General features: G+C 61.3%; 99 protein-coding genes and 5 pseudogenes (1 of these 104 running past the window's edge). 68 read left to right on the top strand and 36 right to left on the bottom strand.

Going from position 1 to position 115343, the window contains the following annotated elements; genetic code table 11:
• From K5H97_RS13790 to K5H97_RS13850, 13 genes are all read left to right on the top strand, one after another.
• Positions 1–840: the 3' portion of an aminotransferase class V-fold PLP-dependent enzyme gene (locus K5H97_RS13790; RefSeq protein WP_028688841.1), read on the top strand. It extends 294 nt beyond the left edge of the window; only the last 840 of its 1134 coding nucleotides appear in the window; its start codon lies beyond the left edge, outside the window; the stop codon is at positions 838–840.
• A 22-nt stretch (positions 841–862) separates the two neighbouring features.
• A complete protein-coding gene (locus K5H97_RS13795) occupies positions 863–1414 on the top strand; it encodes a YdeI/OmpD-associated family protein (protein WP_028688842.1) in 552 nt (183 codons plus the stop codon).
• A 378-nt stretch (positions 1415–1792) separates the two neighbouring features.
• On the top strand, positions 1793–2029 hold the full coding sequence (locus tag K5H97_RS13800; RefSeq protein ID WP_028688843.1) for a hypothetical protein: 237 nt from the start codon (positions 1793–1795) through the stop codon (positions 2027–2029).
• Between the two features lie 76 nt (positions 2030–2105).
• Positions 2106–2402, top strand: coding sequence for a DUF3077 domain-containing protein (locus tag K5H97_RS13805; protein ID WP_051555609.1), 297 nt, complete (start codon positions 2106–2108; stop codon positions 2400–2402).
• 170 nt (positions 2403–2572) lie between these two features.
• Entirely contained in the window at positions 2573–2755 is a 183-nt protein-coding gene (locus K5H97_RS13810) for a hypothetical protein (RefSeq protein WP_081791514.1), read from the top strand.
• A 28-nt stretch (positions 2756–2783) separates the two neighbouring features.
• Positions 2784–3077: a hypothetical protein gene (locus K5H97_RS13815; protein ID WP_248691132.1), complete on the top strand. Its 294-nt coding sequence runs from the start codon at positions 2784–2786 to the stop codon at positions 3075–3077.
• A gap of 252 nt (positions 3078–3329) precedes the next feature.
• Entirely contained in the window at positions 3330–5147 is a 1818-nt protein-coding gene (locus K5H97_RS13820; protein WP_024075432.1) for a Mu transposase C-terminal domain-containing protein, read from the top strand.
• Positions 5144–6004, top strand: a complete 861-nt coding sequence (locus K5H97_RS13825; protein ID WP_024075431.1) for a TniB family NTP-binding protein — start codon at positions 5144–5146, stop codon at positions 6002–6004. The genes K5H97_RS13820 and K5H97_RS13825 overlap by 4 nt, the downstream gene beginning before the upstream one ends.
• Before the next feature lie 1462 nt (positions 6005–7466).
• Complete coding sequence (locus K5H97_RS13830) at positions 7467–7625, top strand: TonB-dependent receptor (protein WP_023628987.1); 159 nt, start codon at positions 7467–7469, stop codon at positions 7623–7625.
• A 278-nt stretch (positions 7626–7903) separates the two neighbouring features.
• Positions 7904–8293 (top strand): PepSY-associated TM helix domain-containing protein, encoded by a 390-nt coding sequence (locus tag K5H97_RS13835; RefSeq protein WP_090515957.1) that lies wholly within the window; start codon positions 7904–7906, stop codon positions 8291–8293.
• Positions 8280–8420 (top strand): PepSY domain-containing protein, encoded by a 141-nt coding sequence (locus K5H97_RS13840; protein ID WP_196448528.1) that lies wholly within the window; start codon positions 8280–8282, stop codon positions 8418–8420. The genes K5H97_RS13835 and K5H97_RS13840 overlap by 14 nt, the downstream gene beginning before the upstream one ends.
• 11 nt (positions 8421–8431) lie before the next feature.
• A complete protein-coding gene (locus tag K5H97_RS13845; RefSeq protein ID WP_196448527.1) occupies positions 8432–9262 on the top strand; it encodes a PepSY-associated TM helix domain-containing protein in 831 nt (276 codons plus the stop codon).
• 96 nt (positions 9263–9358) lie between these two features.
• Entirely contained in the window at positions 9359–9676 is a 318-nt protein-coding gene (locus K5H97_RS13850; protein WP_024075430.1) for a DUF3325 family protein, read from the top strand.
• 897 nt (positions 9677–10573) lie between these two features.
• Here K5H97_RS13850 and K5H97_RS13855 read toward each other — a convergent pair.
• The gene (locus K5H97_RS13855; RefSeq protein ID WP_023628984.1) at positions 10574–10864 is read right to left on the bottom strand and encodes a helix-turn-helix domain-containing protein; all 291 of its coding nucleotides are present in this window, start codon (positions 10862–10864) and stop codon (positions 10574–10576) included.
• An 82-nt stretch (positions 10865–10946) separates the two neighbouring features.
• On the opposite strand from K5H97_RS13855, the gene K5H97_RS13860 reads away from it, so the two are divergent.
• From K5H97_RS13860 to K5H97_RS13875, 4 genes are all read left to right on the top strand, one after another.
• Positions 10947–11384 (top strand): hypothetical protein, encoded by a 438-nt coding sequence (locus K5H97_RS13860; protein WP_023628983.1) that lies wholly within the window; start codon positions 10947–10949, stop codon positions 11382–11384.
• Positions 11385–11785: 401 nt separating this feature from the next.
• Complete coding sequence (locus K5H97_RS13865; RefSeq protein WP_370694611.1) at positions 11786–11986, top strand: hypothetical protein; 201 nt, start codon at positions 11786–11788, stop codon at positions 11984–11986.
• A 240-nt stretch (positions 11987–12226) separates the two neighbouring features.
• Complete coding sequence (locus tag K5H97_RS13870; RefSeq protein ID WP_023628980.1) at positions 12227–13471, top strand: ATP-binding protein; 1245 nt, start codon at positions 12227–12229, stop codon at positions 13469–13471.
• A 232-nt stretch (positions 13472–13703) separates the two neighbouring features.
• On the top strand, positions 13704–13937 hold the full coding sequence (locus K5H97_RS13875; protein ID WP_023048074.1) for a hypothetical protein: 234 nt from the start codon (positions 13704–13706) through the stop codon (positions 13935–13937).
• A 329-nt stretch (positions 13938–14266) separates the two neighbouring features.
• Here the strand turns inward: K5H97_RS13875 and K5H97_RS13880 are convergent, their stop codons facing one another.
• Entirely contained in the window at positions 14267–15385 is a 1119-nt protein-coding gene (locus tag K5H97_RS13880) for a site-specific integrase (protein ID WP_028688847.1), read from the bottom strand.
• A gap of 117 nt (positions 15386–15502) precedes the next feature.
• Here K5H97_RS13880 and K5H97_RS13885 point away from each other — a divergent pair, with 117 nt between their 5' ends.
• Complete coding sequence (locus tag K5H97_RS13885; protein WP_023628979.1) at positions 15503–16492, top strand: site-specific integrase; 990 nt, start codon at positions 15503–15505, stop codon at positions 16490–16492.
• Positions 16493–16790: 298 nt separating this feature from the next.
• On the opposite strand, the gene K5H97_RS13890 is transcribed toward K5H97_RS13885, so the two are convergent.
• The 5 genes from K5H97_RS13890 to K5H97_RS13910 all read right to left on the bottom strand — a co-directional run bounded on the left by K5H97_RS13890 (position 16791) and on the right by K5H97_RS13910 (position 20273).
• The gene (locus K5H97_RS13890) at positions 16791–17075 is read right to left on the bottom strand and encodes a LysR family transcriptional regulator (RefSeq protein ID WP_071576115.1); all 285 of its coding nucleotides are present in this window, start codon (positions 17073–17075) and stop codon (positions 16791–16793) included.
• Between the two features lie 10 nt (positions 17076–17085).
• Entirely contained in the window at positions 17086–17418 is a 333-nt protein-coding gene (locus K5H97_RS13895; RefSeq protein WP_223194054.1) for an ArsR/SmtB family transcription factor, read from the bottom strand.
• A gap of 9 nt (positions 17419–17427) precedes the next feature.
• On the bottom strand, positions 17428–18099 hold the full coding sequence (locus K5H97_RS13900; protein ID WP_023048077.1) for an alpha/beta hydrolase: 672 nt from the start codon (positions 18097–18099) through the stop codon (positions 17428–17430).
• Positions 18096–18911 (bottom strand): DODA-type extradiol aromatic ring-opening family dioxygenase, encoded by an 816-nt coding sequence (locus K5H97_RS13905; protein ID WP_023048078.1) that lies wholly within the window; start codon positions 18909–18911, stop codon positions 18096–18098. The genes K5H97_RS13900 and K5H97_RS13905 overlap by 4 nt, the downstream gene beginning before the upstream one ends.
• 462 nt (positions 18912–19373) lie before the next feature.
• Entirely contained in the window at positions 19374–20273 is a 900-nt protein-coding gene (locus K5H97_RS13910) for a LysR substrate-binding domain-containing protein (protein WP_023048079.1), read from the bottom strand.
• A 162-nt stretch (positions 20274–20435) separates the two neighbouring features.
• Here K5H97_RS13910 and K5H97_RS13915 point away from each other — a divergent pair, with 162 nt between their 5' ends.
• Both K5H97_RS13915 and K5H97_RS13920 read left to right on the top strand, forming a co-directional pair.
• Entirely contained in the window at positions 20436–20792 is a 357-nt protein-coding gene (locus K5H97_RS13915) for a putative quinol monooxygenase (RefSeq protein WP_023048080.1), read from the top strand.
• 94 nt (positions 20793–20886) lie between these two features.
• Positions 20887–21681 (top strand): SDR family NAD(P)-dependent oxidoreductase, encoded by a 795-nt coding sequence (locus tag K5H97_RS13920; RefSeq protein WP_023628975.1) that lies wholly within the window; start codon positions 20887–20889, stop codon positions 21679–21681.
• Between the two features lie 308 nt (positions 21682–21989).
• On the opposite strand, the pseudogene K5H97_RS13925 reads toward K5H97_RS13920, so the two are convergent.
• From K5H97_RS13925 to K5H97_RS13935, 3 genes and pseudogenes are all read right to left on the bottom strand, one after another.
• Positions 21990–22164: pseudogene (locus K5H97_RS13925) on the bottom strand (transposase); the annotation flags it as partial.
• 291 nt (positions 22165–22455) lie between these two features.
• Positions 22456–22860 (bottom strand): DoxX family protein, encoded by a 405-nt coding sequence (locus K5H97_RS13930; RefSeq protein WP_023048084.1) that lies wholly within the window; start codon positions 22858–22860, stop codon positions 22456–22458.
• Between the two features lie 83 nt (positions 22861–22943).
• Positions 22944–23588, bottom strand: a pseudogene (locus K5H97_RS13935) (NADPH-dependent F420 reductase); the annotation flags it as partial.
• Positions 23589–23676: 88 nt separating this feature from the next.
• On the opposite strand from K5H97_RS13935, the gene K5H97_RS13940 reads away from it, so the two are divergent.
• Positions 23677–24621: a LysR family transcriptional regulator gene (locus tag K5H97_RS13940; RefSeq protein WP_023048086.1), complete on the top strand. Its 945-nt coding sequence runs from the start codon at positions 23677–23679 to the stop codon at positions 24619–24621.
• Positions 24622–24660: 39 nt separating this feature from the next.
• Here K5H97_RS13940 and K5H97_RS13945 read toward each other — a convergent pair whose 3' ends face one another.
• From K5H97_RS13945 to K5H97_RS13960, 4 genes and pseudogenes are all read right to left on the bottom strand, one after another.
• A complete protein-coding gene (locus tag K5H97_RS13945; protein ID WP_023048087.1) occupies positions 24661–24858 on the bottom strand; it encodes a tautomerase family protein in 198 nt (65 codons plus the stop codon).
• 233 nt (positions 24859–25091) lie between these two features.
• Positions 25092–25547: pseudogene (locus K5H97_RS13950) on the bottom strand (IS5 family transposase); the annotation flags it as partial.
• A 214-nt stretch (positions 25548–25761) separates the two neighbouring features.
• On the bottom strand, positions 25762–26916 hold the full coding sequence (locus tag K5H97_RS13955; protein WP_023048089.1) for an acyl-CoA dehydrogenase family protein: 1155 nt from the start codon (positions 26914–26916) through the stop codon (positions 25762–25764).
• A 61-nt stretch (positions 26917–26977) separates the two neighbouring features.
• Positions 26978–27844, bottom strand: a complete 867-nt coding sequence (locus K5H97_RS13960) for an IclR family transcriptional regulator (RefSeq protein ID WP_023048090.1) — start codon at positions 27842–27844, stop codon at positions 26978–26980.
• Between the two features lie 236 nt (positions 27845–28080).
• Here K5H97_RS13960 and K5H97_RS13965 point away from each other — a divergent pair, with 236 nt between their 5' ends.
• From K5H97_RS13965 to K5H97_RS14020, 12 genes are all read left to right on the top strand, one after another.
• Positions 28081–28866 carry an enoyl-CoA hydratase gene (locus tag K5H97_RS13965; protein WP_023628973.1) on the top strand — a complete coding sequence of 262 codons (786 nt, stop codon included), beginning with the start codon at positions 28081–28083 and terminating at the stop codon, positions 28864–28866.
• 3 nt (positions 28867–28869) lie between these two features.
• Positions 28870–30411, top strand: coding sequence for a 3-hydroxyacyl-CoA dehydrogenase (locus tag K5H97_RS13970; RefSeq protein ID WP_023048092.1), 1542 nt, complete (start codon positions 28870–28872; stop codon positions 30409–30411).
• A gap of 9 nt (positions 30412–30420) precedes the next feature.
• Positions 30421–31623: a 3-oxoadipyl-CoA thiolase gene (locus K5H97_RS13975; RefSeq protein ID WP_023048093.1), complete on the top strand. Its 1203-nt coding sequence runs from the start codon at positions 30421–30423 to the stop codon at positions 31621–31623.
• A 26-nt stretch (positions 31624–31649) separates the two neighbouring features.
• Positions 31650–32888 (top strand): CaiB/BaiF CoA transferase family protein, encoded by a 1239-nt coding sequence (locus K5H97_RS13980; RefSeq protein WP_023048094.1) that lies wholly within the window; start codon positions 31650–31652, stop codon positions 32886–32888.
• A gap of 56 nt (positions 32889–32944) precedes the next feature.
• Positions 32945–33709, top strand: a complete 765-nt coding sequence (locus K5H97_RS13985) for an electron transfer flavoprotein subunit beta/FixA family protein (protein ID WP_023048095.1) — start codon at positions 32945–32947, stop codon at positions 33707–33709.
• Positions 33710–34654 carry an electron transfer flavoprotein subunit alpha/FixB family protein gene (locus tag K5H97_RS13990; protein ID WP_023662939.1) on the top strand — a complete coding sequence of 315 codons (945 nt, stop codon included), beginning with the start codon at positions 33710–33712 and terminating at the stop codon, positions 34652–34654. It abuts the gene before it with no gap.
• A gap of 646 nt (positions 34655–35300) precedes the next feature.
• The gene (locus K5H97_RS13995; protein WP_028688849.1) at positions 35301–36662 is read left to right on the top strand and encodes a purine-cytosine permease family protein; all 1362 of its coding nucleotides are present in this window, start codon (positions 35301–35303) and stop codon (positions 36660–36662) included.
• Positions 36663–36815: 153 nt separating this feature from the next.
• A complete protein-coding gene (locus K5H97_RS14000; protein WP_031637015.1) occupies positions 36816–37988 on the top strand; it encodes a porin in 1173 nt (390 codons plus the stop codon).
• A 499-nt stretch (positions 37989–38487) separates the two neighbouring features.
• The gene (gene ltrA / locus K5H97_RS14005) at positions 38488–39861 is read left to right on the top strand and encodes a group II intron reverse transcriptase/maturase (protein ID WP_049950174.1); all 1374 of its coding nucleotides are present in this window, start codon (positions 38488–38490) and stop codon (positions 39859–39861) included.
• A gap of 300 nt (positions 39862–40161) precedes the next feature.
• Positions 40162–41907: a caprolactamase subunit beta gene (gene capB / locus K5H97_RS14010; RefSeq protein ID WP_024075427.1), complete on the top strand. Its 1746-nt coding sequence runs from the start codon at positions 40162–40164 to the stop codon at positions 41905–41907.
• 35 nt (positions 41908–41942) lie between these two features.
• Complete coding sequence (capA, locus tag K5H97_RS14015) at positions 41943–44033, top strand: caprolactamase subunit alpha (RefSeq protein ID WP_028688851.1); 2091 nt, start codon at positions 41943–41945, stop codon at positions 44031–44033.
• A 97-nt stretch (positions 44034–44130) separates the two neighbouring features.
• On the top strand, positions 44131–45090 hold the full coding sequence (locus K5H97_RS14020) for an AraC-like ligand-binding domain-containing protein (protein ID WP_033902870.1): 960 nt from the start codon (positions 44131–44133) through the stop codon (positions 45088–45090).
• Positions 45091–45467: 377 nt separating this feature from the next.
• On the opposite strand, the gene csiR is transcribed toward K5H97_RS14020, so the two are convergent.
• The gene (gene csiR, locus K5H97_RS14025) at positions 45468–46187 is read right to left on the bottom strand and encodes a DNA-binding transcriptional regulator CsiR (protein WP_023048102.1); all 720 of its coding nucleotides are present in this window, start codon (positions 46185–46187) and stop codon (positions 45468–45470) included.
• A gap of 192 nt (positions 46188–46379) precedes the next feature.
• Here csiR and glaH point away from each other — a divergent pair, with 192 nt between their 5' ends.
• The 10 genes and pseudogenes from glaH (at position 46380) to K5H97_RS14070 (ending at position 58094) form a co-directional block, all read left to right on the top strand.
• Entirely contained in the window at positions 46380–47357 is a 978-nt protein-coding gene (gene glaH, locus K5H97_RS14030; RefSeq protein ID WP_023628647.1) for a glutarate dioxygenase GlaH, read from the top strand.
• Between the two features lie 84 nt (positions 47358–47441).
• On the top strand, positions 47442–48671 hold the full coding sequence (gene lhgO / locus K5H97_RS14035) for an L-2-hydroxyglutarate oxidase (protein ID WP_023048104.1): 1230 nt from the start codon (positions 47442–47444) through the stop codon (positions 48669–48671).
• A 238-nt stretch (positions 48672–48909) separates the two neighbouring features.
• Positions 48910–50277, top strand: a complete 1368-nt coding sequence (locus K5H97_RS14040) for an aspartate aminotransferase family protein (protein ID WP_023048105.1) — start codon at positions 48910–48912, stop codon at positions 50275–50277.
• A gap of 109 nt (positions 50278–50386) precedes the next feature.
• A complete protein-coding gene (gene gabD, locus K5H97_RS14045) occupies positions 50387–51838 on the top strand; it encodes an NADP-dependent succinate-semialdehyde dehydrogenase (RefSeq protein ID WP_024075423.1) in 1452 nt (483 codons plus the stop codon).
• A 786-nt stretch (positions 51839–52624) separates the two neighbouring features.
• Positions 52625–52936: pseudogene (locus K5H97_RS29650) on the top strand (endonuclease); the annotation flags it as partial.
• The gene (locus K5H97_RS14050) at positions 52918–53871 is read left to right on the top strand and encodes a branched-chain amino acid ABC transporter permease (RefSeq protein ID WP_024075422.1); all 954 of its coding nucleotides are present in this window, start codon (positions 52918–52920) and stop codon (positions 53869–53871) included. The pseudogene K5H97_RS29650 and the gene K5H97_RS14050, both read left to right, overlap by 19 nt.
• Positions 53868–54626, top strand: a complete 759-nt coding sequence (locus K5H97_RS14055) for an ABC transporter ATP-binding protein (RefSeq protein WP_023048108.1) — start codon at positions 53868–53870, stop codon at positions 54624–54626. The genes K5H97_RS14050 and K5H97_RS14055 overlap by 4 nt, the downstream gene beginning before the upstream one ends.
• The gene (locus K5H97_RS14060) at positions 54626–55342 is read left to right on the top strand and encodes an ABC transporter ATP-binding protein (protein ID WP_024075421.1); all 717 of its coding nucleotides are present in this window, start codon (positions 54626–54628) and stop codon (positions 55340–55342) included. Before K5H97_RS14055 ends, K5H97_RS14060 begins: the two co-directional genes overlap by 1 nt.
• A 539-nt stretch (positions 55343–55881) precedes the next feature.
• Positions 55882–56274: pseudogene (locus K5H97_RS30010) on the top strand (methyl-accepting chemotaxis protein); the annotation flags it as partial.
• A 368-nt stretch (positions 56275–56642) separates the two neighbouring features.
• Positions 56643–58094, top strand: a complete 1452-nt coding sequence (locus K5H97_RS14070; RefSeq protein WP_023630205.1) for an aldehyde dehydrogenase — start codon at positions 56643–56645, stop codon at positions 58092–58094.
• 222 nt (positions 58095–58316) lie between these two features.
• Here the strand turns inward: K5H97_RS14070 and K5H97_RS14075 are convergent, their stop codons facing one another.
• Both K5H97_RS14075 and K5H97_RS14080 read right to left on the bottom strand, forming a co-directional pair.
• Positions 58317–59327 carry a DUF2955 domain-containing protein gene (locus K5H97_RS14075; RefSeq protein WP_073663304.1) on the bottom strand — a complete coding sequence of 337 codons (1011 nt, stop codon included), beginning with the start codon at positions 59325–59327 and terminating at the stop codon, positions 58317–58319.
• A 55-nt stretch (positions 59328–59382) separates the two neighbouring features.
• Positions 59383–60444, bottom strand: coding sequence for an HlyD family secretion protein (locus tag K5H97_RS14080; RefSeq protein ID WP_023663266.1), 1062 nt, complete (start codon positions 60442–60444; stop codon positions 59383–59385).
• Positions 60445–60591: 147 nt separating this feature from the next.
• Here K5H97_RS14080 and K5H97_RS14085 point away from each other — a divergent pair, with 147 nt between their 5' ends.
• Positions 60592–61527, top strand: a complete 936-nt coding sequence (locus K5H97_RS14085; protein ID WP_023629250.1) for a LysR family transcriptional regulator — start codon at positions 60592–60594, stop codon at positions 61525–61527.
• Between the two features lie 156 nt (positions 61528–61683).
• Entirely contained in the window at positions 61684–61911 is a 228-nt protein-coding gene (locus tag K5H97_RS14090; RefSeq protein WP_023629249.1) for a DUF2790 domain-containing protein, read from the top strand.
• Between the two features lie 73 nt (positions 61912–61984).
• On the opposite strand, the gene K5H97_RS14095 is transcribed toward K5H97_RS14090, so the two are convergent.
• Entirely contained in the window at positions 61985–62887 is a 903-nt protein-coding gene (locus tag K5H97_RS14095; RefSeq protein ID WP_023629248.1) for a LysR family transcriptional regulator, read from the bottom strand.
• A 127-nt stretch (positions 62888–63014) separates the two neighbouring features.
• Here K5H97_RS14095 and salA point away from each other — a divergent pair, with 127 nt between their 5' ends.
• Together salA and K5H97_RS14105 are read left to right on the top strand one after the other, a co-directional pair.
• On the top strand, positions 63015–64304 hold the full coding sequence (gene salA / locus K5H97_RS14100; protein ID WP_024075419.1) for a salicylate 1-monooxygenase: 1290 nt from the start codon (positions 63015–63017) through the stop codon (positions 64302–64304).
• 73 nt (positions 64305–64377) lie between these two features.
• Positions 64378–65724, top strand: coding sequence for an MFS transporter (locus K5H97_RS14105; protein WP_023629719.1), 1347 nt, complete (start codon positions 64378–64380; stop codon positions 65722–65724).
• 778 nt (positions 65725–66502) lie between these two features.
• On the opposite strand, the gene K5H97_RS14110 is transcribed toward K5H97_RS14105, so the two are convergent.
• From K5H97_RS14110 to K5H97_RS14130, 5 genes are all read right to left on the bottom strand, one after another.
• Positions 66503–67795, bottom strand: a complete 1293-nt coding sequence (locus tag K5H97_RS14110; protein WP_028688854.1) for a tyrosine-type recombinase/integrase — start codon at positions 67793–67795, stop codon at positions 66503–66505.
• Between the two features lie 277 nt (positions 67796–68072).
• The gene (locus tag K5H97_RS14115) at positions 68073–69200 is read right to left on the bottom strand and encodes an integrase (RefSeq protein WP_073663301.1); all 1128 of its coding nucleotides are present in this window, start codon (positions 69198–69200) and stop codon (positions 68073–68075) included.
• A 440-nt stretch (positions 69201–69640) separates the two neighbouring features.
• Complete coding sequence (yidD, locus tag K5H97_RS14120; protein ID WP_081791515.1) at positions 69641–69847, bottom strand: membrane protein insertion efficiency factor YidD; 207 nt, start codon at positions 69845–69847, stop codon at positions 69641–69643.
• Positions 69844–70086 (bottom strand): hypothetical protein, encoded by a 243-nt coding sequence (locus K5H97_RS14125; protein ID WP_028688855.1) that lies wholly within the window; start codon positions 70084–70086, stop codon positions 69844–69846. Before K5H97_RS14125 ends, yidD begins: the two co-directional genes overlap by 4 nt.
• A gap of 257 nt (positions 70087–70343) precedes the next feature.
• Complete coding sequence (locus K5H97_RS14130; RefSeq protein WP_051555610.1) at positions 70344–71081, bottom strand: PA3715 family protein; 738 nt, start codon at positions 71079–71081, stop codon at positions 70344–70346.
• 252 nt (positions 71082–71333) lie between these two features.
• Between K5H97_RS14130 and K5H97_RS14135 the strand changes: the two genes are divergently transcribed.
• Both K5H97_RS14135 and K5H97_RS14140 read left to right on the top strand, forming a co-directional pair.
• Positions 71334–72854, top strand: a complete 1521-nt coding sequence (locus K5H97_RS14135) for a GGDEF domain-containing protein (RefSeq protein ID WP_051555611.1) — start codon at positions 71334–71336, stop codon at positions 72852–72854.
• Between the two features lie 65 nt (positions 72855–72919).
• On the top strand, positions 72920–74527 hold the full coding sequence (locus K5H97_RS14140) for a methyl-accepting chemotaxis protein (RefSeq protein WP_028688857.1): 1608 nt from the start codon (positions 72920–72922) through the stop codon (positions 74525–74527).
• Between the two features lie 39 nt (positions 74528–74566).
• On the opposite strand, the gene K5H97_RS14145 is transcribed toward K5H97_RS14140, so the two are convergent.
• Positions 74567–75898 carry a serine hydrolase domain-containing protein gene (locus K5H97_RS14145; protein ID WP_028688858.1) on the bottom strand — a complete coding sequence of 444 codons (1332 nt, stop codon included), beginning with the start codon at positions 75896–75898 and terminating at the stop codon, positions 74567–74569.
• Between the two features lie 121 nt (positions 75899–76019).
• On the opposite strand from K5H97_RS14145, the gene K5H97_RS14150 reads away from it, so the two are divergent.
• Positions 76020–76916 (top strand): LysR substrate-binding domain-containing protein, encoded by an 897-nt coding sequence (locus K5H97_RS14150; protein WP_028688859.1) that lies wholly within the window; start codon positions 76020–76022, stop codon positions 76914–76916.
• Positions 76917–76996: 80 nt separating this feature from the next.
• Here K5H97_RS14150 and K5H97_RS14155 read toward each other — a convergent pair whose 3' ends face one another.
• The 8 genes from K5H97_RS14155 to K5H97_RS14190 form a co-directional block, all read right to left on the bottom strand.
• Positions 76997–79234: a TonB-dependent receptor gene (locus tag K5H97_RS14155; RefSeq protein WP_232853903.1), complete on the bottom strand. Its 2238-nt coding sequence runs from the start codon at positions 79232–79234 to the stop codon at positions 76997–76999.
• 318 nt (positions 79235–79552) lie between these two features.
• Positions 79553–80515 (bottom strand): siderophore ABC transporter substrate-binding protein, encoded by a 963-nt coding sequence (locus K5H97_RS14160; protein ID WP_028688861.1) that lies wholly within the window; start codon positions 80513–80515, stop codon positions 79553–79555.
• Positions 80512–81294 (bottom strand): iron ABC transporter ATP-binding protein, encoded by a 783-nt coding sequence (locus tag K5H97_RS14165; RefSeq protein WP_028688862.1) that lies wholly within the window; start codon positions 81292–81294, stop codon positions 80512–80514. Before K5H97_RS14165 ends, K5H97_RS14160 begins: the two co-directional genes overlap by 4 nt.
• Entirely contained in the window at positions 81291–82226 is a 936-nt protein-coding gene (locus K5H97_RS14170; RefSeq protein WP_028688863.1) for an iron chelate uptake ABC transporter family permease subunit, read from the bottom strand. Before K5H97_RS14170 ends, K5H97_RS14165 begins: the two co-directional genes overlap by 4 nt.
• Complete coding sequence (locus K5H97_RS14175) at positions 82226–83170, bottom strand: ABC transporter permease (RefSeq protein ID WP_028688864.1); 945 nt, start codon at positions 83168–83170, stop codon at positions 82226–82228. The genes K5H97_RS14170 and K5H97_RS14175 overlap by 1 nt, the downstream gene beginning before the upstream one ends.
• Positions 83167–84936 (bottom strand): ABC transporter ATP-binding protein, encoded by a 1770-nt coding sequence (locus K5H97_RS14180; RefSeq protein ID WP_028688865.1) that lies wholly within the window; start codon positions 84934–84936, stop codon positions 83167–83169. Before K5H97_RS14180 ends, K5H97_RS14175 begins: the two co-directional genes overlap by 4 nt.
• 2 nt (positions 84937–84938) lie before the next feature.
• A complete protein-coding gene (locus tag K5H97_RS14185) occupies positions 84939–86723 on the bottom strand; it encodes an ABC transporter ATP-binding protein (RefSeq protein ID WP_028688866.1) in 1785 nt (594 codons plus the stop codon).
• 120 nt (positions 86724–86843) lie between these two features.
• Complete coding sequence (locus K5H97_RS14190; protein WP_028688867.1) at positions 86844–87359, bottom strand: sigma-70 family RNA polymerase sigma factor; 516 nt, start codon at positions 87357–87359, stop codon at positions 86844–86846.
• A 218-nt stretch (positions 87360–87577) separates the two neighbouring features.
• Between K5H97_RS14190 and K5H97_RS14195 the strand changes: the two genes are divergently transcribed.
• Positions 87578–89677: a condensation domain-containing protein gene (locus K5H97_RS14195; protein ID WP_028688868.1), complete on the top strand. Its 2100-nt coding sequence runs from the start codon at positions 87578–87580 to the stop codon at positions 89675–89677.
• A gap of 324 nt (positions 89678–90001) precedes the next feature.
• On the opposite strand, the gene basC is transcribed toward K5H97_RS14195, so the two are convergent.
• Both basC and K5H97_RS14205 read right to left on the bottom strand, forming a co-directional pair.
• The gene (basC, locus tag K5H97_RS14200; protein WP_028688869.1) at positions 90002–91321 is read right to left on the bottom strand and encodes a putative histamine N-monooxygenase; all 1320 of its coding nucleotides are present in this window, start codon (positions 91319–91321) and stop codon (positions 90002–90004) included.
• Between the two features lie 61 nt (positions 91322–91382).
• The gene (locus K5H97_RS14205) at positions 91383–95669 is read right to left on the bottom strand and encodes an amino acid adenylation domain-containing protein (protein WP_232853905.1); all 4287 of its coding nucleotides are present in this window, start codon (positions 95667–95669) and stop codon (positions 91383–91385) included.
• Positions 95670–95798: 129 nt separating this feature from the next.
• On the opposite strand from K5H97_RS14205, the gene K5H97_RS14210 reads away from it, so the two are divergent.
• The 7 genes from K5H97_RS14210 to K5H97_RS14240 all read left to right on the top strand — a co-directional run bounded on the left by K5H97_RS14210 (position 95799) and on the right by K5H97_RS14240 (position 104087).
• A complete protein-coding gene (locus K5H97_RS14210) occupies positions 95799–96971 on the top strand; it encodes an isochorismate synthase (RefSeq protein ID WP_028688871.1) in 1173 nt (390 codons plus the stop codon).
• A 26-nt stretch (positions 96972–96997) separates the two neighbouring features.
• Positions 96998–98599: a (2,3-dihydroxybenzoyl)adenylate synthase gene (locus K5H97_RS14215; protein ID WP_028688872.1), complete on the top strand. Its 1602-nt coding sequence runs from the start codon at positions 96998–97000 to the stop codon at positions 98597–98599.
• A gap of 17 nt (positions 98600–98616) precedes the next feature.
• Positions 98617–99483, top strand: a complete 867-nt coding sequence (locus tag K5H97_RS14220; RefSeq protein WP_028688873.1) for an isochorismatase — start codon at positions 98617–98619, stop codon at positions 99481–99483.
• A complete protein-coding gene (dhbA, locus tag K5H97_RS14225) occupies positions 99450–100232 on the top strand; it encodes a 2,3-dihydro-2,3-dihydroxybenzoate dehydrogenase (protein ID WP_345940234.1) in 783 nt (260 codons plus the stop codon). Before K5H97_RS14220 ends, dhbA begins: the two co-directional genes overlap by 34 nt.
• Before the next feature lie 80 nt (positions 100233–100312).
• The gene (locus tag K5H97_RS14230) at positions 100313–101596 is read left to right on the top strand and encodes a histidine decarboxylase (RefSeq protein WP_081791516.1); all 1284 of its coding nucleotides are present in this window, start codon (positions 100313–100315) and stop codon (positions 101594–101596) included.
• A gap of 420 nt (positions 101597–102016) precedes the next feature.
• On the top strand, positions 102017–103084 hold the full coding sequence (locus tag K5H97_RS14235) for a GNAT family N-acetyltransferase (RefSeq protein WP_028688875.1): 1068 nt from the start codon (positions 102017–102019) through the stop codon (positions 103082–103084).
• A 19-nt stretch (positions 103085–103103) separates the two neighbouring features.
• Complete coding sequence (locus K5H97_RS14240) at positions 103104–104087, top strand: fatty acid desaturase family protein (protein WP_028688876.1); 984 nt, start codon at positions 103104–103106, stop codon at positions 104085–104087.
• 328 nt (positions 104088–104415) lie between these two features.
• Here K5H97_RS14240 and paaX read toward each other — a convergent pair whose 3' ends face one another.
• Both paaX and paaY read right to left on the bottom strand, forming a co-directional pair.
• The gene (gene paaX, locus K5H97_RS14245) at positions 104416–105339 is read right to left on the bottom strand and encodes a phenylacetic acid degradation operon negative regulatory protein PaaX (protein ID WP_096050110.1); all 924 of its coding nucleotides are present in this window, start codon (positions 105337–105339) and stop codon (positions 104416–104418) included.
• Positions 105340–105398: 59 nt separating this feature from the next.
• Positions 105399–105998: a phenylacetic acid degradation protein PaaY gene (gene paaY, locus K5H97_RS14250; RefSeq protein ID WP_028688878.1), complete on the bottom strand. Its 600-nt coding sequence runs from the start codon at positions 105996–105998 to the stop codon at positions 105399–105401.
• A gap of 340 nt (positions 105999–106338) precedes the next feature.
• Here paaY and paaF point away from each other — a divergent pair, with 340 nt between their 5' ends.
• From paaF to paaD, 10 genes are all read left to right on the top strand, one after another.
• A complete protein-coding gene (gene paaF, locus K5H97_RS14255) occupies positions 106339–107112 on the top strand; it encodes a 2,3-dehydroadipyl-CoA hydratase PaaF (RefSeq protein ID WP_028688879.1) in 774 nt (257 codons plus the stop codon).
• A gap of 31 nt (positions 107113–107143) precedes the next feature.
• The gene (paaG, locus tag K5H97_RS14260; protein ID WP_028688880.1) at positions 107144–107938 is read left to right on the top strand and encodes a 2-(1,2-epoxy-1,2-dihydrophenyl)acetyl-CoA isomerase PaaG; all 795 of its coding nucleotides are present in this window, start codon (positions 107144–107146) and stop codon (positions 107936–107938) included.
• A 2-nt stretch (positions 107939–107940) separates the two neighbouring features.
• Complete coding sequence (gene paaH / locus K5H97_RS14265) at positions 107941–109458, top strand: 3-hydroxyacyl-CoA dehydrogenase PaaH (protein ID WP_028688881.1); 1518 nt, start codon at positions 107941–107943, stop codon at positions 109456–109458.
• A complete protein-coding gene (paaI, locus tag K5H97_RS14270) occupies positions 109451–109900 on the top strand; it encodes a hydroxyphenylacetyl-CoA thioesterase PaaI (RefSeq protein ID WP_028688882.1) in 450 nt (149 codons plus the stop codon). The genes paaH and paaI overlap by 8 nt, the downstream gene beginning before the upstream one ends.
• Positions 109893–111113, top strand: coding sequence for a 3-oxoadipyl-CoA thiolase (pcaF, locus tag K5H97_RS14275; RefSeq protein WP_028688883.1), 1221 nt, complete (start codon positions 109893–109895; stop codon positions 111111–111113). Before paaI ends, pcaF begins: the two co-directional genes overlap by 8 nt.
• Before the next feature lie 94 nt (positions 111114–111207).
• A complete protein-coding gene (gene paaK, locus K5H97_RS14280; protein ID WP_028688884.1) occupies positions 111208–112527 on the top strand; it encodes a phenylacetate--CoA ligase PaaK in 1320 nt (439 codons plus the stop codon).
• Positions 112528–112755: 228 nt separating this feature from the next.
• Entirely contained in the window at positions 112756–113745 is a 990-nt protein-coding gene (paaA, locus tag K5H97_RS14285) for a 1,2-phenylacetyl-CoA epoxidase subunit PaaA (protein WP_028688885.1), read from the top strand.
• 28 nt (positions 113746–113773) lie between these two features.
• On the top strand, positions 113774–114055 hold the full coding sequence (gene paaB, locus K5H97_RS14290) for a 1,2-phenylacetyl-CoA epoxidase subunit PaaB (RefSeq protein WP_011533969.1): 282 nt from the start codon (positions 113774–113776) through the stop codon (positions 114053–114055).
• An 8-nt stretch (positions 114056–114063) separates the two neighbouring features.
• Positions 114064–114822, top strand: coding sequence for a 1,2-phenylacetyl-CoA epoxidase subunit PaaC (paaC, locus tag K5H97_RS14295; RefSeq protein ID WP_028688886.1), 759 nt, complete (start codon positions 114064–114066; stop codon positions 114820–114822).
• The gene (gene paaD / locus K5H97_RS14300; RefSeq protein WP_028688887.1) at positions 114809–115333 is read left to right on the top strand and encodes a 1,2-phenylacetyl-CoA epoxidase subunit PaaD; all 525 of its coding nucleotides are present in this window, start codon (positions 114809–114811) and stop codon (positions 115331–115333) included. The genes paaC and paaD overlap by 14 nt, the downstream gene beginning before the upstream one ends.
• The last annotated feature ends 10 nt before the right edge of the window (positions 115334–115343 follow it).

Below are 115343 nucleotides of genomic sequence, written 5' to 3' on the forward strand. Positions count from 1 at the left end.
GCGGCCACAACGGTGCTGAAAGCCCGGCCGGTTGAGATGGGGCGACAGGCTGCCTACGCCCCGGCCCCACTGGACGAAGTGTTGGCGGCCATCGAGTCGCAGAAACCGCAGATTGTCTTCGCCCCCCACGTTGAAACGTCATCAGGGATCATCCTGCCCGATGAGTACCTGCGGGCCGTGGGCGATGCCGTGCATGCGGTGGGTGGCCTGTTCGTCCTGGACTGCATCGCCTCAGGCGCGATCTGGGTTGATATGCACAAATGCGCGGTCGACCTGTTGATCAGCGCACCGCAGAAAGGCTGGAGCGCCTCACCTTGCTGCGCCCTGGTGATGTTCAGCGCCTTGGCCCTGGAGCGCATCGAATCGACGCAAAGCACCAGCTTCGCTTGCGACTTGAAGAAGTGGCTTCAGATCATGCAGGCCTATGAGCAGGGCGGCCACGCCTACCATGCGACCATGCCCAGCGATGCCCTGGCGCGGTTCAACGAAGTGATGAAAGAGACGCAAGCCTACGGTTTCGACAAGGTCTGCGACGAACAACAGGCCCTGGGTGATCGGGTGCGCGCAATGATGACCCGCAAAGGGATCAAGAGCGTGGCCGCAGTGGGCTTTCAGGCCCCTGGCGTGGTGGTGAGCTACACCGATGATGCCGATATCAAGACTGGTAAGAAGTTTGTCAGCCACGGCCTGCAGATTGCTGCCGGCGTGCCGTTGCAATGCGACGAGCCTGCCGACTTCCAGACCTTCCGCATCGGCCTGTTCGGGCTGGAAAAGCTGCACAATATCGAGCGTACGGTCAGCACCCTTGAGCAGGCGCTGGACGAGGTGATGGTTAACTAGGCGCTCGGTGGGAGAACTTGCAATGACAACAGACGATGCGAGGTCCCGATTCGAAGCCAAGCTTCTTCGTCCGCTAATGCCCGGTGATGACAGGTCGTGGGCGTTTGCAGTTCTTCCAAGGGATGCGAGTGAACGGCTTCCGCGGCGGGGAAGGACGTCCGTTGACGGCACGATCAATGGGCATCCTTTCCGGGCAACCCTGGAACCCGATGGTCAGCTGAGCCATTGGCTGAAGGTCAGTAGCGATTTGCTCGATGCGGCAGATGTGGTCGTTGGCGATATCGTTACCCTCGAACTAGTCCCGGTGAAGAAGGAGCCTGAGCCTGATATCCCAGCAGATTTAGAGGAAGCCCTGGCAAGCACACCTGAGGCTCAAAAGGTTTGGAGCAGTACGACGACCCTCGCGCGGGTGGACTGGATCCACTGGATTACTTCAGCGAAGCAACTCAAGACGCGTGAAAAGCGAATAGGTGATGCCTGCGAGATGCTTGCGACCGGCAAGAAGGCGGTTTGCTGCTTCGACTCGTCCGGCTACTACAGCAAAGCATTTCGGGCGCCCGAGGCAGAAGATTGACCGTGGTGTAGCTCGGGAACATCCAGGGACGCAACCAGCCCTATGTTGACGACAAGAGAACACTTTTTATGTGCTCTGAATCGGATTTTCCCTCTTCTCTGTAGTCCGTTTCCGAAACATACTCCCACTGCCTTCCAGCCATTGCAGCAGCCCCATCAGCCATCTAGTCTCGCCAAGTCGCCGCAAAAATCGACGACACGGTTTTGACAGACCGTCCCCTGATATACGGATCATGCGCAACGCTCTATGGCGGCTGTGCGTGGGGCACTTCGGTGCGCCGAGTTCCGATATCCTCGGTCTGTCAACCCACGTACCGCTGCCACCCATTTGTTTGACAGCAGAGATGTGGTAGCTCCAGTCAGATATCGGAGCTTTATCATGTTAAAGATCGTCCCCGATCCACCGCTACACGACAAATACACCACCCACACCCTCGAAGACCTCCTGGTCCAGATCTCCGAGTACCTCGTCTGCGCCCTAACCGTCAGCCAGCAGACCGTCCTGCTCCACGCCAAACCGCCAGGCCAGGTCCTGACCCTCGCCGCCATGCACGAAATCGACAGCGCCCGCACCCTGGTGGAGGTGGCGCTGAGTCGCGTGCAATCCCGGCATTGATCTGGCGAGCCTGGGCTTGCATCTGATGTTCACCGATCAGGCCCCGCGCCGTTCGCGGGGCCGCAGGAGGAATGGTATGGATAAGGAATTGCAAACCCCGCGCATCAGCAAGCTGGCAACCACTGGCGTCGGGCATTTCGGCGAGGCTGGAGAGGAGGGCGGTCAAGACCCGCTGTTCCGTGTTGTGGCGGGCCATTCGATGGACCATGCAGTTGAGCAGGCAACCGTGCTGATGTGTGCAGTGCACAAGATCAGCGATCTGGCGATGGCGGAGACGGATCATCTGCCGACGTTGCTGACTGCCGTGCATTACCTCAGTGGCATGGCCAAGGCGTTGGCCCAGGATGTGAACCATGGGTTGATGGTTGGTTAGACCCCGGGGCCGCTTTGCGGCCCATCGCCGGCAAGCCGGCTCCCACACCGACCGTGCCGCATTCAGAATGCGTTATCAGTGGTGCATAGGACGAATGTGCTAGATAGCCCTTTGCCTTATGTTCAGGGCGAGAAACTGTCGCCCTGAACATAAGGCAAAGGACTGGCCCCATGACCGCTTTCAAGAAGCAGCTCCTGCCTGTCGCCTTACTGTGCAATGTCCTCGCTGCGCAGGCGAGCGATGTGCAGATGGGCGACTTCTGGGTAGTCCACTACCAAGGTGGCCTGGGCAAGAACCAGGTTGTTCGTATTGGGCCTGTTGGCCATATTGCTAAGTGGCTGCGCATCGCTTGAAGCCAGCAGTGCCTGGAAAGATCGTCCGGTGGGCGAGCTGATCGATTTCTTCGGGGTGCCTAGGCAGATCATGGTGGTGCCGGAAGAAGATCTGGTGGTGCTCAGGTACGTGCGCGACAGCAGCTATGTCACGCGTGAAGCTGCGGGCACTTACACGGGGCCGCAGAACGGGCAGATCGTGCACACGGAATACTGGGAAGACGTGGAGCACTCAGGCAGCTGTCAGATCGATGTGCTCATCAACAGAGCGCGACTGGTGCAGAAGGTACGAACGAAGGGACGCTGTGCAGTTGTCGAGATGGCGCCGGCAGCTCGAGCGTGATCTAGCAGACGCAAACCACAGGTGATGTGATGCCCGATCAAAAAAAAGAATATCATTTATCTCTAATAATCAATCACATACCTTGATTAACTTTTAAAAAATAGACTGACGCGGCAGAAAAGCTAGCAATAGTCTATTTTTTGAACGTGACGTCGTATCGTGTTCGGCAGCCAATTTCGATCGTTGATAGAGACTGATGTAAGTCGCCGCTCGGCAGACTTCGCCTAGATTAGCGTTGTGGAGAGTACATCCATGGCAAATCAGCTAACCCCTGGGGAACTCATTGTCGCCAAGGGAAAAGTTGCGAAAGTCAAACAGGTATTTAGTGACAAAACGATAAGGGTAACAATTGTCGACTCTGGTGAAGTAATACTGGTGTCGGCGCGCGACATTCAGCGAATCCCTAGTGTTACGGCAATTAATGGTAGTGATCATGGGGAGGGTTTGAATGTCAATGATTACACCGTTGATCAACTTTCATTGGCAGCTGAGCGTTTTGAAATTATCAGAAAGTGGAAGGTTGAGGGAGGGGTAGTCACTAAGTACTGTTCTTTACTGGGTGTATCAAAGAGTTACTTCTATCGTTTGGCTAAAATTTTTGACGCTGACGTAGGCCCACTATCTTTAATTGCGCAGACACGGGGTGTCAAGAAAGGCGTTACGAGACTGGATGAGTCGGTTGAGGTCATAATTTTCAAGGCTGCTAAAAAATTCAAGTCGAAAGGAGCCAGCTACAGCAAAGTGTGGAGCGAGGTGGATGTTGCATGTAAGGAGCAAGGTTTTTCATGCCCTTCCAAAGATACGGTATTGAGGCGTGTACGCTTAATCCTCTCAGAAAAAACAAGAATGAGAATTAAAGAAGGTCCTGATGCCGCGACGCAAGAATTTTCAGCTCGCCCGGGTAAAAAAAATCTTGAAAGGCCGCTGCAATGGGTACAGATGGATCACACCCTCGTCGATATAATTCTGTTGGCTGATGATCGCATAAATATTATTGGACGCCCGTGGCTGACAATTGTAATTGATGTCTATACCAGGGTTATTCTTGGTTACTATCTTAGCCTTTACGTCCCGTCTACTGTTTCAGTGGCTTGCGCTCTTAGTCATTCTGTCCTTCCTAAAGTAAACTTTTCGGCAAGTGTTGGCTTGGATCCAGAAGACTACCCCTACTATGGAAAGCCTGAAGTCCTTCATATGGACAATGCCGCAGAGTTCACCAGCCCAAAATTTAAAGTAGGGTGTGAATCTTTTGGGATTTCCCCCGAATACCGACCTGTAGGAAGAAAACATTTTGGCGGTCATGTTGAACGGCTGATAGGCACGTTCATGACTACTAAGGTGCATTTCTTGCCGGGGACTACAATGTCAAATTCTGTTGCGCGCAGAGGACTTAACAGCGAAAGAAATGCAACCATGACCTTCTCTGATTTTTTTCGCTGGTTCTCTCGCGAAGTAGTTGTCTATCACTCAACAGTTCATAGCGCATTAAAGTGTAGCCCGCGACAAGCGTGGACAAACTATTTCGCGCCCAACGGAGGGCTTCCTTACCCCCCGGCAGGCTTGAATTCCGAGCAATTAAAGATTTGGTTCATGCCTCAAGAAGACCGAAAAATTAATCCTGGTGGCATTAATTTGCATGGCCAAGTTTATTGGGATCCTATATTGGGGTCTCATGTGGGGACTAGAAATGTCATAGTCAAATATGACCCGTACGATATGAATGTTGTATGGGTGAAATTGGATGGCCAATTTTGCCCAATACACCTGTCTGACGTAACCGTTGAGGCTCCTACCTATGAGGAATATCGTGCCGGCAAGCTCTATCGTCACCCAGTCCGCATCGGAGCCATAGATAGTGATGGCGGGTTAAAAGCCTACAGAGGGAAGCAAAAAATTGAAGAGGAAAGTAAAAAGTTAACGCAGAAGGAAAGACGCCGAGAGGCCGCTGAAAAAGTCTATACTGAGGCAAATCCAAATCCTAGAAGTAGTAGCTTTAACGCTGACAGGGAACATATCAAGCCAAATTATTCAGCCTCTCCAAAAAAATTTCGACCTGGGGATGAGTCATGAGTGATGAGCACGTCCGGTCGGACATCAGAAAATATTTGTCTTCTAATATTGATACGCGAATAGCCTTAATTCATCAAGAAATATGGGTGAACAATAACTCTAGTGCAGCTGTTTTTCGCATGATGAATAATATCGCGGATGTACCAGATCGTATGAGTGCGCCTGCTTTGCTTGTGGTTGGCCCAGGTGGCTCTGGAAAGACGGCTATAATATCTAAGATTCCAAACCATGTAAAAAGGAGTGCAGGGTTGATTTTTGTCTCCTTGGCTGCATCCCCAGAAATAGATACCAAAAAAAGCCTTAAAGATGAGATAGCTTTAGCGCTCGGAATACCAGTTGGCTCTGGCTCAAGTCGCCGAAGTAGCTCTGACCTGCCAAGCGAGATTAGAGAGGTTATTAGGCTGAGGCAAATTTGGGGGCTGGTGATCGACGAGTTTCATGATGCACTGCTACGCTCGAAGCAAGAGCAGCGTTTTAACATGTCTATTCTTAAAAAGCTGCTCGGCCCTGAATATGGATTGAAACTATTTTGCTTTGGCACTGCTAGTGCGCGCAACGCACTTAAATCCAATTATGAATTTAAGAGACGTTTTCACGAAGTTGCTCTTGATGACTGGATAGAGAGTGAGGAGTTCAGGTCATTCCTCTTGGAGGTAGAGGAGTCCCTACCGCTAAAACAGCCATCACATTTGTACTCTGAGGAGATGGTAGGCACTATTTTATCTATGTCGAATGGGCGCATGGACAAAACACTCGAATTGATAAGGGCGGCTGCCTGTTATGCCATAAAAATGGGGGGGGAGAAGGTGGATGTTGATATGCTGCGGCGAGCAAACAAGAATCCTTGGGGCTATTAGTAGTGAGTTTCTCTGGCTTGCCAACACCAAGTTCTGAAGAAACACTTTCATCTTGGTTGTTTCGATGCAGCATTAATCCAAACGCCGCTGGCTTCCCTCGATTATCATCAACAGAACGCCCAGCGTATTGGTGGGAGGGTGTGGAGATCAAATATTCGGACCCAGACTCAGAATTCTTATCCGCCAGCCAGCGATTAAGTTGTGTAGCCGGGGACATTACCCCTGAACTATTACGAAATTTTTTTTGCCTTCGAGGCGATAAATTAGTCGAATGGAGGTATCGCCGTTTTTTTTGCCCTGATTGCTTACGCGATGATGTGGCGAATGGTCGTTTGCCTATATGGCGGAAGGACTGGTGTTACATTTATTCTTGTGTCTGCGCTGCCCATGATCGAGAGTTGGTGAGACTAGTTGATACACCGCGTTACTCAAGGGCATGGGATGCGTTTGTCCAAAGCTGCAATTCGATATCAAACAATGCCTCCATAGAGGAAACTCTATTCTTTCGTTTTTGCTCAAGTACCTTCACAAAGATTGAGCATGCTCTGATCAGTAGAGACAATCAACAACCTACATTGCACGATTTATTTTATAGGCTATTCAATATTTTCCTTCAATGTCCCTTTCGTGGTAGTAGAGGCGGAATCGCTAGAATCCACTTGCAAACGAGGAAAGATGCACGAGCACCCGACGCAAGCTCTTTTGAGCAGAGTATATTATTGGGGGCGTCCACGGCCGATCCATCAAGTAGATTTGGTAGTTTGGTCTTAACCGCATCACTACTGGAGATTATCCCCTACTCAAGGTTTTTGATATTTACTAAACTGTGTGAGAAAAGAAGGGGCGGGATGCTGATCCCAAGAGACCTGCATAAGGCAGCGATTTTTCCATATATCAACAGGGCAGGCTATGAAACCTTGTACCGTTTTTTAGGGGGTTTCCCTAGGAAAGATTTTCCGTTGCTAGATCGCCATCTTCAACTTCAAGAACATTCGTATGTTCAAGATGGTGTCCTTGGCAAGCGTCTATTCGGATACTCACAATGAGCTATTAAATGCGCATGCCTATCGTTGCCGGCTGGCTGCAAGGAGAAAAACTCCACATGCTAGATGCACGCAGGGCTTTTAACATTTAATTTCCTGCTAGTTAATGTAAGGATTATGCCGAGATTAAGGAAAATCAGGACATAAGACCTGTATATTATTGATATAAAGCAGTTTATATATTTGCGCCTTGCCCCTCCTGCGTCATACCTGCGAGCGTCTATGCTGATCTTTTTGCATGCTTGGGTGCTAAGCGATGGCTGCTTTGGAGAGAACGGCATACCCACGACTCCGCAGCTATTCGTTTCCTCAGAAGAGCTTGGCTGGATTTCCAGAACAGCGCAATCCTGCTCTTTCGCTTGGGCTGACGGTTCAGTTCAAGGTATTTCAATGACACCGGCGAGAGCGAGGCGACGACCTTGTTTGATGCAGCCTTCAATTACCAGATTGCCAAGGACACGGATCTGGCGGTCAATGTCAGTAATCTTTTGGATGAGCAGCATGTCGTGGGCTCCGGAACTGCGGATTACTACAATCCGGGCCGAGAACTCACCGCCAAGCTGAGCTACAGCTGGTGAGCCTGTCAGTAATGGCTCCTGTTGTGGTGGTATCTCGTGTTCTGGCCGCGATCTTCGGCTGCTATGCATTCGTCTAGGGCGTGGCGGCGCTGAATGGGGTTGGGGTCGATTACCATGCCGCCGAGCAGGCGATGATGATGCTGGCCTTCGTCCTGTATCTCGCGCTGTTTCCGCAGCCAGTCTGTGGCGGGTCTCGATGGTACTGGCGCTCGGCAGCGTCTTGATGCTGGCTGTTGCCTGGCAGCTGCAGCGCATGATCATCGGATAGGAGCAGAGCCATGCTGAACAACTTTCGCCAATCCATGGCCTGGGTACACACCTGGTTCGGTTTGGTGCTGGGCTTCGTGCTGATGGTCGTCTTCTTTTTCGGTGCACTGTCGGTGTTCGACCGCGAGATCGATCGTTGGGCGATCCCCGATACGCGCTTCGAGCCGCAGCCTATGCCGTCCTACAACAACCTGCTGAAACAGGTATTTGCCGATCTCAAACCGCATCCGGTGGATATGGCGGCAACCAAAGGGCGGGTAATCGGCGACCTGCCGGCGCCGGAAACCATGCCCATGGTCTCGCTCTATGCCTACACCACCCACCGAGATCCCGTGCTGAGCATTGGTGGCGAGTTTGGTATCCCCAACCAGCCAAAGGACCCAGCGGATGATCAATCGTAAGATCTTCAAGGAGTTTTTCACCTTCCGTCCGCGCAAGCGGACCCAGCGCAGCGCGCTGGACCTGCATAACATGACTGGCGTGGTGGCGTTGCCGTTCCACTTCTTTTTTGCCTTCACCGGTTGGTGATCTTCGCGTCGATGTACTACTTCCCGGTCTCCGGGACCTTGCTCAAACCGCTGCATAATCGGCATGAGGTGATCGAGGCGGCGCATACCGGCTTGCCCCATGATGAGGCCGGTGTGCCCGCGAAGATGGCCTCCGCCAATGCCATGGTGGCCGAGGCCAAGCGCATCTGGGCTACGCGCGATATGCCGGGAGAGGTCGGGCTGCTGACTATCGAGCATCTAAATGACGCCAACGGCTACGTCAGCATCTACCGCGCCGGCAGTGATCGTGTGGCGCTGGTCGGGGAGGGCATTCACTTCAAGGCCAGTACCGGCGAGCTACTGCGCAACGACCCGCCGAGTGACCCGGTTGGTTCCGTCAATCAATTTCTCACCGGCTTGCACCTGCAGCACTTCGAACACTGGGCGCTGCGCTGGCTGTACGTGGCGGGCGGTCTGCTCGGCTGTGTGTGCATCGCCAGCGGTTTTGTGTTCTTCGTCGAGATACGCAAGCAGGAGCACGCCCGACTCGGGCTGCAGGGCTGTCGGTTGGTTGACGCCATGGCAGTCACCACGGTTACCGGCATGCTGCTGGCAGCGGTCGCCATGCTGGCGGCCAACCGGCTGCTGCCTGAGCCCATGCCTGGCCGTGGCGAATGGGAAAAGTGGGTGTTCTGGGGTGCCTGGCTGCTGAGTTTGCTGCATGCGCTGTTGCGTAGTGCACCAGTGGCCCAGGCGCGGCACAATCCGGCCTGGCGCTGCTCTGCGTCGCTGCGGTGCTGCTCAACTGGATCACCACGGGGGACCACCTGGTCAAAAGGATGCTGCTTGAACCCTACTGGGCCGTGGCCGGCGTCGATCTGAGCCTGTTGGCCTGCGCGCTGATAGCGCTACTCACCGCGCGTCGTCTGGCAAGGCCGGTTGAGGTCGCGGACCGGACTCGCATCGGTGGGGTGGCCTATGAGTAATGCAGGTCTGTGGTTGCTGGGTGCCGCCGCCAGCATGGGCTTGGCGACCAGTTGGTTGGCGTTGTCCCTGCCGGCGCACTGGCGCCAGGTGTTCAGCGCCGACGAGGTTGCGCCGGACTATCTACGCAGCCTGGGCTGGCTGGCGCTGATGGTATCGGCTGTGTGCTGCTTCAAGGCTGACCATCCGTCGATGGCGGTGCTGGTCTGGCTCACCCTGTTGCCGGTCGCCGCCGTAGCAACGGCCATAACGCTGAGCTACCGGCTGGGGCTGCTGCGCCTGTTTTGCCCGTTATTTCTGCGCACTCGATAAGAGTGCGCGGCTTCTGTATCTGCAACATTGTGGTTGATCCGATCGTACTGCTCACCTCAAACCGGGCGAGCTTGTTCACACTGGATACGCCGACCATCCCATGTCACCTCGTTGTGGGATGCTTGCAGGATCGAGCGACGCGAACTCTTACCAACGTATTTGCGCTCTAGCGTCGGCAACAGTTGGCTGACCTCGGTTCGTTTCCGGCTAACACCCGCCCCCAACGTTTAAAGGCGCTAGACGCGATGCAGGTCGAGCCGAACGACATTCTGGCAGGAACTGTGTTGAAGTCGCAATCCGGGTTGTACCGTCCGCTTCTGGCCGTTTGCGGAAGCTAGAGGTATTTAGCCCGACAGTAGGATCACTGTTACGGTGAAAAGTGTTCGTAGGCGTCAGAGCGTCCCTTGGGCAGATCTGCCTGCTGGAGCACCCGCCGCAATCGGGAAAGAATGTTCCGTTCAATACCCTGTTCCCTGCGGCAAAATGGCCGACATCACACCTTACCATTCAGAACGGCGGTACCGAACACTTCCCATATCAAGAGCAGATGGTCGGCGTGTCGCTATCTCAGGCGCCCTCGAAGGGTTAGACATCGCATGTGCACAGGCCCTCCGGAACAGCATGGAACGCCTGCCGAAGGTCCCTTGGGGAGTAGCCTTGCCGGATCAGTGGAGGCGTGACTCTTCAAGGCTTGCGTCACGCTAAGCACGTGTCATCGATGTTTGTTGCGATGGGCGAGGTCTATCACTCGAATTCATGCAGTGGCTATTCGCGACTGAATTCATGCTCGCTGTTGATTGCGAGCAAGAAAGCCCGCGCGCCGGGCAGCAGAGCAACTGGCGACGTTGCGATCAAATGCTTTTTGGGATCGGTTGCCGATTCGATTCCATGTCGAACCTACTCAAGTCTCAGGCAACCCTTCAAGCTCGTGATTTCTCGATGGATTTTTTTCAGTAAGTCTTCGGGTTTTAGTTCGGGTGTTTGCCTTTGATAAGCCAGGAACAGAAGCGTTAGGGGATGAATGCCAATGATCTCAGCAATCTGCTCAACCTTTTCAATCGATGGTTTCCATTTGCCGCGCTCGATCGCACTGATATAGCTCTGACTAGGCCCAAGCCCTTCCTGAGGCATATCCTTCGAAATACGTAGATTCCTGATCACCAAACCAAGCGCTTCATTCAGTTCCATTTGCTGTCTCGCAAAAGGAACGATGAAGCCTTTTTAGTGCTTCTGGAGCTATGCTATATACAGCTTAAAAGAGGGTGTGCTGATGTTTATTACGTACAAGCGCGCTGAAATCATGTATCCAGCGCTGTTTGGAGACGACTCCCAGATGTGGCGATTCGTCGAGCTCGATGATCATCGCCCTTGGTTTTACGTGATGATTAACCGCCGCCAGAAGGCAGCCGCATGGAGGACGATGCTCTTGATTCCAACGGAGGATGAGTTCGAGCAGATGCTAGTGAAACGCGCTGAAGGAACACTGATTGAGGCAGTTCAGGTGGTGTTGCCATCGCGGCTGAATGGATCCGGTAATTGGACGATGGAGATGCTCATAGAGCTCGTTAGGGTCTATGATCAGGACGAGCGAGTCATGGGTTACGACTTTAAGACGGCCTCGGGCCATACCTACTCTCAAAGAGACTGCCGCCACACCTTGGCTGCAGCAAAGCAACAAATTTACTGCTCTTCGATGCGTCTTGTTTGAAGGAGGGGTCGCTGACTGGAGCAAGCCTTGAAGGAGTGCTAAAGACGCCCACGTCAGCGCCATGGCATCAGTGGCGCGCATCGCGCACATGCAATTTGCTAGTTCGTCCAGAACGGATAGCTTGGATCGTCTGTCGCCGATCAGCACTGCCCCAAGTGCGGTCTTATCTGCGCCGCAAATGCTGCACAAAATGGCGTCCGCCATTAACTCGATCTGCCGACCGTACAACAGGCCATGCCGAAAGGTACGCATGGCGAGATAGGGCGGGATCCGGGCTCATTGTGGTCCGCCTGTGCCAGGCGTTGGCGACGCCTGACCGTACAGGCGGTTACCGGAGTGATGCTGGCGGGTCGCAGGCTCGCTGCAGCAAGCTGATTCACTGGACCCAAAGGAGCCTCTCAATGAAAATCACAGCGGCGGAACAGTTCGAATGCGTCAGTGACGTCCTTTGTGATGTTTGCGGCGATAGTACGCGTGTTGAAGGATATGGGTTGCAATTTGGGACCCTTCAGGGCAGTTGGGGATTCGGCTCGGTTCATGATGGTGAGCGTTATGAGGTCCATCTCTGCGAACCCTTTTTTTCAGAACAATGGCCGACCTGAAGAGCGCGCGGATGGTGAATACCATGTTCATCGACGTCGACGAAGACTTAGGCAATTTCGGACGGGTCGCTCGCGATGATTTTTTTCAATGACGGAGGCAGCTTGGCTTGATAGGTAACTCCAGCTGGACCAACATTTGCCGAGTCTCGGGTATGCAGGTGATGGCGGGGTGAAAAGCTTGGATTTAGCTGTTTATCGGCCCATTCCCGCTGTTCGCTATTCCTATTAACGCGGGTGCATATGGACCCCGTCTGCAATCCGTACTCCCCTGGCGCTGGTACGCCTCCACCTGAGCTGGCAGGTCGCGATCAACTGCGCGAGCGGGTCCGTCAGTCGATCGGGGGAATTCGCGTGGGCCGACCTGCCAAAAGCGTAATCCTGGTTGGGGTGCGGGGTGTCGGCAAAACAGTACTGTTGAACCAGATGCTGCGAGATGCCGAAGCCTCGGGCAATCTCGCCGTCTACGTTGAGTCATCCGAGTATCGCTCTCTGCCAGCGATACTCGCGCCACAGCTCCGTCTCGCCTTGCTGCGGCTGAGCTGTATCGTACCTGCCAAGAACGCAGCGATAACTGGACTGCGAGCCTTAGCCGGTTTTGCCAAGGCTTTGGAGCCGAAGTTCAGCGATCTCAAGGTCGGTATTGACTACGAAGCCGAGGCAGCTCTGGCGGGCAAAGGTGATCTCGAGGAGGAATTTACAACCCTGCTGACTAAACTCGGTGAAGCCGCCAAAGCAGCTCACACCGTCCTTGTTATTTTCGTGGATGAGCTGCAAAACGTAGCAGAAGAACAGCTCGCCGCGCTTATCGCAGCGCTGCATCGCGTCTCGCGATTGATCTTGCCGGTTGCCCTCGTCGGTGCAGGCCTCCCACAACTCCGACACCCTGCTGGACATGTGAAAAACCACGCGAAGCGCCTCTTCGACTACCTAGAGGTCGGTTCGCTGGAGCCACACCAGACGCGTCTGGCCTTTGTAAAACCAGCGGAGGCCGAGGGCGTGACTGTAGACTCAGAAGCGGCCGACATGGTTGCTCACCTCACACGCGGCTACCCTTATTTCATTCAAGAGTGGGGCAGTCATGTCTGGGACGCAGGGCAGAATAACCACATCACGCTTGCAGACGTCCAGAAGGCGTCCGGGCACGTTATTGCTGCTCTGGACGAAGGTTTTTTTAGGGTAAGACTCGACCGAATGACCGTGGCAGAACACATTTATTTGCGCGCCATGGCTTCGCTTGGGGAGGGGCCTCATCGTTCGGGCGACATTGCGGCATCCCTGGGCCGTACAAGCCGATCTCTCACCTCAATTCGCAACTCCCTGATTAGCAAAGGGATGATCTGGTCGCCGCCCCACAACGGCGCCGCTTTTACCGCGCCGCTGTTCGATCTGTACATGTGCCGGATCATGCCCGGTGACAGCTGGCGGTCTAGCCTTCCAAGGGCTGACGGCATTTTTTGTCCACCTGAAGAGGGCTCAGATGCTTAGAAGCGAATGCACTCATCTTGCTACGGCTACGATGGTTTGTTCACATCAAGGCTGCTGTCACATCGACTCGAATTTGCACGTACGCTGTGGAGTGCTGAGCGGCTAAGTCGAGGCTTCACTGTGTGCGTCAAAAATGGGATCGACTTACCTGTGATCGGGGCGTAGGGTCGCTCATGGATATCTTTTCTACGGGCAGCATCGACATCAGGCTGGCAGGAGCAGAGAACAGAGCATGAGCGAACTCAGTGATGATGAAATAGACCGACTAGAGGCAATGATTCCTAAGCTGGCCGCCGTCGCCACTAATGCTGCGTATCTGCGTGCGGTTGCCGCAGGGCATTCACTGATAATGGCGAAGGATGGCGTGCTCGTACAAATTCATCCTGACGGTTCGGAAAAAAAGCTTCGCGACTTGTGCAGCAAGCACAGGGTCGAGTCTGGTAAGACTTTCAGTGTGGGTATTTGAAGCGCACCTGCCGACCAGGCGTATTCATAAGGCGAGCGCAGGCCACAGCGACTGGTAAGCACTTGACTATCTTGCCCCTGCGACGGAGCCTTCGCTGTCTAGCGCAGGGCCGCCAGCTGTTTGCTTAACTACCCGAGTAGACGAAGCATGCTGAGATGCTGGCTGCTTGGGCGTCGCCATGCGGTCATGTATTGGTTACACCCGGAGTTGCGAGTGCCCAGCTGGGGTTGCGCATCAATTCCGCTACCGTGCAATGGACTCATAACCAGGAGCTCCACCTCTCAATAGGACACGCGTGCGCGGCATTTTCCGACGCGGTGCGTCGACCGCTAGTCAGGCTGGTTGGTTGGGCCTGATGGGGCGGGCAGGGGTTGAAGCAACATCGAGGCGCGGCTGCTCAGCAGCACTCCGGCTTGGAAGTAGCCCATAACGGTTTCGACACTGCGATGTTCAGTCATGGCCATCACTTCACCCAATGGGGCCCCCTGGCGACCCGCTTCCGTTACAAAGCCCGAGCGTAAGCTGTGCGCGGCCCAGTCGCCGTCGAGGCCAGCCAATTTGGCGCGGCGCTGAACGATCCGTGCTACCTGATCAGACGATAGTCCGAACGGGCTGACTTTGCCGCCCTTGTAGAGGCGCCGAAAAAGCGGACCGGTATCGGCGGGCGCGGCGATGAGCCAAGCCGTCAACGCGTGTGCAGCGCGACCCAGCAGAGGTTTTTCGCGACGGGATCCCGTGGTGTCTGTTTTGGTGACGCCCAGCGTATAGAGCCAAGTGTCTTCATCCAGTTTGCGCACATCGTCGACCTGCAGGCCGGTCACCTCGGATCGACGACGCCCGCCGCCACTCCACGCCATCAGGAGGAGGGCGCTATCACGAGTACCGCGAATGCCATCCGTACAGGTCGCCAACATGGCCTCCAGAGCCTCCACCACAGCTGCCGTCTTTTTGCGGACAACTACCCCCTGGCGCGCCTGGGCTTTTCGCGCATCTCGCAGCAGCGTTTTCACTGCCAGTGCTTCAGTTGGGCTTTCCCAGTTGTTGAAGCGATGCCACCTGCCCAGTGCCGAAAGCCGATGACATACCGTGTTGTAGCTCAGAGGTCCCGGCTTTGCCTTCACACGTGCCGCGACTAACGCGGCATCGATGGTCGGCGGTAGCAGATAGGTCCATGCACCATTTGCCAGTGGGCGCGCCAGGTGATCCACCACGAACTGAATGACTACAGTCGACTGTACAGGCGCATCGCCCATCGCAACGCCGTAGCGCAGGTGCAGCCAAGCCGACCAGTAGGCGAGGGCGCTGCGATAGCTCCGTACCGTGTTTTCGGCGGTGCCGCTGGCAACAAAGCCTGCGGCCGCCTCCTGAGCCTTCAACGCCAATCTACTGGGGTCTAGGGTGGGCTCGTCGATCAACGGCATCTGATCAGTAATATATGATACGTCCAACGTATTATATTTCCACTATCCAATAAATAAGGTCGGATAATCTTTAATTATCCAAGGTGAGGCGATTTTTTCGTCGTTTGGCAGTCGCTCACCAGTACATCAAGGGGATGTGCGTCGATGAGCCACGAGATCGAGCGGTACCTGCAGGCCGGTACCCGCCCCAACACCCGGCGCAGCTACCGGCAAGCGCTCGAGCACTTCGAGGTCGCCTGGGGCGGCTTTCTGCCGGCGACCAGCGATGCCATCGTGCGTTACTTGGTCGATCACGCCGCCACGTTGTCCAGCAACACCCTCAAGCTGCGCCTGGCGGCCTTGGCGCAGTGGCATGTCAGCCAGGGCTTCCCGGATCCGACCAAGACCCCGCTGGTTCGTCAGATCCTCAAGGGCATTCGTACCTTGCACCCGAAGCCGGAGAAGCAGGCCGAACCGCTGCAGCTGCGCGAACTGGAGCAGTGCGTGGCGTGGCTGGAGCGGGCGGGCGAGAAAGCACTGGACGAGGGCGACCTGCCGCAGCTGTTGCGCTGCTGGCGTAATCGCGCATTGCTGCTGATCGGCTTCTGGCGCGCCTTTCGCAGCGACGAACTGTGCCGCCTGCAGGTCGAGCACATCCAGGTACGGCCGGGGGAGGGCATGCAGCTGTTCCTGCCGTGGAGCAAGGGCGACCGTGACAACCAGGGACAGACCTACAGTGCGCCGGCGCTGGCCCGCCTCTGCCCGGTGCAGGCCTACAACGACTGGATCTGTGTCGCCGGCATCGCCCGCGGTCCGGTGTTCCGCGGCATTGACCGCTGGGGTCACCTGCGCGAGCAGGGCCTGCACCCGCACAGCGTCATCCCGCTGCTGCGGGCGGTACTGAAAGCGGCCGGATTGCCCGCCGAGTTGTATAGCAGCCACTCCCTACGCCGTGGCTTTGCCACCTGGGCCACGCGCAGTGGCTGGGACCAGAAGGCGTTGATGGGCTATGTCGGTTGGCGCGATGCCAAGTCGGTACTGCTCTATGTGGACAGCACCGGCTTTTTCCCCGGGCAACTGCGGCCGATGGTGCCAGGCCTGGAGGCGGAGGCTTTGTCGAGTTTGCCTCGTCCAATTGCACTGCCGGGCAGTTGACCGCCTCAAGCCATTCAGCACTTCCGGTGATGGCTGCTTTGTTTCCGCGGAGCAATTACACCCAATGCTGGGCTTTGGCCTTGATGTGGCTGGTGTTATTGATACGTATCGAAAGGGCGACGGTAAACCATGAGAGTTCGCCATCAGATGATTGCTCAATTACAGACAGGAATGTTCAGCTTGCGTCGGCATAACATGATGCCACCAGCGACATAGACTCCAGTCATCTGTCAGTCCACCTGACACCGCCAGTCATGAGAGGTTAGAGCAGGCCAATAGTGCTCTGCTGCAAAGAGGATTATCTAAAGTTCGATGCTAGTGTGGCTGTAATCAGTCTCATCGCTGGACATAATTCAGAAGCAATTTTTTTCGCTTTCGGTGTTGCCACAATACCCCTGCCCGAACGAGTAAAGAGCGGATCATTAAATTTGTCACGTAGCTTGACCAGCGAATTGCTTACGGCTGGCTGTGTTACGCCAAGACTCTTGGCTGCTAACGTTATACTTTGTTCCTTGTAAATACACATAAAAACCACCAATAAATTGAGATCGATGGATGCAAATGTGTCCTCGCGAATAGTCATGGCAGAGCTCTCAAATCCCCTTTACAGCATCGCTTTCAATGTTTTCACCAGCATTTCGATGGTGTATTCGCAGCGTTTGAAAAAAATGGATCGGGCCGAGCTTTTGGCAAGTAATCAATCCTGTGCGATGCAGCGTGCGCAAGTGATCGGACACGGTCGATTGGGCCAACTTGCACTTGCGCTCAATCTGGCCGGCACACACACCGAGCAGGAATGCATGTTCCTGCTGCGGAAAGTGTTTCTCTGGGTCACGGAGCCACTCAAGGATCAACCGGCGCTGGGGGCTGGCTAACGCTTTAAGAAGTAGATCCACTTCCGTAAGTTTACTGCGGGAGTTCACCATCAAGGTCGCTCAGGCGATGTTCAATACAGGCTTCAGCCACTGAATGAAATCTTCCACTTCTTCATTGGTGATTTCGTGGCCCATGTCGTACAGGTATGTTTCATGATGCACGTTCAGTTGGTGCAACCAGGCATCCGCTTTTTGTGCCCAAGACACGGGGAGCTTGTTATCACCATAGCCATGAGCAATAAACGCCGATAGCGAACTCAATGCTTGAGCGCTGGCAATGTGTGGTGCCAGCTCAGGGAGAATTCTGCCGCTGAACAAGCCAAAGCCTAGCACGCAATGAGGGGCGCTAAGCCCGACGCTTGCACTGAGAATACCGCCCTGGCTAAAGCCAGCTATCACTGTAGGCATTTGTGGTAAGGCAGTTACAAGCTCCACTAGTTTCTGGCGGCTGGTTTCCGCTTGCTCTTCAACGATCACCGGGCCTTCGTTGGTGAAATTTACCTGAAACCAGGCAAAGCCCTCAGCTGCGATTTGCAGGCGGCTGCGTACCAGCAATATTTCAATTCCTTCTGGGATAAAGCCGGAAAGGCCTGCCAGATTGGTTTCATTACCGCCTACACCATGCAATAGCAGGAGACGTGCACGAGGGGCAGCAGCACGGATTACCCGACGATAGACAAGGCCGGATTGCGGTTCTTGCTGCAGTTCTGAAATGGCTAGTGGCAGGTTCATGCTTGAGTAATCTCCTGAGTGGCGGTTGGGCTTTTGAACAGGTAGCTGTCCATAGCCAGTACGCCGTCGGCGACACCGCCCTCTAGCACATCCACGGCGTAGTGCTCGCCTGCGGCACCGAGCGCCAGAAATAGCGGCAACAAATGTTCTTCACTGGGGTGCGCACGCTCGGCCTCCGGGGCATTGCGGCGGTAGGCGAGCAGCGCTGGCAGGTCACCGGCTTGCAGGGCGTCACGGATCCAGTCGGAAAAACGCGCTACGTACTCAGCCGGGTCGCCGTAGTTGCTACGGAACTCATAAAGGTTATGGGTCAGACTGCCGGAGCCAATGATCAGCACGCCCTGATCGCGCAGCGGCTTGAGTGCCTGGCCAAGCTGCCAGGCACCCAATGGATTGAGCGGGTGGGGCATGGACACTTGGACCACCGGGATATCCGCAGTGGGCAATAGGTGCAGCAACGGCACCCAGGCGCCGTGGTCCAGGCCTCGATTCGATTCGGTAGTTGCGGCAATCCCATTGCGGGAAAGCAGGTTGCAGATTTGCTCGGCCAATGCAGGATTGCCGGTTGCAGGGTATTGCAGGCGATACAGTGCTTGCGGAAAGCCTCCGAAGTCGTGAATGGTTTCCGGCGCCTTGCTGCTGCCTACACGCACGCTCCCACGGGTCATCCAGTGAGGAGAGACGATTACGATGGCGCTAGGCCGTGGCAGCGCTCGGCCTAGCTCAGCCAGGCGTGCCCCGGCCTGGCCGGGTTCGATGGCAAAGGTTGGTGCTCCGTGGGACACGAACAACACTGGATAGGCCAGACTCATGGTTGAAATCCTGCTTAGATATTGGGGCCGCAGCAGCAAGAGGTGGACTGATCGGCGTTGCAAAGCGTGTGCGCCGCTCACTGACCTGCCTACCCACAGCGCACTGATTGGCTGGGGATGGCTCAAAGTTTATAGATTCGATTTTGGAGATAAACTCAGATATTGGTGAATAACTATCTCGAAAACCGGGATAATTGGCGGTCACTTGTCGACTCTTCAGGCCGCTGCCAGCCGGAGCGCTGAGCTACACATCAAGGTGCCAATATTGCCCCCTGCGCCTGGCCAGAACGCAGGTTGGTGAGTAGATCCCTGGTCGGCGGGCTCTAGTATTTGGGGGCTCCCTGGCTTTGTTACAGATCAGTCCGCGCTCATCGCTATGGCTGCTGAGTGGCACCCTGAGTTAATGGGGCTGGCGTTGATCAACCCCGCGCCAAGGTCGCGCAGTAGCTGTCCGTTCTGCCGTTAGCTGTGGCCATACAGCTTCAATAACTCGTCGACCAGGTAACGAATTTTGGGCCGCAGATGATTGCTCTTCGACCATAGTGCGTGGACCTCGACAGGCGCCGGTTCAAAGGGCTCGAGTACCGTAACAACAACCTGCTGGGCGATGTCCTTTTCAAATAGACAGAGCGGCATCTGGCAAATACCGAGGCCGGCTCGCGTGGCTTCAATCATCGCTTCGGCATCGTCAAACTGATAGGTCGGTGGTGGCGAGAACTTCAAGGATTGCCCGGCCTGGGCCATTTTCCAGGGCATTAGGCTGCCGCGGCGATAGCCGACGATGCTGCGGTGCTGGCCCATGTCCTCGAGCGTCAACGGCGTACCATATTCTTCCAGATAACCCGGCGCTGCACAGGTTACCCAGCGGTGTGACGTCAGGCGTCTGGCCACCAGGCCGGGGACGTTGTCGACGCTGCCAAAACGAATGGCCAGGTCGATACCTTCTTCCGTCAGGTCCACCAGTTGGTCGCTAAAGGTCAAGGTCAGTTGCAACTGCGGGAAGCGTTTGCTCATCTCCAGTAGCACCGGCAGTACCACCTGTTTACCGAACGCGACCGGCATGTCCACCCGCAAGCGCCCTGTGGGCACGCCTAACTTGTTGCCGAGGTTGCTCTCGGTGGCCTTGATCTCCTCCAGCGCATTGGACCACACGGTGAAGTAGGCCTCGCCATCCGGAGACAGGGACAAGCGGCGGGTCGAGCGATAAAACAGGCTGGTACCCACCCGTGCCTCCAGCCGTGCAATCGCCTTACCTACGGCCGACTTGGACAGCCCCAGGCGCTCGGCTGCCTCTGTGAAGGTCGCAGAGCGGGCGGTGGCGAGAAAAATATGGATGCCGCTGAAGGAATCTTCGGAGGTCATTGCCGTTTTCCTAGGCGCAAGAGTTGGTAGCAAATTACGCTACCTATCTGTGATTTCAAGGTTGTTTATCAGCTTGCTGCTCTACCTTAGCATGGCTGCTGACTCAGCAACCCTCTGCATCTATCGCATGGGGTTGGTCATTTACTTCTGTGAGGACGCCCCATGAAAGACGAAGTCATCAGCATTTTTACCCTAAGCCTGGCTCCGGAAGACTTCCCTGAATTTAAAACGCTGGTTGCCAAGATTGTCGCCGCTACGAGCGAAGAGCCTGGCACCTTGATGTACGAATACAGCGTCAACGAGGCTCGCACTGAGGTGCACATTATCGAGCGTTACCGTGCCGATGCTGTCGTTAACCATATTGAAGAAACCTTCGCGCCGTTCGGCGAAAAGTTTCTCGAGCTGGTGAAAATCACCAGCCTGCTAGTTTATGGCAACCCAGACGCGCCGACGCGCAAGCACCTGGATGCCTTTGGCGCGGTGTACATGAATCCGTTTGATGGGTTTACCCGGACCTGACACCGCCAGTCAGTAGCCGGCGGACAAGACCGCTGACTATTCAGCAACCGATCTAACCTGCCGGGTACTACCTGGCGCTAGAGGGTCAATACGCATGCACATCAATCTTGCCGGCAAGACCGCTTTGGTTACTGCCTCCACAGGCGGCATCGGCTTCGCCATTGCCCATGGCCTGGCGCTCACCGGCGCTATCGTGATCATCAACGGGCGGAGTGACAGCTCGGTCGAAAAAGCCCTGGCACGTTTGAGCGAAGCGGTACCGCAGGCCACCTTCAGCGGAGTCGCGGCTGATCTGGGCAATGCCGACGGCGTTGGCGTTCTTACAGCTGCGCTTCCCACCATCGACATTCTGGTCAACAACGCCGGCATCTATGGTTTGGCCGATTTCTTCGAGGCCGATGACGACTGCTGGGAAGACTATTGGCAAACTAACGTAATGTCCGGTGTTCGCCTGAGCCGCGCGTTGGTTCCAGCCATGGTCCAACGAGGTTGGGGTAGGGTGGTGTTTATCTCCTCGGAGTCAGCCCGAAATATCCCGGCCGATATGGTTCATTACGGCGTAACCAAGACGGCGCAACTGGCGTTGTCGCGTGGCTTGGCCAAACGTGTGGCCGGCAGCGGCGTAACCGTTAACAGCGTGCTGCCAGGCCCGACACTGTCTGATGGCTTGGCTGAGCTGCTCAAAGGAGAGTCTGCCCGCTCCGGCAAATCCTTGGAGGCCGTCGCTGCCGAATTCGTCATGACCCACCGTCCCACCTCGTTGATTCAACGTGCGGCCACGGTCGATGAGGTCGCCAATATGGTCGTCTATATCTGCTCCACCCAGGCGTCAGCCACCAGCGGCGCTGCGCTGCGGGTCGATGGCGGCGTGGTGGACGATATCCTCTGAACCCTTGACTACCTGGCACGTGTGTTCCGCACGGGTGACCTGAAGGTCACCGGCGCGCACGCTGTCAGTGAGTGAGCAGATCTCCAATCGATTCCGCTGCCAGTTGATACGAACGGCAACGCGCCGTCGGGTCGTAGATGCGCGCATCAATCATCAGTTCGTCTACGCCGGTGGTAGCACTAAACAACCACCGACTGAAGTCGGTGGGTTAGTGAATTACGGATTGAAAGTCCGGATACGCGTCGGCTGAACGACGCGTCGCATTAGTCCGGCTCCATCTTGAAATTATCGTTCGGGCTCGGCTCTGGCATCAAGTGACCCTCCACGATCCGGCACTCACGCTGCCTCGCCAACTCATGTAGCACCTCCCCCCAGGTGCTTGCGGATCGCTCCGAAGATCGCCTTCTTACGCCTCTTCGGGATGAATACAACGTGGTACTTACAGTCCCACTTCGTGTGAGCAAGGCTTTGGTAATCTCTCATTGGGTACCCCTATCTCTTGGTCGAGATAGAAGGTTCCTGATGACCGCATCACACGGTCAACCTCAAGGAGTCCCTCGGCTAAGCCGGGGGATTACCTTGTTTATTTAAGACTTGAAAGCCAAGCGGATAGATCGTCCAACTGCCTCGATATCCCATGCCCACTCGACCCTTTCATGTGCTGCGTACGCCGGACCGGGGCATGACACCAAGGCTGAAAAGCTTTCTGGATTTTACCCTTGCCAAGTTTGGCGAGAACCCGGCAAAGGCAACCTGGCCGAAAGCAGCGAGCGGTTAGTTACGTGCTGAACGTTTCAAGGCGAAGGCTCCGTCATCCAGCAGCGCCAAGGCCAGTGCAGTGAATGCCAGAAAGACCGGGTATTCCCAGCCACCATTGGCGTTGGTGAAGCTCCAGCCATTACCGAAGTGCACGCTTGCTGCCACCAGCAGTTGCACGGTGGCTAGGGCCGCTACCCAGCGAGCGAGTACACCAAGGATCAGGAACAGGCCGCCGACCACTTCAAAGGCAATGACCGGATAGGCAAGAAAGCCGGAGAAGCCAACGGACTCAAAGAAACCTGCTGTGCCGGCCGGGGTGAACACCAGCAGCTTGGTCAGGCCATGAGCGAGAAACATCACGCCAAGGATTAGGCGTAGTACCAGGGCGGCATAGGGGAGGGTGCGGCTAGCGGCGGTCATGGGTGTTTTCCAATACGGGGAGTGTGGGTTGCCCGGGGCCACAGCTGTTTCGGCCGTGGCGCCAGGCATTGGGTAAGTGGGAATTAACGATTGAGCCAGACCGGCGCGATCTGCGTGCCGAGCCCTGCGCCATAGCCGAGGTAGATGTTCAACCCGGCCAACGCTTCCAGATAACGCGCGTTTACCAAACCGCCGGCATCCACGGTTTTCCAACCCAGGCTTTGCGCAAGAGCAACGGCGGTTTGTTTGGCTCGTGCGCTATCGCTGGCCAGGAACACGCTGCCTTGCTGCTCGTTGGCAAATGTGGGACCGCTGGCCAGCACTTGGGCGAACAGGGTGTTGAAGCCCTTGACCAGCTCCACACCTGGCAGCGCCTTGGCGATTTCCTCCGCTGCACTGGTGCTGTGGCCGATGGTCAGACCCATGTAGTCGGCTGTCAGCGGGTTGGTGATGTCGATGACCACTTTGCCTTCGAGACTGCCCAGACTTTTCAGCGCGGTTAAGGCGTCCTGGTAAGCAGTGGCGACGATCACCACTTCGTTCTGGCCAAGGGCCTGATCAGCGGCGAATGCTTCGACGTTTTGATGCTGCGCGGCGAGGGCGTGCGCCTTGTCCAGATCACGGCCGGTGATACGAACATGGTGTCCAAACTGGGACAACTGTTGAGCGAAAGCCGAGCCCATGTTGCCGGTACCGATAAGGGTAATGTTCATGTCTTTTGCCTCGTGCTGTGTGTGATGGGATCCAGTTTAAAGATTCGATTTACGAGATAAACATGATTTAATGTGACTTATAGTTCCGATAAGTGAGGCAATAATGGATCGCGCGTTGGAGATGCAGGTGTTTTGCGCCGTGGTCGACAAGGGCAGCTTTGTCGGTGCCGTCGATGCGCTGGAAATGTCCAAGGCCGCCGTTTCCAGGCATGTAAATGCGCTGGAGGAACGCCTGGGCGTACGCCTGCTGCAACGCACCACGCGACGCTTATCACTGACCGAAGAAGGACGGGTTTTCTACCAGCAAGCGCGGGAAGTGCTGGCGTTGATGGGGGAGGCGGAAAGCGCTGTTTCTTCGGGCAACCATGAGCCTGCCGGCGTGCTGCGGGTCAATGCGCCGGTGAGTTTTGGTGTGTTGCACCTGGCGCCGCTGTGGACTGCCTTTTTGGAGCAAAACCCGAAGATTGAGCTGGATATCAGCCTGAACGATCGCCAGGTCGATTTGGTGGAGGAGGGGTATGACGTCGCGGTGCGCATCGCCCGGTTGGAAAGCTCTTCACTGGTGGGGCGCCGGTTTGCCAGCACGCGGATGCGCCTGTGTGCAGCCCCGAGCTACATCAAAAGCCATGCACCAGTAGAAGTGCCGCAAGACCTGGCCGAGCACCGGGTGATTGCCTATAGCAACTTTTCCAGTGGGAACGAATGGAGTTTTACCGGGCCCGATGGCGAGCATAAGGTCAACACGCGTTCGGTCATTCGCTGCAATAACGGTGATACATGCCGATCTATTGCGTTGACTGCTGGCGGCATTTTGCTGCAGCCAAGCTTTATGGTAAGTGAGGATCTTCGGCGGGGTGATCTGGTGGAGTTGCTACCGGAGTATCGCTCGGTAGAACTGGGTATTTATGCCGTCTACCCAACCCGCAAACACCTGGCATCCAAGGTGCGGGCATTTATCAATTTTCTGGTCGAACAGTTTGAGCAGGTCGACTGGGAGTCCGGCTACCCAGCACAAAAGAGCCAAGCCCGGGCTGCAAAGAAGATGTAACACTCCTTGCAGCCCACTGGCCATTAACGCCGAATGACCTTAGGTCTTCTTCGGATCGTCGCCGAACAGCTTGCCTGCACCGGCCCAATCCGATGGCGCCACGTCTTCAAAAATGACGTAGATGTAATTGGCATCGGTACCGGTGTTTTTCACGATGCTCTGGGTGATTTCTGCAGCGACAGCTTCCTTCGCGGCGTGGTCTTTTCCTTCGAACCAGCTGACTCGTACAACGGGCATGGAGTGATCCTCTATTCAGGTTGGGTTTAGCGCGATTAGGGCTAACCATGCGGTCAGTCCGGGCTCAGCCAATCAATGCAGCAGAGCAGTCGAGAGAGAATAGGAGAGATACAGAAGGCGATAAACACGCTGTAAATCGCCTATATGTAGAAATTATTTCTCCAATCAGCCCGCCATTTACCGGCGCACCGGCGATCAACAGTTGCTAAGTACCGCTAGGGGCTGTTGCCATTTCACATGGGTAGCCATAGGAAGGCACAGGCCATGGCCACCACGCTCTCGTAATTTCTCTTGAGCTTGTCGAATCGAGATGCCACCGCCCGGTAATGCTTCAGCCGGGCAAAGGCGTTTTCCACCAGGTGCCGATTGCGGTAAAGACCTCTGTCCAGATCCGCGTTGCCTTTCACGGAGTTACGCTTTCTCGGGATCACGGCCTTGGCCCCTTGTAGCTCAACCTGCTCCCGGATTCTCTCGCTGTCATAGCCCTTATCCGCGACGATGGTTTCTGCCGCCGGGAGCTTGGAAATCAACGCGGGTGCCTGAGTGCAGTCATTGATTTGGCCACCTGTGATTTCAAACTCGATGGGCAAGCCGTGGGCGTCCACCGCCAGGTGAATCTTGCTGGTATTGCCAGCTCGACTTTTCCCTATAGCCTCATCGTTGCCGCTGGCAGCGCCTGCACTGTGCTGTGCGACCTACTGTGGCGTAGTTGGAATTCCAGTTTCGTGCAGCTACCCCGCAGTTCATCTGGGGGTAGGTTGACGGGAAGCTCGCAGGCTGAGGCTTTCGGGACCACACCAGTGGAACACGCACTCATGTCGAACAACTACCTTGAAGCCAGGATGTGGCGCTATTGAGTCTCGGCGCGACTGGAGCCCAACTGGTGTCAGAGCAGGTGCCGTGTCACCGCTGCGCTTCGCGGATCATGTTACGGGCGATAACCACCTGCTGAATCTGTGTGGTGCCTTCGTAGATACGGAACAGCCGCACGTCACGGTAGAAGCGCTCAATGGCGTACTCGCTGACGTAGCCGGCGCCACCGTGGATCTGCACGCAGCGGTCGGCGACACGACCGCACATCTCGGTGGAGAACATCTTCGCGCAGGAGGCTTCGGTACTGACGTTCTTGCCCTCGTCGCGCTTGCGCGCGGCATCCAGCACCATGCAGCGGGCCGCGTAGATTTCGGCTTTGCTATCAGCCAGCATCGCCTGGATCAGTTGGAACTCCGCGATGGGCTGGCCGAACTGTTTGCGGTCCAGCGCATAGTGCAGGGCATCGTCCAGCATGCGTTCGGCTGCGCCGACACTCAGTGCAGCGATATGCAGGCGGCCCTTATCCAGCACCTTCATCGCGGTCTTGAAACCAACGCCTTCGACGCCGCCTATCAACTGGCTGGCGGGCACTCGCGCATTTTCAAAGATCACGTCGCAGGTATGGGCGCCTTTGTGGCCCATCTTGTGGTCCGTCTTGCCCAGCGACACGCCGGGTGTGCCGCGCTCAACGATAAAGGCGCTGATACCGGAGGCGCCTTTGATTTCCGGGTTGGTACGGGCCATCACCGTGTAAATGCCCGCGTGTGGCGCGTTGGTGATGTAACGTTTGGTACCGTTGAGGATGTAGCTGTCAGCGTCACGCACAGCATTGGTTTTCAACGAGCCCGCATCGGAGCCGGCATCTGGCTCGGTCAGGCAGAACGAGCTGAGCAGCTCGCCGCTTGCCAGTTGCGGCAGGTACTGGTTGCGCTGCTCCTCTGTACCGTCAAGCAAAATGCCGATTGAGCCAATGCCGTTGTTGGTGCCGATGTAGGAACGGAAAGCCGGTGAGGTGCGACCCAACTCGAAGGCGATGTTTACCTCTTCCTCCATAGTCACGCCCAGGCCGCCATAGGCTTCCGGAATCGTTAACCCGAACAGGCCCATCTCGCGCATCTGATCGACGATGTCCTTAGGGATCGCATCCGTTTCAGCCACCTCGTTTTCCCGAGGAATCAGTACCTCACCGACGAACTGGCGAAGAGAATCCAGCAGAATCTGCAGGGTTTCGGTATCACGGATCATGTGCGCTCCTCTGGGCCCGGAAGTGGGCCGATGTAGTACGGTGCACCGTCACCCTGAAGGGTTACCGAGCGGCGGCGCCGATGTTGTTAACCATGTTGATCAGGCGAGGCCCGATATCGTCAGTGAGCTTGTCCCGTGGAAGCTGGAAGCTCGGTCCACCGCAGTTGAAGGTCAGTAACCCGAACTGCGGGTGTAACAGCGGCACGGCGACTGAGTTGACGTCGCGGTGCCACTCGCCGATCGATAGGCAAAAGCCGTAATCGGTGTAATCGCGAAACGCGCGATCCAGGCCCTTGCGGATCACCGGCCACTGTGCTGCTTCGCGTTGGCGCATGTGGTCGAGGAGAAACTCTCGCTCGCTCTCTGGCATCGCCGCCAGGCATGCGCGTCCCGCCGAGCTTTGCGCCAGTGGCAAGTAGCTGCCGATCTGCCGCCGCATCGTGGTATTGCCTTGGCCCTGAACGACGTCCAGGTAAACCATCTGCAGGCGATCCCGGGCCGCCATTGCCACTGCGGCTTGAGCGTGATTGGCCAGCTCTTCCATCAGCGGGTGCGCCACCGAGCGAATCGACAGATTCGACAGCATGGCGTAGCCGAACCCCAGCACACCGACATCCAGCTGGTACTTGCCCGAGTGCACCTCACGCTTGAGGCAGCCAAGGCGCATCAGGGTGTTGGTCAAGCGCGTCACGGTCGGCTTGGGTAGCCCGGTCATCCGCGCCAGTTCCTGATTGCCCAGCACGTTGTCGCGCGGGGTAAAGCACCGCATCAGCTCCAGCCCACGTGCCAGCGCAGTCACGAACTGGCCGCTGGTTTCGTCCTCACTCGACGCACTGGCCGGGTCGAGCATGCCCATCTTCAGTAAAGCGATTTCATCCGCTCCAGTGCTGCTCTCAGCCTTCTGCTGATCCGCTTTGTTGCGTGCCATGGTAGAACCTCATTTTTGGAAATTGCAAGCAAATAAAAGTACGTTTCGTCAGGCGAAATTATATTTGAGCCGAGATGAAATGCAAAACGCTCATTTTTAGATAGATAATATATTGATTAATAAAGAAATAATAAAATAGTTCAGATTTCTGATTTACATGAATTCGCGACCCTACCTATGATATCTCGTAAATACGAAATGCAATTTCGTATAGCGAAACGTGTTTAGAGGTGGGTATGAGTCACGAACCTGAATCTGTAGTGAACCTGGAAATTCGAGAAGACGGCGTTGCCGTCGTACGCATCGACCGGCCAGAAGCCAAGAACGCGCTCAATAGCGCGGTGCGTGAACAACTCGCCGAGCACTTTCGGGCACTGGCTCGCAATGGGCAGGTGCGGGCGATTGTACTTACCGGCGGTGACACCTGTTTTGTGGCCGGAGCCGATATCCGCGAGTTTGCCCAAGCGCGCCCGATTGAAATGTACCTGCGCCATACCGAGCTGCTGTGGGAAGCCATCTCCCGCTGCCCCAAGCCGGTCATCGCTGCAGTGAATGGTTTCGCCCTTGGCGGCGGCTGTGAGCTGGCCATGCACTGCGACATCATCGTCGCCGGCGAGTCGGCGCGCTTTGGCCAGCCAGAAGTCAAACTCGGCCTGATGCCGGGCGCCGGCGGTACTCAGCGTCTGATCCGCGCGGTCGGCAAGTTCCAGGCAATGCGCATTGCCCTTACCGGGTGCTTGGTCTCGGCCCAGCAAGCCTTGGCCATGGGCATGCTGAGTGAAGTGGTGGGCGACGAGCAGACCATTGTCCGTGCACTAGAGCTGGCCACTGAAATCGCCGCCTTGCCGCCGCTAGCCGTCGCGCAGATCAAAGAAGTGATGCTGGCCGGTGCTGACCTGCCGCTGGAGAGCGCGCTGGTGTTGGAGCGCAAGGCCTTCCAATTGCTATTCGATTCGAGCGACCAGAAAGAGGGCGCTCAAGCCTTCCTGGAAAAACGCAAAGCGATCTTCTCAGGAGAATGAGCGATGACACGTGAAATTAACCGGATGGCGGTTGTTGGCGCCGGAGTCATGGGTACAGGTATTGCTCAGATCGCCGCTCAGGCGGGCATTCGCGTCACGCTGTTTGATAGTCGCGAAGGCGCTGCGCAGGGCGCCCGCGAAAGCTTGAAAGGCACGTTGGACAAGCTGGTCGACAAAGGCAAGATTGCCAACGCCGATGCGCTGGCCACGCTCTCCCGCGTGCAAGTGGCGAGCGCCCTTACGGAACTGAGCGACGTCGACCTGGTAGTGGAAGCCATTATCGAGCGCCTCGACGCCAAGCAGGGCTTGCTCGCCGAGTTGGAAGCCGTGGTTGCCGATGACTGCATTCTGGCTACCAACACCTCATCGCTCTCCGTCACCAGCATTGCTCGCAATTGCCGACTTCCCCAACGCATCGCTGGCTTTCATTTTTTTAACCCTGTGCCGCTGATGAAAGTGGTGGAAGTCATCGATGGTCTGGCGACTGACCCGCAGGTAGGCGACAGCCTCCGAGCCCTGGCTGCCCGCATGGGGCATAGGGGTATTCGGGCGAAGGACACACCAGGGTTCATCATCAATCACGCCGGCCGTGCATATAGCACTGAGGCTTTGCAAATTCTCAAGGAAGGCGTAGCCGAACCCGCCGAGGTAGACCGTATCCTGCGCGAGGGTCTGGGTTTTCGCATGGGGCCCTTGGAGCTGTTTGATCTGACGGCTCTTGATGTTTCCCATCCAGTCATTGAGTCGATCTACAACCAGTTCTACCAGGAACCGCGGTATCGGCCTGCAGCGCTAACACGCCAGATGCTGGATGCCGGCTACGTCGGGCGCAAGGTCGGGCGTGGGTTTTACCGATACGCCGACGGCCAGATGATCGATCCACCCGCCGCACAGGCAGTACCTGCGCTGGAAGCATTTCCGCCGGTTTGGCTTGGCACTGAAAACCCCGAGGATCGTGCACGTTTCACCGAGCTTCTTCAGCAGGTGGGCGCGCGGGTCGAAGAGGGCACGGTCCCAAGCAGCGAGGCCCTGTGTTTGCTGGCACCTTACGGTCTGGATGCCACCGGCGCCGTCGGCCTGTTTGGCACCGATCCTGAGCGCACGGTGTGCATCGACCCGCTGCTGGATATCGCCCGCTACCGCACGCTGATGCTAAATCCCGCTACCCATGCCGACATGCGCGATGCCGCCCATGCGCTGTTGGGCCGCGATGGCGTGGGCGTCAGTGTGATCAATGACAGTGTCGGCTTTGTGGCCCAAAGGGTACTGGCCATGATCGTCAACCTGGCGGGCGATATCGTTCAGCAGCGTATCGCCAGTGTCGATGACCTGGATGAAGGCGTGCGCCGTGGTCTTGGTTATCCGCAAGGTCCGCTGGCCTGGGGCGATAGTGTCGGGCCCAAGCGTTTGCTCACCACTCTTGAACGCATGACCGAACTGACGGGCGATCCCCGTTATCGGCCGGGTCCCTGGCTGCGGCGACGGGCCGCCTTGGGCCTTTCATTGCGTCACAACGAACCACTCCCGACTGAACCTCAACGCTAGGATTTTCCCATGCTCGACGCCTACATCTTCGCGGGACTGCGCACGCCATTTGGCCGCCACGGCGGCGCACTCGCTTCGGTACGCCCAGACGACCTCGCCGCCCATGTGATCCACGAATTGCTCGCTCGCCACGCCATCCCTGGCGAAGCCATCGAGGACGTGATTCTGGGCAATACCAACCAGGCAGGGGAGGACAGCCGCAACATCGCGCGTCACGCCGCACTGCTTGCAGGCTTGCCCGTGACCGTACCTGGGCAGACAGTTAACCGCCTGTGCGCCAGTGGTCTGGCGGCGGTGATCGATGCCGCCCGCGCAGTGACCTGTAACGAAGGCGAACTGTTTGTCGCCGGCGGGGTGGAGAGTATGTCCCGTGCACCCTTTGTCATGGCTAAAGCAGAAGCGGCCTATAGCCGCGAACTGACGGTGTTCGACAGTACCATTGGCGCCCGTTTTCCCAACCCGAAGATCGTCGCCGAGTTTGGCAACGACAGCATGCCGCAAACGGGCGATAACGTGGCTCAGGAGTACGGCATCTCCCGTGCTGAGGCCGACGTCTTTGCTGCCGGCTCTCAGGCCCGTTATGAAGCCGCACGTAGCGCAGGTTTCTTTCAGGAAGAACTGCTCGCGGTCAGCGTGCCCACCGGGCGCAAGACGCCACCCAATGTGGTGGAGCAGGACGAGCACCCGCGCCCGCAATCGGACCTGATCGCTTTGGCTCGCCTGAATCCTCTCTCCGAAGGTGGTGTGGTTACCGCCGGCAACGCATCAGGCGTCAACGATGGCGCGGCGGCATTGCTGATTGGCTCGGCCGCGGCGGGCGAACGGCACGGCTTGGTTCCGATGGCGCGCATTCTGTCGGCCGCCGCCGTGGGTGTGGCCCCGCGCATTATGGGCGTCGGCCCGGTGGAGGCTATTCATAAGGCATTGGCTCGCGCGCAGCTCAGCCTGGCGGATATGGACATTATCGAGATCAACGAAGCGTTCGCCAGCCAGGTGCTGGGCTGCCTGAAAGGTCTGGGTGTTGCGTTCAACGACCCGCGGGTAAACCCACACGGTGGCGCCATCGCCGTCGGCCACCCATTAGGTGCATCCGGTGCGCGCCTGGCCCTGAGCACCGCTCGCGCGCTGCAACAGAGCGGCAAACGCTACGCTGTGGTGAGCCTATGCATCGGCGTGGGCCAAGGCCTCGCCATGGTGATGGAGCGTGTGTAAGTGCGCGCAAGCAAAGGTGAAATGAAATGGGTGCTTTGACTGGGTATCGCGTGCTCGACTTGAGCCGCATTCTGGCTGGTCCCTGGTGCGGCCAAACTCTGGCCGATCTGGGTGCCGAAGTGATCAAAATCGAACGGCCGGGCGCGGGTGATGACACCCGTGGCTGGGGGCCGCCATGGATGAAGGGGCAGAACGCCGAGTCCACCGGCGAGGCTTCTTATTACCAGTCCACCAATCGCGGCAAGTTGTCGGTGGCGCTAAACATCGCCAGCCCCGAGGGGCAGGAAATGGTGCGGGCCCTGGCTACCAGTTGCGACGTACTGATCGAGAACTACAAGGCCGGTTCCTTGGCCAAGTACGGGCTGGATTACGCTAGCCTCGCTGCGCTCAATCCACGCCTGGTGTATTGCTCGGTGACGGGTTTCGGCCAGACCGGGCCGCGCGCCGCAGAACCGGGTTACGACTTCATCATTCAGGGTATGGGTGGAATGATGAGCATCACCGGCGAGCGCGACGATCTGCCCGGTGGCGGCCCGCAAAAGGTAGGCGTTGCCTTCGCGGACCTGATGACCGGCCTGTACTCGACGGTGGCTATCCAAGCTGCGCTGCTCAGCCGAGAAAAGACCGGGCTTGGTCAACATATCGATATGGCGTTGCTGGATGTTCAGGTCGCCACACTGTGCAACCAGAGCCAGAACTATCTGGCTTCCGGCAAGCCGCCCGGGCGTTATGGCAACGCCCACGCCAACATTGTGCCGTACCAGGTGTTTCGCGCCAGTGATCGCGACTTCATCATTGCCTGCGGCAACGACTCACAGTTCGTCGCACTGTGCGACGCCATCGGCCTGCCAGAGCTGCCGAAAGATCCGCGTTTCGCGCGCAACGCCGACCGAGTCAGCAACCGCGAGGAGATCGTTGCCATCCTGTCGCGTCACTTTCTCGGAGGGCTCGCCGATGAGTGGGTAGGGCGCATTCACCCGCAGGGCGTACCGGTAGGGGCCATCAACAGCATTGCCCAGGCGCTGGACGAACCACAGATACTGGCGCGCAACATGCTGGTCAACATTCCCCATCCCTTGAAAGCCGACTTCGTCACGGTCGGCAGTCCGATCAAGTTGTCTCGCACACCGGTCGAGTACCTGCGCCCCGCGCCGATGCTGGGTGAGCATACCGATGAGGTGCTCAAGCGCCAGTTGGGTCTCGATGATGAGCGCCTGGCCGAGTTGAAGGCACAAGGCATCATCGAACAGCTTGGTGAACGCTGAACCTGCCATGCCCCGGCCAGCCAGCTTGCCGGGGCAATTTTTCCCATGGAGCCTTTATGAAAGTCCTCGTAGCGATCAAGCGTGTGGTCGATTACAACGTCAAGGTTCGCGTCAAGGCGGACAACAGCGGCGTCGATCTCGCCAACGTTAAGATGTCGATGAACCCCTTCTGCGAAATCGCCGTGGAAGAAGCCGTACGCCTGAAAGAGAAGGGCGTTGCCAGTGAAATCGTCGTGGTGTCGATCGGCCCGACGGCGGCGCAAGAGCAGCTGCGTACTGCTTTGGCCCTCGGTGCCGACCGCGCCATCCTGGTCGAGGCTGTCAAGGAAGAGGGTGCTGACGAGCTGAACTCCCTGGCCGTGGCCAAGCTGCTCAAGGCCGTGGTCGACAAGGAGCAGCCGCAGCTGGTGATCCTCGGCAAGCAGGCCATCGACAGCGACAACAACCAGACCGGCCAGATGCTCGGCGCGCTGACCGGCTTCGGCCAAGGCACCTTCGCCTCCAAGGTCGAAGTGGCGGGCGACAAGGTCAACGTGACCCGCGAGATCGACGGCGGCCTGCAGACCGTGGCGTTGAACCTGCCGGCGATCGTCACCACCGACCTGCGTCTGAACGAGCCGCGCTACGCCTCCTTGCCGAACATCATGAAGGCCAAGAAGAAGCCGCTGGAGGTGCTCACCCCGGACGCCCTGGGCGTTGCCACCGCGTCCACCGTGAAGACCCTGAAAGTCGAAGCGCCGGCTGCCCGCCAGGCCGGCATCAAGGTCAAGTCGGTGGCGGAACTGGTCGAGAAACTGAAGAACGAGGCGAAGGTAATCTAAATGACTATCCTGGTTATCGCTGAACACACCAATGCCGCCCTGGCGCCGGCCACTCTCAACACCGTGGCCGCTGCGCAGAAGATCGGTGGCGACATCCACCTCCTGGTTGCCGGTGCCGCCTGTGGCGCCGCCGCCGAAGCGGCTGCCAAGCTCGCCGGCGTGGCCAAGGTGCTGGTGGCCGACAACGCCGCCTTCGCCCATCAGCTGCCGGAAAACGTTGCGCCGCTGGTAGCTGCTCTTGTTCAAGAAGCAGGGGGCAAGGGTTACAGCCACATCCTCGCCGCCGCCACCAGCAACGGCAAGAACATCCTGCCGCGCGTCGCCGCCCAGCTGGACGTCGACCAGATCTCCGAAATCATCGCCGTGGAAAGCGCCGACACTTTCAAGCGGCCGATCTACGCCGGTAACGCCATCGCCACCGTGCAGTCTTCGGCGGCGGTGAAGGTGATCACCGTGCGTGCCACCGGTTTCGATCCGGTGGCCGGCGAAGGCGGCAGTGCTGTCGTGGAAGCCGTGGCCGTTGGCGGCGACGCCGGCATCTCGGCCTTCGTCTTTGAGGCGCTGGCCAAGTCCGATCGTCCGGAACTGACCGCGGCCAAGATCGTCGTCTCCGGCGGTCGCGGCATGCAGAACGGCGACAACTTCAAGCACCTGTATGCCCTGGCCGACAAGCTCGGCGCCGCCGTCGGTGCTTCGCGCGCTGCGGTCGACGCCGGTTTCGTGCCCAACGACATGCAGGTTGGCCAGACCGGCAAGATCGTCGCGCCGCAGCTGTACATCGCCGTCGGCATCAGCGGTGCCATCCAGCACCTGGCCGGGATGAAAGACTCCAAGGTCATCGTGGCAATCAACAAGGACGAAGAGGCGCCGATTTTTCAGGTGGCGGATTACGGTCTAGTGGGTGACTTGTTCGAGGTCGTGCCGCAGTTGCAGCAAGTGATCTGAAGCCCTAAAGGAATGTGTTGCAATACCTATAGAATTGTGCTATGCGTGCATACTCAAGTGGCGTGCGGGTTTCAGGGCTAATGCATTTGAAACATAGAGTTGACGTGCGGGAAAGACAATTTTTTGACTTACACGTTATGCGGTAAGTCTGATGCTTGAGCGTTTGAGCTTAGGCATTCTGGTTGTTTTCGTTATTCTTTGTACCCGGTTTTGTACCCGGTTTTGACTTCTTGTAGCATGTAGTGCTGGTTGCTGGCTTAGGGTGGTTGTGCCGAGATTGAATCGGCCTCGAGCCCGTCATTGAGTGCTTTGCTTGTAGTCCTACTGGCTTGAAACGTTTAAGCGCTATGTTGTCTGTCTGGCTATCACGCTGAGTGTAGGTGTTGTTAGGTGACTCGCTCGCTAATAACGCTCTCTCGGAAAGAGATGTAAGCCATAGCGTCATTGAGGTCTTTTATTCTGACTTGGACAGCCTGAGAGATTTTCTCATCGCTTTCCGCTGGAGGAGTTTCGTCTGGGTGGGCCATCTTCCAGAGAGCAAGAAGCTTCAGGTATGACAAAAGAGAGTGCGCTCAGCAGCAAGTGGTCGCCCGCCTGAAGTACTTATGATCATGACTCCACTCATTACAAAAACAAGAGAAGAGCCATGGCCGGAAACATCAAAAAACAGGTCGATAGTATCGACTACAGCACCGTCGCGGTTCCGGAAGAACACCGCATGAGCAAAGGCTCACTGACGATGGCTTGGTGGGCCATCTGCAGTGCTATGTTTTGGCTGGTGGTGTCCGCCACCCTGGCAATGAGCTTTGGTACGATGAATGCCATAATCGGCTTACTCTTGTCGGTCGTAACTTATGCGGCCATCAACGGGGTCATTGCCCGCTACGCCATTAAGACCGGATTATCGGTCGCACTCTTCTCCCGGGTGCTATTCGGACGCGCCGGCGCAGCACTGGCCACCCTGATTTTCTTCGCCACGGCGATCTACTACAGCGTGTTTGAAGGCTCGGTGATCGCCATTGCTATCCAACACTACGTGTCCGACATCACGCTCAATCAAGCCTACCTAATAGTGGTGCTATACAGCGTGCCACTGGTGTTCGGTAGCGTGCAGACCTGGCTGGATAAGTTCAATGGCGTGCTGCTGCCGCTCTACCTGATTGGTCTGATTGCCGTAGTAGCGATGGCCGTCGGTGAATACGGCTACAGTTCTGCCTGGTTGGAAATGGGGCCTGAGAGCGGGCCAGTAAGTAATGGCTGGTGGGACTGTTTCACCTATTTCATGGGAGTGTGGATTCTCATGATGTACACCTGGGACTACGCACGCTTCGGTCGTAAGCAGGACGCCAGCTACCACGCTAAATTTAACTTCGGCCTACCATTCTATATCTTCACCTTTCTTATTAACGGTCTGGTCGGCATCTTTCTCGCCGCCACCATTCCCACAGAGGGCGGCCTGTCTGAGGTCTCGGTGGTGCTGGCCATTGTCGAGCTGATGGGTATCTGGGGGTTGTTGTTCGTTTGGGTCAGCCAGACCCGTATCAATACCGCAAATTTCTTCATGGCCGCTAGCAACATGCATGCGTTCTTCGGCCGTTTTGGCTTGGCGGCTGTGCCTTATATGGCATGGGCCGTAGTAGTTGGCATCGTGGTCTACACAATGATGTTGCTCAATGTGTTCAGCTACATTCTGCAAGCCCTGGCATACCAGAGCATCTTTGTAGTGGCTTGGGTAGCGATCGCTTTGGCGCATATTTTCTCGCCGAAATATACCCAGCTGTTCGAGGGCAATATTGAATTCGCTCTCGAACGAGTCAACGCCTTCAACCCGTGCGGCTTGATCGCCTGGTTCTTTGCCGCTGGCCTGGGGATAGTGCTGCTGAATTTCGGCGGAGCAACGCTGGCGACCTTCTCAGCGCCGGTGACCTTTGTCTGCGCGTTCGCCAGCTACTGGCTGCTACTCAACAGCGCCAAACGCAGCTGGTTTGTCCGCACCAGCTGCAGCTGAAACCAATATCGGCGCCCACCGGGCCGATGTATTCGGCTCCGGCAACTTGCTGCAGCTACCAAACCCGATCCAAAACTAAGCCGCAACACCGCAGCGGCTTAGTGCTGCGTAGCTGAAAAAAAGACTAACAATGCTAAGAGCCAATTCATGAAAATGATCAACCTGCACCCACAAGCAACTCTCATATTACTTCCATTGTTGGCATCGCTCGCGCTACCCGCAGGTGCGGTGGCTATCAATGACAACTTGGACATTGGCGGCGCCGTGCGTGCGCGTATCGACTACGACCCCGACCGGGATATCGAGAAGCTGAGTTTCGATACTGCCTTTCTCACCGCTACCTACAACTCCGATAGTTGGATCGGCGCGGCTAAATACCGTTTCTATGGCGACGCTTACCCTTTCGACTATACCGACAAGATCGGTGACATCGCCTTCGCCGAATATGCATGGATCGGCTACAAGTTCGATGAGTCGCGTCAGATTCAGGTGGGACTAAACAAGATTCCGTTCGGCCTGCTGCCCTATGCCGGCAGCACTTTCTTCTTGACCTTGGGCAGCGTGATCGGCCTGGAAGACATTGCGAACCTTGGTGTTAAATACATCCAGCAGCAGGATGACTGGAACTTCCAACTCGCTTACTACCTAAGCCCGGCTGATCAGGGTCAAGGTACAAGCCGCGGCGGGCGGACCTATGCAACCAGTGTTGCTACGGCAGATGACTACGTCGTCGACGGCAGCGATAACCACGAGCGCGACATCTTAGTCGGGCGTCTGGCCCGCAACCTAAAGCTTGGGAGCTGGCAGTCGGAGATCGGCGCCTCGGCATTGACCTCGACGCTGCAGAACCAGGACAGTCGTGATAGCGGCCGCCGAAATGCCCTAGCAGTCCACTACTCGGGCAAGAATGGCCCCTGGGGCGTGCAACTGCAAGCCACTCGCCAGGACATGAGCCCGGAGAATCCCGGCAGAGACAAGCTGGTTAGCTTCGGCAGCTTCGACGGCACCTTTAACGTTGCCGCCAAGGGTAACCTCTATGTAGCCGACCTCAGCTATGACATTCCTGGCTCACTCGGGTGGCTCTCTGGTGTCAAGGTTTACGGTAACTACAGCCTGTTCGACAAGGATGAGTCCAGCTTCGAGGATTCCCAGCGCTTCATCCTTGGCACATCTTTCTCGCTGAAAGACCTATGGATCGCCGTCGAGTGGTTGCACGGCAAGCACGATCCCTACATCGGTGGCGGTAGCTACACCCAGAGCCTGGGCGCCGGCGGTAGCGAACGCTGGGAAAACCAGTTGTATACCAATATCGGTTACTACTTCTGAGGCAATAAGCGCCCCTAGCAACCACTCACGCTCCTATTTTCGCCAGCCATGTGCTGGCGTTTTTTTATGGTGCGCCAGGCATGGCGCGTAGCGCCGTGACTGGCGCTGTCGGGTTCACTGTGGTGGTGAGCCTGGCGACTTGGAGGTGAAAGTCCTCTACACACCCGGCAAGGGGAAGTGTTAGCTGAAGGCAAGGGTGTCGCGGGCGACTGCGAATCTGAAGGAAGCCCGAGACAAAATGCTGGCCTGACGAACAGGAAGCGGATGAGGCGGCGCAGCGGGGTGAGGTGGCCATAATCGCCAAAGCCCGATACTTGCACGGAACGCTGCGACGTAGATCCGACAGGCATAAGCAGGAAGGTCGCGCGAATTACCCTGGGAGATCTGTACGCTTGCCATTGTGCTACCGATTGTCGAGAGGCGACGGGATGGGCGTGCAGAAGTCAGCCGAGGCCGTAGTAAGTGGCGGTCAACCACGCCATCAAGGGCCGAACAGGTCATGCCGCCAGTAGGCGTCAGCGTCTCGTCGATAACCGAAATGCAGAAATTTCTCCAAGAGAAGACTGTCACCCCGAGTCCCGGCCAGAGGCCGAGGATGACGCCTGACAGCGCAGAGGTATCGGCGGCGTCGGTGACGTGGATGAACGCGGAGCCGGACACGCTGATGGAGCGGGTGCTTGCGCCGCTCAATCTCAAGCGTGCGTATCAGCGCGTGGTCAGCAACAAGGGGGCGCCGGGTGCCGATGGCATGACGGTCGCCGACTTGGCAGGCTACGTGAAACAGTATTGGCCCATCCTGAAGGTCAGGCTGCTGGCAGGTGAATACCATCCCCAGGCAGTGCGGGCGGTCGAAATTCCCAAACCGCAGGGCGGTATGCGGCAACTGGGCATTCCCAGTGTCGTGGATCGCCTGATCCAGCAAGCCCTGCTGCAACAGCTCACGCCGATCTTCGATCCGCTGTTCTCGGACTATAGCTACGGCTTCCGTCCGGGCAGAAGCGCTCACCAGGCTGTCGAGATGGCCCGCACCCATGTGGCGGCGGGTCATAGGTGTTGCGTGGAACTCGATCTGGAGAAGTTCTTTGATCGGGTCAACCACGACATCCTGATGTTCTGTGTTGAGCGCCATGTCGAAGACAAACAGGTGCTCAGACTCATCCGCCGTTACCTCGAAGCGGGCGTCATGTCGGGCGGGGTTGTCAGCCATCGGCAGGAGGGGGCGCCGCAAGGCGGCCCGCTTTCGCCGCTGCTGTCGAACATCCTGCTCGATGAACTCGACCGTGAGTTGGAGCGGCGAGGCCATCGCTTCGTGCGCTATGCCGATGACGCGAACATTTATGTCCGTAGTCCGCGTGCTGGCGAACGAGTGCTGGCCAGTGTCGAGCGGTTCCTGAATCACCGTCTGAAACTGAGACTGAATCGGGACAAGAGTCGCGTGGCTGGGTCGTGGAAATGCGACTACCTGGGGTATGGGATGAGTTGGCACTCGCAGCCTAGACTGCGAGTGGCAACCATGAGCCTGCGCCGTGTGCGCGACCGTCTCAGGGAACTGCTGCGAGGGGTGCGGGGCCACAAGATGGCGAATGTCATCGAGCGGGTAAACCCGGTGCTGCGAGGCTGGGCAGGCTACTTCAAGCTCAGCCAGAGCAAGCGTCCACTGGAAGAGCTGGATGGCTGGGTCAGGCACAAACTTCGCTGTGTCATCTGGCGGCAATGGAAGCAGCCCTCTACGAGGGCGCGCAACCTGATGCGCCTGGGATTGAGCGAGGAGCGTGCCTGCAAGTCGGCCTTCAATGGCCGAGGCCCGTGGTGGAACTCAGGAGCGCCGCATATGAATCAGGCGCTGCCGAAGAAGCTATGGGACAGACTTTGACTGGTCTCGATACTGGATACGATCAATCGGCTTAACCGCATGGCCTGAACCGCCGTGTACGGAACCGTACGCACGGTGGTGTGGGAGGACGGCGGCCGTGAGGCCGCCTCCTACCCGATCGCAGCGTTCCGGCCTCCCGGCATTAGATCTTGAGTAGATGCACCAGTAGAAACAGTTCACTTCAGGCCAAAAAACGGTGCGCTTGAAGACAAGCCAGCCGCTAGGCCCGCGCGTAGCTTAGCGATGTGGGCAAGACATCCGTCACGCCTCCCCAGACAAAAACAAGATTTGTGGTGACCCATGAACACAGTAGACCCGATCACCCTGGCAGTCGTGCGCGGTGCGCTCGAAACAGCCCAGCGAGAAATGACCCTGACGCTGGAAAAGACCAGTCGCTCGAGCGTGTTCAACCTCGCCCACGACTATTCCAACGCACTCTTCGATCACCTCCCGGAAATGATCCTGCAAGGCCAGGACATTCCTATTCATCTCGGTTCGCTTATCCCAGCGATGAAATGCGTTGCTGGCTTCTTCGGTGATGAGATTGCCGAGGGCGATGTTATTTATCATAACGATCCAGCCTACATGGGCAGTCATATCCTCGACTGCTGCATGTACAAACCGGTGTTCTATAAGGGCGAGCTGGTGTTCTGGACGGTCTGCAAGGGCCACCTGACCGATATTGGCGGCCCGGTACCGGCCGGCTACAACCCGGACGCAAAAGAAATCTACGCAGAGGGCCTGCGCATCCCGCCTGTCAAGTTGTGGGCCCAGGGCCAGCGCCGGGAAGACGTAATCAACCTGCTGCTGACCAACATGCGCGCCCGCGCCTATCAAGAAGGCGATCTGAATGCCCAGTACGGTGCTTGCAGCGTGGGCGAGCGTCACCTGATCGAGTTGCTCGATCGCTATGGCGTCGACCAGGTCCGAGCGTGCATTACCGAGCTGAAAGATATGGCAGACCGTCATATGCGCGCATTGTTGCGTGATGTGCCAGACGGTTTCTACAGCGGCACTGCCATTCTCGAAGACTCCGGTCATGGTCTGGGAGAATTGTCGATCACTGCCCAGGTGGAAATTCGCGGCGACGAGGCGCACGTTCTGATAGAGAGCCCGCCGCAGGTGCCTTACTTCATCAACTCCTACGCGGGCAATTCGATCTCCGGGGTTTACCTCGGACTGATGATGTTCGCCCAGGTGCCACCGCCCTACAATGAAGGCCTCTATCGCTGCGTGAGTGTAGACCTTGGCCCGTCCGGTACTCTGTGCAACGCCCAGGAGCCGGCACCGCACGTCAACTGCACCACTACTCCGATGGAAACCCTCGCCGATGCCGTGCGTCTGGCCCTTGAACAGGCGGCTCCGGAGCGTGTGACCGCCTCCTGGGGGCATGCCAGCGGGATCAATATCGCTGGGCACGACCCACGCAACAACAACGATGAATATGTGACCATGGTGCTGGCCTCGGTCATCTCCGGCGCTGGCGCTAACAAGGCTATGGATGGTTGGCCTGCTTGCGGCCCGCTGTGCTGCTTCGGCGCGCTGATGTCCGGCGATATCGAACTGCTTGAGTACTCCTATCCGGTACTGATACACCGCTACAGCCTGATGACCGACAGTGGTGGCGCCGGTGAATTCCGCGGTGGCTCTGGTACTCGCCTGGAGCTCGAGCCGCTGAAGCACGCCATGACCGTGGTCGGTTTCGGTGAGGGCCGGCAGCTGCCTACCGCCGGTGCGGCAGGGGCGAAGAATGTTCTGCTCGAGCCCAAGCTCGGCCGCTTGATCCATAGACATGTCGACGGTGAGGAAGACCATTACATCCAGAACACTCTGCTGACCGCACAACCAGGTGAGCGCGTAATCAACGTCAACCCGGGCGGTGGTGGCTATGGCGACCCACTACGTCGTCCGCTGGCCACGGTTCTAGCCGATGTGCGCAACGGCTTGGTCTCGATTGACGGCGCGCGCCTTGAATACGGCGTAGTGATTGACGGCAACGGCCAACTCGATGAAGCCGCAACCCACGCACACCGAGCCGCGCACTGAGCACAGCCCCTTTGAGCAATGCAGAGAATTCGAAAATGAGCAAACAACAATATCGCCTGGGCATCGATGCCGGCGGCACCTTCACTGATTTCATCCTCGCCGACCATCAGGGCAACGTGCAGTTGTTCAAGGCGCCGTCCACCCCACATGACGGCACCCTGGCCATACGCAACGGTCTGGCGCAAATCGCCGATGCCCTCGGCCGTACACCAGCCGAGATCATTGCCGACTGCGATCTGTGCATCAACGGGACGACTGTGGCGCTCAACGCACTGATCGAAAAGACCGGGGTCAAGGTGGGCCTGCTGTGTACCGATGGCCATGAAGACAGCCTGGAAATTCGCCTTGGCCACAAAGAAGATGGCCATCGCTATGACGCCACTTATCCACCGGCGCATATGTTAGTGCCGCGCCACCTGCGCCGTCCAATCGGCGGGCGTATTATCAGTGACGGCAGCGAGTTCAGCCCGCTAGACGAGGCGGCGATTCATGCCGCCATCGACTACTTCCGCGAACAACAGGTGCAGGCGGTGGCGATCTCCTTCGTCTGGTCGGTGCGCAACCCTAGTCACGAGCAGCGCGCTATGGCTATGGTGCGTGCGGCTTTACCTGACGTATTTGTCTGCAGCGGCCACGAGGTGTTCCCGCAGATTCGCGAATACACACGCACCTCGACAACCGTGGTCAACGCCTACCTTAGCCCAGTGATGGGTCGTTATATCGAACGCATCGACGCGCTGTTCGAGGAGCTGGGCGCGCAGCAGCCTACCCGCTATTTCCAGTCCAACGGAGGTCTGGCTCCTGGCGTGGTAATGCGTGAGCGGGCGGTCAACGCGATCAACTCCGGTCCGGCATCTGCCCCGCAAGCCGGCTTGTGCGTGGCCCAGCCATTCGGTATCGACAACGTAATCACCGTCGATATGGGTGGTACCTCGTTCGACATCACTCTTAGCAAAGGCGGTCGCACCAACTTCAGCAAAGACAGCGACTTCCTCCGTTACCGTATCGGCGTGCCAATGATTCAGGTGGAAACCCTTGGCGCCGGCGGTGGCTCGATCGCCCACTTTGACGACTTCGGCATGCTCCAGGTCGGTCCACGCAGTGCCGGGGCTAACCCCGGGCCTGTGTGTTATGGAAAGGGTGGGGTCGAGCCGACTGTAACCGATGCTAACCTGGCGCTCGGTTATCTGGCTGATGGTGCACTGCTCGGTGGCAGCATCCGTCTAAATCGACAAGCCGCGATCGATGCGATCCGCAGTAAAATTGCCGAACCGCTGGGTATCAGTGTCGAGCGCGCGGCCGTCGGTATCATTACCCTGGTTAACCTGAGCATGGTTAGTGGTATCCGCCGCGTGTCCATTGAGCGTGGTTATGATCCCCGTGACTTCGCCCTGATCGGTGCCGGTGGTGCAGCGGGCATGCACGTGATGCGACTAGCTGAGGAAATCGGCAGCAAGGTTGTGCTGATTCCCAAGGTGGCTTCGGGGCTGTGCGCCTTCGGCCAGATTCTCTCTGACATCCGCTATGATCAGCTGACTACTTTGCCGATGCGTTTGGATGACGAGTTCGTCGATTTGGAGCAACTAAACCAGGCCCTGCAGCAGTTACGCGAGCGTGGTATGACGAACCTGCGAGACGATGGTTTCGGTGGTGACAATCGTATTGAATGCCAGTACAGCCTGGAGATTCGTTACCTCGGACAGATCCACGAGTGCAGCGTCGAACTGAGCTGCGACCGGCTCGACCGTAGCAGCCTGGCGGCCCTGCGCGAATCCTTCCACCAGCGGCACAAGGCGCTGTTTTCCTTCAGTGAGCCTAACAGCCCGGTCGAACTAGTTAATCTAGAGTGCTCGGTGATCGCGCGGTTACAGCGTCCACCAATGCCTGAACTTGCAACCCCGCTCAAGGCAACGGCCGCGATTCCGGCTGGTCATCGTCCGATGCTGTTCAATGCGCAAGACGATTGGCAGGACACGCCTGTGTACAACGGCGACCGCATAGAAGTAGGGCAGATTATTCAAGGTCCCTGTGTGATTGAGGAAGCGACCACAAACATCGTTGTTCCACCGGGCTGGCGGGTCAGTCTGGATCCCTCGGCCACATATGAACTGACTCCCGGTCATTGACCGTCAGGGATTTTTAACAAAGGATTGTGTAACAACGGCACCGACGGCATTCACCGTTGGTGCCGCCCTCATAATAACTACAAATTGAGGACCTTTCATGACAGATCAATTGTCTACGCGGTATTGGCCTGAGGGAGAAAGGCAATCGCGTTGGGCCGAAGCCATCGGCAATACATATTTTCCATTGTCGTTGGAGTTCAATTCCAGCGCCATTTTCCAAGGCAGCCTGAAAATTTGGAAAACGGGCAGTACGCCGTTGGCGTTATCGCGCCTGCGCTCCAGTCAGCTAGGCTATTCGCGCAGCGAGAGCCAGGTTAGCGAAGATACTGAACCCTGTTACCTTGTAACAGTGCCGCGCCTTACCGAAGTACACTTCGAGCAAGACGGTCGTGAGCTCCATTGTAAGCCAGGTGGGTTCATCTTCGAGCGAGGCGATGCGCCTTATCGTTTTCACTACTCCTGCGACAACGACCTTTGGGTATTCAAGCTGCCTGAGCGCGCGCTACATGGACAGATACGTGGAGCCGAGCGCTACACCCGTTTCTGTTTCGAGGCTCGGCGTGGATTGGGACGAATTTTTGTTGATCAACTGGCGATGTGTGCCGCGCGCTTCGACGAATGCGATGCGGATGCCCGTCATATGCTGCTGGAACAGGTGCTTTCGACGTTGTTAATGGCTCTGCGCCAAGATGAGCGCGTCCTTAATAGTGAGAGTTCGAGTCTAGCTGCCCTGCATTTGCAGCGTATCGAGCACTACATCGACCGAAACTTGTGTTCAGCTGAACTAAACCCGCAGCATATTGCTCAGGCCTGCGGCTTATCGGTTCGCTATTTGCATAAATTATTTTTCAGTACGCCCTACAGTCTCGGTGAATGGATTCGCCTGAAACGATTGGAGGCTGTATATCAACGCCTACGTGATCCCCACTGCCACCTATCAATCGGTGAGCTGGCATATCGTTGGGGGTTCAGTGATCAGGCACAATTTTCCCGGCATTTTCGCCAGCACTTTAGTTGTACTGCCAGTGAAGCCCGAGCCGTTTCGTTAAAGCCGTAGCCGGTTACTTTATTGTCAATGTGCTCTGGGGGATTAGAAGTCACTCGGCGTAGCTCCCCATAAAGGCTCCACGCCTTTTCACCGTTGCGGGAGTACCAGTTATATATCGGCGTCTGATATTCCATACGGGCGCTAACTTGGGTAAGCCTTTGTCGTCTGCATTGGCAAACTCATGCGTAGCTGGTGTTGCTGATCAAGCCAAGCTTATTGTTTTAGGTTCACGCGAGCGGGCTGAGAGCGGCGCAGGCTTCACAAGCGTAAGACGGAACCATGCTAGGTGCAAAGCTATGGTGTTGGGTAGTAATTGCTTCAGGTCTGTCCTGCAAAAAACATGCTGAAATTCCGCAGGCACCCCCTCTAAGGGCGAGACACGGTAACTATCCCATGATTTCAGGGGCGGACTGGGATGCTCTCAGGTTGCTGTTGCGCATGATCCCTTCGATGATCGGTACTGGTGTCATCAGATGAGCCTGCATCATGGCGCTTGCTCGCGTTGCGTCACGGGCAAGGATAGCTTCTACCAGTTCGCTGTGCTCTTGACGTTTCAGGGACAAGGCCTCCTCGGATAGCACCGTGCGCCGCAGCCACAGCTGGCGATAGCGCTCGGCCTGATCGAACAGATAGGCGCGCGCCTGCAGCAGGTGTCTAGACCCACAGCCGGAGGCTATAGCTGTATGGAAGGCCTTGTGTCGGGCATCCCATATTTCCAGCATCTGCTCCTGGGTCTTGACCTCCATTACCTTGGCCAATGTATGCGAATAGGCCAACACCTGGGCCTCCCAGGCGTCATCGCCGCGTTCGATGGCGAGCTTAAGTACCAGCGCTTCGAGATTGGCCCGTGCGTCATAGATGTCCTGCATTTCGCTCAGCGACATAGGAGCGACGCGGTAGCCACGCTGACTGATAGCTACTACCAGATTTTCCGCAATCAGATGCGATAGCGCTTCACGCAGAGGGCCTACGCCTAGGTCGTAGCGCTCCTTAAGCGCAGTCATTCGCAGTTTTTCTCCGGGCTTGAACATGCCCTGAATTATGTCCCGCTTGAGCCACTCATAGCCGCTGACTGCTGAGTTTTGGCGGGGGGCGAGCGTATCCATAAACCATGCTCCTCAACGGGTTTTATCCATCATACGCAACTGCAGAAATATTTACTAAGTGGAGATGCAGTTGCCGAGTGTCGCTATTTTATAAAAGCGTAGACATTTTTATAAAATAGCTATATTTTTAGTCCGGCTGTTCTGGTAAATCTCGGGGCGGCGTACAGACAATTTTTTCGTCAGGACTCTGCCATGAATGCCTTTACCCAGCTCAAAGATCTTGTGATGCCGCTACCGACCGCCGTTAAGGGGTTTTCTCTTTCACCCTCCGCTCAGTCGCCCCGTTTGTTCGAGCTGACCTTCACTAAGGCGACGATAGAGGCTTTCTGTGTAGCAGTGGCCGAGTGGCCGGTGCAGGCGCTGGAATACAAGTCCTTCTTGCGATTTCGCTTCGCCAAAATTCTTGACGATCTCTGCGGTAACAGCCTGCGCCCGGTGCTACTCAACGCCCTAATGGATCGTGCCACCGGAGGGCTGTTAATCAAGCAGGAGGCCCTGAATGATGTGGCACAAGCTGATGATATGGTCAAATTCTCGACTGCTGTGGCCCACCTGCTGGGGCGGTCGAACTTTGATGCGATGAGCGGCCAGTTCTACGCACGCTTCGTGGTCGAGAACGTCGATAATTCGGACAGCTACCTGCGCCAACCTCACCGGGTAATGGAGTTGCACAACGATGGTACTTTCGTCGATCAGATCACCGACTACGTGCTGATGATGAAGATCGATGAGCAGAATATCGAAGGTGGCAACTCGCTGATCCTGCATCTGGACGACTGGGAGGATCGCCATGCTTTCTTCCATCATCCGCTAGCACGGCGCGTCATGCGCTGGACCGCGCCGCCGAGTAAAAGGGTCGATACGGACGTGTTCCATTCGATCTTTGATGTCGACGCCGAAGGGCGGCCGACTATTCGCTATATCGATCAATTTGTTCAGCCCAAAGACTTCGACGAGGGCAACTGGCTGACCGACCTGTCTATCTCCCTGGAGGGCAGTAAACAGAAGCTTTCCGTGCCGGTGCCAGTTGGCTGCTTCCTGCTGATTAATAACCTGTATTGGCTGCATGGCCGCGATCGTTTCACCCCTCACCCTGGGCTGCGCCGTGAACTGATGCGCCAGCGCGGTTACTTCAGTTACCCCAAACTCGGCCATCAGCAAGGCCAATAATTGCCATTAATTGAACAGGGGCTGCGCGGTTTAGCCCTTGTCGTTTGTCCACGGGGCAAAACAGATCGAGTAGAGGTGATAGCGGTGTACGATTTTGTGATCATCGGGGGCGGCATTATCGGCATGTCGACTGCCATGCAATTAATCAAGGCCTACCCAGAGTCGAAAATCTTGTTGCTCGAGAAAGAGTCCGGGCCAGCTAAGCATCAGACGGGGCACAATAGCGGGGTCATCCACGCCGGCGTCTACTACACGCCGGGTAGCTTGAAGGCGAAGTTCTGCCTGGAAGGCAACCGTGCTACCAAATCGTTCTGTAACGAGCACGGCATTATCTACGATGAGTGCGGTAAGTTGCTGGTCGCCACCAATGAGGTGGAAATGCAGCGCATGCGCGCGCTTTGGGAGCGCACTGCAGCCAATGGTCTGGAGCGCGAGTGGCTGTCTGCGGAGCAACTGAAGGAACGCGAACCGAACATCACCGGAATCGGCGGGATCTTCGTGCCCTCCAGTGGTATCGTTAACTATGCCGAGGTCACCGCTGCCATGGCTCGCGAGTTCCAGAGGCACGGTGGCGAGATTCGCTACGACAGCGAAGTCATCGGCCTGGAAGAGCGCGCCACGGAGATGCGGGTTAAAACCCAGCATGAAGAAGTCATTGCACGCTTTTTGGTGACCTGCTCGGGTCTGATGGCCGACCGCATTGTATGTCTACTGGGCTTAGATCCTGGCTTTAGCATTTGCCCGTTCCGTGGCGAATACTATTTGCTGCCTGAGCAGCACAACCGGATCGTCAATCACCTGATCTACCCGATTCCCGATCCCTCCATGCCGTTCCTCGGCGTGCACCTGACGCGAATGATCGACGGCAGTGTGACAGTCGGTCCCAATGCTGTGCTGGCACTCAAGCGTGAGGGCTATCGCAAGCGTGACATATCTTTGTCCGACACGTTCGCAATGCTCACCAATCCGGGCATTCTTAAAGTGCTCAAGGACAATCTGCGGCCCGGCCTGATCGAGATGAAAAACTCGCTGTTCAAGCGTGGTTATCTACAGCAAGTACGCAAGTACTGCCCCAGCTTAACGCTGCAGGATCTCAAGCCTTACCCGGCCGGCGTCCGCGCCCAAGCGGTTTCAGCGGACGGCAAGTTGATCGAGGACTTCCTGTTCCGCAATACCCGCCGTAGCGTCAACGTCTGCAATGCACCATCGCCGGCGGCTACCTCTGCAATTCCCATAGGCGCCTACATCATCAAGCAGATTGATGCACAGCTGCAGGGGCTACCCAGGTTTGTAAAAAACCAACATCCCGCATGAGGCAGTGCGGGGCGAATTCGGCAGTGCACTGGAACGAACAAGACTGTGCGCAAGACGACAAGCCCCGCACCGGCTCAGTCTAATAGGCTATCGGCTAGTGCACTTAACGTCCCCGAGCCAAGTCATCGTTACTGAACTCGTTACCGAATTGAAGTGTGTGATTGTGATCAAAAGCCGGATGCCTACTTATAAGGCTACTCCCAGAAACCATGCTTGTTAGTCATATTGAGAGCGCCCCATGAACCAGTCAGTATCCTCGCTGCCAGAAAAAGACATTCAGTATCAACTGCACCCCTACACCAATGCTCGCCTTCATCAGGAGCTTGGCCCGCTGATCATCGAGCGCGGGGAGGGTATCTATGTTTATGACGATCAGGGCAAGGGTTATATCGAGGCGATGGCTGGGTTGTGGAGCGCCGCGCTTGGCTTTAGCAATCAACGTCTGATCAAGGCAGCTGAGCAGCAATTCAACACCCTGCCGTTTTATCACCTGTTCAGTCACAAATCGCATCGCCCGAGTATCGAGTTAGCCGAAAAGCTGATCGAGATGGCGCCGGTGCCTATGAGTAAGGTGTTCTTCACCAACTCCGGTTCCGAGGCTAACGATACTGTAGTGAAGATGGTCTGGTACCTCAATAACGCTCTAGGCAAACCAGCCAAGAAGAAGTTCATCAGTCGGGTCAACGGCTACCACGGCATCACCGTCGCCAGCGCAAGCTTGACTGGCCTTCCAGGCAACCAGCGCGGTTTCGACCTGCCGCTTCCAGGCTTCCTGCATGTCGGCTGCCCGCACCATTATCGTTTCGCCCTTGCCGGTGAAAGTGAAGAGCATTTCGCTGACCGCCTTGCCGTCGAGCTCGAGCAGAAGATTCTCGCCGAAGGCCCGGAGACTATCGCAGCGTTCATTGGCGAGCCATTGATGGGCGCTGGCGGTGTCATAGTGCCGCCTCGTACCTACTGGGAGAAGATCCAGAAAGTTTGCCGTAAGTACGACATCCTGGTTATCGCCGATGAGGTAATCTGTGGATTTGGGCGTACCGGGCAGATGTTTGGCAGCCAGACCTTTGGTATCCAGCCGGACATCATGGTGTTATCCAAGCAACTGTCATCTTCTTATCAGCCGATAGCGGCGATTCTGATCAATGCCCCAGTATTTGAGGGCATCGCTGATCAGAGCCAAGCGCTTGGCGCGCTTGGGCATGGGTTCACCGGCAGCGGTCATCCGGTAGCTACTGCCGTGGCCTTGGAGAACCTGAAGATTATTGAAGAGGAGAGCCTGGTCGAGCATGCGGCGCAAATGGGCCAGTTGTTGCGCAGCGGCCTACAGCATTTCATCGATCATCCCTTGGTGGGCGAAATTCGCGGTTGTGGACTGATCGCTGCGGTAGAACTAGTTGGCGATCGCGTGAGCAAGGCGCCGTATCAGGCGCTAGGCACCCTCGGACGCTACATGGCCGGCAGAGCCCAGGAACACGGCATGATTACTCGCGCCATGGGTGATGCCGTGGCCTTCTGCCCGCCGTTAATCGTCAACGAACAGGAAGTCGGAATGATTGTAGAGCGCTTTGCCAGGGCGCTGGACGACACCACTCAGTGGGTTGGTTAGATCAATCCGGGGGAGGAGAGAATTGCTTTTATGTGGCTCTCCTCGGCTTAAATTCATAGCTTGGAAAATAGCTGAGCAGCACTGAATGCAGTCTGCGAAGGAGCACGCCATGCAACTCAAAGATACCCAATTGTTCCGCCAACAGGCTTATATCGACGGAACCTGGTTGGACGCGGACAGCGGCCAGACCATTCAGGTCACCAATCCGGCCACCAACGAAGTTATGGGTAGTGTGCCGAAGATGGGGGCAGCGGAAACCCGTCGAGCCATCGAAGCAGCAGATCATGCCCTGCCAGCCTGGCGTGCACTGACAGCTAAAGACCGCGCCAACAAACTGCGCCGCTGGTTTGAACTGATGATTGAAAACCAGGACGACCTGGGTCGTCTCATGACCATGGAGCAAGGTAAGCCACTTGCCGAAGCCAAGGGCGAAATTGCTTTCGCGGCGTCCTTCCTTGAGTGGTTCGCCGAAGAAGCCAAGCGCGTGTATGGCGACGTAATTCCCGGCCACCAACCGGACAAACGCCTGATCGTGATCAAACAGCCCATCGGCGTAACGGCAGCGATTACACCCTGGAACTTCCCGGCAGCCATGATCACCCGTAAAGCCGGCCCGGCCCTGGCCGCCGGTTGTACCATGGTGCTCAAGCCAGCGTCGCAAACGCCTTATTCGGCGCTGGCGTTGGCAGTGCTGGCCGAGCGTGCCGGGATCCCCAAAGGCGTGTTCAGTGTAATCACTGGCAGTGCTGGCGAAGTCGGCAGCGAACTGACTAGCAACCCGATCGTGCGCAAGTTGAGCTTTACTGGCTCCACCGAAATTGGTCGCCAGCTAATGGCCGAATGTGCCAAGGACATTAAAAAGGTGTCGCTAGAACTGGGCGGAAACGCGCCGTTCATCGTATTCGATGATGCCGACCTTGATAAGGCAGTGGAAGGCGCACTGATCTCCAAATACCGCAACAATGGCCAGACCTGCGTGTGCGCCAACCGCCTGTATATCCAAGACGGCGTATACGATGCCTTCGCCGAGAAGCTGAAAATCGCGGTAGCTAAGTTGCAGATTGGTAACGGTTTGGACGAAGGTATCACCACCGGCCCTCTGATCGATGCCAAGGCGGTGGCCAAGGTCCAGGAGCACATTGCCGACGCCATTAGCAAGGGTGCCAAGCTACTCGCTGGTGGTAAGCCGCACGCCCTCGGTGGCACTTTCTTCGAGCCGAGCATCCTCATTGACGTACCGAATAACGCCGCCGTAGCCAAGGAAGAAACCTTCGGTCCGCTGGCGCCGCTGTTCCGTTTTAAGGACGAGGCCGACGTGATCGCGATGTCCAATGACACCGAGTTCGGCCTGGCCTCGTACTTCTATGCCCGCGATATGGGGCGCGTGTTCCGTGTGGCCGAAGCCCTAGAATACGGTATGGTCGGCGTCAATACTGGGCTGATCTCCAATGAAGTTGCGCCTTTCGGTGGTATCAAGGCATCCGGCCTGGGTCGCGAAGGATCCAAGTACGGCATTGAGGATTACCTGGAGATCAAGTACCTCTGCCTGGGTGGTATCTAAGAGCCCGGCGAATAGGCACGTGATTCTCGCTCAGGCCCCACTTGGCGAGCATCATTAATCTTGGCCCGGTCTATAAAACCCGGGCATGCTACATCGGTTGTGGCGCAGACAAAGATTGACGCGGGCTATTTCTACGTCACCGTCTACTTCTCACGGCTGTTGCCGCGCAACCAGAGTCTGGAGGCCTGTATCCGCGTCGACAGCGCCCCCTGTTCGAGCTAGGTGCCTAACATTTCTAACGATTGAGCGTTGCGCGGAGTCCTACACCTAGGCTCTGCGCCTTTTTAATCCCGCCGCGCTAGATTAGGCGAAGTAATGCTGCCTTCACAGCCAGTCCTGCTGGTATGGATAAAGGTGATATCCATCACCTATGCCATGTTAGGGGCGACGGTGAACTCTCTCTAAGATGGTTTGGTGCGATGATTTAAGGCGCCCCAGCGACCGTTGATTGCATCCAATGTGCTCATTAGCTTTTCTGTTCGAGCTGGCTGTTCCTGTGCGAATAGATCCTGTGTGTACTCATCACGCTTACACAGGTCTAGCAGCAACACTTGGGCTTTGGCATAGCTGAAACCCTCTCGTTACAGCCTTTTGATTCCCTCCTGTGCCGCTGCAATGATCAAACGCGTGTCATCGGTCGGGTAGGGCAGTTGGCAAAGCAGGCCGTTGGCGTACTTACCATCATTGAATTCGCTCGGTCGCAATCAGGCGAGCATTCGGGGCTTGGATCACGATCCCTCCAGTCGTAATAGCCACTGGCAGAAATCTTCAAGCAGAGGCACATAAGGTCGTAAGAACTGCGTAGCTGGTGACCCCGTCTTCCGTGCCATGAAAGTTGACCTGACCAACCGCTATCCGTCAGTCGGTGAGGCGAAGCAACTTCCTTTATGGCATGGTGCCACAGTCCCTTATTACGGAACGTGTAGTACCCGCATTGATTTCGTAGGGCGAGCAGCAGTGCCGCGTGATGAAGTGAAAGGCTTGGTCGCTTGCCCGACCTTCTACACGTAGGATCGCTATGGCATGTCCATGTCCTGTCAGCAACAGCAACAGCAACAGCAACAGCAATTGCTTATGGCTTGGGATCGACAGTATCCTTCCACCTGCAGCAACTGACCCACATCATGATTCTCGCCCTGGTCGCTCTCAGCCTCGACCTGTTGGTGGGCGTGACCGGCATGGTCAGCCTGGCCCAGGCGGCCTTCTTCGGCATCGCCGGCTACAGCCTGGTGTTGTTCGCCCCGGAGTTCGAGGCGGTGAACTTCTGGCTGGCGCTGCTGCTGTGCCTGGGCGTCAGCGCCGCAGCTGCGCTGCTGATGGGCCTGCTGATCATCCGCACCTCGGGCATCTTCTTCATCATGGCGACCATCGCCTTCTCGCAGATGCTCTATTACCTGTTCCACGACTCGGCCTTCGCCGGCGGCTCGGACGGCATCTACCTGTTCCTCAAGCCCGAGGTGGCCATCGCCGGGGTGCATCTGCTCGACCTGGAGAACCCGCGCAGCCTGTTCTACCTGGTGCTCGGCTCCCTGGTGCTGGTCTATCTGCTGCTGCGCACCTTCCTGCGCGCGCCGTTCGGCCGGGTGCTGCTGGGCATCAAGCACAACGAGGAACGGGTCCGTTCCATGGGCTACAACCCGCTGTTCTACAAGCTGGCGGCCTTCGTCATTGCCGGCACCATCGCCGGCTACGCCGGCATGCTCTCGGCCACCCAATACGGTTTCGTCAGCCCCGACCAGGTCGGCTGGCAGCTCTCGGCCCACGCCCTGGTGATGGTCATCCTCGGTGGCATGGGCAGCCTGTTCGGCGCCATCTTCGGCGCCTTCGCCTTCGAGGGCCTGCACCATCTGTTCGCCGGCCTGACCCCGCACTGGGAGCTGCCCATGGGGCTGGTGGTCATCGCCATGGTTCTGTTGCTGCCGCGCGGTCTCGCCGGGTTGCTGCTGCAGCTCTGCGACCGGCGCACAGCCACGGCCTGCGACGCAAGTACGGTATCCACCCCCGACGCGATGAAGAAGGAGGCCGGCGTATGACCGCCCATGTTCTAGAAACCCGCGGACTGAGCAAGGCCTTCGGCGGCCTGCGTGCGGTCAACGACATTTCCCTGAGCGTGGCGCCCTGCGAGGTACACGCGATCATCGGCCCCAACGGCGCCGGCAAGAGCACCATGGTCAATCTGCTGTCCGGCCATCTTCAGCCCAGCGCCGGGCAGATCCTCTTTCACGGCCGCGACATCACCGGCTTGGCGCCCAACCGGGTGTCGCACCTGGGCATCGGCCGCAGCTTCCAGCGCACCAACATCTTTCCCAGCTTCACCTGCCTGGAAAACTGCTGGCTGGCGGCGCAGTCGCGGCTGAAGAACTCCTTTCGTTTCTTCCGCCGCTGCGAGGCCTATGTCGAGGTACGCGAGCGCGCCGAACGGGCGCTGGAGCTTTGCGGCCTGGCCGCCCACCGCGACACCCTGGCCGATGCCCTGAGTTATGGCGAGCAACGCCAACTGGAGATCGGCATGGTACTGGCCACCGAGCCGAGCTTCCTGCTGCTCGACGAACCCATGGCCGGCATGGGCAAGGACGAATCGGCGCGGGTGGTCGAACTGCTCGCCAGACTGTCGCAGCAGTACGCCATGGTCCTGGTCGAGCACGACATGGATGCGGTGTTCAGCATCGCCCACCGTCTCACCGTGATGGTCAACGGCGAGCTGCTGGCCAGTGGCCCGCTGGACCAGGTGCGCAACGATCCGGCGGTACAGCAGGCCTATCTGGGCGACGGCGAGGAGCAATTCTGATGAGCGCACAAGCCCTGGTGCAGGCCACCGGCCTGCACACCTATTACGGCAACAGTCATGTGCTGCATGGCGTCGACCTGCAGATCCAGCCGGGCGAGACCCTGGCGCTGATGGGCCGCAACGGCATGGGCAAGAGCACCACCATTCGCTCGTTGCTCGGCCTGACGCCGGCGCGCCGCGGCGAGGTGCTGATCCGCGGCGAGCGCTGCAGCGGCCGCGCCACCCACCAGATCATCCGCCGCGGTATCGGCTATGTGCCAGAGGGCCGCGGCATGTTCCCCAACCTGAGCGTGCGCGAGAGCCTGATCATGGCCGCCCGCCCGGGCCTGGACGGGCGCCGCGACTGGAACCTGGAGCGGGTGCTGGCGACCTTCCCGCGCCTGGCCGAGCGCTTCTCCCACCTGAGCGGCAACCTTTCCGGCGGCGAGCAGCAGATGGTCGCCATCGGCCGCGCGTTGCTGACCAACCCCGAACTGATGATCCTCGACGAGGCCACCGAGGGCCTGGCGCCCTTGATCCGCAAGGAGATCTGGGACGTGATCCGCCTGATCAAGGCCAGCGGTATCGCCACTCTGGTGGTGGACAAGAACGTCAACGTGCTGCTCGACCTGACCGACCGCAGCATGATCATGGTCAAGGGACGGGTGGTGTTCGACGGGCCCAGCGTCGAGCTGAAGTGCCAGCCGCAGATCCTCCAGGAACATATTGGCCTGTGACGCCGGGGAGACTGACGATGAACGAGAAGACCGACGCCCCTGCCCGAAACTGGCAGAAGCCGCTGGCGGCGTTGCTGCAAGCGACGGCGGCGCTGGCCGCAGCCGGCCTGCTGCTGTTGGACAGCGGCCTGCACGGCCCACTGGCGGCCCTGGCGCTGGCCGGCGTCGCCCTGGCCGGCCTGCTCTACCACAGGTTGCCGCCGATCCTGGTCGAGTTGCCGCCACCAGCGCCAGCGCCAGCGCCGCCACCGGCGCCTGAGCCTGAACCGCCGGTGCTGCTGGCGGCGCCTGCTCCCGAGCCGCCTTCCGACCCTGGCCTGCCGCTACGCGCACCCCTGGCGAAGTTGCTCGAGAGCATCCTGCGCACCGAGCAGGACATGCTCTTCGCCACTGAACTGGCGCGCGCGGGCGGAGAAAAGGTGCAGTTCAGCGCCGCCAGCATCCAGGCCTGCGAGGCGGCGATCCGCGAGCTGGCCGGCTACATGGGCACCATCGATCAGGTATTCGACGAACTGTCGCAACAGTCGATGCGCATCGGCGCCATCGTCGGCAGCATCCAGGACATCGCCAAGCAGACCAACCTGCTGGCGCTCAACGCGGCCATCGAGGCGGCCCGCGCCGGTGAGCATGGCCGCGGCTTCGCCGTAGTCGCCGACGAAGTGCGTCACCTGGCCCAGCGCGCCAACGAGTCCAGCGGCGAGATCCAGCAGATCGCCGGCAGCCTGCAGAAGTCGGCGCAGGAGGCGCGGACGGGAGTCGAACACATCGGCCAGTCCACCAGCACCGGCCTGGAGAAGTCCGCCGCGGCCCTGGGCGCCATGGCAGAGATGCGTGCCGGCGCCGCGGTGCGGCTGGAGACGGTCGAGCGCATCGTTCGGCGCCTGAATGAGCAGCGCACCTTGACCCAGGACATGGTCGAGCTGCTGGGTTAGCGGGCTATCGCTGAAGTGGGCACCTTGCGACCCCATCGTTGTGACGCAGTCTTCGTCAGCCGATTCGACTGGCTGTGGAATCACGATCTGCAGCAAGACCTGAACTTGGCCTACAGCCGTTTAGGCTGGAAAGCGGCCCTGGCCGCATGACTCCGCCATTGCCGTGGACGTGATGCCTTCTCGCCTGGAGTTGGCTCGCAGGGTGGGCACAACGCCCATCTTCAATAGCCGGGTAGCAGATCCGGCTACGCGTAGTCGCGCAATCACTGACGCAGCTGCGCAGCGCAGTCCCATTCTGCGTATGCCCGGAGCTGCCGACTGAATGCGGTCGCGTCACACAATTTTCCTACTGTCTAAAAGGTCTAGAAATGAGTGCACAACTGGTAATCGACAATATCAAGCTGGACGCTACCGGAGGCAAGACGATCCAACGGCTTGACCCTGTGTCCGCCAAACTGGTCAGCACTGCGGCTGCCTGCACCCTGGAAGACGCAAAACGGCTCGCGGCCTCATCCGAGCGAGCATTCCGCAAATGGTCCAAGACCGGACCGACCGAGCGGCGTCGTCTCCTGCTCGCAGCAGCGGATGTCCTCGAGGCCAAGATGTCGGAATTCTGCCGGATCATGGCTGAGGAAATTGGCGCATCGCAGCTCTGGGCGCAGTTCAACGTAGGTGCATCGGCGAATCTGCTGCGCGAGGCTGCAGCGCTCACTACTCAAATCAAGGGTGAGACGATTCCAACCGATAAGCTTGGCGCTTTCTCGTTGACGCTTCGCCAGCCGGTGGGCACCGTGCTGAGCATTGTGCCGTGGAATGGGCCGGTGATCCTGGGGGCTCGCGCTATCGCGTATCCGCTGGCGTGCGGCAATACCGTGATCTTCAAAGGCTCGGAAAACAGTCCTCGCACTCATGCCCTTGTGGCCGATGCCTTCATTGAGGCAGGCCTGCCGGCGGGTGTGCTCAATTTCCTGATTACCGCGCCCGAAGACGCATCGGCTGTCACCGAAGCGTTGGTGGCCCACGATACCGTGCGCCGGGTCAACTTCACGGGCTCCACCAAGGTCGGCCGCATGATCGCCGAAACCTGTGCGTCCCATCTCAAGCGCTGTTTGTTGGAGTTGGGTGGCAAGGCTCCTTTCGTAGTGCTGGAGGATGCCGATATCGACGGCGCAGTGAATGCCGCAGTATTCGGCTCGTTCCTGTATCAAGGGCAAATCTGCATGTCGACCGAGCGTTTCGTGGTCGATCAGCGTGTTGCCGACGAATTCGTGAGTAAGTTTTCCGAGCGAATCGGCAAACTGGAGCTTGGCGACCCCACCGCATCTCCGACCTGCGTAGTCGGACCGGTCATCGCCCAGGGCTCGGTAAAGCGGATCAACCATCTGATCGAAGATGCGCTCGGCAAAGGGGCTGTCATCGCCGCGGGCGGTATCGCCGACAGTGCCTTGATGCAGCCCACGCTAGTCGACCGCGTGACCAAGGACATGGAAATCTACGACGAGGAAACCTTTGGTCCTATTACCACGATCGTTCGTGTCGACGGGGCAGAGGAGGCGTTGGAAGTGGCCAATGACACGGCTTATGGCCTCTCATCTGCAATTTTCAGCGCCAATGTCTCCAAAGCGCTTGAGCTGGCAAGTCGGTTGGATGCAGGTTGTGTCCACATCAACGGCGCCACCGTACAAAACGAAGCGCAGGCCCCCTATGGTGGTATGAAGCAGAGTGGATACGGCCGTTTCGATGGAAGCGCTGTGATTGACGAGTTCACAGAAATCAAGTGGGTCACTGTTGAGCCATCTGATCAGCCTTATCCCTTCTGATGTTTCGGGGCCGGCGGAGCAAGTGGATTCGCCGGTTCACGCGCGTTCGCATCATTTCTCCCAGATGATCGTAAAACGCTCGGATCCACGGCCAAGCGCGTCTTGCCGCGAAAGTGTTGCACGCGTGATAACAAATTGTAGCGGTGCGCGGTCGCCGGCTTTGTGTACGAGCAGGAAAAACGCGCGCTGATCTGACAATCGCCGTGGCCGCAGCTGTTGGCTTCAATGGCTGCTGTGGCGAGTAGTGACAAAGCGGTTGAGCAAGCGGTGCACCATGAACACGACGAACAGGGTCAACAGCACCGAGACACACACCGAACTCAGCCGGTAGAGGGTCGCAAATATGATGTCGTGGCTGGGCGTAAGCGACTGGCCGAACAGGATGGCCAGGGTGGTCAAAGCGCCGAAGCCGACGCCGGGCACCCCCTTTTCCAGCATGTGCCAGCGCGCGCAGACCATGGCGGCGATCCATAGCAGCAGGGCGACCAGCGGCAGTAGGTCGTGGTGATCATAGAGCAGCAGCATGATCAGCAGGGCAATCACGCAGCCGAGCAGGGTGCCATGCGCACGGGTACGGCCGGCGAAGCGTGAGCCGTTCCAGTGCATGGGAAACAACAGCAGGATGCTGGCGACCTGAGCCGACAGCGAGTCCTGCAGATCCAGGCACTGGAATACGCTGAACGACAGCGTCGCCACCGTTGCCCCGAGCAGTGCCTCGTGGCGCCGACTGGCGCGGTCTTTGGGCGGCGGCGTGCGTGCGGGGCGCGGCTCGCAGTCGGGAAACAGGTAGAACATCAGCACGGCGATCGCTGCGGCCAGCACGATGGCCAGGCCATTGCTCCCAAGCATGGCGATGACGTCGGTGTGCGGGTAGCTGGCGAAGTTCAGCTGGATCGACAGAAATACTGCGCCGAGGGCGCCGAACAGGAAGTTCGGGCCGCTGGCCATCAGCGCGAAACGGTAGAGAAACAGCAAGAACACCAGCGGAATCATCAGCAGCGGTCGGCCGCCGAACAGACCGTAGAGCAACGCGACCTCCAGGCTGACGACCAGTCCCTGGGTGAAGAACTGGCGCATCAGGTGGGCAGTCAGGCGCGGCACCAGGCCGAGCAGTAGCATCGGATAGACGCAGAAGAAGGCACCGTACTGCAGGTCGAACAGCTTGCACAGGACAAAGGCCAGACTGCCGCCAGTGGCGATGCGCAGACACTGGCGCAGGTCGTTCTTGCCCAGTGACAAACGGGGCGCTGTGGCCCTTTCGGCAAGTGTGTGTGCCGCCGCGGAGGGTTCAGTAGACATAGTGCAACCAACTGATCAGGCGGATCTGCAGCGTAGCGGCGAGGTTCACCAGCGGGTTGTCGAAGGGCTTCAGCTGAACCGTGGCCTTAGCCCCGGTGGGCAGCAGGAACGGCAGCTCTTCATCGAGTGCCAGGTGCACGCGTTGTCGTTGCGCGTCGCGAACCCAGCGCTCGGATTGCGCGGGCGTTGCCAGCTCGCCGTTGGCATCGATCTGGCCTTCCCGGACTCCGGCGTCGAAATGACTGACCCGGGCGCTGAACAGCTCGCCTGGACGGGCGTCGAATACGACCACGGCTGGGGTGTCGACGCCGATGTAGCGCAGGGACTTCTCGCGGAAGTCGGCGATGATGTCCAGGCGGTCCTCGACCAGAGCGGCCACCGGCGTTCCTGCCGCGACGAAGGTGCCGGGGGTGAGCTGCAGGTTGCTGAGCACGCCGCCACGTTCGGCGCGAACCTCGCTGTAGTCCCGCTGCAGGTGCGCCCGGAGCAGTGCATTGCGGGCTTGGCGTAGCCGTAGATTGGCACCGTCGGCGCCGCCGCGACGGGCCTGCAGTTCACGGACTCTGGCCTGCGCCGTACGCAGTTGGGCCTGGGCCATCAGATGCTGCGCTTCGGCCGCATCGTAGGCCTGGCGCGAGACATGCTGGCGTTCGAGCAGGCGCGACAGGCGTAGGGCCTGAGCGCCCGACTCGTTCGACTTGGCTTGGGCCGCGCTGACCTCGGCACGGGCGGCGGCCAGCAGGGCATCGAGTTCAGTGTTGTCCTGGTGTGCCTGTTCGAGCGCCAACTCGGCCCGCTGCACCTCCAGCTCGAATGGCTGCGGATCGAGGCGAAACAGTAACTGGCCAGGTTGTACGTACTGGTTATTGCTCACCGCCAGCTCACTGACCTGGCCTGCGACCCGCGGCGCGACCTTCAGTACCGGTCGGGTCAACTGCGCCTGTGGTGTCAACGGCATGCTCAGGTCGGCGGTTAGGAAGTAGATGAAGCAACAGGCTAGGGCCGAGATAGCGATTTGAACCCAGCGGGCAAATCGTTGATCGGGAGTCATGAATACCTCGGTTAAGCAAAGCGTCGGGGGACGGGCGCACGCTGGAAAGTCCGGGCCGGCCCGCGAAGGCGGCAGTATATTTCCCATGCTTTCATGCAAAAATAGCCGTCTTATGCAAAGAACACTTACTAAATAGGTAACAGTCAGATGGATGTTTTTCAGGCAATGCGGGTGTTTACTCGCGTGGTGGACGCGGGCACCTTCACGGCTGCTGCACAGACGCTGGGCTTGTCCACCGCGCAGGTGTCGCGGCAGGTGTCCGAACTCGAAAGTCATCTGCAGGCACGCCTACTGCAACGTACCACCCGCCGGCTGGGGCTGACCGAGGTAGGCAGCCGTTACCTGGAGCGCTGTCGGCATATTCTCAGCGAGCTGGAAGACGCTGGCGCCGAGGCCGGTGGTGCCTACCTGATGCCCAGGGGGCGCCTGCGGGTGCACGCGATCACCGGTTTGGGCACCCATCTACTTGCACCCTTGGCCGCCCGCTATAGCGAGCTCTACCCGGAAGTGAACCTTGAGCTGACGCTCTCCCAGCGCCACCCTGACCTGCTCGAGGAGGGGCAGGATGTGGTCATTACTCTGGCCCGGGAGTTGCCCGACTCCGAACTGGTCGCTCAACTGCTCGGCACTACCTACAGCGTGGTCTGTGCGGCGCCGAGCTACCTGGGGCAGCACGGTATTCCGATGACTCTCGACGAGCTGAGCCAGCATCGCTGCCTGCGCCTGCTCGACCCGGTTTTTGGCGACAGCTGGACCTTTACCGACAACGGCGTCGAGCGGGCGATCCGTCTGGGAGAAACATTTCAGGTCAACGTCGCCGAGGCGATGGCCCAGGCGGCAGGAGAGGGTATGGGTATTTGCGTACTGCCGGACCTGATAGCGGCCAAGGCCTTCGCACAGGGCCGACTGGTACGCCTGCTGGCCGAACATCGCCTGCACGAGCGGGGTATCTATGCGCTGTACCCGTCGCGGCGCTTTCTCGATGCCAAGGTGAGAACCTGGGTGGAGTTCCTCAAGGAGCAATTACCCCTGGTATTCCGCGGTAATCGAACCCTGGTGGAAAACCCCACCTATTGGGCGTGACCCTGGGAGCAAACCGGTGTGGCCAGGGTTGATGCCCTGTCGCTTAGCGCTCTTCGATTATTACGCTAAAGGCAAAACTACCTTGCCTGGAGTTCGCTGTTTCTTGCCGGAACCACTCCTTAAGCTGATGCTCATCGAGTCATTACGAGGTGCAGCATGAAAGCAAGATACTGGATGATCGGCGTGACACTTGTCGCTCAGTGGGCAGTCGCCGACGATGCGCAGCCATACCATTATGGCCAGGCCATGGATGTCGCCAGGGTCATTTCGATCGAGATGCCTCAGGGCTGTGAGGTGGGCGAGGCGACCATGGTCTATGAGGATTCACACGGCGAGATCCATACCCTGGTGTATCTGCGCCAGGGCGAGAGCTGCGTGTATTGAGTCCGTCGCAGGACTCGGCAGTCAGCCCGATCCCTCATGGCAGGCAATGGGCTGTCAGGCACTTCGGGCGCCGTCAGTCCGCAAATAGCTCGAACATCAGTTGCCTGAGCCAGCGGTTGGCGGAGTCTCGGTGATACTTGGCGTGCCAGAACAGGTTGATATCGATTTCCGGTAGCTGCACGGGGTGGGGCAGGGCCACCAAACCGAAGGGCTGGACGCAGCACTCGGCAAAGCGCTCGGGTACCGTGGCCAGCAGATCGGTGCGCTGGAGAATATGGCCCACAGCGACGAAGTGCGGCACTTCGAGACGGATGTCCCGCTCTATCCCCAGACGCGCCATGTGTGCGTCCACTTCGCCGTGGCCGGTGGTGGCGGCGATGACCCGCACATGACCGTGAGCGCAGAAGCGCTCCAGCGTGAGCGGCTCGCTGGTGACGGGGTGGTCCTTGCGACACATGCATACGTAACGATGATGGAACAGACGGCGAGTGAAGAAGCCTGCCTGCAGGTGTGGCAGCAGGCCTACGGCGAGGTCGACGGTGCCGCTCTGCAGCGCCTCGATCAGGGATACGGAGGTGTTGCGCACGGTACTGATGCGGCAGCCTGGTGCCAGGCGGGAGAGGGCATCCATCAGGCGCGGGGTGAAGTAGATTTCACCGATATCGGTCATCGCGATGGTGAAGGTGCGTTCGCTGGTTAGCGGGTCGAAACTGTCTTGGCGACTCAGCGCCTCGCGCAGGGTATGGATGGCCAGCGACACTGGCTCAGCAAGTTGCTGGGCGTAGGGGGTAGGCTCCATACCCTGATAGGTACGCACGAACAGGTCGTCCTGCAGGGCTGTACGCAGGCGCCTGAGGGCGTTGCTCACGGTGGGCTGGGTCAGACCCAGGCTTTCCGCGGCGGTGGAGACGCGGCGGTCGATCAGCAACTGGTTGAACACCACTAGCAGGTTCAGATCCAGGTCGCGCAGGTCCATGGTCTGCCTCATAGGTTGGTAGGAATATTCAGGTTTGAAATAGTTTGTATGCAGGCTGCGGTATTTATCAATATTTCTCGTGCGCCCATGATGACTTCACTCCAACAACAACATCATGGGTACAAACATGATCACCAAGCCTGCCCTGCGTATCGGCATCATCGGCGGCGGTATTTCCGGCGTCGCCCTGGCACTGGATCTGTGCCGCCATTCCCATCTCGACGTCCAGCTCTTCGAATCCGCACCGGCCTTCGGTGAGGTGGGAGCGGGCGTTTCCTTCGGTGCTAACGCGGTGCGAGCCATTGCCGGTCTCGGCATTGCAGAGCCTTACGCCCAGGTTGCCGATCGCACCCCCGAGCCCTGGCAGGACGTGTGGTTCGAATGGCGCCGCAGCGTCGACGCCGGTTACATTGGCGCGAGCGTGGCTCCTGGCGTGGGGCAGTCTTCGGTGCACCGGGCGGATTTCCTCGACGTGCTCGCCAGCCGACTGCCGGAGGGCATTGCCCGATTCAATAAGCGCGCCGTGGGCGTGGAGCAGCACGGCGATGAGGCCTGTGTGCGCTTTACCGACGGTAGTGAATATCGCGGTGACTTGCTGATCGCCGCCGATGGCATCAAATCGGCTATTCGTGGCCATGTCCTCGAGGGTATCGGGGCCCCGCCCGCCGTGCCGCGCTTCAGTGGTACCTGCGCCTACCGTGGCATGATCGATAGCCTGCACCTGCGCGAGGCCTACCGTGCCGCTGGCGTTGACGAGCACTTGGTGGACGTGCCGCAGATGTACCTGGGCCTGGATGGCCACATCCTTACCTTTCCGGTTAAGCGGGGGCGCATCATCAACGTGGTGGCCTTCGTATCTGACCGCAGTCAGCCCGCGCCCACCTGGCCCGAGAATTCGCCCTGGGTTCGTCAGGCCAGCCAGCGTGAGATGCTCGACGCCTTCGTCGGCTGGGGCGATGCTGCGCGAATCCTGCTGGAGTGCATTCCCTCGCCAACCTACTGGGCTCTGCACGACCTCGCCGAGCTACCTGGTTATGTCCACGGCCGTGTGGCGCTGATCGGCGATGCCGCCCACGCGATGCTGCCGCACCAGGGCGCCGGGGCAGGGCAGGGGCTCGAGGACGCCTACTTCCTCGCCCGCCTGCTGGGAGATGTTCAGGTGAGTCGCGGCAACCTCGATGAGTTGCTGGCTGCCTACGACGCCTTGCGCCGCCCGCGTGCCTGCCGCGTGCAGCGTACCTCCTGGGAAGCCGGTGAACTTTACGAACTGCGTGACCCGGCAGTGGGTGATGACAAACAGGCGCTGGGAGCTACCTTGGCTAGCCGCTTCGACTGGTTGTGGAACCACGACCTCGACGCTGACGTGCGAGATGCCCGCGCTCGACTAGGTTGGACAGCCCTGAGCCACTGCGCCTAGTTGCGCGTCGTTCTACCGGAATCGGCCTCGATGCCGGTTCCGGCTCTATAACAATGACAAGAAGAGCTATGCCATGCGTGATATCGACGTTTCCGCCCTGCTTGACGGGGCCCGCTTCAATACCTTTCACGGGCGCGTGCTGTTCTGGTGCGCGCTGATCATTATCTTCGATGGCTATGATCTGGTTATCTACGGCGTGGTGCTGCCGTCGCTGATGCAAGCCTGGAACCTCTCTGCGCTGCAGGCCGGTCTGCTAGGCAGCTGCGCATTGGTGGGCATGATGCTCGGTGCACTGTTCTTCGGCCCACTGTCGGACCGGATCGGGCGCCGCAAGACCATCATGACCTGTGTGGTCCTGTTCAGCGGTTTTACCGTGATCAACGGATTCGCGCGCACTCCCGAGGAGTTTGCCATTTGCCGCTTTTTCGCCGGGCTTGGTATCGGTGGGGTGATGCCCAATGTGGTGGCGCTGATGAACGAGTACGCGCCGAAGAAAATCCGCAGCACCCTGGTGGCGATCATGTTCAGCGGTTACTCGGTGGGGGGCATGCTCTCTGCGGGTCTGGGCATGGCGTTGATGCCCAGCTGGGGCTGGCAATCGGTGTTCTTCGTGGCGGTTGTACCGCTGCTGGTGCTGCCGTTGCTGGTGCGCCAGCTGCCGGAGTCGTTGAACTTCCTGCTGCGCCAGGGGGAGGTCGAACGCGCCAAAGAGCTGCTGGCCAGGGCAGAGCCCGACTACGTGCCCAAAATGCACGACCGGCTCAATCTGGCAAAGGGGCAGGCGGGCAAGGTGGCCATCTCCCAGTTGTTCCAGGATGGTCGCGCACTGAAAACGCTGATGCTCTGGGTGGCCTTCTTCTGCTGCCTGCTGATGGTCTACGCCCTGAGTTCCTGGCTGCCGAAGCTTATGAACGCTGCCGGCTACGGCCTCAACTCCAGCCTGGCGTTCCTGCTGGTGCTGAACTTCGGCGCCATCTTCGGGGCAATCGGCGGCGGCTGGCTGGGAGATCGCATAGGCCTGGGTCGGGTACTCCTGGCGTTCTTCGCCACCGGTGCGCTGTCGCTGAGTCTATTGGCGCTGAAGTCACCGCTGCCGGTGCTCTACCTGCTGATCGGCGTGGCCGGGGCCTGCACTATCGGTACGCAGATCCTCGCCAATGCCTGCGCCGTGCAATTTTACCCCGCGCATATCCGCTCCACTGGTCTGGGCTGGGCGATGGGAATTGGCCGTATTGGCGCCATCATCGGCCCGTTGCTGGGCGGAGCTTTGCACGCCGCGCAACTGCCGTTGCAGGCGAGCTTTCTGGCGTTCGCGCTGCCGGGGCTGGTGGGCGCCGCCGCCATTATGGGTTTTCTCTGGCACCGGCCGGGTCAGGTCTGCACGCTGATGGAGAAACCTCTGGAATCGACTGCCGGCTGATCCACTGCTATCAGGAACTGAGCACCGCACCCATGTCGGGTGTGGTGCTCTGGTTGACCGCTCGCAACCGGCATATGGAACCACCATGGTCTCGGCTGCTATAGATGCCGATCCGCTGTGCGTAGTCGGATCCTAGGCTAGGCGTTGGATCATGAGAAAGCCTTGAGACTCGAAGCGGCTGCCAACTCGATGGTTAGCAGGTGCTGAGGCGCCGGTCATCACATCCATACTTTTCAATGAACGTGACGGTTGCGCTGCACGTAGCCGTACTGACAGATCTTGAGCAGATTAGCCGGATCATAATCAGGACGCCCCGTACGATGAGACCGGGCCTTGTCGAACCCCAACGCCTGAAGATCGCAGCCTGCGAAATGGGTGGGTGAAGTCCTGCACGGGATTATCAAAGCACAGAGAGTCATCGCTGCCGGCCACCAGTTCTTCACTGCCGCGAACATCGAGAGGCTGGTACATCTCGGAGCCAAGTACAGCACGAAGGCTGCAATGATCGACGATCTTCGAGACGGTCGCTGAAGACCAGTAAGACCAAGACCTCAGCGATTTCGGACGCATCTCCCGTGATGACTTTTTCAATGACGACGGAAGCGCGACCTCCTGATTTCTTGCTGGCGCAGAAACGCGCCAGCAAGCAGATGGCATGTCCGCGAGTCGAGGTCGAGCATGCGCTGGTTGCATAACTCACCCATCACCTGAGCCAAGGAAAATTTTCTCGTTCTCAAGCTATGCGCGATGGCTAAACAAGTGTGTGTTTAATGGGCGTCTAACGTCTGATTGGAAGGCTTTTCACCGAGTGTGCCCGTTGTTCGTCCAGCGAGTTGTAGTACGTATTTTGGGTAGTGCTGAGACTATTGTGACGAAGGTCAGCCTGGAGGTCCTTCATCTCTCGATATGGTGCATCAAAGGTTGCGGAGGTGTGGCGTAACCAATGCAGTGAAGCTGAACGCAACTGGTCTATTTCGTCATCGCTCCAGCCTTCCTCAGCCATACGCCCCATAGCGCGATCAAATAGCCCTTGGAGCAGCAGGCGAATATGTCGATCAGATAGCCCACCACGCCCCTTCAGGGAACTGATCAACGGTGTTTTCTCGTGGGCAGATGGCTGGGGGGAGAGCTGTAAATGCTGGCGATAGCGTATCAGGTAGTTCTGGATGTATTCGTCGCGGATGCTGATCTTGGCGGCCTTGTTGCCTTTGCCCACCACATGAAACCACCAGTTGCCCATGCTATCGCGGCGGATGTCGCCCATGGTAGGCGTCCAGTTGTCACGCCCGACCAGATCGGAGACTCGCAGGTACATGGAGAACAGAGTCGCAACGATGAACAGAGTGCGTTCGTGTGTCGGGTCGGTCGCGGCCATCTGCTCGGCAGTCTCGATCACGTAGCTCCACTGCAGCGGAGTCAGGGAACGTGACGCCACATCCAAGGTGTTGCGTTGCTTGTAGATGGATTTCTGTTTTACCGCCCGGAAGGGGTTCACCTCGGTGAGACCCTCATCAATCGCGTGTTGGAAGAAGCTGCCGCAGACTGCGAATACCTGAGCCACCGATCCCTGGGACAAGCGGTAGGGACGGGAGGGAAGGGCGGCAACGGCCTCTTCGGCAATCTTGCGTTCGCGCTTGGCCACAGTGTGACTGAAAGGTCGCCATTGCAAATTGACGATGTAGGTGTCCGTGTCGAGCTTCTTGCGACCACCCACGCGCAGGAAGCGGGACTTTACGACCGGACCTATCCAGTCGGCGGGCGGGTTGAGGCAGAACTCCATGAAGGCCTCGGCGTCCCGGCGACGCAGTTCAACAAGGGGCTTGACAGCCACCAGTAGGGACCAGAGCAGCAGCCGCTCGACGTGGGTTCGATAGGAGTTGAACGTGGCTTCGTTGCCGGCGTAGGACTTCAGAAATCCCCGAACGGCGCGATAGCCCTCGACGGCCTGGAGCTCATCGGCACAACCATGGAGGAAGTCCCGAACCGCTGGAAGCTCGCCATTGAGGTGAAGAAAGTTGAGTTCGTGGAAGCGATCAAAGGTCTCGAAAAGCGGCTGGGGATGCTGCGACATGAAGTGGTTCAACCTGGGCGAATGCGTCTATATCGGTCTTTCAGCGTAGTATAGAGCAATATCCGGGTCTGGTGATTATCGGATATTGCTTAGATTTCTCCGATCAATCCTCGCTGTCCTTCTTAAAATCTGTAACCCCATGATCCTTACAAATAATACGTTTAATAACATGCAGTTACGATTGGAGTCGGATTTTTAAATGGGAGAAATGAGTCTGCCGGGCGTCCCGCCAGAGAAGCTTATAGGCCAGGAATTTAAGCTAGCGGGGAACGCTCTATCAACCATAATACCTTCCATAGGTATAAGCCAAGCTGAAAATGCCTAGATATTTCTGCAACTCGGCAGGGCGGAAGCTTTGCGCACGAATCTTTGCGCCGCTTTCTTTCAAAAAACGCATACTGCCACCAAGCAGGATATTCCAGTGCTCACCGCCTTTGTCTGTAGAAGTAATGCTTGCATGAGCTTTCATAAGCGCTTCTTTAACAATGCTTCGTATTTGTCGCACGGAAAGACCGGGGCGCCCGTGACTAGCCTCCAAGATAGGGATTTCTTCGTTCTGCTCTGGGAACGGGGGTAGTCCTCGGCTTTTTCGATAGCGTCTCAAGTAGGGCAGGAACTCTGGAGTGACTTCAACTTTCCTTAGCAGCCGACCTGGCGCCTCTAGTATCAACCACCATCTGGCATCGTCTAGAACAAAGCAATTCATGCATGGGCAGTAGTTATCAGCATTTGCAAGGTCTGCAGCATGCAAACACATAAGAGTCGTTGCTGCTATTATAAAAAGAGCACGCTCACCAGCAGGATCACCCAGCGCATGAAATTCTAGCGCTTGCAGAACCTGACCTAATTGCTCGGAAGTTAAATATCGTTCCACAGGGTAAGTAGCGCGCATTCCTCTTCCATAGAAAGTTCGTGATGATATAGCTGGATTTATCGCTATCACATCTTCCTCGCAGAGAAAACCATAAAATGAACTACAAACGCTACGAATGAAACGCAAGGTTTCCACTTTAGGGCTGCGCGCCCCTACATCTTTAGATGCTCGAATATTGAAAGGCCGCCATGATTCATTGAAAACCGAATTACCATCGACTTGAGCGAATCTAGCGGTTGTAGAAAATCCAACCCAATTTGAAGGTGGCATCTTGCAAAAAGTAATAAAATTCGTAAACGTCTCTTTATCTAGTGTCAGTACAGTTTTTTCGGCGACAATCCAGCTCCATAGGAGCAAACGTTCAACGAATGTTCGGTAATTATTAAAGGTTCCAAGCGGGTGACTATGATATGCAAGAAAGCGGATAGCGCATTTTAAGTCCGTTTCTACATCAAGATTAGCGGAGAGACTACTGAGGAAGGCTTCGATGCAGGGGTAGCGAGCGTAGTACAGCCCGAGATCGAGAGACATACTTTCGGGACCAGCAAGGACAGGCCGAGGGTCTATGACTTTTGACATTGACGATCCCATTGGTCTAAAAGGAAGTCACGAGTACTCTTGAAAAATAGCACAGTATTTAGTCTTCTTTTTAGGCTTTTTAAACAGGCAAAAGCCTCATCAGGATTCTCCTTTTTTAACCGTTAACGAGGGGGGGCAAGGGAAACCTTGACAGCGGAGAATGCTGCATCTCACTGATATCTTGGTATTTTTTTTAATCAGTCATTTTCTACTTTTTCATCAGGCGTCACAGGTGACCGAATCAGAAGGTCACCTCCCGCAATACGCAATTTAACATAATATACATTATGCGCATCTTCGTATGGAGCTATCAGGCCAAGGGTGGTCAGATTGGAAGCCAGGCCAAAACGCTTGCTTCGACCTGGTACGTCAGTGGCCAGCCTGACTAGCTATCACGGATAGTCTTCACCGCCATTGGGGAACTGGCATCGATGGATACGGTTCAGTGCCATCTTCCAACCACGTACTGCACCGTGCTTCTCGATAGCCAGCAACGCGTAATTCGAGCAGCTAGGCTCGAACCTACAAGCGTTTCTGAGACGACTCGGTGCCACCCGTTGATAAAAACGAATGACACCAACGGATAGCCCGGCGATCACCGTGGCTTACGGAAAGAAATGACGTAGTAATTAGCCATCGAATCTTTTTTGCCCGTCAACGCATCGAAGCAGCCAGCTTTCACAGATACACCGATCGAGTCGATCCGATAGAACTCCCAGCCCTGAGCGGCATATTCGTTGACGACCTTTTCCAGGTAGACCGCAGCTTCATTGCCACGATGCTTGCTTGCTTGCACTTCAATGTTCGGTGGAACCTGGACCATCTTGTAAACGTACATCGCATCTTCCTTGCATCAGGGGCTTGATTGACACTTTGTCAGCCAGGGTGGCCAGCAAAATGATCTCAATAGTAGCGATGAGACAGCTGTAGCTCAAACCCCCGTAATCACTGGAATCTAGCAAGCGTAGGCATCCACGATGCGCTAGTGTGCGAGCCTGAGTAACGCGTGGGAGTCTATGCGTAGATGCGTATTGAGCATCAGCCCAGAGGGAGGCCAGATTTCAGCCTCCATCAAAGCCCCATTTCCAATCCAGCTCACTGGAACGTCAATTCTTTCGGCACCTCATACCGACTGCCGTCATAATCCAGATCGAACATCTTCGTCGTCGAACTGCTCTCGATTTCCTCACAGTCATCAACGCCTTTCACAACGCTCCGACTCCCGGTCGATATCTCAGTCACCCGCAACCTGCTGAAACCATCCTTGCCAGGTTTGCCAATCGCTAATGTGCGCTTTGTCTCGCCGAACTCTCCGGCGCAGGAACCATCCCATTCACCGTTGCCCTTGCTTACAACCAGGCCTTCCATGACCCGGCGCAACTGCGAACCGTCGTTCACGTAGAGGCTCAGTGTCTCGCTGCTGAACGGATTGACCCGCGACGAGCCTGTGTGCTGAATACGCACTCCAAATGCCCGCAGCCCAGGCGCAACCTGATACCGCGCCGTGTCCAACGCCAGGCCTGAAAACTGCACCGCGTCGGAGACGATCGCAGCCTCCTGGTAACTGCGAGCAATGATCTTGCCGCTGGCGGCTTCTGCCACCAGCACATCCAGGCCGTAATCGCCTTGCCCGTACTCATCGACGTTCATCATCATAGGCAAGGCTGCCAGTACTTGGCTGGCGTCTGCAGGATTGACCTTGCAGGCCGCAAATTCACTGGCAAGCTTCAAGGTTGGGTGCAGGTTCTGGGCCCAGGTTTGCAAATGCTGCGTACAGTCGCCCCAGGCGATCATGGGGGCAAACAACAGCGGTAACACGGTGAATCCACGCATGGAGATGCCTCATTCCTTTGATGGTTTTGCCAGGGTATGTGAGCTGGGCGCAAACTTCACATGGTTGATGGGTACACGTGCCCTGCCCGATCTTTGATAACCCTGAATTATAACTCAACTAAATGAATATTTAGTTGAGTTATATGACAAGGACTCCCTCAGTATTCCACTAAAGTTAACGCAGCGGCGGCAGACAACCCGTGCGCATCAACCCTGCCTGCCCGGCATTTGCGCGCCTCGGACCTCGAATACATGAATGCTTTGCTGTTCTCGCCCGTTTTTCTGGGTACCAATATCCTGGTTGCCAGCGCGATCATCTGCCTTGCTTTGTGGTATTACTCGCGCCCTCATCCAGGCCCCGGGCTGTGGACGCTCGGCATCTTGCTGCTGATGCCGGGCCAGTACCTTACCCTGGGCGGCACCTATTCGGCCTCGTTGCTGTACAACGTACTGAGCTACACCCTCCAGGTCTCCGGCGAGGCTGTGCTGGTGATCGGGATATTCCGTTTTCTTGGCCGTCCAGCGCCCTGGTGGCTGGTGCCGGCGACCTGCCTGACCGCCCTGCCCTGGCTGCTCTGGCAAAGCCAGGTCGGATTGCCTGACAGCGAGGTACTGATTGCCCTGTATGCCTTCGTCAGCGCCTTGATACGTGCGCTGGCCTGCTGGGCACTGTTGCGGCTACCGGGAGACCGGCGTCTGCGCAGCGCCCGGCGTTTCGCGGCCCTGAACTTCGGCCTGCTGGCCCTGTGCTCGCTGGTCGGTGGTTTTCTCAGTCTGCTCGACGACCAGCAGGACGGCGGCCCCCGCCAAGGGTTCGAGTCGATGTCCGAAATGTTCACCTACAACGTCGGCTATCCGCTGTGGATCCTTTGCCTGTTCGGCCTGACCCTGCTCACCCTGCGCCGCTTCCTGCTCGCCGCGCAAAGCTCTGCCGCACGTTTCGAGCGGTTGATGAACATCACCAGCGCCGCAGTGGTGATTGTCCGCAATGGCCGGATCGTCGACGGCAACCCGATGCTTAGGCAGCTTTTCGGCCATGATCGGGACTATTTCCTTGAACGCCCCCTCGCCCATCTGTTCAAGGCCGAGCAAGACCTTGAGCAACAGCTGGGCCGGTTCGATGGCGTGCCGCTCGACCGGGTGGCCGTGCGCAGTGATGGTGGCCAGTTCGATGCGGAACTGACGGTGGCGGCCCTCGATGATGGAACTCACGTCGCCGAGATCCGTGATGTCAGCGGTCGCAAATCGCTGGAAAAAGCACTGCGCCGAACGGCCTCGCGTGACGCCCTGACCGGCGTTATGAACCGCGGCGCCTTTACCGAACAGGCGCAGCTGGTGTTGAGCCAGGCGAAGCGCGATGGGCGCTCGCTGTGCCTGGCGATCCTCGACATCGATCACTTCAAGCGCATCAACGACAGCCATGGCCATCCGATCGGCGACCTGGCGCTGAAGGCGTTCAGTGCAGTGTGCGAACGCCAGGTCAGGCGCTCGGACCTGTTCGCACGGTTCGGCGGCGAAGAGTTCGTGCTGCTGCTTTCTGATACCGACGCGCAGCAGGCCTTTGCCTTGCTTGAGCGGCTGCGCACGGCATGGAGTGCCCATCGACTGGATATCCCGGGCGGCCAGCTGCAGTCCACCGTCAGCATCGGCATGGTCCGGGTTGATGGCGAGGCTACCTTTGAACACTGGATCAATCTGGCCGACCAGGCGCTTTATGCCGCCAAGCAAGCGGGGCGTGATCGTACTCAGGTCTACGCGGGGAGTGCTGCGTGAAATAGCCATCCCGCCTCGTCAAGCGGCTATGCTCACCAGACCCACCCCACGGAGCCTGTTCGAAAATGGACATTCGCCAGAAAACCATCGGGTTCGGTCTGGTCAGCATCCTCGCCGCGCTGTTGCTCGGCGGTAGCGGCCTGCTCGCCGAGCATGACCAGAACCAGGCACTCAAGCGCAGCGAGGCCAGCATGGCCGCCCTACGCAATCACATGGAAGGCGACATGATGCACGACGCGCTGCGCGCCGACGTGCTGGCCGCCCTGCTGGTCAAGCCGGGCGACACGGACACCGCCAACCAGGTGCTGGCCGACCTCGACGAGCACGCCAAATGGTTCCGCAGTGTCGTGCAGAGCAACCTCGAACTGCCTCTGGATAGCGATCTGCACCAGGCTATCAGCGAGCTGGGCCCCCTCCTCGACCACTATATCGCCAGTGCCACCTCAATCATCCAGCTGGCCTTGCAGTCACCCGAGCAGGCCCAGGCACAATTGCCGGCCTTCGTCGCGGCGTTCAAGGAGCTGGAGCAGCGCAACAGCACCCTCAGTGATCTGATCGCCGGCAACGCCGACAAGAGCCGCGAGCAGAGCACCGCCACCCTGCACCAGGGCGTCGCCGTGCTGGTCGGCGGGATGGTCCTGGCCGCCGTGGTGCTGGCGCTGTGCACTTTCCTGCTGTTGCGCTCGATCCTGCGCCCCTTGAGCCAGACCATGGCGGTGGCCGAACGCATCGCCCAAGGCGACCTCACCACCCAGATCCAGGTCCATGACCGCGACGAGACCGGGCACCTGCTGCGCTCGTTGGCCGACATGCGCGACAGCCTGGGCAACATGATCAAGGCCATCCATGAAGAGAACTTGCTGCTGCGTGAAGTAGCCGATGAACTGGGCCAGGCTTCCAGCAGCCTCGTACAACGCACCAGCCAGCAGTCCGACAGCGCCGTGAGCATGGCCTCGGCCACCGAGCAGATGATCGCCAACCTGGCGCGGATCGCCGACCACGCCCGCGATGCGCAGGCTATCTCCGGGCAGTCCGAGCGCCTGGCCAGCGACGGCGGCGAGGTCATCCTCAACGTGGTCGGCGGCATGCAGGGGATCGACGAAGCGGTCAACCGCTCCTCTGAAACCATCACCGTGCTGGGGCAAAGCTCGGAAGAAATCCACTCGATCATCCAGGTGATCAACACCATCGCCGAGCAGACCAACCTGCTGGCTTTGAACGCGGCCATCGAAGCCGCCCGTGCCGGCGAGGCCGGGCGCGGCTTTGCCGTGGTCGCCGACGAAGTACGCGGCTTGGCCGGGCGCACGGCGCAGTCGACCCGAGAGATAACCGGCATGATCGAACGCATCCGACAAAGCACGGGCAACGCCGTCGACAGCATGCAGACTGGCGTCACCCGGGTCCGCGCCGGCGTGGAGCTGGCCACCCAGGCGGGGGCGTCGATCCAACAGATTCGTGAAGGCGCCCGCCGCGCCGCGTCGGTTGTCGAGGAAATCTCGCAGACCATCGGCGAGCAGACCCGGGCCAGCCAGGATGTCGCGCAACAGGTCGAGCTGATCGCCCGCATGTCCAGGGACAGCACCGACACCACGCGGCAGCTGGCGTCGGCGGCGCAGCGCCTGGGCGAAATCGCCCAGGGCATGCAGGCGAGCGTGTCGCGGTTTCGCGTGTGACTGGGCAGGCGCTTGCCGGCGCCCTGCCCTCGCCCGGTGCTACTGGCTCAGCGCCTTGGCCACTGCGTTGACGAACACCGCCTGCTCGTCATACAGCGAGCCGGGGCTCTCGGCGTTCTTCCAGGTCGACCACTGCACCACCACCAGATGCTCCGCCGGGTTGATGGCGATGCTCTGGCCGAAGATGCCCAGCGCCCAAAAGGTCTTGTCGCTGTTGGCGGTGCGCTTGGGCTCGGCATCGCTGTCCGGGGCCGGGGCGTTGTACCACCACTGGTAGCCGTACTGGCCGTTGGGCGCTGCGGCCGTCACCGATCCCTTGGCTTGGGTCCAGTGGGTCGAACGTGCTACCCAGTCGTCCGGGAGCAGCTTTTCGCCATCCGGCAGCTGGCCGCCGCTCTGCACAAACTGGCCGAAGCGCCCCCAGTCGCGCAGCGTGGCATTGAAACCGTGGCCGCCCATGTCCACCTTGCCCGGCACCAGGGCGTGCCAGACGCCAGCCTGTTGCATGCCGTAGCGGCTCCACACCCGAGTTTGCAGATACTCGGCGATGGTCATGCCGGTGGCATTCTCCAACACCCGACCGACCAGCCAGGCGCCACCGGTGTTGTACGACCAGACCTCACCCGGCTTGACCCCGGGCTTGCGCTTGACCGACCTCACCAGTTCGAGCACGCAGTGATAGGGATCAGCAGTGGCCTCGCACTGGGTCATGTGCGAAAAGTCCGAATCCTTGGAGGCGTAGTTCTCGTCCCAGATTACGCCCGAGGTGTGTTGCAACAGCTGGTGCAAGGTCACGTCCTGCCATTCGGAACCTTCCAGCTCCGGGACATAGCGGCTGATCCTGTCATCCAGCGACTGGATCTTGCCCTCCTTGACGGCGATGCCGACCAGCACGCTGACCACTGACTTGGCCACCGAGCGGGACGTCCACAAGGTCTGTGGCGTGTTGCCCTTGCCGTAGTATTCGTAGGCGATCTTGCCGTCCTTGAGCACCAGCAGGCCGGTCACGCTCTGGTTGGCCAGGTACTGCGCCAGGTTGTGCGTCTTGCCGCCCAACTGATACTGCACGTCGGTCAGCGCGTGGCTGGCCTGCGGCAAGGGAAATGGCGTGGCGCCGTTCGGGGCGAAGACATCGCCACCGTAGAGGCGGTAAGTGTTGCGAAAGCCCACGACCCGGGTGGCCTGGTCCCAGGTGAGCATATCCCTGGCAGCCGGCAGCACCTTGTCGAACGGCTGCGGACAGGGTTCAAGCCCTGGCACGCCGCAGGCCCCCTTGTTGTCGGCCGCCTGCGCCACACCCGCCAGGGCGGCGAGCGTCAGGGCCAGGATGGAAAGACCGTTGAACGACTTCTTTATTGTTGTTGGCCGCATCGGAGGGCTCCTCGTAAAGCGCGGAAATACGCTGCCCCGAGTGTCGGCAACTTGAACGGGCGGGAAAAGCACAATAAATTTGCCTTCACTATTAAAAAAACTAACAGCCAGGAGCGTGTCCATGGCCGAAGACCGCCTGCCCCCGCTCAACGCCGTGCGTGCTTTCGAGGCCGCCGCCCGCCTGGGTAGCTATGTCGCCGCCTCCCAGGCGTTGCACGTGACCCAGCCGGCGATCGGTCGGCATGTAAAGAACCTCGAGGCCTGGCTGGGCGTGCGCCTGCTTGAGCGCTCCCCCCGCGGCGTGAGCCTCACCCTGCCCGGCGCCCATTACTACAAGGCCGCAGCCGAAGCACTGCAGATCCTCGCTGATGCCGGTGCGCGCCTGGCACAACGGGGAGACGAGCGCTGGCTACGGATCCTCTGCGTGCCGGCGTTCGCCTCGCGCTGGCTGACACCGCGCATCGACGCCCTGCGCAGCCTGCGCCCGGACCTGAGGATCGCCATCGAGCCTAATGCCACCTTTACCAGCGTGGATGCGCGCCAGGCGGACCTGGGCATCGCCTTCGGTCTGCCGGGTGAGCTGAGCGGGGTACGCGAGGTGTTGATCCGCCCGAAGGTGTTCGCCGTCTGCGCGCCGAGCTACCTCGCGCAGTTGCCTGCGAGACTAAGCGCTGCGAACTTGCCCGGATGCAGGCTGATCCATGTCGATGACGGCACCTGGTGGAACAGCTGGTTCGCCGCCAATGGCCTGAGGGTACGGGTCAAGGCCGACACTTCGCACATCAGCAACGATATCGTGCTGAACCTGGCCCAACGCGGTCACGGCGTTGCCCTGGCCACCGAGGTACTGGTGGGGCGTGAGCTGCGCGAAGGCAGCCTGGTGCGCTGCGTGGAACAAGCCGTGGCGCTGGAAAGCTACCAGTTGCTGACGCCAGCGCAGCCGCCGAGTGCCGATGCGTTGTGGTTCATGGGTTGGTTGGGTGACAGCCTGCGTGAGGCATATCCGGACGCGGTGTGAATCTGGCACCGGCTGGCCGGTGATCAGGGGGCAAGTCGCATTGGTGCACCATCCCTCCCACGCAGCCAGCGCTGGTCTGGCTAGAAGTCCACCGAGGTAGAGAACAACACCGACCGCGGCGTGCCCAGCCCACCGGACAGGCCACTGCCATCGCCGCCATTCCACGAACCGATCCAGTAGGCCTTGTTGGCCACGTTCTGCACGGTGGCGCGGAAGGTCACCGGCTTGTCCGAGATCTTCAGGCTGTAGCGGGCGCCCAGGTCGAAGATCGTGTAGGACGGCAGCGACAGGTTGTTGGCATCGGTGGCGTAGCGCCGGCCGGCATAGTTGGCGTTGCCGGTCAGGGTCAAGCCCGGAAGCTCACGCAGGTCGTACTCGACGCCGAGCTTGGCCAGCACCTTGGGCACGCCCGTGGCCTGGTTGCCTTCGTTCTCCTTGCGTATCGATTTCGTCAGCTCGGCCTTGGTGTAGGACGCTCCGCCCAGCAGGCGCAGCCCCGGCTCGAGCTCGCCGAAGAACGACCATTCCAGGCCACGGTTGCGCTGCTCGCCGTACACGCCGTAGACCTGCGTGACCGGGTCGGTATAGGCGCTTGGTTTCTTCACCTGATAGACACTGACCGTGTGCGCGAAGGTGCCCAGGTCGAGCTTGGCGCCCAGTTCGTACTGCTTGGTCTGGTACGGCGCCATGATCGCACCCGCGTTTCGCGCGTTGTCCGGCGCGATACCGCCCTGGCTCAGGCCTTCGATGTAGTTGCCGTACAGCGACAGCTCGTCGGTGACCTTGACCAGCAGGGCCGTGGCCGGCGATACCCGGCTTTCATCGTAGGGCTTGGAGGTGCGCTGGTGGTTGCCGTTGTAGTTCGACGCGCGCACGTTCTGGTGGCGTGCACCGACGGTCCACTGCACCTTGTCATCGAGGAACGACAGGGTGTCGAGCAAGGCTTCGCTGCTCAGCCGGGCACGCATGCGCGAGGTGACGTTGCCGTACTCGCCGATCTCCGGGCGCGGGCCGTAGTCCAGGTTGTAGTAGTTGGTGCGGATGGTCGACGACAGGCGCTTGTCCTTGAAGCTGTTCTCGGAGTCGTAGCGGGTGGCCGCCAGCGACCAGGCGTGATCCACGGGCCCGGTGGCGAAACGCCCGCGCAGGCCGACTTCGCCGGATTTCTGCTCGCCATCGCGGGCCGAGCGGATCGGCGTGGCGGAGATGTCGCCGGCATCGTTGAGCAGCATGCCGCTGGTCATCAGCGCGTTGTAGCCCCCTTCCCTGTGGCCCCAGCCGGCGAATGCGGTGAGCGAGTCGTTGAGGTCGTACTCGCCGCGCAGCACCACGGTGTCGGTGTCGTTGACGGTATAGCCCCACTCCGGGGCCAGCGAATGATCGCCCTTCTTGGCCTTGGGCAGGTGGGTCACCCCGGGGCTGATCGAGGAGATGCCGAAATAGTTGACCCCGTCCATGCGCTCGCGCTGGTGGTAGTAGTCCAGCGACGCCCTCGCCCGCTCGCCGCGCCAGTCCAGGGCCAGCGACGACAGCTGCATGCGGTGCTGCTGGTCGTCCACGGGGGTGTCGCCGTCGCGGTAGACGCCGTTGAAGCGCACGCCGAACTGCTTCTGGTCGCCGAAGCGGCGGCCGATATCGGCATGTATGCCGGCCAGGCCATCGGACTCGTACGAGGCGGTCAGCCGGGCCAGGGGCTCGTCGCCGGCACGCTTGGGCACGATGTTGATGCTGCCACCGACGCTGCCGTCAGGCGGCATGCCGTTGAGCAGCGCCGATGGGCCCTTGAGCACTTCGATGCGCTCGGCGAGCTCGGTGGAGCCGCGCATGTTCGGCGCCATGCTCGGCAGGCCGTTGAAGGTGATGTCGTTGCCGGTGCTGTAGAGGCCTCGGATGAAGAAGGTCTCGAAGATGCCGCGCTTGCTCGGCACGTACACCGACGGATCGGTGGCGCCGATCACCGAGCCGATGTCCTGGGCCTGGCGGTTCTCGATGTATTCCTTGGTGTAGCTGATGGCGTTGAACGGCGTTTCGCTGAAGTCCTTGTTGCCCATCAGCCCGAGCCGGCTGCCCGAACCGACCTGGCCACCGGCATATTCCGGTGGTGGGGCGCCCAGCGAATCACGGGTGTCCTGTACCAACGTTTCCGGCAGGGTCAGGCCCTCCTCCTTCACATCGGGGGTCTGTTGCTGCGCCGAGGTGGTGGAACGTGGCGGTTGCGCGAAGGCGTTGCCGGCGATGGCGGCCATGCCCAGCAGTACGGCCATGAACAAGGCCCTGCGGGGCAGGTTCGGGGCCTGGGGATGTTGCAGTGGAAGCATGAGGGATTCCTTTCGGGACGAAATGGTAATGTTTCTCATTAGTCATTCCGTACGAGTCGGTGAATCCCTCAACAGAAATTACAGTCATTTGGCCACTATCGGTCCAGCAACCCATTTCGTGTAGGAGATCGCCCAGCCCTTTGGGGCTGCGCTGTCTTGCAGGGAACTGCTATCTCTGTGGGAGCGGCCTTGCGTCGCGAGAGGGCTGCGCAGCAGCCCCAGCAATTTTGATGGTGGCTCGGAATCTGGGGCCGCTGCGCGCCCCTTTCGCGACGCAAGGCCGCTCCCACAGGAATTACGTATGGCCTGAATGCAGGATTAGCCCTGATACCCCTTCACCACCTCGTCCGCCACCCGCTCCAGGCAGGTCACGCTGGCGGTGCACAGGTACCAGGTCTGTGGATCGACGAACACCACATGGCCGTTCTTCCACGCCTTGGTCTGGCGCAGCAGCGGGTTGTCCAGGGTCTCGCGGTCCAGCGCGGCCCGGCGCTCCATCACTGCGGTGCGGTCGATCACGTAGAGGATGTCAGGGTCGGCCTGGTGAATGAACTCGTTGGAGATCGGCTGCCCGTGCAGGCCTGCCTGCATGTCGTCACTGGCCGGCTTGACCCCGAGGGTGTCGAAGATGAAGCCGTAGCGCGAGCGCACGCCATAGGCGGTGAACGCGCCGTTGTTGTGCAGCACCACCAGCGCCTTCTCCGGGCGCCCGTCGGTCACTTGGCGCACCTGGGCCACCTTGGCGTCGATGCGCGCGGCGGTTTCCCGGGCCCGGTCTTCCTTGCCGAGGATCCGTCCGACGGTCAGCAGGTGCTGCTTGGCGGTGTCGATGACGTTGCCCTGGCGGTTGTCCATGTCGATGTCGTAGTGCACCGTCGGGGCGATCTGGCTCAGTTCCGGGTAGCTCTGCGCCTGCAGCGGCGAGATCAGGATCAGGTCGGGCTTGAGCGCATGCAGGCGCTCGAGGTTGGGCTGGATGGTGGTGCCGACATCGGCCACCTTGGGGTCGTCGCGGTACTTGGCCAGGAAGCCCGCCACATAGTCCTTGGCGATGCCTACCACCGGCGCGCCGAGCTGATCGAGGGTGTCCAGCTCGCTCATGTCGAAGGCCACCACGCGCTGCGGCTGGTGTTCGACCAGCGTGGTGCCCAGGGCGTGCTCGACCTTCACCGGGGCGTAGTCGGCGCTGGCGGCGCGCGCCTGGGCCGGCGGGGCCTGGTCGCAGCCGGGCAGCGCGGCCGCCACGGCGGCGGCCAGCAGTATCTTGCAGATTCCGTTCATACCAGCTCTCTCGATAGTGATGGGTTGAAGTAGTTGCAGACGAAACCGTGCGCGCTGGGCAGGATCTCGAAGGCCAGGCCGAACAGCGCGCGCAGGTTGGCCTGGGTGACCACCTCGGCGACCGGCCCGTGGCTGTGCACGGCGCCGCCTTTCATGGCGACGATGTGGTCGGAATAGTTGGCGGCGAAGTTGATGTCGTGCACCACCAGGATCACCGTGCGCCCCTGCTCGTCGCAGAGCCTGCGGATCGCCTGCATGATCTGCACCGCGTGCTTCATGTCGAGGTTGTTCAGCGGCTCGTCGAGCAGCAGCAGCTCGGTGCGCTGGGCGATGGTCATGGCCAGGAAGGCCATTTGCCGCTGGCCGCCGCTGAGTTCGTCGAGGTAAGCCCCGCGCAGAGGCTGCAGCCCCAGGAAATCCAGTGACTCGTCGATCACCTGCTGGTCGTCGGCCGTCAGCAGGCCACGGCTGTAGGGGAAGCGGCCGAAGGCGACCAGTTCCTCGACGGTCAGGCGCAGGTTGAAGTCCAGCACCTGGCGCAGGGTGGCCACGCGGCGGGCGTAGTCGGCGATGGCTATGCGGTCGATGTCCTGGCCGTCGAGCAGGATCCGCCCGCGATTGGCCGGCAACAGCCGGGCGATGCACATCAGCAGGGTGCTCTTGCCGGCGCCGTTGGGGCCGATCAACGAGGTGACCTGGCCGGCGGGAAACGCCAGGCTCACGTCATCGAGCACGGTCTTCTCGCCGTAGGCCTTGTGCAGGTGTTCGAGGGTGATCATGGGGTGCCTCGGGTTCGGACCATCAACGCGAGGAAGTACGCGCCGCACACCAGGTTGACGAGGATGCTGACGCTGGTCCGGTAGTTGAACAGGTGCTCGACCAGCAGTTGGGCGAGCAGGAACATGCCGATGGCCACGGCGCAGGCCAGTGGCAGGGTGACCTGGTGCCGGGCGCTGCGCGCCAGGGCGTAGGCGATGTTGGCGACGAACACACCCATGAACGCGGTCGGCCCCACCAGGCTGGTGGACACCGCCACCAGCACGGCGATCAGCGCCATCTGCAGGCGCAGGCAGCGGCCATGGTCCAGGCCCAGGGCGATGGCCTGGTCGCGCCCCAGCGCCAGCACGTCGAGGACCCGCGTGCCGCGCGCCACCAGCAGTGCCACCGCCGCCACCAGCAGGCCCGAGTACAGCACCTGGGTCGGCTGGGCGCGGTTGAAGCTGGTGTAGCCCAGGCTCTGCAGGATGGAGAACTCCCCCGGGCTGGTCTTGAGCTGGATGAACTGGGTGAAGGTGCCCAGCACCATGGTCAGCACCAGGCCCAGCAGCAACAGGCGGTAGACATCGCCGTGCCCCTCGCGCAGCAGCCAGCGCTGCAGCAGCCACGAGTAGCCGAGCATCAGCGCGATCGACAGCAGCGCGTTGCCCTGGGCGCCCAGCAGCGCCGCGCTGGCGGTGCCCAGCCACAGCACCAGCAGGGCCTGGAACAGCAGGTAGATGCCTTCGTAGCCCATGATCGCCGGGGTCAGCACGCGGTTGCCGGCCAGGGTCTGGAAGATCACCGAGGACAAGGCGATGCACACCCCTGCCACGATTATCGCGCCCAGGCGCACCAGGCGCTTGGGGATCACGTAGCTGAAGTCCAGGCCCGAACCCAGCAACAGGAACGCCAGCGCCAGGGCCGGCAGCAACAACCAGGCGGCGCGGCGCATCATTTGCACTTCCACAGGATCAGCAACAGGAACAGCACGCCGCCGACACTGCCGGCGGTCAGGCCAATGGGTACCTCGTAGGGATGGATCAGCAGCCGGCCGAGGATGTCGCAGGCCAGCAGCAGCGCCGCGCCGCACATGGCAACGATGGGCAGGGTGCGCTTGAGGTGCTCGCCGTAGCGCAGCGCCACCAGGTTCGGCACCACCAGGCCGACGAAGGGGATCGCGCCCACGGTGATGACCGTGGCCGATACGGTCACCGCCACCAGCACCAGGCCGAGGATGGCGGTGGCCGCGTAGTTGAGCCCGAGGCTGGTGGCCATGCCCTCGCCCATGCCGAGCACGGTGAAACGCTGAGCGTACAGGTAGGTGAGCACGACGATCGGCAGGATCAGGTAGATGATCTCGTAGTTGCCCTCGATCACCCGCGAGAAGTCGCCCAGCAGCCAGCCCTGCATGCTCTGCAGGATGTTGTGGCGGTAGGCGTAGAATTCGGCGATGGCGCTGAGCAGGCTGCCGTACATCAGGCCGATCACCGGCACCAGCACCAGGTTGGTGAAGCGGATGCGGCGGATGATCGCCACATACACCAGGCTTGCCAGCAGGCAGAACACCAGGGCGAACAGCATGCGTCCGCTGGCCCCGGCTCCGGGCAGCACGGTCAGGGCCACCAGGATGCCCAGTTTGGCCGCGTCGAGTCCGCCGCAGGTGGCCGGCTCGACGAAGCGGTTGCGCACGATCTGCTGCAGGATCACCCCGCAGACTGACAGGCCGACACCGGTCAGCACCAGGGCCGCCAGGCGTGGCAGGCGGCTGGCGGTGAGGGTCAGCCAGGCATCGTCACTGGCCGACCACAAGGCCGACCAGGACATCTGGCTGGCCCCGACCATCAGTGAAACGCCACACAGCAGCAACAACAGCGTTGGCAGCAGCACCCGACTCAAGCGGTCACTCCATCGCCTGCCGCCTCGCCGATACGCCAGCCCTTGGCGGCCCGGCGCTGCTCGAGGAAGTGCGCGTACAACCCACCTTCGGCAGCCAACTGGGCATGGGCGCCCTGCTCGCGGATGCGCCCTTGGTCGAGCACCACGATCTGGTCGGCCATGGCCACCGTCGACAACTGGTGGGCAATGACGATCAGCGTGCGCTTGCCGCGCAGCCGTGCCAGCGCCTCGGCGATGGCCGCCTGGTTCTCGGCGTCCAGCGCCGCGGTGGCCTCGTCGATCAGCAGGATCGGCGCGTCCTTGATCAACGCACGGGCGATCGAGATACGCTGGCGTTCACCGCCGGACAGCCGTGCACCGCCCTCGCCCACCGGCGTGTGCAAACCTTCGGGCAGGCGTTCGAGGATCTCCTGCACCCCGGCCAGCCGCGCCGCCTCGAGCACCTCGGCCTCGCTGGCGTCAGGTTTGCCGAGGCGGATGTTGTCGGCGATGCTGCCCTGGAACAGGTAGGCGTCCTGGAAGATCTGGCTGATCTGCCCGGCAAGTTGCTCGGCGGACATCTGCCGCACATCCACCCCGCCAACCTTGACCCGGCCCTGGGTGACATCGAAGAAGCGGGCGATAAGGCGTACCAGGGTGGTCTTGCCCGACCCCGACGCGCCGACCAGCGCGGTCATGCTGCCGGGCGCGATATCCAGGCTGACCTCGCGCAGCACTTCGGGTTGATCATCGCCGTAGCGGAAACCGACCTGCTCCAGCTGCACCGAACCATCGGCCGGCGCCTGCGGCGCGGTGGGTTCGGGCAGCGGCTCGACGGCCAGCAGCTCGGCCACCGCCTGCAACTGGCCACGGGTGCCGCGCAGCACCTCGCTGTAGCCGGCCACATCCAGCAACGGGTCGATGAAGCGGGTCGCCAGTACCAGCGCGACCAGGGTGGCGATCACCGCCGCGCTGTCGAAGGCGGCACCGGCCTGCTCGCCGAGCCACAGCGTGGCGGTCACCAGCAAGGCGGCGAAGCTGGCCTGCACCGCCCAGACATTGAGCACCGACGACAGCGCCGAAAGCTGGATCAGCTTGCGCGCGGCCTGCTGTTGCTGGGCCACGGCCTGCTCCAGGAAACGCGTGCCGCCCTGCTCGCCATTGAAGGCGCGCAGCACCGACTGCGCCTGGGCGAACTCGACCATGCGCTGGCTGGTCTGTGCGGTGTCACGCTGGTAGCGCTGGTCGGCGCGCTGGCCCAGGCGCATGGTCGCCAGCATCACCAGCGCCAGCAGCGGCAGGCTGACCAGGGCCACCAGGCCCAGGCGCAGGTCGACCAGCAACAGCGCGACGAGGATCACCAGCGGCGTCACCACCCCGGTGAACAGCGGTGTGAACACATGGGCCGGCAGTTGCGCGATCTCCATCATGCCTTGGGTGGTGACGTGGCTCAGGCGCGCGGTGTTGGCGGCGCTGAACCAGCCCACCGGCAGCGTGCCGACATGCTCGCCCAGGCGCTGGCGGCCACCGCGCAGCACCGCGATGCCGACGGCGATGCCGGCCTTCTCCACCCGCCGGCGCAGGTACCAGCACACCACCACGCCCAGGGCCAGTAGCGCCAGCCATTGGCCGGCGGCCTCCAACTGGTTGCCCAGCAGGTGTCGCAGGATCGGCACCAGGGTGACGATGGTCAGTCCGCAGAGCACGCCATACACCAGCGCCAGGCGCAGGTAGCGGCGCAGGAACACGGCGTCGGCGCCGAGCAGTCGAACGAATATCCCCAGCATGATCAGTGCTCCTCCACCTGCGCGGTCGCCCGCGCCTTCGCATAACCCCCGGCAGCCCACAAGCGGGCGTACAGGCCGCGCCGAGCCAGCAGTTCGTCGTGATTGCCGCGCTCGGCGACCGTGCCCTGGTCCAGCACCAGGATCTGGTCGGCGTGCATCACCGTGTCTAGACGGTGGGCGATCACCAGCAGCGTGCGGCCCTGGGCGAAGCGCGACAGTGCCTGTTGCAGCTTGACTTCGTTCTCGGCGTCGGCTGCCGCGGTGGCTTCGTCAAGCACCAGCACCGGCGGGTCGAGCAGCACCGCGCGGGCGATGCTCAGCCGCTGCAGCTCGCCGCCGGAGAACTGCACGTCCTCGCCGATTACCGCGTCGTAGCCACGCGGTTGGGCAAGGATGCGCTCGTGGATATTGGCGATCCGTGCCGCGGCCTCGATCTGCTCCTGGCTCGCCGAAGGCCGGCCCAGGGCAATGTTCTCGCGCACGCTGGCATGGATCAGGCGCACATCCTGCAGAACGAAGCCGATACGCCGGTACAGCTGGGCGCTGTCGATCTGGCGCAGGTCGACGCCGCCCAGGGTGATGCGCCCGGCGCTGGGGTCGAAGAAGCGCAGCAGCAGGCGCGCCAGGGTCGACTTGCCGGCGCCCGAGGCGCCGACCACCGCGGTCACCGTGCCAGGCTCGAGGGTGAACGACACCTCGCTCAGCACCGGATTGCGCGGGTCGTAGTGATAGCCCAGACCCTGCACTTCGATCCGTGCATCGGCCGGCAGCTTGCCGGCGCCCTGGCCGTCGGTCTCCAGCAGCGGCGTGCGCAGCAGCGTCTGCACGCGCTGGGCGGCGCCGGTGGCGTTGTTCAGGTCGTGGGTGATATAGGCCAGCAACAGCAGCGGCGCGCAGATGCCCGGCGCCACCAGGGCGAACGGCAGCACCTGCACCGGGGTGATCCAGCCCAGGCCGACGAACAGCGTGCCGAACGCCAGCACCACGCCAAGCACCGACACTGGGGCGATCATTGCGTTGGCGTTGGCCATGGCGCTGACCAGCGGCCGGGTGAAGTCGGTGAAGGCCGCGGCGAAGGCGTCCACCGCCTCGCGGTAGCTGCCATGGGCCTTGCGCTGGCCACCGAAGGCCTTGACCACCGGGATGCCGTTGACGAACTCGACCACCGCCTGGTTGATCCGCCCCATGCCTGCACCGAAGGCCTGCATGTTGCGGGCGCTGGCCTGGTGGGCGCGGGCGAAGAACAGGAAGAACAGCGGGAACGGCAGCATCGACACGATCGCCATACGCCAGTCCATGGCGAACAGGTAGACGATCGAGGCCAGCACCGCCCCGGCGCTGCGCCCCAGGGTGGTATAGAAGTGCGCGGTGAGGCTGTGCAGGATGCCGATATCGTCCTGCATGGCCTGCTTGACCTCGCCCGAGGCGCGGCTGCTGAACCAGCCCAGGGGCACCCGTGCCAGGCGGCGGATGATCGCCAGGCGCAGCGTGCCGGTGATGTGGTTGTCGGCCAGGTGCGCGACCAGATCGCCCAGCGAGATCAGCGCCATGCCGGCGAACAGGCAACCCAGCCCCATGGCGATGACCGGCCAGGCCTGGTCGAGGCCCTGCCCGCCGGCCAGGGCCAGGCGGGCGACTTCGGCGATGGCCGCCAGCGGCGCCAGGGTCAGCATGGCGCCCAGGGCAGCGAGCAGCCCGGCGACGATCAATCGGCCGCGTATCGGTGCAAGCACCGCGGCGACCGGTCCACGGGCGGACGGGTCCGCCCCCCCTTGTTCAACACTCATGAATGCTCCTTTTCAGCACGAGGCGCGGGCCGGGCCATCCCAGGGGCGCCCTGCCCGCATGTCCTTCTCAACCTGTTTTCCGCACGAGGCGGGCAAACCCTCAAGAAAATCTGCGCGCCCTCAGGCGCCGCCCAGCCGATAGCGCCTGCAGGTGCGCAGGCCGGCGGCGATGTACTTTTCCACCGAGGACACCGAGACCCGCAGCTCGTCAGCGATGGCGCGGTGGGCCATGCCGTCGAGGCGGCACAGCAACAGGGCCTGGCGCGCCTTGGGCGAGTGCCGCTGCAGGGCCCTGTCGATCGCCCCCAGGGCCTCGATCACCAACGCCCGCGTCTCCTCAGAGGGCACCCACGGCTCGGGCTGCTGGCCATGGTCTTCGAGGTAGCGTGTTTCGCGCTGGCGACGGCGGTACAGGTCGATGACCTTGCCGTTGGCGATCTGCGTGAGGTGGCAGCGCGACTGCTCGGCGCTGGGCACCTGGCCCTTGTTCATCAGGTGCAGGTAGATGTCGTGGGCCAGGTCCGCCGCATCCACCGAGTTGCCGAGCTTGCGCCGCAGCAGGTCGCACAACCAGCCGTGATGATCCTGATACAGCTGGTGCAGCTGCTGACGAAGCGCGAACGTTCCGTTGTCCACGGTACCTCTCCCTGAGCGTGGTGCATTCCAGACGGCTTGCTTTGACGCACGCCAATCTAGATGATAATTATTTGCATCTTTCACACCATAACGAATCCCTTGGATTCACGCAATGCACCCCGGTGGTGCAACCCCTCTGCGCGGCCACTCACCGCGATCCATGGATGGCAGTGAAGGCCGACGCGGGCCTTGAACGATCGAACAGCAGGAAGCTAGCTATGTTGGAACGCAACACCACCCCACCCTCGCCCCAGGCTCTGGACGAACACGAGGAACTCGCCTGGTTCGCCCAGCAGCAGCAACCCGAGCAACTGCACCGGCAACTGGGCGCCTGGCGCCTTGGCCCCCGGGCCGACCTGTCGTTGCTGGCCCTGGCCGTGCAGGCGGTGGTCGAAGCCACGCCGGGCCTGAACAGCCGCTACCACTTCAGCGACGACGGCGACCTGTACAAGACCCAGGCACCCGGTTGGTACCCGTGCCTGCGCATCGAGCACAGCGCAGCCGAGGGCATGGACGCCCTGCTGCGGGCGCGCCAGGCGGCGCCCTGGGATTCCACCACGCAGCCGCCGTTCGAGGCCCTGTTGCTGGCCGGCGACCAGCAGGCCGCGCTCGGCCTGCTCTGCCATGCGGTGCTGCGCCAGTCGCCGCAAGCCCTGCTCGAGCGCATTCGTGCCGAATACGACGCCCTGGCCGGCGACCAGCCACTGCAGTTCGAGCCGCTGTCCCAGGCGCCCTCGACGGACATCGCGCAACGCATTCTCGACGCGTTCCGCCAAGCCCTGGCGGAGCCTGGCATGACCCTGGAGGATGATTTCTTCGACATGGGCGGCCACTCGCTGCTGGCCACCCGCATCATCGGGCGCCTGCAGGGCGAGCACGGCATCGAACTGCGCTTCAGCGACTTCTTCGCTTCGCCCAACGCATCGGCGCTCGCTACCCGTGCCAAGCTGAGCCAAGGGCAAGCCAGTCAGGCCAGCGATCAGCCCGGTGATATCCAGCAGGCACCGATGGCCCTGGCCCAGGCGTCGTTGTGGCGCGCCTGCGCGGCGTTCGACTACGGCACCCTGTTCAACCTGCCCTTTGCCCTGGACTTCCACGACCCGGTGGACGAAGCGCTGCTGCAGCAAGCTTTCAGCGACCTGCTGGAGCGCCACGCCAGCCTGCGCACCACCTACCATGGCGAAGGCGACAGCGCCTGCCAGCGCATCGTGCCGCTGGCCGAACTGGGCCGCTACAAGTGGTTCTGGACCAGCGCCGAGAGCACCGGCGCAAGCCTTGCCAGCGAGGCGAAGCACCGCTTCGACCTGGCCCGCGAGCTGCCACTGAGGCTGCGCCTGCTGCGTGACCCGCACAGCGGCCATCAGGTGCTGTCGTTCCTGGTCCACCACATGGCCATCGACGAGTGGTCGCTGAACGTGATCATGGCCGAACTGGCCGAGGCTTACCTGGCCCGCGCCCAGGACCGGGCGCCGCAATGGTCGGCGCCGGCGCGCACCTTCCACGAATTCGCCCTCGCCCAGAGTGCCCAGGGCCCGAACCCGCGCCACCTGGCGTACTGGACCGAACTGCTGCGCGACGCCACCCGCGGTCTTGCCCTGCCCGCTGACGCCACGCTGCTGCCCGCCGACCAGGCGACCACCCGTGCGCGCTGGCTGGAGCTGCGTCCTGAGCCCGGCGTGCTGGAGCAACTCGGCGCCAGTGCCCGGCAGCACCAGTCATCGCTGTTCAGCGTGATCTACACCGCCATCGCCCTGTCGCTGCACAAGCTCGGCAACCTGTCGGACCTGGTAATCGGCACCTCGGCCTCGGGGCGTACGGATCCGGCGTTCTACGACACCGTTGGGTACTTCACCACCATGGTCGCCCACCGCGTGCAGTTCGTCCCGGAACAGTCGCTGGGCGAGCTGCTGGGCGATGTGACGCGGATGATCAACGACTCGATGGCCTATGCCGATGTACCCATGGAGACCATCCAGCAGGCGCTGGGCATGACGCCGGCCGAGGGGCTGATGTTCGATGTGTACGTGCAGATCCATGCCAACAACGCCCTCAATGGCGCCCTGCGCACGCCCGAGGGCCAGGCCATTCGCTACAAGCAGATCGACCCGGACAAGAGCGAGTCGATGTTCGGCCTGCAGTTCGAGATCATGGAGGATGTGTTCGACGGCCAGCGCTCGCTGCGCCTGGTGGTCACCTACCGCAGCGATCGCTACAGCGCCGCCCAGGTCGAGCGCCTGTGCGCGATGATTTCCGCGGCGTTTGGGGTATTTGCCGAGGTGGATGCCGGCCGGCGGGCGCTGGCTGAGGTGGTTTTATAGTTCAACGTGGGCGGTGCTTGTGAGATCGAGCGCCGCCCGCGCGGCGCATCGCGACGCAAGGCCGCTCCCACATCTGTTTCGGGCCAGTCAATCCTGCGCCATTACCTGGTCCGCCTTGTTGGTCCGGCGCGGTTTCAGCGTGGGCACCACTGCCGCCCCACCTCTCTCAAGACATGCGCCAAGGCGGGCAACCATGGCCTGACAGGTTTGGCACATTGCAACAAATGTGGGAGCGGCCTTGCGTCGCGATGCGCCGCGCGGGCGGCGCTCGATCTCATAGGCGCAACATTCCTCACGGCGAAAACTTTGCAGACCAAACGCCCATCACCCCTGCGGCAACCCATAGCGCTGGAACGATGACCGCTGCGGCACCCGATACTGCGCCCGGCCCAGCAACTGGTTGAGGATCACCGCATTGCGCACCGGCCCCAGCCCCAGGTCCGGCGAGCCGACGCCATGCTGGAAGATCTCCGCATTCTGCACGAACACCCGGCCACTGCGGCCATCACAGCGCTGCGCGGTGAAATCCTCGCCGACGATGCAGTCGCCGTGCGCGTCGGTGGCCAGCACCGTGCCCTTGAGCTGCTCGAACCACTGCGGCCAGGCATGGGCATAGCCGGTCGCCGCGACGATCGCATCGGTTTCCAGGGTCGCCCGCTGGTCCAGCTGACGGTGGTGGAAAGTCATGCGCAGGCCCGCCGAGCCCAGGTCCTCGACCGTCTCCACCTCGCAGCTGGACAGCAGCGTCAGCCCCGGTTCGCGCCCGCCGATGGAGCGTTCGTAGATCAGGTCGTAGATCGCGCCGATGGTGGAGAAACTGATGCCTTTGTACAGCAGGCCCTGCTCGGCCACGATCTCGCGGCGCTTGTCCCGGTCGAGGGTGTGGAAGTAGTTCATATAGGCCGGGGTGAAGCATTCCTGGCCGAGCTTGGAGTACTCCATGGGATGGAAGCCCCCTGAACGGGTGATCCAGTGGATCGAAGCTCCCGCCTCCACCTGCTCCGGCGTCAACGCATTGAACAAGGCCAGTACGCACTCCGCCGCGCTCTGCCCGGAGCCGACCACCACCACGCGCCGGCACTGCTCCAGTTCGCCCTGGCGCTTGCCGAACTCCGCCGAGTGCAGCACCGGCGCCTGGCTGCGGGTGCGCGCCCAGGCCGGCAGCCACGGCCGGGTGCCGAGGCCGATGGCCAGGTCCCGGCTGCTGTAGCGCCGCTCCAGGCCCGACACCGACACGCTGTCGATGACGAAGCGCTCGCTGCCGCCATCGTAGCGCACGCCGGTGACCTCTTCGCCGAAGTGGCAGGTCGGCAACTGGCGCGCGGCCCAGCGGCAATAGTGATCGTATTCACGCCGGGGCACCTGGAAGTGGTCGTAGTAGTAGAACTGGAACAAGCGGTCGTGCTGGTGCAGGTAGTTGAGGTAGCTCAACGGGTGGCACGGGTCGGCCAGGGTCACAAGATCCGCGAGGAACGGCACCTGCAAGGTGGTGCCCGGCAGCAGCAGGCCCTCGTGCCAGCGAAATTCCGCCTTGCGCTCAAGGAACGCGCAGCGCAGGTCCGGGTGGCGCGACAGCAGCGCGGCCAAGCCCAGGTTGAACGGTCCGATGCCGATGCCGGCGATGTCTACGGTTGCTATGTCCATATGCTCGATGATTTCCCAAAAACTACGGATGGCGCCCCGGGCCGGGCCCAGGGCGGTTGATTCAGGCAGGTGTGGCGGCAAGCAGGCGCTCGACGTCTTCGACCGTGCGGCACGCCAACAACTGTGCGGGCGACAAGCGCACCGCGAAGGCTTCGCCCAGTCGTGCCGCCAGGGGCTTGAGGTGCTGCGGCCGCAGGCCCATGGCGAGGAAGTCCCGGGCCGGCTGCGTGACGCCGAGCACCTGCTGATAGATCGCCAGCACCTGGGCGCAACGCTGCGGGTCACTGGGCGTCGCTGCCGGCGGCTGCTCGGTTTCGCCTTCCAGCAACGTGCGGGCTCGGCGGCGGTCCGGCTTGCCATTGGCCGTCAACGGCAACTCGGCCACCTCGACGAAGCGCGTGGGCACATGGGATTGCGCCAGCAACGCCCGGGCATGCTCGCGTAGCGCCACGGCGCCGGGTGGCGCGTCGTGGCGGCGCACATAGAGGGCGCCGATGCAGGCCTCGCCCTGTTGCGTATCGCCATAGTCCACCACCAGCACCTGCTGCACCGCCGGATGGCGGATCAGCTCGATCTCGACGTCCGGCAGCGATACGCGCACACCGCGCACCTTCACATAGCCATTGACCCGGCTGTCGAACAGCAGCACCCCGTCCTCGCGGTAGCGACCTCGATCGCCGGTACGGAAGGCCCGTACCGATGTACCCTGCTCGTCGAGCACGCTGACGAAGTCGTTCTGCACCAGCTCACCTTCCTGCAGGTAGCCCAGGGCCAGGCCCACGCCACTGGTGTGGATACGCCCGGCGACGCCCTGCGGGCAATGCTCGCCGTGTTCGTCCAGCAGCCAGTAGCGGTTGCCCGGCAATGGGCGTCCATAGGGCACCCTGGCGCGGTCCTGGTCGCCGATCTCGTGCCAGATGCTCCAGATGGTGGTCTCGGTCGGCCCGCCCAGGGACACCAGCCGCGCCGCCGGCAACAGCTCGCGCAATTCGGCGATCACCGCCGGCTTGATGTAGTCGCCGCCCTGGGCCAGCAGGCGCAGGCTACGCAAGCCATCGCCCTGGCGGCAGGCCAGGAGCATTTCGAGGATGGCCGGCACCGAGCACCACAGGCTCACGCCGTGCCGCCTGACCAGCTGGTTCCAGCGCAGCGCGTCCTTTTCCTCGCCGGGCTCAGGCAGCACCAGCGCCGCCCCGGCGCAGAGGCTGCCGAACACGTCGAACACTGACATGTCGTGATGCAGTGGGGTCACCGAGATGAACACGTCATCGCGGCTGACCTGCCACTGCGCCAGGGTGCTGCCGATGACGTTGGCCGTGGCGCGGTTGTTCAGCACCACGCACTTGGGCTTGCCGGTGGTGCCGGAGGTGTAGAGGTAGTAGGCCGGCGCGGTGCTGGCCGACAACGCCGCCAGGCCTGTCAGGTCCAGGGCGGCCGGCGGACTCGCCAGCAGTGGCGCGGCGCTATTGACCACCAGCGCCGGCTGGCAGTTGTCCAGCAGGTAGCGCAGGCGCTCTTCGGGCGCTGCCGCGTCGATCGGCACCCAGACCAGCCCGCTCAGGGCGCAGGCCAGGGTCGCCATGCTGTGCTCGGGACCGCGCGGCAGGCAGATCGCGACCACCTGGCCAGGCTGCAGGCCCCGGGCCTTGAAAGCCTGGGCGATGCGGGCGACGCCCTCGCCCAGTTCGGCGTAGCTGATCCGCCGCTCGCCGTGCAGCAAGGCGATGCGTCCGCTGTCCGGGCCGAACAGGTTGTGGGCGATGCGGCCGAGGAAATCGACAGGTGCGGCCTGCGCCTCGCTGCTGTTGAGGCGGTAGTGGCCAAGGTCGATGAACTGCCGTGCCTGGACTTCGAACGCGCCCTGCCCGGCCAGTTGCGCCACCGCCTGGCCAAAGGCTGCGAGCAGCTGCCCGACCCAGCGGCCATCGACCGCTTCGCGGGCATAGTCGATCTCGAACGCCAAGCCGCCCTCGGCGGTGTTGCAGAAACGGATGTCCATGGCCACCTGGGGCGTCTGGGTCAGGCCCGCGCTCAAGGTCATCGGACCATCGAGCGCGCCCACCGGCCAGGACAGGCCATTGGTCAACACCACCGGCAATGCCGGGCCCGGGCCGTTGCTGTCGTACAGCAGGCGGGCCAGGTCCACGCCGGAAAACGCCAGGTGCTGCAGGCCCTCCAGCACATCGGCCTGCAGGCGCTTGGCGCGCTCGGCGAACGTGGGCAGTTTGTGTTGCCAGTCGAGGGCGATGAAGCTGGAACGGTTGGCGAACGCGCCGTCCTGGGGCGGCGCCACCGGCACCGCCACGCACAGGCTGCCCTCGTCGAGCCAGTGGCCGAGCACTTCCAGTACCACGGCCATGATCGTCGAGTTCTTGAACAACCCCTCGCGTGCGCCGGCGCGGCTCAATGCCTTGAACGCCGGGGCCGGGATCACTTGACGCTGGCGTGCGTATCGGGCCACGCCGACCTTGTCCAGGGCGCAGCGCCACGGTAGCCGTGGCGCGCCATCGACCTCGGCCAGCTTTGACTTCCAATACTCGGTATCGGCCTTGCGCACCTCGCTCTGGTCGTCGACAGCCGCCGTCGGCTCGCTGGTGGTCAGCGGCTGGCAGTGCCCGTCGAACAGTTCGACCATCAGGGTGGCGATGGCGCGTCCATCGAGGATCAGCGCATCGAAGCGCACGAACACCACCAGCTCGCCCTGCGGCAGCTGGAAGGCGGTGACATTCCAGGGCGGTCCAGCCAGGTCGAACAGCGCGTGGGCATAGGCCTCGCTACGGACCTCGAGCTGCGCCTGGGCTTGCTCACCCGTCAACGCGCGCAGGTCGATCACCTCCAGGTTGACCTGCACCTGGTCGCTCAACGACTGGGTCAGTGCCTGGGCATCGATGCGGGTGCGCAGGCTGTCGTGGCGGCGCACCATGTCCGTGAGGCGGCTGCGCAGCAGCGCCAGGTCCATGTGCCCGCGGTATTCGCGAAACTCCTGCATGGCCACGCCGCCCAGCGGCAAATGCTCGCCACGCCCCAGCAGGTAGGCCTGCTGCAGGGCGTTCAAAGGGCGATCCCGGCTGGCCGCGATCGTCAAAGGCTGGTGCAGCGCGCCCATGTCGGCAGCCACCGCGACGGCCAGGGCAATGAAGCGCTCGAACAGTGCCTGGACCCAATCCGCCGGCAGTGCGTCCAGGCGCACATCCCAGTTGACCAGCAGGCCGCCATCGACCTGGGCCACCTGCGCGTCCAGCGCCACCTGCGGACCCTGGGAGATCACCCAGTCCATCGGCCCGAACACCCGGCCCACGCGCTCGGAGAACAGCTCGCCACCGGGCAGGTCCAGCCCTGCGGTGAACACCACCGGCGCCAGTTGCGGCGTGCCGTGATGGCGCGACAGGTCGCGCATCAGGTCCACGCCTGGATAGGCGCTGTGCGCCAGGCGTTCGACCAATTGCCGGTGCAGGTCCTGGCACAGCGCGGCAAGGCTGGCGACGCCGGTGAAGTCGACATCGACCAGCACCAGGTTGGCGAACTCGCCGACGATCCGTTGCACCGGTTCCAGCACCGGCTCGCGCCAGAACACCGGCACGTTCAGGCGCAGGCGGCGGTCCCCGGTGTGCTCTCCCAGGGCGGTGGCGAACAGCCCGAGCAGCAACGCCGACGAAGTGATCCGCTGCGCCCGCGCCGCCTGTTGCAAGGCGCGGTACTGCTCGGGTTCGAGCCGGGCGGCAAAGCGCTCGCTGCGCGCCGGGCCCGGGGCAAGCAAGGGCAACGTCGGCGCCGGGGCGATCTGCGCCAGGCGTGCCCGCCACCAGGCGCGGTCGCGGCTGCGAGCGTCGCGCAGGTCGGCATCGGCACGCACCTGGTCCAGCCAGTCGAAGTAGCTCGGCGTGGTCGGCAGCACGGTTTCAGGGGTGTCGTACAGCCGGGCCAGGTCTTCCATCAGCACCCGGAAGCTGGACGGGTCCACCGCAATCATGTCGGTGTCCACGTGTAGCCGAGCGGCATTGCCCGGCAACAGGCTCAGGCCGAAGCGCGCACCCTGGCCAGTACTCAGGTCCAGGCGCTGGTGGCTCCACTGGCGGCGTCTCTCCAGTAGGCGTCGCTCCACGGCTGGACCGTCCAGATCGCTGAAATCCTCCAGCTCCAGTTGGGGGCGCAGCGTCTCGTCGATGCTCTGCCGTCCCTGTCCGTCGATGCGCAGCTTGAGCATCGGGTGTGCCCGGTACAGCCCCTCAAGTGCGACTTCAAGGCGCGCCACATCGATGGCCTGGCCATCGAACTCGGCATACAGGTGAGCGCTGACGCCACCCAGTGCCGCATGTGCATCCCGCCCGATCCAACAGGCGGCCTGCATCGAAGTTAACTCTCTCATCGCTTACCCGCGTAGTTGACAAATCCATGTGTTTCGCGTCCTCATATTTACTAACGAGAATGATTATATTTCAAGGTTTTCTTTCTCACCCATCGGCCAAGGAGGCTACCCATGAAGACAGGCACCCTGCGTTTGCAAGACAGGGACACCGTGCCGCTCAGCCAAGAGGACTCGAGCTTTTCATTCACATCCGGCGACCGCGAGCTGAGCGTCAGCGGCCTGCGTGAGCGGATCGACACCCCGGCCCACGGCAGCCACCTGGCCGGCGGCGCGCTGCGGCGCAGCATCGACCAGGCCTTCGAGCGCGCCCGCCAGGCCGGGCAGGACAACCCGATCGTGGTCGGCGCCATCCCCTTCGACACCACTCAGGCATCCAGTCTGTACGTTCCCCAGGCCTATGCCTGGCAGCAACGCACCGCGGCGCCCGCCCAGGCCGGCGCGCTGCCGGCGCTGCTCAGCCAGGTCAACATCCCCGACGAACACGGTTTCAAGCGCGCCGTGCGCCATGCCATCGTCAACTTCCAGCACAGCGATGTGCGCAAGGCCGTGCTCTCGGTGCAGCGCGAACTGCACTTCGCCACGCCCGTGGACCCGGCACAGGTGCAGGCCAACCTCAAGGCGCTGAACCGCGAGGGCTACCACTTCCGCGTGCCCCTGGCCAACGGCGCCACCCTGCTGGGGGTGAGCCCGGAGCTGCTGGTGCACAAGCAAGGCACGGCCTTCGTCAGCAACCCGCTGGCAGGCTCCGTGCGGCGCATGGCCGACCCCGAGGCCGACCGCGCCAATGCACAATGGCTGGCGACGTCGGAGAAGGACCACTACGAGCACCGCCTGGTCACCGAGGACATCGCCCAGCGCGTCGGCGAACTGTGCAGCCGCCTGCAGGTCCCCGAGCGACCGTCGCTGATCAGCACCGCCGCGCTGTGGCACCTGTCCACTCGTATCGAGGGCGAACTGGCCACGGCCGATATCGACGCCCTGCAACTGGCCTGCCGGCTGCACCCGACTCCCGCCGTGTGCGGCTACCCCACCGAGCGGGCTCGGCAACTGATCCGCTTCGTCGAGCCCTTCGAGCGCGGCCTGTTCACCGGCATGGTCGGGTGGTGCGACGCCCAGGGCAACGGCGAGTGGGTGGTGACCATCCGCTGCGGCACCTTCAGCGGCCAGCGCGTGCGCCTGTTCGCCGGCGCCGGCATCGTCGAGGCCTCCAGCCCCGACACCGAATGGAACGAAGTGCAGACCAAGCTCGGCACCATGCTGCGTGCCTGCGGCCTGGACCATTGACCTCAAACCCGTTTTCCGAGATGCCCATGACCATCGAATTCACCCCCTGGCCCGCGGACCGGGCGCAGCGCTATCGCGCCGCCGGCTACTGGAACGACCAGCCGCTCAGCCAACTGCTGATCGAGCGCGCCGCCGCGCAGCCACAGGCCCCGGCGATCCTCTGCGGCGAACGCTGCATCAGCTACGGCGAACTGGACCGGCGCGCTTCCAACCTGGCCTCGCGCCTGGCCGCCCACGGCCTCGGCCAGGGCGACACGGCACTGGTGCAGTTGCCCAACGTCGCCGAGTTCTACATCGTGCTGTTTGCCCTGTTCAAGGCCGGCATCGCCCCGGTCAACGCGCTCTACAGCCACCGCCAGCACGAGCTGGGCGCCTTCGCCCGGCAGATCCACCCCGCCTTGCTGATTGCCTCGGCCGAGCATGAGGTGTTCCGCAACGACGCGTTCCTCGACGACCTGGCCAAGGAAGGCCTGCGTCCGAAGCTGACGTTGATGCTCGATGCTCTCGACGAATGGAGCGCCAGCGCCGATGTGCGCGGCACCCACTACGCGCCCAGCCCGGCCGGCGAAGTGGCGCTGTTCCAGCTGTCCGGCGGCAGCACCGGCACCCCCAAGCTGATCCCGCGCACCCACAACGACTACGCCTACAGCGTGCGGGCCAGCGCGCAGATCTGCGCCCTGGACAGCGCCACGCGCTTTCTCTGCGCCCTGCCCGCCGCGCACAACTACACCCTCAGCTCCCCCGGCGGCCTGGGCGTGCTGCACGCCGGCGGCTGCATCGTCATGGCGGCCAACCCGGAGCCGCTCAACTGCTTCGCCCTGATCGAGCGCCACGCGGTGACCATGGCCGCCCTGGTGCCCAGCGCCGTGGCCCTGTGGCTGCAGGCCGCCCCCGGGCACGCGGCCAAGCTGCGCAGCCTGCGCCTGCTGCAGGTCGGCGGTGCGAGCTTCGCCGAGGCCCTGGCGCGCCAGGTCCCCGAGGTATTGGGCTGCCGCCTGCAACAGGTGTTCGGCATGGCCGAGGGCCTGGTCAACTACACCCGCCTGGACGATAGCGACGAGCAGGTGTTCACCACCCAGGGCCGGCCGATCAGCGAGCTGGACGAAGTGCGCATCCTCGACGAACAGGGCCAGCCGGTCGCCGACGGCGAGCCAGGCATGCTCGCCACCCGTGGCCCCTACACCTTCTGCGGCTACTACCAAAGCCCCGAGCACAACGCCCAGGTGTTCGACCAGGACGGCTTCTACCACTCCGGCGACATCGTCCAGCGCAGCGCCGACGGCAACCTGCGGGTGGTCGGCCGGGTCAAGGACCAGATCAACCGCGGCGGCGAGAAGGTCGCCTCGGAGGAGATCGAGAACCTGATCGTCATGCACCCGGACGTGACCCATGCCGCCCTGGTGGCGCTGCCCGACGACCTGCTCGGCGAAAAGAGCTGCGCCTTCATCGTCTCGCGCAACCCGCAGCTCAAGCCGATCGCCCTGCGCCGCCACCTGATGGGCCTGGGTATCGCCGAATACAAGCTCCCGGACCGGATCCGGCTGATCGACGCCATGCCGCTGACCGCGGTGGGCAAGATCGACAAGAAGCAACTGCGCGCGCTGCTCGCCGTCGCCCAGACCGCCTGACCGTCCAAGGACCCGACATGACCATTCCAACCATCCACGACTATGCCATGCCGCTGCGGGCCAGCTACCCGGCCAACAAGACCCAATGGCAACCCGACCCGGCCCGCGCCGTGCTGCTGATCCACGACATGCAGCGCTACTTCCTGCGCTTCTACCAACCCGACGGCGCCCTACTCACCGCCCTGGTGCACAACCTGTCGCGGCTGATCCACTGGGCCCGCGAGCAGGGCATCCCTGTGGTCTACACCGCCCAGCCCCATGAACAGCCGCCCGAGGACCGCGCCCTGCTCAACGCCATGTGGGGCCCGGGCTTGCCGGCGGCCAGCCCCGAGCAGCAATCGATCATCGACGCCCTGGCGCCGCAGCCGGGCGACACGGTGCTGACCAAGTGGCGCTACAGCGCCTTCCAGCGCTCCGACCTGCTCGAGCGCATGCGCACCTGGCAACGCGACCAGCTGCTGATCGGCGGCGTGTACGCCCATATCGGCTGCATGATCACCGCCGCCGACGCCTTCATGAACGATATCCAGGCGTTCCTGGTGGGCGATGCGGTGGCCGACTTCTCCGAGGAGGAGCACCGCCTGGCCCTGAAGTACGTCGCCACCCGCTGCGGCCATGTCACCGACACCACCGCCCTGTTGACCCAACCCGCGGGCGAGACCACACGCGACTGGCTGCATGGCCGAGTGCGCCAGATGATCGAGGACGACAGCGACCTCGACCCGCAGGAAAGCCTGATCTTCTACGGCCTGGACTCGCTGCAGGTGATGAAGCTGGCCGCCGAGCTCAAGCAGCGCGGCATCGCCGTCAGCTTCGAGGAGCTGGCCAACGCGCCGACCCTGGATGGCTGGTGGTCGCTGATGCAAGCGCGGGGGGCCGCCTGATGGCCATGGCCCGCTTCACCGGCCGGCGCGTGCTGGTCACCGGCGCCGCCAGCGGCATCGGTCGCTGCGTGGCGCAGCAGTTTCTAGAGGAAGGCGCCGAGGTCATCGGCCTGGACTGCGAGGAGGCCGACGTGCCGTTCCCGCTGCTGCATGTCGACCTGACCGATCCGGCCGACGTGCAGCGGGTCTGCGACCGCCTCAAGGAGCAGGCGCAGTACCTCGACGTGCTGGTCAATGTCGCCGGCGTGCTGCGCCTGGGGCGCAGCGACGAGGTGTCCTGCGAAGACTGGCAGCGCTGCCTGGATGTCAACGTGAGCGCGCCGTTCTACCTGATGCGCCAGTGGACCCCGGTGTTCCGTCGCCAGCGCCGCGGCGCCATCGTCAATGTCGCCTCCAACGCCGCCCACGTGCCGCGCCTGAACATGGCCGCCTACTGCGCCTCCAAGGCCGCACTGGTCAGCCTGAGCCACTGCGTGGGCCTGGAGCTGGCACCCTACGGCGTACGCTGCAACGTGGTGTCGCCAGGCTCGACGCGCACGCCGATGCTCGCCGGCATGCTCGGCGACCCGGCGGGCGAACGCCAGCTGGTCGACGGCCTGCCCGGGCAGTTCAAGCTCGGCGTGCCGCTGGGCAAGATCGCCACGCCCGACGACATCGCAAATGTAGTGCTGTTCCTGGCCTCGGAGCAGGCCGGGCACGTGACCCTGCAGGATATCGTGGTCGACGGCGGCGCCACCCTGGCCGCCTGAGCCTGATGCGGCACTGACAAGGACTTTCACCCGCACCGCGCTCGGCCCTGGCCGGCCGAGCGCGCACCATGGAGCTGGACATGACATTCTCACCCGCCGACCACAAGCGTCTCGAGGCCTTCTGGCAGTACTGCCTTACCCACCAGTACTTCAATGTCGGCTACCCCGAGTCGGCCGACTTCGACTACAGCCTGCTGCACCGCTTCATGCGCTTTTCCATCAACAACTGCGGCGACTGGAACGAGCCCAGCAACTACCTGCTCAACTCCTTCGACTTCGAGCGCGAGGTAATGCGCTTCTTCGCCGAGTTGTTCCACATCCCATTCGAGGACAGCTGGGGCTATGTCACCAACGGCGGCACCGAAGGCAACATGTTCGGCTGCTACCTGGCCCGCGAGCTGTTTCCCGACGCCACCCTCTACTACTCCAAGGACACCCACTACTCGGTGGCCAAGATCGTCCGCCTGCTGCGCATCAAGGCCCAGGTGGTGGAATCCCAGGCCAACGGCGAAATGGACTACGACGACCTGGTCGCGCGAATCACCGCCGACGGTGAACGCCACCCGATCATCTTCGCCAATATCGGCACCACCCTGCGCGGCGCCACCGACAACATCGCCACCATTCAGCAGCGCCTGGCCCAGGCCGGCATCCGCCGCGAGGACTACTACCTGCATGCCGACGCGGCCCTCAGCGGCATGATCCTGCCCTTCGTCGATAACCCCGAGCCCTACTCGTTCGCCGACGGCATCGACTCGATCTGCGTCTCCGGGCACAAGATGATCGGCTCGCCGATGCCCTGCGGCATCGTCGTGGCCCGGCGTCACAACGTCGAGCGCATTTCGGTGGAAATCGACTACATCAGTGCCCGCGACCAGACCATCAGCGGCTCGCGCAACGGCCACACGCCACTGATGATGTGGGCCGCATTGTGCAGCCGGTCGCGGGAGGACTGGAGCGCACGCATCCAGCGCTGCCTGGACCTGGCCCAACATGCGGTGGACCGGCTGCGGGCGGCCGGCATCGAGGCCTGGCGCAACCCCAACTCGATCACCGTGGTGTTCCCCTGCCCCTCGGCCAGCGTGTGGAAACGCCATTGCCTGGCCACCTCGGGCGACACCGCGCACCTGATCACCACCGCCCACCACCAGGACAGCACGCAGATCGACGCGCTGCTCGACGAGCTGATCGCCGACCTCAAGGCCCGCACCCGATACCCGCTGCAGGCGCCCCTGGTGGAGGGCCTGGGCAGTCGTACCCGGGTCTACAGCACGGCAGGACATCCTCGGCCGGAGCCGCTGCCGGGCCATCCCAGACTCGCACGTGACAGCGGCCTTGCCCGCCTCAAGGGCAGCGATATCTGAACACCGAGTCGTCTTTACAGCCATTTACATGTAAGCCTGTTCCTACAGCGTGTTGCTCCGGGACCTGGCGTACCGAAAAACAGGGGCGGGCCTGCCCGCCCCCTCGGCACCTTGACCGCACAACACGTTGCAGTCTCCTGCCGATGGCCGTTTGACGGCCCATCGCGTGACTCTATAGTCCGTTTCCTGGCAGCGCCAAGGAGTTGCGCTGGCCTTGGACAAGAACCCGCCATGTACAGGAGTCGCATGATGGCCATGCTCACGGATGACGCACTCTCGCCTCACCCTTCACACACATCACCCAGCCGCGCCGACCTGCGACGACATCTCCGTCACTGACCCCAGCCCCGCCACGTGCCCGTGACCTGCCCTGGGCGGTCACTGCCTTCGTTCGCCTTCAATAAAGACAAAAGGTGCGTCATGACTGCGACCCGTTCGCCGCAAACGGCCGTTGCGCCGTTGCCGGAAACCGAAACTCTGCGCTATCGCCCGGCCAGCCCCGCCGATATCGAAGCCCTCGCCGCGCTGTTCCAGCAGGTCTATGGGCAGACCACCCACCCTTGCCAGAGCCCAGCCTATATCCGCCACTCGCTGGCCAGCGGCCAACAGCAGTGGTTTGTCGCCCAGGCCCAGGGTCGACTGCTCGGATGCTGTTGCATCGCCCGCCGCCCCTGGAACCGCTCGTGGGAGGTCTGCCACGGGGTGATCCACCCCGATGCGCGCAGGACCGGCGCCATCTCCAGCCTGATCCGCCTCGGTTTCGAGACCCACCGGCCCGAACCCATGGAGCTGGGCTTCTACATCACCCGCAACATCGCAAGCCACAGCGTCATGAACAAGATCCGCCCCGCCGTGCTGGTGGGGCATGACGGCGGCCCGGACACGGTCGACGGCCTGCGCGAATATCACCTGACCGCCATCCAGCCGGTGCTCCAGGCCGGCTTTGTCCATGTGGCGCCCTGGTACGTGACCGCCCGCGCCGCCGAATTCGTCCGCCGCCTGCTTTACCCCGCCCTGCGGCTCGGCGTCACTCCCGGCAGCTACCCGGACACCTTTCTGAGCGGTCCCACCGGCGCCGAACGCCATGGCCAGCTCAGCTACACCCACGATCCCCAGGTCGGCGCGCTGATGCTGTCGGGCCAGTGCGGTCGCTACCTGTCAAGCCAAGCTGTGCTGGCGGAGCTGGGCGCGCTGCTGCGCCAACATGCGCAGGCGGAGTACGTCAGCCTGGTGATCCTGGCAGACAAGCTGGAGCTGCTGGCCAGCCTGCGCCGCCTGGGTTTTGCCATCACCGCCTACCTGCCGGCCTGGCACTTGGAGAACGGCGTGCGCTACGACTGCATCCAGCTGGTGTTCCAGGACTTCGCCGTGCCCCCGCGCAGCCACGGCTTCGACGACGACATCGCCCGATTCGACCTGGCCTACGCGCACCTGGCCAACAACCTTTGCAGCCTTCCCGCCGACCCGGCTTCCCGGGCCGCCAGCTAACCGATCGGAGTTTTTGCAAGTGACCAAGGACCAATGGCTTAGTGTAAGAAAACAGATCCCCGACGGCGCCCGGGAACCCTGGACCGTGATGCTCTGGGTCGCCGACCTGCTGTTGTTGGCGGTGGCCTGGAACCTGTGGCTCGCCGACTCCACCGCCTTGCAGTTGCTGGGCTTGGCGCTGGCAGGCCTTGCCACCGTGCAGCTCTACCTGATCATGCACGAGGCGACCCACGGCGCCGCCTCGGCCAACCGCCGGCTCAACGATTTCATCGGCCACTGCGACGGCTGGCTGATCGCCTTGCCGTTCCTGGTCCGCCGGCGCTTCCACATGGCTCACCACACCTGGACCGCGCACCCGGTGAACGACCCGGAGAACCGCGGCATGATCGAGCGCTTCTCGGTGATGACGAAAAAACAGGAGCGCACCCTGGAGTTCGTCTGGAAGCACTGGATCCCGATGATCGCCGCCAACCATTTCCTGCTCAACTGGCGCGCGCCGTTCATTGCCCGGGCCAAGGGCGACAGTTCGCCGAGGATTCTCAAGGAGATCCGCTTCGCCCGCCTGTACCTGGCCGGTTACCTGGCGGCGGCCGTGCTGGCCTGGAGCCTTGGGCACCTGCTGGACCTGGTGCTGTTCTACGGGATCACCTGGGTGTTCCTGTTCTTCATGGTCGAGCTGCTCAACCTGCCCCACCACGCCGAGGCGCCATTGCTGCCAAGGGACGCCGACCGCCTGCAGTTCTGGGAGCAGGATGGGGTGTCCCACGACTGCAAGGACCTGCCGCTGTGGTCGCGCTATGTGATCCTCAACTTCAACCTGCACATCGTCCACCACGCCTTCCCCTCGGTGCCGTGGTACCGGTTGGCCCAGGTGCAGAAGCTGCTGAGCGAACATGAGGTCGGCCATGCGCCGTCGCAGACCCATGAGTGGGCGTTCGCGGTGAAGAACCGGCGCCGGCCGTTGTTGCAGCTGATGGGGCATTTCTTCGATCAGCGGGGTTGAGGGGCGGCGGGGAGGTGGCGGTGCTCGATGGGTTGCCCTCGGACGACAATAGACACCCGCACTCGTCTCACAATACTGGCAGGTGAAGCCGAGCCGGGCGGCGCTCTGACTATTGTCGCCATAGCCGGTGTATCGATTTGGCTGGTCATTGGAGAGCAGGATCGAACCTTGCCGATCTGTGGCCAGAATCGAGGGGATGCTATGGGGGTGCCGCCACCGTGCCCGACTCATATTAGAAGTGCCGCCTGCCATGAATACGCAGGCAATCCTTGCAACGGATCGCAATGCCGGCAACCGGCAGAATTGCCAGGTCGCCAACGCCCTCAATTCAACCAAGCCCACCAAACCGCCGATAGTAACTCTCGTTGGCATCCGGCAACGGCCCATCCGCCGTCTCCAGCGCGCTGGCCAGGTACTCCTCCGCCCTGCCCTGCACCAGCCGGTACAGGTTGCGGCACAACTGTCGAGCCGCGCGCCCTTCCCAATCCCCCGGCAACAACTCGTCCGGCAGTTGCGGATCACGCAACAACAGGCGGCGGTATTCGTGGATCAGCAGCGTGCGCGCCAGGAAACAATCCTGCGGGCTCGGCGCCTCGAGGTCCTTCATGGCTTGCCACAGTGGGCGGAACAGGCGGATGAACTCGCTGTAGTGCTGGCCCAGTTCCTCGATGTTCCAGCTTTCCCGTACCTGGGCGCGCAGGGCCTTGGAGGCCAGCACTTCCTGGGCGTGGGTTTCGAAGACGATGCAGTCGTCCTCGGCGTCCTGCTCGCGCAGGGTCGCGGCGAGGTCGGCACGGTCGGTGCGCGGACAGCCCAGCAGGTTCGTGCCCATGGCGCCAAAGCCCTGCCATTCGAGTTCCTCGCGCACGGCCTTGCGCTTGCCGGCGTCGAGTTGCGACAGCAGCACCAGGGTCCAGGCGCCGTTCCAGGCCGGTAGGCTGGCGCTGTAGACGCGCTTGAAGGCTTTCTCGAAACGCCGCCGGCCGGTGCCGGTAAGGCTGTAGTAGCTGCGCCGGCCGACCTTCTCGGCGGTCAGCCAGCCTTCCTTGGTCAGGCGGAAGATCGAGGTACGGATCAGCCGTTCATTGATGCCCATCGGTTCCAGCAGGTTGATCAGGCTGCCCAGCCAGACCGTGCCGCCATGGGGTTCGATGGCATCGCCATAGAGGGTAATGATCAGGGAGCTGGCGCGGATCGGCGTCTGCTCCTGGAAACGGGTGATCAGGTGATTCAGGGGGGCAAGGCTGCTCATGGGGGAACGAGGCGCGGCTAAAGCCTCGACTATACCTGCCTGCCGCGACCGCGCAAGGCTCATGCACCGCCCTCGGCCTTGGGCCTGAAGCCGGAGTCGCCCATGCGTGGGCGGTCCGCCTCGGGCGCGGTCAGCGGCGGGCACTCCACCAGCGCGGTCATGCAGCGCCGGGCCAGGCTGTGGTATTCGGCGGTGCCGCGCTGTTTCCAGGCCAGCTCCTGGTCGCTGAGCGGGCGCTTGACCTCGGCCGGCGCGCCAACCACCAGGCTTTGCTCCGGGCAGGTGAACCCCGCCTTGACGAAGGCCGTGGCGGCGACGATGCAGCGTGGGGCGATATGCGCGCCGTCCATGACCACCGCGTTCATGCCGACCAGGGCGTCCTCGCCTATCCGACAGCCGTGCAGCACCGCGCCATGGCCAATATGGCCGTTGCGCTCGACCAGCGTGTCGCCGCCGGGGAAACCGTGCATCACGCAGGTGTCCTGCAGGTTCGCGCCCTCTTCCAGGATGATTCGCCCGAAATCGCCGCGCAACGAGGCCAAAGGGCCGATGTAGCAGTTGGGGCCGACCAGCACGTCGCCGATCAGCACGGCGCTGGGGTGTACATAGGCGCTGGGATGAACCACTGGGGTGAGGCCTTCGAGGCGATAGCAGGGCATGGGCTGGGGCTCGATATGATTCAGAAGACCAAATGATCCTGTATCAGATCAAATCACTTAGTCAATGCCAGCCTGATGTATCGCTTTCTTCACAAAGCTTCAGGACAGTGATGACCTAATTGCTGGGCAAGCTAGCTCCCACAAATGGCTATAGCAGCGAGACAGCGTGGGAGCGGGCTTGCCCCGCGATAGCGTCACTCGCCTCAAATACAGATACGCAATTACAATTTCAGTGTTGATTTTTCGTATCGCTTTGTACATATACTTGCACCAGCACCACGAACAATTCCAAGAAAAGCCGGCCCCAGCCGGCGCCGAACGTGCAGCCTGAGGTATCCCCATGCCAAGCAACCTCATCGTGCAGGCCCCGGCGGACGGCGTCCGTCTGATCACCCTGCACCGCCCGCAAGCCCTCAATGCCTTGAACACGGCGCTGCTGGAAGAGCTGGCCGCAGAACTGGACGCCGCCGACCAGGATCCAGAGATCCGCGCCGTGGTCATCACCGGCAGTCGCAAGGCCTTCGCCGCTGGCGCCGACATCAACGAGATGGCCCAGCGCGATCTGGTCGGCATCCTCAACGACCCACGCGTGGCCCACTGGCAGCGCATCGCCGGCTTTGGCAAACCGCTGATCGCCGCCGTCAACGGCTTTGCCCTGGGCGGCGGCTGCGAACTGGTGATGTGCGCCGACATCGTCATCGCCGGCAGCGACGCCCGTTTCGGCCAACCGGAAATCAACCTCGGCATCATCCCCGGCGCTGGCGGCACCCAGCGCCTGCTGCGCGCCGTGGGCAAGCCGCTGGCCATGCAGATGGTCCTCGGCGGCGAAGCCATTGATGCCCGTCATGCCCTACAGGCAGGCCTGGTCGGCGAAGTCACCCAGCCCGAACTCACCGTAGAGCGCGCCGTGCAGGTGGCCGCCGCCATCGCCGCCAAGGCACCGCTGGCGGTGCGCCTGGCCAAGGAGGCGCTGCTCAAGGCCCAGGACATGGACCTGGCCTGCGGCCTGCGCTTCGAACGCCACGCCTTCACCCTGCTGGCCGGCACCGCCGACCGTGACGAGGGTATCCGCGCCTTCCAGGCCAAACGCCCGGCCCGATTCCAAGGGCTGTAAGCCTTCCACCGACTGACGGAGCGAGCCAGTCATGTCCTTCCAGCACATCTTGTTTTCCATTGGCGACGACGGCGTCGCCCTGCTTTCGCTGAACCGGCCCGAGCAGCTCAACAGCTTCAACAGCGCCATGCACCTGGAAGTGCGCGAAGCGCTGAAGCAGGTGCGCCAGAGCGAAACCGCCCGGGTGCTGCTGCTGACCGGCGAAGGCCGTGGCTTCTGCGCAGGCCAGGACCTGGCCGACCGCAACGTCGCGCCCGGCGCCGAGCTGCCGGACCTTGGCCAGTCCATCGAACAGTTCTACAACCCGCTGGTGCGCAGCCTGCGCGACCTGCCGCTGCCGGTGATCTGCGCGGTCAATGGCGTGGCCGCCGGCGCCGGCGCCAACCTGCCGCTGGCCTGCGACCTGGTGCTGGCGGCGCGCTCGGCAAGCTTCATCCAGGCGTTCTGCAAGATCGGCCTGGTGCCGGACTCCGGCGGCACCTGGCTGCTGCCGCGCCTGGTCGGCATGGCCCGGGCCAAGGCACTGGCCATGCTAGGCGAGCGCCTGAGCGCCGAGCAGGCCGAGCAATGGGGGCTGATCCACCGGGTGGTGGACGATGCCGCGTTGCGCGACGAAGCACTCAAGCTCGCCCGCCACCTGGCCACCCAGCCCACCTATGGCCTGGCCCTGATCAAGCGCGCTCTCAACCAGAGCTTCGACAACCGCTTCGACGAACAACTGGAACTGGAGCGCGACTTGCAACGCCTGGCCGGGCGCAGCGAGGACTACCGCGAGGGTGTCGGTGCCTTCATGAACAAACGCACGCCTGTATTCAAGGGGCGCTGACCATGGCCGCACTCGACAACGACGCCCTGGTGGCAGTGATCGGCGCTGGCGCCATGGGGGCCGGCATCGCCCAGGTGGCGGCCCAGGCCGGCCACCCGGTATGCCTTTATGACAACCGCCCCGGCACCGCCGCGCAGGCCATCGAAGGTATCGACCGGCAGCTCGGCCGGCTGGTCGAGAAAGGCAGGCTCAGCCCTGGCAACCGCAGCGCCATCCGCGCTCGCCTGCAACCGATCGACAGCCTCGACGACCTGGCCGATGCCCGCCTGGTGATCGAGGCCATCGTCGAAAGCCTGCCGATCAAGCAAGAACTGCTGCGCCAGCTTGAAGCCCGGTGCGCCGACGACTGCATCCTGGCCAGCAACACCTCGTCACTGTCGATCACCAGCCTTGCCGCTGGGCTCCGACACCCGGAGCGGGTGATCGGCATGCACTTCTTCAACCCGGCACCGCTGATGGCACTGGTGGAAGTCGTGTCCGGGCTGGCCACGGCGCCGACACTGGCGACCACCCTGTACGACACCGCCCGGAACTGGGGCAAGCAACCGGTGCACACCCGTTCGACGCCGGGCTTTATCGTCAACCGCGTGGCTCGGCCCTTCTACGCCGAAAGCCTGCGCCTGCTACAGGAGGGGGCCGCCGACTGCGCCACCCTCGATGCCCTGCTGCGCGACGCCGGAGGCTTTCGCATGGGCGCCTTCGAGCTGACCGACCTGATCGGCCATGACGTCAACTACGCGGTGACCTGCTCGGTGTTCGAGGCGTTCTATGGCGATTTCCGCTTCCAGCCATCGCTGGTGCAAAAAGAGCTGGTCGACGCCGGGCGCCTCGGGCGCAAGACCGGCCAGGGCTTCTATAGCTATGCCGAAGGCGCCGAGCGGCCACAGGCCGCGACAATCACCAGCCAGGCGCCTGTCGAGCGCTGCACCGTGGAAGGTGACCTCGGCGTCCTGCAGCCCCTGGTCGAGCGCCTGCGCGCCAAGGGTATCGGCGTCACCGAGCGCGCTGGCAGCGGCCTGCTGCGGGTAGGGGACGCCACCCTGGCGCTGTCCGATGGCCGCCTGGCCAGCCAGCGCGCCCGCGAGGACGGCTTGCGCAACCTGGTGCTGCTGGACCTGGCCCTGGACTACGCCAACGCCACGCGCCTGGCCATCAGCCACGGCGCCGAGTGCAGTGCCGAGGCCCTGGACCAGGCCGTCGCCCTGCTCGCCCGGGCCGGGCTGAGCGTCTGTCCGGTGGCCGACCTGCCCGGCCTGGTGGTGCTGCGCACCGTGGCGATGCTCGCCAACGAGGCCGCCGACGCCGTGCTGCAGGGCGTCGGCACGCCCGGCGACATCGACCTGGCCATGCGCGCCGGGGTCAACTACCCGCGCGGCCCGTTGGCCTGGGCCGACGACCTGGGGGTCGGTTTCACCCTGGACGTACTCGACAACCTGCAACGCAGCTACGGCGAGGAGCGTTACCGCCCGTCACTGCTGCTGCGCCGCACCCACGCCGAAGGAGGCCGTCTGCATGGCTGAACAATCCGCACACACCCTGGCCCGCGCCTGTGCCCAGGCCATGTTCGCCCGCGACGCCGCCAGCCAGGGCCTGGGCATCGAGCTGCTCGACGCCGGCCCCGGCAGCGCCCGACTGGGCATGCGCGTGCGCGCCGACATGCTCCAGGGCCACGGCACCTGCCACGGCGGCTACCTGTTCGCCCTGGCCGACTCGGCCTTCGCCTTTGCCTGCAATAGCTACGATGAAGCAGCCGTGGCCCTGGGTTGCAGCATCGACTATGTGGCGCCGGCACGCCTGGGCGATCAGTTGCTGGCCACCGCCGACGAGCAGAGCCGCAAGGGCCGCACCGGCAACTACGACGTGCGCATCGAGAACCAGCAGGGCGAGCTGATCGCCCTGTTCCACGGCAAATCCTACAAAGTGCGCGGCACCGTGCTGTCGCCGGAGACTTCAAATGACTGACGCCAGCCTGCCTCACGCACTGATCATCGATGCCGTGCGCACCCCTATCGGCCGCTACGGCGGCGCCCTGTCGAGCGTGCGCCCCGACGACCTCGCCGCGGTACCGATCAAGGCGCTGATGGCGCGCCATCCCAAGCTGGACTGGGCGGCCGTGGACGATGTGATCCTCGGCTGCGCCAACCAGGCCGGTGAAGACAACCGCAACGTCGCGCGCATGGCCGGCCTGCTGGCCGGGCTACCGATCGAGGTACCCGGCACCACCCTCAACCGCCTGTGCGGCTCGGGGCTGGACGCCATCGGCAACGCCGCCCGCGCCCTGCGCTGCGGCGAGGCCGGGCTGATGCTGGCCGGCGGCGTCGAATCGATGTCGCGGGCGCCCTTCGTCATGGGCAAGTCGGAACAGGCCTTCGGCCGCAGCGCGCAGCTGTTCGACACCACCATCGGCTGGCGCTTCGTCAACCCGCTGATGCAGGCGCAGTACGGCATCGACTCGATGCCCGAGACCGCCGAGAACGTCGCCGAGCGTTTCGCCATCTCCCGCGAGGACCAGGACGCCTTTGCCCTGCGCAGCCAGCTCAAGGCCGCCGCCGCCCAGGCCGATGGCCGCCTGGCCCGGGAGATCGTCGCGGTGGATATCCCCCAACGAAAAGGCCCGGCCAAGCGCGTCGAGCACGACGAACATCCTCGGGGCGACACCACCCTTGAGCAACTGGCGCGCCTGGGCACGCCGTTCCGCGACGGTGGCAGCGTCACCGCCGGCAATGCCTCGGGGGTCAACGACGGCGCCTGCGCCCTGCTCCTGGCCAGCCCCGCGGCAGCCCGGCTACATGGCCTCAAGGCTCGCGGCCGGGTCCTTGGCCTCGCCGTGGCGGGCGTCGAGCCGCGACTGATGGGCATCGGCCCGGTGCCAGCCACCCGCAAGGTGCTGGAACTGACCGGCCTGTCCCTGGCCGACATGGACGTGATCGAACTCAACGAAGCCTTCGCCGCCCAGGGCCTGGCCGTGCTGCGCGAGCTGGGCCTGGCCGACGACGATCCCCGGGTCAACCCCAACGGCGGCGCCATCGCCCTGGGTCACCCGCTGGGCATGAGCGGCGCACGGCTGGTCACCACCGCCCTGTACCAGCTGGAGCAGACCGGCGGCCGCTACGCCCTGTGCACCATGTGCATCGGCGTCGGCCAGGGCATCGCCCTTGTGCTCGAACGCCTCTGATCAGCCGCCAGAGACGTCACGCGACGCGGGCAGTATGCTGCCTGCCATGACACTCAGGGCTTCGGCCCACGACAAGAACAACTCGAGTGAAACCATGAACCTCTACCACGATGCCGACCGCGCCCTGCTCGACCCGATGGAAACCGCCAGCCTCGACGCGTTGCGCCAGCACCAGCTGGAACGCCTGCGCTGGAGCCTGAACCACGCCTACGCCAACGTGCCGCTGTATCGCCAGCGCTTCGACGCCTGCGGCGCCCACCCCGATGACCTGAAGTCGCTGGACGACCTGGCGAAGTTCCCCTTCACCGGCAAGAATGACCTGCGCGACAACTACCCCTACGGCATGTTCGCCGTGCCCCAGGACCAGGTGGTGCGCCTGCATGCCTCCAGCGGCACCACCGGCAAGCCGACGGTGGTCGGCTACACCCAGAACGACATCGACACCTGGGCCAACGTGGTGGCGCGCTCGATCCGCGCCGCCGGCGGGCGCCGCGGCGACAAGGTACATGTGTCCTACGGCTACGGCCTGTTCACCGGCGGCCTGGGCGCGCACTACGGCGCCGAGCGCCTGGGCTGCACGGTGATCCCCATGTCCGGCGGCCAGACCGAGAAGCAGGTGCAGCTGATCCGCGACTTCCAGCCGGACATCATCATGGTCACGCCGTCCTACATGCTCAACCTGGCCGACGAGATCGAGCGCCAGGGCATCGACCCGCACGACCTCAAGCTGCGCCTGGGCATCTTCGGCGCCGAACCCTGGACCGACGAACTGCGCCGCTCCATCGAGCAGCGCCTGGGCATCGATGCGCTGGACATCTACGGGCTATCGGAAATCATGGGCCCGGGCGTGGCCATGGAATGCCTCGAGACCAAGGACGGCCCGACCATCTGGGAGGACCACTTCTACCCCGAGATTATCGACCCGGTCAGCGGCGACGTGCTGCCGGACGGCCAGCTTGGCGAGCTGGTGTTCACCTCGTTGAGCAAGGAGGCGTTGCCGATGGTGCGCTACCGCACCCGTGACCTGACCCGCCTGCTGCCCGGCACGGCACGGCCAATGCGGCGCATCGGCAAGATCACCGGGCGCAGCGACGACATGCTGATCATCCGCGGGGTCAATGTGTTCCCGACGCAGATCGAGGAGCAGGTACTTAAGATAAAACAGCTTTCAGAGCTTTATGAGATCCATCTGTATCGTAATGGAAACCTCGACAGCGTCGAGGTGCATGTGGAACTGCGCAGCGACAGCCAGTACCTCGACGAGGGCCAGCGCAAGCAGGTGGTGGGCGAGCTGGCGAAGCAGATCAAGACCTATATCGGTATCAGTACGCAGGTTCAGTTGCAGCCTTGCGGCACGCTGAAGCGTTCGGAGGGTAAGGCTTGTCATGTGTATGACAAGCGGTTGGCTGGGTGACCGATAGGGCTGGCAGGCAAGCCCCGGCATAGTCCGGGGCTTTTTTTGCCTCGAGAAAGCCGGGGGCGCTTTGCACCCCTTGCGTCGCGATTGGGCTGCACAGCAGCCCCGACAACCCCAATGTGATACACAAATCTTATTTGACACATCAAATACTGTTTGATGTTGTGTTTTGTATCACTTATAAATGACCCACGCCCCAAGCAGCCCACAACCGGGAGCCTGAACATGTACGCACAGCTCGTAGAAACCGGCGTCAAGCGCCTCAAGTCCCTGGAGGAGATGTCGCCCGAAGAGCGCGCCTTCCAGGAGAAGATCGACGCCGAGATCAAGATCGAAGCCAAGAACTGGATGCCCGAGGCCTACCGCCAGACCCTCATCCGCCAGATCTCCCAGCACGCCCACTCGGAAATCGTCGGCATGCTCCCGGAAGGCAACTGGGTCACCCGCGCCCCGTCGCTCAAGCGCAAGCTGCAACTGATGGCCAAGATCCAGGACGAAGCCGGCCACGGCCTGTACCTGTACAGCGCCATGGAAACCCTCGGCGCCGACCGCGACGAAGAGATCGCCAAGCTGCACAGTGGCAAGGCCAAGTACTCGAGCATCTTCAACTACCCGACCCTGAGCTGGGCCGACATGGGTGCGGTGGGCTGGCTGGTGGACGGCGCGGCGATCGTCAACCAAGTGGTGCTGCAACGCACCTCCTACGGCCCCTACTCCCGCGCCATGATCCGCATCTGCAAGGAAGAGAGCTTCCACCAGCGCCAGGGCTACGAACTGCTGCTGACCATGATGCGCCACGGCACCCAGGCGCAGAAGGACATGGTCCAGGACGCCATCGACCGCCTGTGGTGGCCGGCGCTGATGATGTTCGGCCCCAGCGACGAGCACTCGCCCAACAGCGCCCAGTCCATGGCCTGGAAGATCAAGCGCCAGACCAACGACGAACTGCGCCAGCGCTTCATCGACCAGACCGTGCCCCAGCTCGAACTGCTCGGCTGCACCGCGCCGGATCCGGCGCTCAAGTGGAACGAGGCCCGTGGCCACTACGACTTCGGCGAGATCCAGTGGGACGAGTTCTACGAAGTAATCAAGGGCAACGGCCCGTGCAACCAGGAACGCCTGGCCACCCGGCGCAACGCCATCGAAAGCGGTGCCTGGGTGCGCGAGGCCGCCGTGGCCTATGCCCGCAAGCAACAGAACAAGAACGCCGCCTGAAGCGGCGAATGATGCGGAGATACCCCCAATGTCTGTCTGGACCCTGTTCGAAGTCTTCGTGCGCAGCAAGCACGGCCTGAACCACAAGCACGTTGGCAGCGTGCACGCCGCCGATGCCGCCATGGCCATCGAGAACGCCCGCGAGCTGTACACCCGCCGCAGCGAGGGGGTGAGCCTGTGGGTGGTGCCCTCGGCGCTGATCACCGCCTCCTCCCCCGACGAGAAGGACCCGCTGTTCGCCCCGGCGGATGACAAGGTCTACCGCCACGCCAGCTTCTACGAGCTGCCGGCCGAAGTCGGACACATGTGAGGCACGCCATGCACAAGCAAGGACTGATTCAATACCTGCTGCTGCTCGGCGACAGCGCCCTGGTCCAGGGCCAGCGCCTGTGCGAGTGGTGCGGCAAGGCCCCGGCGCTGGAGGAAGAACTGGCGCTGATGAACGTCGGCCTCGACCTGGTCGGCCAAGCCCGCAACTGGCTGGACTATGCCGCCGAATTGCAGGACGACGGCCGCGATGCCGACGCTCTGGCCTTCCGTCGCGACGAGCGCGCCTACCGCAACCTGCTGCTGGTCGAGCAGCCCAACGGCGACTATGCCGTGACGATGCTCAAGCAGTTCCTCTACGACGCCTGGCACCACCCCATGCTCGATGGCTTGAGTGCCTCGGGCGATGAGCGTATCGCCGGCATCGCCGCCAAGGCCCTGAAGGAGGTGACCTACCACCTGCGCCGCTCCGGCGAATGGGTGCAGCGCCTCGGCGGCGGCACCGAGGAAAGCCGCCGGCGCATGCTCGAGGCCATTCCGATGCTGTGGCGCTTCACCGTCGAGCTGACGGTCGCCGGCGACAGCGAAGTACAGCTGGCCCACGCCGGTATTGCCGCCGACCCGACGCAGGTCGCCCAGCGCTGGCACGCCGCTGTGGAGGCAATCTTCGCCTCGGTCGAGCTGCCGCTGCCCAACGCCGCCAGCCACTTCTACCTGGACGGGCGCAAGGGCCTGCACACCGAGCACCTGGGCCTGCTGCTGGCCGAGATGCAGTTCTTGCCGCGAGCCTACCCCGATGCGACCTGGTGAGCTGATCGCGGGTGACCGCGGCGCCCGCGCCCTGCGCGACGGCGACCTGACCCAGGCCTGGGCGGTGCTGGCCGAGGTGATGGATCCGGAGGTGCCAGTGGTCAGCGTGGTCGACTTAGGGATCGTCCGCGACCTCGACTGGCGCGCCGGCCACCTGCACCTGGTGGTCACCCCGACCTACTCCGGCTGCCCGGCCACCGAGGTGATCGAGGGCGACATCCGCCAGGCGCTAGAACAAGCAGGGTTCGCCGAGCCCGCGCTGGAGCGCAGGCTGACCCCGGCCTGGAGCACCGACTGGATCAGCGACCAGGGCCGCGAGCGCCTGCGCGCCTACGGCATCGCTCCACCCGCCGGCAGTGCCAGCCTGCGCGGGGCCCCGCCCACGGTGTGCTGCCCGCAATGCGCAAGCAGCGATACCGAACTGCTCAGCCAGTTCGGTTCCACCGCCTGCAAGGCCCTGTACCGCTGCCGTGCGTGCCTGGAACCGTTCGACTATTTCAAATGCCTTTGAGCCGTGGAGA

This window comes from Pseudomonas mosselii (assembly GCF_019823065.1).
Classification (GTDB): Bacteria; Pseudomonadota; Gammaproteobacteria; order Pseudomonadales; family Pseudomonadaceae; genus Aquipseudomonas; species Aquipseudomonas mosselii.

What these genes read in the sequence shown, in the direction of transcription:
- K5H97_RS13795 (WP_028688842.1), top strand. Translation starts at nt 863, where the DNA reads ATGACAACAGACGATGCGAGGTCCCGATTCGAAGCCAAGCTTCTTCGT.
- K5H97_RS13800 (WP_028688843.1), top strand. Translation starts at nt 1,793, where the DNA reads ATGTTAAAGATCGTCCCCGATCCACCGCTACACGACAAATACACCACC.
- K5H97_RS13805 (WP_051555609.1), top strand. Translation starts at nt 2,106, where the DNA reads ATGGATAAGGAATTGCAAACCCCGCGCATCAGCAAGCTGGCAACCACT.
- K5H97_RS13810 (WP_081791514.1), top strand. Translation starts at nt 2,573, where the DNA reads ATGACCGCTTTCAAGAAGCAGCTCCTGCCTGTCGCCTTACTGTGCAAT.
- K5H97_RS13820 (WP_024075432.1), top strand. Translation starts at nt 3,330, where the DNA reads ATGGCAAATCAGCTAACCCCTGGGGAACTCATTGTCGCCAAGGGAAAA.
- K5H97_RS13825 (WP_024075431.1), top strand. Translation starts at nt 5,144, where the DNA reads ATGAGTGATGAGCACGTCCGGTCGGACATCAGAAAATATTTGTCTTCT.
- K5H97_RS13835 (WP_090515957.1), top strand. Translation starts at nt 7,904, where the DNA reads ATGCTGAACAACTTTCGCCAATCCATGGCCTGGGTACACACCTGGTTC.
- K5H97_RS13840 (WP_196448528.1), top strand. Translation starts at nt 8,280, where the DNA reads ATGATCAATCGTAAGATCTTCAAGGAGTTTTTCACCTTCCGTCCGCGC.
- K5H97_RS13845 (WP_196448527.1), top strand. Translation starts at nt 8,432, where the DNA reads ATGTACTACTTCCCGGTCTCCGGGACCTTGCTCAAACCGCTGCATAAT.
- K5H97_RS13850 (WP_024075430.1), top strand. Translation starts at nt 9,359, where the DNA reads ATGAGTAATGCAGGTCTGTGGTTGCTGGGTGCCGCCGCCAGCATGGGC.
- K5H97_RS13855 (WP_023628984.1), bottom strand. Translation starts at nt 10,864, where the DNA reads ATGGAACTGAATGAAGCGCTTGGTTTGGTGATCAGGAATCTACGTATT.
- K5H97_RS13860 (WP_023628983.1), top strand. Translation starts at nt 10,947, where the DNA reads ATGTTTATTACGTACAAGCGCGCTGAAATCATGTATCCAGCGCTGTTT.
- K5H97_RS13865 (WP_370694611.1), top strand. Translation starts at nt 11,786, where the DNA reads ATGAAAATCACAGCGGCGGAACAGTTCGAATGCGTCAGTGACGTCCTT.
- K5H97_RS13870 (WP_023628980.1), top strand. Translation starts at nt 12,227, where the DNA reads ATGGACCCCGTCTGCAATCCGTACTCCCCTGGCGCTGGTACGCCTCCA.
- K5H97_RS13875 (WP_023048074.1), top strand. Translation starts at nt 13,704, where the DNA reads ATGAGCGAACTCAGTGATGATGAAATAGACCGACTAGAGGCAATGATT.
- K5H97_RS13885 (WP_023628979.1), top strand. Translation starts at nt 15,503, where the DNA reads ATGAGCCACGAGATCGAGCGGTACCTGCAGGCCGGTACCCGCCCCAAC.
- K5H97_RS13890 (WP_071576115.1), bottom strand. Translation starts at nt 17,075, where the DNA reads ATGACTATTCGCGAGGACACATTTGCATCCATCGATCTCAATTTATTG.
- K5H97_RS13895 (WP_223194054.1), bottom strand. Translation starts at nt 17,418, where the DNA reads ATGGTGAACTCCCGCAGTAAACTTACGGAAGTGGATCTACTTCTTAAA.
- K5H97_RS13900 (WP_023048077.1), bottom strand. Translation starts at nt 18,099, where the DNA reads ATGAACCTGCCACTAGCCATTTCAGAACTGCAGCAAGAACCGCAATCC.
- K5H97_RS13905 (WP_023048078.1), bottom strand. Translation starts at nt 18,911, where the DNA reads ATGAGTCTGGCCTATCCAGTGTTGTTCGTGTCCCACGGAGCACCAACC.
- K5H97_RS13910 (WP_023048079.1), bottom strand. Translation starts at nt 20,273, where the DNA reads ATGACCTCCGAAGATTCCTTCAGCGGCATCCATATTTTTCTCGCCACC.
- K5H97_RS13915 (WP_023048080.1), top strand. Translation starts at nt 20,436, where the DNA reads ATGAAAGACGAAGTCATCAGCATTTTTACCCTAAGCCTGGCTCCGGAA.
- K5H97_RS13920 (WP_023628975.1), top strand. Translation starts at nt 20,887, where the DNA reads ATGCACATCAATCTTGCCGGCAAGACCGCTTTGGTTACTGCCTCCACA.
- K5H97_RS13930 (WP_023048084.1), bottom strand. Translation starts at nt 22,860, where the DNA reads ATGACCGCCGCTAGCCGCACCCTCCCCTATGCCGCCCTGGTACTACGC.
- K5H97_RS13940 (WP_023048086.1), top strand. Translation starts at nt 23,677, where the DNA reads ATGGATCGCGCGTTGGAGATGCAGGTGTTTTGCGCCGTGGTCGACAAG.
- K5H97_RS13945 (WP_023048087.1), bottom strand. Translation starts at nt 24,858, where the DNA reads ATGCCCGTTGTACGAGTCAGCTGGTTCGAAGGAAAAGACCACGCCGCG.
- K5H97_RS13955 (WP_023048089.1), bottom strand. Translation starts at nt 26,916, where the DNA reads ATGATCCGTGATACCGAAACCCTGCAGATTCTGCTGGATTCTCTTCGC.
- K5H97_RS13960 (WP_023048090.1), bottom strand. Translation starts at nt 27,844, where the DNA reads ATGGCACGCAACAAAGCGGATCAGCAGAAGGCTGAGAGCAGCACTGGA.
- K5H97_RS13965 (WP_023628973.1), top strand. Translation starts at nt 28,081, where the DNA reads ATGAGTCACGAACCTGAATCTGTAGTGAACCTGGAAATTCGAGAAGAC.
- K5H97_RS13970 (WP_023048092.1), top strand. Translation starts at nt 28,870, where the DNA reads ATGACACGTGAAATTAACCGGATGGCGGTTGTTGGCGCCGGAGTCATG.
- K5H97_RS13975 (WP_023048093.1), top strand. Translation starts at nt 30,421, where the DNA reads ATGCTCGACGCCTACATCTTCGCGGGACTGCGCACGCCATTTGGCCGC.
- K5H97_RS13980 (WP_023048094.1), top strand. Translation starts at nt 31,650, where the DNA reads ATGGGTGCTTTGACTGGGTATCGCGTGCTCGACTTGAGCCGCATTCTG.
- K5H97_RS13985 (WP_023048095.1), top strand. Translation starts at nt 32,945, where the DNA reads ATGAAAGTCCTCGTAGCGATCAAGCGTGTGGTCGATTACAACGTCAAG.
- K5H97_RS13990 (WP_023662939.1), top strand. Translation starts at nt 33,710, where the DNA reads ATGACTATCCTGGTTATCGCTGAACACACCAATGCCGCCCTGGCGCCG.
- K5H97_RS13995 (WP_028688849.1), top strand. Translation starts at nt 35,301, where the DNA reads ATGGCCGGAAACATCAAAAAACAGGTCGATAGTATCGACTACAGCACC.
- K5H97_RS14000 (WP_031637015.1), top strand. Translation starts at nt 36,816, where the DNA reads ATGATCAACCTGCACCCACAAGCAACTCTCATATTACTTCCATTGTTG.
- ltrA (WP_049950174.1), top strand. Translation starts at nt 38,488, where the DNA reads ATGCCGCCAGTAGGCGTCAGCGTCTCGTCGATAACCGAAATGCAGAAA.
- capB (WP_024075427.1), top strand. Translation starts at nt 40,162, where the DNA reads ATGAACACAGTAGACCCGATCACCCTGGCAGTCGTGCGCGGTGCGCTC.
- capA (WP_028688851.1), top strand. Translation starts at nt 41,943, where the DNA reads ATGAGCAAACAACAATATCGCCTGGGCATCGATGCCGGCGGCACCTTC.
- K5H97_RS14020 (WP_033902870.1), top strand. Translation starts at nt 44,131, where the DNA reads ATGACAGATCAATTGTCTACGCGGTATTGGCCTGAGGGAGAAAGGCAA.
- csiR (WP_023048102.1), bottom strand. Translation starts at nt 46,187, where the DNA reads ATGGATACGCTCGCCCCCCGCCAAAACTCAGCAGTCAGCGGCTATGAG.
- glaH (WP_023628647.1), top strand. Translation starts at nt 46,380, where the DNA reads ATGAATGCCTTTACCCAGCTCAAAGATCTTGTGATGCCGCTACCGACC.
- K5H97_RS14040 (WP_023048105.1), top strand. Translation starts at nt 48,910, where the DNA reads ATGAACCAGTCAGTATCCTCGCTGCCAGAAAAAGACATTCAGTATCAA.
- gabD (WP_024075423.1), top strand. Translation starts at nt 50,387, where the DNA reads ATGCAACTCAAAGATACCCAATTGTTCCGCCAACAGGCTTATATCGAC.
- K5H97_RS14055 (WP_023048108.1), top strand. Translation starts at nt 53,868, where the DNA reads ATGACCGCCCATGTTCTAGAAACCCGCGGACTGAGCAAGGCCTTCGGC.
- K5H97_RS14060 (WP_024075421.1), top strand. Translation starts at nt 54,626, where the DNA reads ATGAGCGCACAAGCCCTGGTGCAGGCCACCGGCCTGCACACCTATTAC.
- K5H97_RS14070 (WP_023630205.1), top strand. Translation starts at nt 56,643, where the DNA reads ATGAGTGCACAACTGGTAATCGACAATATCAAGCTGGACGCTACCGGA.
- K5H97_RS14080 (WP_023663266.1), bottom strand. Translation starts at nt 60,444, where the DNA reads ATGACTCCCGATCAACGATTTGCCCGCTGGGTTCAAATCGCTATCTCG.
- K5H97_RS14085 (WP_023629250.1), top strand. Translation starts at nt 60,592, where the DNA reads ATGGATGTTTTTCAGGCAATGCGGGTGTTTACTCGCGTGGTGGACGCG.
- K5H97_RS14090 (WP_023629249.1), top strand. Translation starts at nt 61,684, where the DNA reads ATGAAAGCAAGATACTGGATGATCGGCGTGACACTTGTCGCTCAGTGG.
- K5H97_RS14095 (WP_023629248.1), bottom strand. Translation starts at nt 62,887, where the DNA reads ATGGACCTGCGCGACCTGGATCTGAACCTGCTAGTGGTGTTCAACCAG.
- salA (WP_024075419.1), top strand. Translation starts at nt 63,015, where the DNA reads ATGATCACCAAGCCTGCCCTGCGTATCGGCATCATCGGCGGCGGTATT.
- K5H97_RS14105 (WP_023629719.1), top strand. Translation starts at nt 64,378, where the DNA reads ATGCGTGATATCGACGTTTCCGCCCTGCTTGACGGGGCCCGCTTCAAT.
- K5H97_RS14110 (WP_028688854.1), bottom strand. Translation starts at nt 67,795, where the DNA reads ATGTCGCAGCATCCCCAGCCGCTTTTCGAGACCTTTGATCGCTTCCAC.
- K5H97_RS14115 (WP_073663301.1), bottom strand. Translation starts at nt 69,200, where the DNA reads ATGTCTCTCGATCTCGGGCTGTACTACGCTCGCTACCCCTGCATCGAA.
- K5H97_RS14125 (WP_028688855.1), bottom strand. Translation starts at nt 70,086, where the DNA reads ATGTACGTTTACAAGATGGTCCAGGTTCCACCGAACATTGAAGTGCAA.
- K5H97_RS14130 (WP_051555610.1), bottom strand. Translation starts at nt 71,081, where the DNA reads ATGCGTGGATTCACCGTGTTACCGCTGTTGTTTGCCCCCATGATCGCC.
- K5H97_RS14135 (WP_051555611.1), top strand. Translation starts at nt 71,334, where the DNA reads ATGAATGCTTTGCTGTTCTCGCCCGTTTTTCTGGGTACCAATATCCTG.
- K5H97_RS14140 (WP_028688857.1), top strand. Translation starts at nt 72,920, where the DNA reads ATGGACATTCGCCAGAAAACCATCGGGTTCGGTCTGGTCAGCATCCTC.
- K5H97_RS14145 (WP_028688858.1), bottom strand. Translation starts at nt 75,898, where the DNA reads ATGCGGCCAACAACAATAAAGAAGTCGTTCAACGGTCTTTCCATCCTG.
- K5H97_RS14150 (WP_028688859.1), top strand. Translation starts at nt 76,020, where the DNA reads ATGGCCGAAGACCGCCTGCCCCCGCTCAACGCCGTGCGTGCTTTCGAG.
- K5H97_RS14155 (WP_232853903.1), bottom strand. Translation starts at nt 79,234, where the DNA reads ATGCTTCCACTGCAACATCCCCAGGCCCCGAACCTGCCCCGCAGGGCC.
- K5H97_RS14160 (WP_028688861.1), bottom strand. Translation starts at nt 80,515, where the DNA reads ATGAACGGAATCTGCAAGATACTGCTGGCCGCCGCCGTGGCGGCCGCG.
- K5H97_RS14165 (WP_028688862.1), bottom strand. Translation starts at nt 81,294, where the DNA reads ATGATCACCCTCGAACACCTGCACAAGGCCTACGGCGAGAAGACCGTG.
- K5H97_RS14170 (WP_028688863.1), bottom strand. Translation starts at nt 82,226, where the DNA reads ATGCGCCGCGCCGCCTGGTTGTTGCTGCCGGCCCTGGCGCTGGCGTTC.
- K5H97_RS14180 (WP_028688865.1), bottom strand. Translation starts at nt 84,936, where the DNA reads ATGCTGGGGATATTCGTTCGACTGCTCGGCGCCGACGCCGTGTTCCTG.
- K5H97_RS14185 (WP_028688866.1), bottom strand. Translation starts at nt 86,723, where the DNA reads ATGAGTGTTGAACAAGGGGGGGCGGACCCGTCCGCCCGTGGACCGGTC.
- K5H97_RS14195 (WP_028688868.1), top strand. Translation starts at nt 87,578, where the DNA reads ATGTTGGAACGCAACACCACCCCACCCTCGCCCCAGGCTCTGGACGAA.
- basC (WP_028688869.1), bottom strand. Translation starts at nt 91,321, where the DNA reads ATGGACATAGCAACCGTAGACATCGCCGGCATCGGCATCGGACCGTTC.
- K5H97_RS14205 (WP_232853905.1), bottom strand. Translation starts at nt 95,669, where the DNA reads ATGCAGGCCGCCTGTTGGATCGGGCGGGATGCACATGCGGCACTGGGT.
- K5H97_RS14210 (WP_028688871.1), top strand. Translation starts at nt 95,799, where the DNA reads ATGAAGACAGGCACCCTGCGTTTGCAAGACAGGGACACCGTGCCGCTC.
- K5H97_RS14215 (WP_028688872.1), top strand. Translation starts at nt 96,998, where the DNA reads ATGACCATCGAATTCACCCCCTGGCCCGCGGACCGGGCGCAGCGCTAT.
- K5H97_RS14220 (WP_028688873.1), top strand. Translation starts at nt 98,617, where the DNA reads ATGACCATTCCAACCATCCACGACTATGCCATGCCGCTGCGGGCCAGC.
- K5H97_RS14230 (WP_081791516.1), top strand. Translation starts at nt 100,313, where the DNA reads ATGACATTCTCACCCGCCGACCACAAGCGTCTCGAGGCCTTCTGGCAG.
- K5H97_RS14235 (WP_028688875.1), top strand. Translation starts at nt 102,017, where the DNA reads ATGACTGCGACCCGTTCGCCGCAAACGGCCGTTGCGCCGTTGCCGGAA.
- paaX (WP_096050110.1), bottom strand. Translation starts at nt 105,339, where the DNA reads ATGAGCAGCCTTGCCCCCCTGAATCACCTGATCACCCGTTTCCAGGAG.
- paaY (WP_028688878.1), bottom strand. Translation starts at nt 105,998, where the DNA reads ATGCCCTGCTATCGCCTCGAAGGCCTCACCCCAGTGGTTCATCCCAGC.
- paaF (WP_028688879.1), top strand. Translation starts at nt 106,339, where the DNA reads ATGCCAAGCAACCTCATCGTGCAGGCCCCGGCGGACGGCGTCCGTCTG.
- paaG (WP_028688880.1), top strand. Translation starts at nt 107,144, where the DNA reads ATGTCCTTCCAGCACATCTTGTTTTCCATTGGCGACGACGGCGTCGCC.
- paaH (WP_028688881.1), top strand. Translation starts at nt 107,941, where the DNA reads ATGGCCGCACTCGACAACGACGCCCTGGTGGCAGTGATCGGCGCTGGC.
- paaI (WP_028688882.1), top strand. Translation starts at nt 109,451, where the DNA reads ATGGCTGAACAATCCGCACACACCCTGGCCCGCGCCTGTGCCCAGGCC.
- pcaF (WP_028688883.1), top strand. Translation starts at nt 109,893, where the DNA reads ATGACTGACGCCAGCCTGCCTCACGCACTGATCATCGATGCCGTGCGC.
- paaK (WP_028688884.1), top strand. Translation starts at nt 111,208, where the DNA reads ATGAACCTCTACCACGATGCCGACCGCGCCCTGCTCGACCCGATGGAA.
- paaA (WP_028688885.1), top strand. Translation starts at nt 112,756, where the DNA reads ATGTACGCACAGCTCGTAGAAACCGGCGTCAAGCGCCTCAAGTCCCTG.
- paaB (WP_011533969.1), top strand. Translation starts at nt 113,774, where the DNA reads ATGTCTGTCTGGACCCTGTTCGAAGTCTTCGTGCGCAGCAAGCACGGC.
- paaC (WP_028688886.1), top strand. Translation starts at nt 114,064, where the DNA reads ATGCACAAGCAAGGACTGATTCAATACCTGCTGCTGCTCGGCGACAGC.
- paaD (WP_028688887.1), top strand. Translation starts at nt 114,809, where the DNA reads ATGCGACCTGGTGAGCTGATCGCGGGTGACCGCGGCGCCCGCGCCCTG.